Origin of the sequence: Croceibacterium xixiisoli, from assembly GCF_009827305.1 — a bacterium.
GTDB classification, from domain to species: Bacteria; Pseudomonadota; Alphaproteobacteria; order Sphingomonadales; family Sphingomonadaceae; genus Croceibacterium_C; species Croceibacterium_C xixiisoli.
Genome location: NZ_WTYJ01000003.1, coordinates 230,440 through 342,292, shown reverse-complemented (window position 1 = coordinate 342,292; position 111,853 = coordinate 230,440). Strand labels below are relative to the sequence as shown.

Genomic DNA, 111,853 nt, shown 5'->3' with positions numbered 1-111,853 from the left:
AGCCCGGACAAGGATGTCGACGGTTTCCACCCGGTCAATGTGGGCCGTTTGTCGACCGGCACCGGTGGCATCGTCCCCTGCACCCCGCTGGGCGTGATGCTGTTGCTGGAAACCGTGGTCGATGACTTCATCGGCAAGGATGCCGTGGTGATCGGCAAGTCCAACATCGTCGGCAAGCCGGTGGCCAATCTGCTGCTCGACCGCGAGTGCACGGTTACCGTCACCCATATCCACACCGCGAACCTGCCGGAAATCGCCAGCAAGGCCGACATCATCGTCGCCGCCGCCGGCGCGCCCGAACTGGTCAAGGGCAGCTGGGTCAAGCCCGGCGCCGTGATCATCGACGTGGGCATCACCCGCATCATGGGTGACAACGGCAAGGAACGCCTGGTTGGCGACGTGAAGTTCGACGAAGTCCAGCATGCCAAGGCCGTGACCCCGGTTCCCGGCGGCGTGGGCCCGATGACGATTTCCTGCCTGCTGGCCAATACGGTGCAGGCCGCCCGCGCACTCGCGGGGGGAAACCCGGCACCGACAGGTGAAAACCTGTACCACGACGCACCCGACCGTTCGATGTTCGGGGCCGACAAGGCGTAAGCCAGGCATATGCTGGCTTGAAAAAGGGGCGCTCCGATTGGATCGGGGCGCCCCTTTCCTGTTGTGTCGTCAGAGCCAGCCCATCCGGCGAAACCGCGAATAGAGCACTGTACAACTGGTCGCGACCACGCCCAGCACGACGAAATAGGCATAGCGCCAGCGCAGTTCGGGCATGAAATCGAAGTTCATGCCGTAAATGCCGGCGATGGCGGTCGGCACGGCCAGGATCGCCGCCCAGGCTGCCAGCTGGCGGGTAATGGCGCCCTGCCGGCTCTGTTCGAGCAGGCCGGCCACTTCCAGAATGCTTCCCAAGGTCTGGTTCAATCCGCGCGCGCGCCAGACCGAACGCTTGGCGCTGTCATGCACATCGCGGAAGAATGGGCGCGCCCGGTCATCGATGCAGACCTGCTCGGTCTGTGCCAGCTTGGCCGAAACCTCTTCCAGCCGGCCGCAGGTCCCCTCCACCTTGCGCAGCAGGCGGCGCAGCCGGAAGATCCGGCGGATGTTGGCCTGATCGGGAAACTCATCGACGGCGCTGTCTTCCATTTCGCCGACAACGCCCTCCAATTCATCGATCAGCGGTTCATAGCCGCTGACGATGAAATCCAGCACGGCATAGAGCACCACATCGGGCCCTTCGGCCAGCCGTTCGCTGTTCGCTTCCAGCTGGGCGCGCATCTCTGTGTGGGCGCGGGTGCTGCCCAGCCGGATGGTGACGACGAAATCATGGCCCAGGAAGATGGTGGTCTGGCCAAAAGTGATCGTCTCCCCCGGGCCCAGCGTGGCGGTGCGGGCAATGACCGACAGCATGGTGCCGAAGGTTTCCACCTTGGGCGCGTGATCGGGCGTGTGCGCATCTTCCAGCGCGAGCGGGTGGAGATTATAGGCCTGCCCGATCCATTCCAGCTCTGCATCGGTGGGATCGGCCAGGCCGATCCAATCAAACTCCCCCTCCCCCACAGGCGGCAGGCCCGGAGTGAGATGGTCCCTGATGATCCGGCCGTCCCGATACCGCCGCGCCGCCAATATGGTCATGCGCGGGATGTGGCAGAGCCGGCGATGGGTGGCAATCGGGGACTCAGGGGCGTTCCGGTCATGCCCGAAAACAATTGCAGCAGGCGTCGAGAATTTTGCAATTCAATCTCAACATGCATAAGGGCGCCCAGGGAGTGTCGCCACATCATGTCCAGCGATCCGAGCCAGATTTCCGCCGCCAATGCTGCTCTCACGCGCTTTGTGCGACGCCAAGGGGGAAACCCCAGCGATGTCGATGACATCGTGCAGGAAAGCTGGCTGCGCCTGTCGACTGCGCAGCCAAAGACCCCGGTCCGCAACCTTGCGGGATATCTGCGCCAGATTGCGGCCAATCTCATTCGTGATCGCCATCGCCGCACTGCCCTTGGTGTCGAAACACTGGCACCCAATACAGAACTGGACCTGACACCCAGCCCCCGCAGCGACCCGGAGGCCCTGCTGATAACACGGGATGAGCTGGCCCGGATGGAAAATGTGCTGGCCGGGATGCCCGCGCGGCGACGCGAAGTGTTCCGCCTGTCACGCATGGATGGCATGACCTTTGCGGAAATCGCCCGGCAACTCGGCATTTCTCGCCAGACCGTGCATGAGCACATGATGCACGCCCTGATCGTGATTCAGCAGGCAGCGGATTGCGACGAAGGCTGAGTGTACCTGACAAATTGGCAACTGTTTCGTCTAGTCAATGCGGCCGACATGGCGATAGGACCGCATCCGGGAGGCGAACAAGCGTGAACGAGAGCGACGGCACGCGCGATACCGGACAAATTCGGGACGAAGCCACGCGTTGGTTTGTGCGGCTGCACGACGATCCGGCCGATCCTGCGCCCAGAGCGATGTTCGAAGCATGGCGGGATGCCGACCCGCGCCATGCCGAAAGCTACGCCCGGATCCAGCGATTGTGGGGCGCATCCGGCCATTTGCCCAGCCTGGCACACAGCCCGCCGAAGGTCGACCGGCGCAGTGTGCTTCGCGGTGGCATGGCTGCAGCGGCCAGCGTTGCGGCCATCGCGGGGATTGGACGAATTGCGCTGGGGCCGCACCCATTTGCCGATCATCGAACGACCACGGGGGAGCGACGGAATATCGCCCTGGCCGACGGATCGACTGTCGAGCTTTCCAGCGCGAGCGCACTCGATTTCGAAATGCGCCCGCATGAGCGGGTTGCCCGCCTGCTCGGCGGCGAGGCGTTTTTCTCTGTGGCGAGCGATCCGGCGCGCCCTTTCCGGGTCGAAACAGGGGATGGCACGGTGACCGCGCTGGGTACGGCATTTGCTGTGGCCAATGAGCAGCGGGGTGTTCGGGTGACCGTTACCGAACATGCCGTCCAGGTGCAGGCCTATCAAAGCGCCGCACAGGTGAATGCCGGGCAGGCACTCGTTTTTGGGAACGGGAGCCTGGGCCCGGTAGAGACCAGCGATCCCAACCGGCTCGCCTGGCGCGATGGCCGGCTTGCCTTTGCCGCGCGCCCCCTGGCGGAGGTTGTCGCAGAGCTGGGCCGCTGGTCGGGCAGCGAGATCATCGTGCTGGATGATGCGCTGGCACAGCAGCCGGTCACGCTGATGATCGGCACGGACGATGCGGCATCCGGCGTTGAGCGAATTGCGGCCGTGGTTCCCATGCGGATGATGCGGGTTGGCAAGCTGCTGACTTTGCTGCGGGCAGCGTGAAAACGCTCATGCCTGAAAATAATTCGCATTAGCCCTGACAATCCGTCTGCTGGTTCGTCTTAGCCGCTGAAGGGCGCGTTATGCGCTGCCACGACGACCGACAGGGGACACCAGACCATGATCATTTCCACCCCGATGCGTGCGGGCCGCTTCCGGCTGGCGCTCGCCCTGATGGGCTGTGCCAGTACGGCTATGGTCCTGCCCATGACGGCAGCGGCACAGGCTGCGTCCGCCCGCTTCGACATACAATCTCAGCCGCTGGCAACGGCGCTGGCCGCATTCAGCCAGCAATCCGGCATCGATATCGTGGGCGGCGTGGCCATTCCCGACATTCGCACCACCGCTGTCACCGGTACGATGGCGCCGGCTGAGGCCCTGTCGCGACTGCTGGCAGGATCGGGCATTTCATATCGCTTCACCAATGCGGGGGACGTGGTGCTGGAACGCGCACCGCAAGCGGCCGATGGGACGGTTCTGCTTGGTCCAGTACGCGTTACCGACAGCACGCCCGGCGCTGCCCGGGAAGAAGCCAGTGCCTGGGCGCCGGTGGAAGGTTATGTCGCGCGTCGTACGGCATCCGCCACCAAGACGGATACGCCGCTGATCGAAGTGCCGCAGATCGTGAACATCGTCACCGCAGACCAACTGACTGCGACAGGCGCCCAGTCGGTCGGTCAGGCTTTGCGCTATACGCCCGGTGTCTATGCCGAACGCACCGGATCGATCATCGCCGATGACAATCTGACCATCCGGGGTTTCACCGCCCGCACCTATGTCGATGGAACCCGCCAACCGCGTGGCGACCTGACCACGGCCCAGATCGACCCGTTCGGTCTGGAGCGCGTCGAAATCCTCAAGGGGCCCAGTTCCGTGCTGTATGGTCGCAGTGCGCCGGGCGGGATTGCCAATCTGGTGCGCAAACGACCGACTGCCGAAGCGCAGGGAGAAGTCGAATTGCTGGCAGGCAGTTATTCGCGCTTCCAGGGCAAGATCGATATCAGCACGCCCTTTGACAGCGAGGGCGTGTTCTCCGGCCGGATCGTCGGGCTCGCGCGCGATTCCCGCACGCAGATGGACCATATCGACGACAACCGGGTATTCGTGGCCGGCAGCCTGGCCTGGCGCCCGTCAGCGGACACCGACCTCAACTTGTTCGCGTCCTATCAGGACGACAAGACGGGCGCCGGCAGCTTCTTTGCCGAGGGTACACTGCTGCCCAATCCCAATGGTCCGGTTCCGTCCGATGTCTACCTCGGTTCCAGCACCGACGGCTATCTGCGCGAACAATGGCTGCTCGGCTATCGGCTCGATCATGATTTCGGCAATGGCATCCGGATCCGCAGCAGCGCCGATTACACCGACACAGCCGCCTCCATTCAGTATCCGCTGGTTTACGGACTGGGCGACGATTTTCGCACCGCCACCCGTTATCTGGGCATCACGCCGGAGGACTTCCAATCCCTGACGCTGGATAACAGCGTGGAATTCGCCTTCGACACCGGGGCAATCGGTCACCGTATCCTGGTCGGATATGATTTCATGACGGCGAAGGCCAATCGTGATGACATTCCGATCTATTATGGCGACGAAACCTATGTCGATGTCGATATCTACAACCCGGACAACAGCCCCGGCGAACTCGGCGATCGTTATACGCAGCTCTATTTCACCCAGCGGCAGCATGGCCTGTATCTGCAGGATCAGATCGCGGTCGACCGGTTGCGCATCACCCTGGGTATCCGCCACGACTGGGCCGCCACGCAGGGCTGGACCAGCTACTTCCCGACGCCGGAATACCGCCAGCGGGACAGCAAGCTGACCGGCCGCGCGGGTGCCGTCTATCTGTTCGACAATGGCTTTGCGCCATTCGTCAATTTTTCGACCTCGTTTGAACCGGAGCCCGGCGCAACACGCGCAGGCCTGCCGTTCGAGCCGCTGACCGGGCGCCAGTTCGAAGCCGGGCTGCGGTTCCAGCCGCCGAGCGAGAATCTGTCCATCACCGCTTCGGTGTTCGACATCGAACAACGCAATGTGCTGGCTCCGGACCCGACCGACTGGCAGTTCAGCGTACAGATCGGCCGGGTGAGATCACGCGGGGTCGAGATCGAGGCGAAAGCGAGCCTGGCAGCAGGGCTCGACGCCACAGCAGCCTTCAGCCACACCGATGCCCGCGTGCGCGAAAGCAGCGAAACCGGCACACCAGTCGGCAACCGTCTGCACTTCGTCCCGCCGACCCAGGCATCCCTCTGGGCGGATTACCGGTTTGGCGGGGAAGACCCGGTGGGCGTGTCCCTTGGCGGAGGTGTCCGCTATGTCAGCCGGCAGGAAGGGGATGCGGCCAACAACCCCGATCTGCGCATTCCCTCATCCACCATATTCGACGCACGAATCGGCTTCGACCTGTCGCAGCTTTTCGGATGGGGCGAAGGGCTGACAGCCCAGATCAACGCCAACAATCTGTTCGACCGGCGCTATGTCACGGGCTGCAATTCATCCTTCTATGCCTTCTGCTATCTGGGCCAGCGGCGCACGCTGATGGGCAGCATCGCCTATAAATGGTGAAGTCCGAGCATCTTGGCATAGGCAGTCGATTGCTGGCGGCGGGGCCGGGGGGTTTTGCCCTCGCCAACGCCGCCGCAGCGCTTGGGGCAGAGACCTTGCCATTGTCAGCCGCCGAGGCGGTGACCTGGGCAACCATGGCGGCATTCCCGATCCATCTGGCAGCCATCATCTGGGCCTTCGCGGCACGCAGCGCTGCATGGGCCTGGGCGGGCATTGTCATCCCGGCGCTGGTCTGCCTGTTGATCCTGTCAGCGACGGCATGAAAGCGAATTTTCATCTGTCGATGATTTGGCTCCACCGATGGTCGGGGCTCATTTTCGGTTGGGCGCTGTATGTCATCGCGCTGACGGGAACCGTAGTGGTTTTCAGCGATGAAATCAGCGTGTGGATGCAACCGGAGCTGCCCGCAAATACGGTTGCTGTCGAACAGGCGCTGATAACAGCCCAAACACATCTGCAGCGCGCGGCCCCAGTTGCAGAGTTCTGGTCCATCACGCCATCGGCGCATCACGGCGGGGTAACGATCGCCTGGGCCGGAGCCGATAGCGCCGGCAATGACAGAGGCGACAATGCCCTGTTCGACGCGGTTACGGGGGCGGTTGTCGCCGCACGCGACAGCCACGGGACGGAGCCGCTGGTCGATCTGCATTTCCGGCTGCATTCGGGCCCCGTAGGAATGTGGATCGTTGCGTCGGCCGGTATGGTGATGCTGCTGGGGCTGGTGACCGGCGTCATCGTGCACCGGCGCATTTTCCGTGATTTTTTCATGTTTCGCATTGGCAAGGGACAGCGCAGCTGGCTCGACGCGCACAATATTGCCGGCGTTCTGACCCTGCCGTTTCAATTCGTGATCGCCTTCACCGGTCTGATGATTTTTCCGGTGCTGCTGATGCCGGGGGCATTGCAGGCCGGCTATGGCGGGGATCGCGCCGCCTATGTCTCCGATTGGTATCTCCCGACACAGCGAGAAGCGAGCGGAATGTCTGCTCCGCTAGCACCGCTCCTGCCGATGCTCGCGGCGGCCGAACACCAGCTCGGTGGGCGCATCGAACAGATTGCAGTTGCCCATCCTGGCGATGCGGCGGCCATCGTCACCTTCTGGCGCGGCACAGACGATCGGTTGAGCATGATGGCCGACTGGGCCGCCTTCGACGGGCCGAGTGGCCGCATGCTTGCCAGCCAGACCCGCTACCCACCGGGGATCGAGACCAGCGGCGTCATGGTCGGGCTGCATTTTGCCAAGTTCGGCGGCGCCTGGACACGCTGGCTGTATTTCTTTTCGGGCCTGGCCAGCACTGCGCTGATCGCCACCGGCCTGCTGCTCTGGACCGTCAAGCGCGGACCCGAGTCCGGCAAGGGCTTGGTCGCGGCGCTCAATCTGGCGACCATCGCCGGGCTGCCCATGGCGATCGCGGCCTATTTCGCCGCCAATCGGTTGTTGCCGGTGGATCTGACCGAACGCGGCGAGTGGGAGATACGGATCCTGTTCCTGAGCTGGGCCGCTTGTCTGGGTTGGGCCCTGATGCACAATCGGTGGGCAAGCTGGGCGGGCATGATGTTGGGCGCTGCGTTTCTGCTGGGCATTGCGACAATTCTGGGCGGCACTGGCCCGGTCACCCTCTCGCTTGCGCTGAGCGCAGTTGCCCTGGGAACGACGGGATTGCTGCTCATACGCGGGGCTAGGGCATGATCGCGCTCACCTTGCTGCTGGCCACTGCCGGCTTTCTCACGCTGGCGCTGTCGATGCAGAGACATCGGCGCGATCTCGGGCGGCAGGGCAAGCCACCCCGGGCGATGCGGCCGGTTGCATTCCTGCTGATCGGCCTCAGCGTGTTCCCGGCCGTCGCAGATCAAGGCCTCGCCATCGGGATCACGAGCTGGGGCATGGCCCTGTCCGTCTGCGCCATGGCCGTTGCCGCCTGGCTGACTGTGCGATCGTCATGGCGATGATGACGCAGTCGGGATATGCGGGCCGGAGTTCGGGCGGGGTCCGCGCGACTGCATTGGCAGTCACCATCCTGCTGCATGTCTGCGCCGCGATCGTGCTGACGATCCGGTTTTACAGCAGCCCGCAGGTGCAGGGCGCAACGGCGCCGATGGTCGTGGAAATGCTTCCTGCAGCAGCGGAATCCACCCCTGAGAATGATCCGGTAGCGGAAGATCCGCAGCCACCGACAGAACAGCAGCCGGTGCAGCCACAGCAGAATGCACCGGCGCCCGCCCCGGCGCTGCGGTTTCCCCCGATCGCCGCCCAGAACCAGCTGCCTGCCGAACCGGTGACGCCTGCCCCCACTTCCGCTGCGACGGCCCAGCCGCGCCCGGCGCCTGCGTCGCCCCCGGCTGCCCCCTCCCCCCCTACGCGGCCAGCATCGCCTCGTTCGGGGCCCGACAGCTGGGAAGGCCGGGTGCTTGCCCGCATAGACCAGATGCGCCGCTATCCCTCAGCGGCGCGAACGCGGCGTCAGCAGGGTGTGGTGCACATTCGTTTCCGAGCCGCTCGCGACGGCCGCGTGATGTTCGCGGCGCTGGAGCGATCATCCGGCAATGCTTCGCTTGATCGCGCGGCGCTGGAAACGATCCGCCGCGCCGAACCGCTGCCCCCGATACCGGAGGACCGCCCGGACGAGATCGAGCTGGTCGTGCCGGTCGAGTTTTTCCTGCGATAGACAATTAGGGACGCGAGGCTGGGTGCTCAGTGCTCGAACCGGCACCATCGGACGGGGCCGCGACCGTCCTCCGCTCGACCAGATTGGTGGTGACGAGCGGCATGGCGGGCAGGGTTTTTGGTCCATCGGCCTCCAACTGTGCCAGCAGCGCCTCGACGGCCGTCGTCGCGATCGTTTCCACCGGCAGTTCGATGGTCGAGAGCGGCGGGATCTGCTGATCCGCCAGGGGGATGTCGTCGAAGCCCAGGACGGAAAGATCACGCGGGATCTGCAGCCCCCGCGCCTGGGCGTGGCGCAGCACGCCGATGGCGATCACATCGGCGGCGGCAAAGATCGCGGTGGCATCGCTGTGCAGCAGCGCATCGATCACCGGCGGTTCGAGATCGACCGAGAAGGCGTTTTCCACCCGAAACGCCAGTTCCCCCTCTGCCGCGATCAGCGCCTGCGCGCCGTCGCATCGGTCGCGCATGCTGGCGACATCGCCTGGCCCGGAGATGATCCCGATGCGGCGATGGCCCATGTCGAGCAGATGCCGCGCGGCAAGTCGCCCCGCGTCGTGATAATCGACGCCGACCGCCGCAAAGCCGGGAACCGTGCGGTCCAGCACCACGGCCGGCATGTGCTTGAGGACGCCCTGCGATGTGTCCTTGTCGCGGATCGGGAACCAGACCAGCCCATCCACGCCAATGTCGCTGACCCGCGACAGGGCAGAATGTTCCAGTTCCTCGTTCCCCTCGGTATCGATCAGGAACATGCCATAACCCCGCGCCCGCGCGCTGCGGAACAGCGCCTGTGCCAGTGTGGGGAAAAACGGGTTGGTCAGATCGGGCAGGACCAGCGCGAGATTGCCGGAACGCCCGGTCTTCATCACCCGCGCAGCGAGGTTCTGGCGATAGCCGATGCGCTGCGCCACCTCGAGAATATGCGCGCGGGTCTGTTCGCCGACCGAGCCTGTGCCGTTGACGGCATAGGAAGCGCTCGCCAGCGACACCCCGGCTTCGCGGGCCAGATCTTTGAGCGTGGGGCGTTTGTCGGAAGAATTACGAGACATCGATGGAAAGACCGGCTCCCTGAGTTGCGGCATGGCACAGGCTGCATATGGGCACAATGTGAGGGTGGATCATGGCAGCAGGCCGGCGGCTATCGTTACCACCAGCAGTTCGGTAGGGCGGTCTGCTTCGAAGCCATTGTCGTTGACGATCAACAGGCGCCGCGAACCATCCGGCTGCATCCCGCCCAGCCAGTCCATTCCTTCCAGATTGCCGAAGGGCGCCCCCGGCAGGCTGTCGAAATCGAGGATAAGAGTTTTCTGCGCGGCCGCCACTGTGCCTGCAGAAAGGCTGGCCATTTGCGCGACATCCGGCGCTGCCCCGAAATCCGCCAGATAGAGGCGATTGTGAAACTGGAAGCGGCCGGCAGCATCAGTGGCGCCGGAGCGTTCCATGACCAGCATGTGGCGATCATCCAAGGCCAGGATTTCGCTGACCCCATTGTCGGCCACAGCGCCTTGCCCCCGCACTGGTACAGCGTCCAGTCGATAGGCATATTGGCGAGCCGGTGCGCCATCCATCAGGCGCGAAAACCGCACCGGCGCCGTGCGGCCGGGGGCGGCGGGCAGCCCGTCTTCGATCAGCGGCCCTTCCATGGCGATCCACAAGGCGCCGTCGGACGTGATGTCCAACCCTTCGAAAGTGGCGTTGTCGCGAATGCCGGACGACTGCCCCGGATCGAGCCGAAGATTGGCCGGCAGGATGATGCGGCCTTGTTCCCGGCCCTGCCGATCGATCCGCAGCACTGCGGGGCCGAAGCCATCGACGACATCACCCTCACTGGTCCACAACAGGCCGGTGCCGTCTGGCATCACCCGGATCGCTTCCGGATCGACCGCCTCCCTGCCCGTACCCGGCGCGGGAAAGGGCAGACCGGCCCGATCGGTGAGGATCACGCGTTTGCCCTTGCCGATTTTTAGCCGTTGCCGGCGATCCTGCGAAATCCTGACGCGATAGAAGCGGGCCGGGCCGTGCCCCGATCGATCATCGCTGATCATCAGCCAGCGCCTGGCCCACCGGTCATAGGCCAGCCCGGATATGCCGCCGAACTGAGCGTCGAAGCGGGTGGGATCGAGCGGGATCCGCTGCTCCAGCCGTACGGCGGGCGTGGCGGTGGCGGTCTCCTCCTCCGCCTGCGCCGGCACGCCGGGGATAATTGCCGCAAGCGCGCATGTCAGGACGGCACACCAAACCCGCGCCGCCATCAGATTTTCGCCCGGAGGGACAGGGTGTAGGTGCGCGGCGATCCAAGGAAATAGCGGTCGAGCGTAATGGCCGGCAAAGCGAATTCCGGTTGGGTGGCAGTGGAGCTGGAAACGGAACCCAGATAGGCCTTGTCAAACAGATTATCGACATTGAGCTGGAAGGTCAGCCCGCGCAACGGCCCGACATCTGTCAGCTCATAAGTCGCCGAGACACCGGCCACCACATAGGACGGGATCGTTTCGACGCTGACCTCGGCGTAGGTCCCATTGGCGACGATATGTCCGCCGACCCGGTCGCCGACATAGCGCAGATTGGCCTGGATCCGTGCGCCCTCCACCGGCCGTACCCCGATCTCGGCGTAAGCGCTGTGGCGCGGGATGTTGCGCACCCGTGCTCCGCCGATGACCCCAACGGCGGCCAGTTGCGCGCGTTCGGTCGATCCGATCGCCGGATCATCATGCCGGGCATCCTGATAGGAATAGCTGGCATAGACATCGATCGGGCCCATCTGCCCCAGCCCGGTCACCTCGATCCCGCGCGTGCGCTGCCCCAGAATGTTGGCGGCGCGGGTCGCGACATTGCCGCGCAGGATTTCATCCGGCTCGGTCGCGCTGGTGTCGTTCGGCACAATGCCGATGTTGTTTTTCAGATCGACCGAATAGGCCTGAACCGACAAAGCGAGATTGTCAGTGGTGTAGCGCAGCCCCAGATCGAAGGTTTCCGACTGGATAGGTTCCAGCGTGGTCGGCGTGATAACGGCGGTCGAGCCGAGGAAGGCATCTTCGGGAATGCCGGCGAAGTTCTTCGCATAGCCGCCATAGATTTCCAGGCGGCGCATGGGCGTCAGCTTGAAGCCGATCTTCGGATTGATGTCCGAATGCTGGGAGAAATCGAGCTGAGCCGAATATTCCAGCGGCGACCGCGTCTTGTAGGCGACATTGAGCCAGTTTACCCCGACATCCAGCCGCAGCAGATCCGGCACGATCTCCACCGAATCCTGCGCATAGAGCATGGTCGTCTCGATGCTGGTCCAGCGTTGGTATTCGACATAGTTCAGCCGCGACGAATCATAGGCGATGCTGGCGACAGGATCGGTGATGCGGAAGAACTGCCGTTCCTCGCTGGAAGTGCCCCCTTCCCACCAGCCGCCAACGCGGATCGTGTGGCCGGCGATAAGATTTTCCAGCTTGAGTTCCGCCGTGGCCCCATAGCGATCACGATCGCGCGGGGTGACGCGCATATCGGCTGGGCCGCCCAGCGCATTGCTGTTGCGGGTGGTGATCAGCGCCGGACGGATCGCCCCACCGTTGGCGTTATAGCCGGTGACGGCATAGGGATTGCTGCCCGTCAGCGCGCGGGCGCGATCCTGATAGCGATAGGATTCGCCGCGCAGGGTTTGATAATAGGGATTGAGCGTCAGCAGAGCCGTATCGCCCAGCTGCCAACCCATGTTGAGATAGGCCATAAAATCCTGCCGCGTGCCCCCCAGCGCGCCGCCAAAATTGACATCGGTCGCTGGAATACCGGTCAACGCATCCGTTGCCTGGTCGGAACGCGGATCGGCGCGGAATTCTGCAAGGGATATGATGTTGAAATCATTGTCCTGCTGATCATTCCAGCTGACCCGACCTTTCAGGAACGAGCCATCGTCAAACATCTTCACCAGCTTGAATTCTGCGTGTTCGCGCGAAGAATGGCGGCTGTCCGGGCCGGTCCAGACGTCGTTTTCCTGCCGCGAATAGCTGGCATAGGCAGACAGGCCCGGCGCAATCTCGCCGCTGTCGAGGCGGATGTAGCCGCGCCAGAAATCATCGGAGCCAAAGCCCGCCTCCAATGTGGCCGACGCCCGGCGCGCCGGATCGTCGGTGACGAAATCCACAAAGCCGCCCAGCGCAAAACGGGAGGGCGCACCGAGATCGCCCGCGCTCTGCGAAACGGTGATGCGCTGGACATTGCTCGATTCGATGAAGCGCTGCGGCGGGGAACCGCCGTTGAAGCGCGCGTCCCCGGTCGGAATGCCGTCGAGCGTGAAACCAACCTGTTCCTTGTTCAGGCCGCGCATGGCGAATTCGAACGAGAAGCTGCCCCCGCGCGCGTCACCAGTGGTCACCTGCAGGCCCGGCACCTTGTTGAGGCTCTGGGTAATATCCGCCCCGAACGGCCGTTCATTGATGTCATCCCGCCCCAGCGCAGCGACCGCGCGGGTTTCACCCCGGCCGATCTTGTAACCGGTGACGATGATCGCCTCCCCCGCATCAGCGGGTTGTCCTTCGGCAGCCTGTTCTTCGGCGGCATGGGCGGGAGCGGCAAAAATGGACAGCGCAAGAACGGGCGCACCACACAGCAGCAGGCAGCGTGACGGCCGGGACGGACGGCGAATGGCAGACATGTTCGGAACCCCTGAGATGTTTCTCAGGGGCCACTGACATGGCGGTGTGACGGTTTAGTGAAACGTTTCACTATTTCACTTCAGGGCCGGAATTCCGGGCTGCAGCCATACCGAGCCCAACTGGTGGGCCATTGTTCACGCAGGCCGTAGCGAGGGGGGCCAAAATGGCGTAGCCGAAGGGCATGACACAGACTGACCGCATCTGGACCGCCGCCCTGCTGGTAATCGGCGATGAGATCCTTTCCGGCCGCACGGAAGACCGCAACATCGCCCAGGTGGCCAAATGGCTGCAGGTCCAAGGCATCAGGCTGACGGAAGTGCGGGTGGTGCCCGACAAGATGGATCGCATCGGCGAGGCGATCAATGCGCTGCGCACGGCCTATGACTATGTCTTCACCACCGGCGGGATCGGGCCGACGCATGATGACATTTCCGTCGATGCCGTCGCCGCCGCATTGGGCGTGCCGGTGGTGATCCACCCGGAAGCACGCGCGATCCTGGAAGATTACTACACCACGCGCGGCGGATTGAACGATGCGCGGCTGCGCATGGCGCGGGTGCCAGAGGGCGCAGACCTGATCGTCAACCGGCTGTCGGGCGCGCCGGGGATTCGCATCGGCAATATCCTCATGATGGCCGGCGTCCCTTCCATCGCGGCGCAGATGCTCGATTCGCTGACCGGCAAGCTGGAAGGCGGCGCGATTCTGCTGAGCGAGACGGTTGGTGGCTGGATCAAGGAAAGCGAGGTGGCCGATCTGTTGCGCATGGTCGAACAGGGCCACAGCCACTGCCAGATCGGCAGCTATCCATTTTTCCGTGACGGCCGGACCGGGGCCAATTTCGTGATCCGATCGACCGATGCCGACGAGCTGGCCAGCTGTGTCGACACCTTGTGCGAAGGTTTGGGCGAGCTGGGATTCGATTTTACCCCCGGCGGAATCTGAGCCCGCTGCTGCCCCTTGATCCCGTTCGAAGCCGCATCCTCACAGCGGTTTGCTGACAAACTTTACGGAACCCAACAGAGCATCTTCCCTCAACCATAACATTCGTTATAGTTGGCATCAGGCAAAACAAAAAAACGCCAACCATATCTTTAGGGAGAGATCTGATGGGGAATATCCTCACGCGGCGTCGCCTTTGCGCGACTGCCGCAATGTCGGCCATTGCCACCGCCCTGGTCCTGCCGATAGCGGCACAGGCTCAGGAGCAGACCCAAGCACCAAGCCAGGCGCCGCAGGAAGAAAGCGGCCGCACCGACGGCATCAATGAAATCGTCGTCACCGCGCAGTTCCGCAACCAGAGCGTGCAGGAAGCACCGCTGGCCATCACCGCAGTCGATGCGGCCCTGATGGAAGCGCGCAGCCAAACCAATGTCGAACAGCTGGCCCAGCGCGCACCGAGCGTCAGCTTTTCCGCCGGTGGCCAGGGCGGCGGCGCCCAGACCGCAGCGGTCAATATTCGCGGGATCGGGCAGAACGATTTTCAGTTCCCCAATGAACCGGGCGTCGGCGTCTATATCGACGATGTGTATTACGGCATTTCCTTCGGCACCGCCTTCGACCTGGTCGATCTGGAACGCGTGGAAATCCTGCGCGGCCCGCAGGGCACGCTGGCAGGCAAGAATTCCATCGGCGGATCGATCAAGCTGTTCAGCCGCCTGCCCGATGCGGATCCGGATGCCTATATCGAGGCCTCGGTCGGTTCGTTCGACCGGATCAGCCTGAAGGCCGCCACCAATGTGACGATCGTGCCCGACAAGCTGTTCGTGCGCCTGACCGGCACGGCCCGCTATGTCGATGGCTATCTCGACCGGCTGGATTATGGCTGCGTCAATGGCGTCGATGTTCCGGGCGGCAATTTCGCCACTGGCGATGATTGCGTGATCGGCACCGAAGGCGGGCAGAATGTTATCGCCGGCCGCGCCGCCGTGCGCTGGATCATCAACGACAGGGTGGAAAACAACTTCATCGCCGATGTGACGCGCGACCGGTCAGAGGCTTCGCCGGGCAAGGCGATCTATCTGCCCGCCTCGGACACTGGTGGCATCAGCTATGTGACCGGGCCGAAGGAATACACAAACTACGCAAACTATTCCGGCTATCTGGGTACGGACAACCAATACACCTTCCCGGCGATCAGCTATCTGAATTCCTGGGGTGTTTCGAACAAGCTGGATATCGAGTTGAGCGACAACCTGTCGATCACCTCTGTCACCGCCTTCCGTCATGCCGATGGTCAAAGCGCCTGGGATGGCGACAACAGCCCGGTCAATCTTTCGAACAACTTCAGCACCTTCACTCATGACCAGTTCACGCAGGAGCTGCGCCTGCTGGCATCGTTCGGTGATCTGCTCGACCTGACGGTTGGTGGATATTACTACAACGCAGACAGCAACCTGGGCGGACGGGTTAATGTCGGTGCAGCCGCGCTGGATTTCAATTCGAATGATCCTTTCAAACAGACCTCAATCTCCGTATTTGCCCATGGCGTCGTCCATGTCACCGATCGCTTCAACCTGACCGGCGGCCTGCGCTACACTGACGAAGACAAGACCTATACTTTCAGCCGCACCAGCCCCATTCCCGGCGTACCGACAGACGTGCGCGTGGCATCGCTCAATGGCATCACCAAGGGTTTTCAGGGAAGCCGGCTCGATTGGCGCGTCGCAGGCGACTACGAAATTGCTGATGACATTCGCATCTATGGACAAGTCGCAACGGGCTTCAAGGGCGGTGGCGTCAACCCCCGACCCTATCTGGAAATGCAGGCTGTTCCCTATGATCAGGAAACCGCCACTTCCTATGAGCTAGGCATCAAGACGATGCTGTTTGATCGCCGCTTGCGGTTGAACCTGGCCGGTTACAAGACCGACTACAACAATTATCAGGGCCTGGTCAGCGCTTGCCCGGATATCAGCCCGCCCGGTTTCCCCTTCTGCTCCGCCACCCGCAACGTCGGTGATGCTGAGATCAAGGGTTTCGAAGTCGAGTTCGACGCTCGCCCGGTTGAAGGGCTGTCGATTGATGGTTCGCTCAGCTACACGGACTTCGAATTCGTAAGAGCCCTTTTCTTCGACACCGATGGCAATCCGCTGAGCATCATTCCCGGCGTCACCCAAGCCCCCTTTGTACCGAAATGGAAATATGCTTTGGGTGCGCAGTATGAGGTCGATGCCGGCAATCTCGGTACAATCACGCCGCGCGTGGACTGGGTGTGGCAATCGGAAATGCAGAGTAATATTCCCAACAGCATTCCAGGATATCTGCTCGGTGAAGTGGAATCACGCGGCCTGCTCAATGCCCGCCTGACTTATCGCACCGTGGACAAGGATTGGGAATTCGCCGTGGCAGCAACCAATCTGACCAATGAGTTCTACTACATGAACAAATACGACCGCGTGTCGCAGTCCGGCAATGCCTATGGCATGCCCGGTCGCCCGCGCGAGATCATCTTCTCGCTCAAGCGCAATTTCTGACGGGAGGGCACCACCCGGCCATTCCGCGCGGATGGCTGGGTATCCTGCCAGAAACGCCCGCGAAGCGGGCTGCGCATATGAAAAGGGCCGGCGGATCGCTCCGCCGGCCCTTTTTTCAATCAGGGTCTGAAATCAGGCGCCTTCGACGTCTGCCAGATCGACCTTCAGGCCGGGGCCCATGGTGGTCGAGAGCGACACCTTGCGGACATACTTGCCCTTCGAACCGCTCGGCTTCGCCTTGACGATCGCGTCAGTGAAAGCCTTGAAGTTGGTGATCAGCTGATCTTCGGTGAAGGACAGCTTGCCCAGGCCGGAATGGATGATGCCCTGCTTTTCCACGCGGAATTCCACCTGGCCGCCCTTGGCATCCTTAACAGCCTGCGCGACGTTGGGGGTCACGGTGCCGAGCTTCGGGTTCGGCATCAGGCCCTTGGGGCCCAGCAGCTTGCCCAGACGGCCAACCACGCCCATCATGTCAGGGCTGGCGATCACGCGGTCATAGTTCAGGTTGCCGGCCTGCATGTCTTCCATCAGGTCTTCTGCGCCAACCTTGTCCGCACCAGCGTCCAGAGCTTCCTGAGCCTTGTCGCCCTTGGCGAACACGGCAACGCGCATGTCCTTGCCGGTACCGGCCGGAAGCGAAACCATGCCACGGACCATCTGGTCTGCGTGACGCGGATCGACGCCCAGGTTCATCGCGATTTCGAGCGTTTCGTCGAACTTCTTGGTCGACAGTTCACGCAGGGTCGCCAGAGCTTCGCTCAGGCCATAGACCTTTTCAGCATCGAGCTGTTCGTTGAGTGCCTTCTGGCGCTTGGTCAGCTTTGCCATGGGTTCAGCCCTCCACCACTTGGAGACCCATCGAACGCGCGGAGCCTTCGATAATCTTGGTTGCCTGTTCGATATCGTGCGCGTTCAGATCCTTCATCTTCGCTTCAGCGATTTCGGACAGCTTCGAACGGGCGATGGTTCCGGCCGACACCTTGCCCGGTTCCTTGGAACCCGACTTCAGATTGGCAGCCTTCTTGATCAGGAAGCTGGCGGGCGGGGTCTTGGTTTCGAAGGTGAACGAACGGTCTGCATAGACGGTGATCACGGTCGGGATCGGCATGCCCTTTTCGAGCTCGCCGGTCGCAGCGTTGAACGCCTTGCAGAATTCCATGATGTTCACGCCGCGCTGGCCCAGGGCCGGGCCGATCGGTGGCGACGGGTTGGCTGCACCTGCAGCAACCTGCAGCTTGATATAGCCGGTAATCTTCTTGGCCATTGCTGACCTCCTTTTCTCACTGTCACCCTGCCCGTCAGGACAAGGTTCATGGTAAGCGGTACAAGCGGCACCCAGGGCACCTCCCGCATGGTTCCCGATTCTGTACGAAGGGAAGCGGGCCCATAACGGATGAACGCCGCCACGACAAGTACCGGTCCCTTTACCCCCGGTTAAGTGCGCAACCCGTAGACACCGGCAGAGAAAACCAGCGCCCTGAGGACAGCATGCGCCAGACCACATCACGCATCAGTGACCTGCTATCCAGCAATGGCAGCGCCATCGACCGGGCGATGGATCCGGTCAAGATGCTGGACCTGCTGCATGCAGAACTGCAGGATCATTCGGTCAAGGCTCGGGCGGAACTGGCGCGCGCACTGCGCGATCGCAAATCCCGCGAATCCCTCGCCAGTGCGTGCGAGGATCTGGCCCGCGACTGGCACGCCAAGGCAAACATCGCTCTGGCGCATCAGCGCGAAGATCTGGCGCGAGCTGCCTTGTCCGAACGCGAACGCGCGCTGGCTGTGGCAGCAGAAGCCCGCCAGGTGGCACAGCAGGCAACCGAAGAAGCCGGCGATATCGTCCGCACGCTGGAGGAGCTGGCCAGCCGGTTGACCGATACGGCCACACGCATCGCCGAAGCGCGGGCCAATACGGCTGCAAAAACCTCCGCCGCGATCGCGGCAGCCGCACGCAATAAAGCGCGGCGGATCGACACGCTGGAACAGCGACTGGAATCAGCCGCCGCGCGCAACAATCAATCCGCACCGCACGATGTTGCTGCCCTGCTGCGGGCGTTCGAACAATTGCAGCACGATGCCAACGTGGAAGAAGAACTGGAGGCGATGAAGGCCCGGTCTTCCACGGAACCCGAAAGCGGAACACGCGAGTAAAAACGTACTGGCCAGCGTCAGCAATAGCGCGCTTGCATACATGCGAAAGGCGCGCGCTGGATTGTACCAACGCGCGCCCTGCATGCGCCTCACGACGACAGTCTTACTTGACCAGTTCGACCTGTTCGAAATCGAGTTCGACCGGGGTACCACGACCGAAGATCGACACCGACACCTTGACCTTGCTCTTGTCGAAATCGAGTTCTTCGACGACCCCGTTGAAGCTGGCGAAGGGCCCTTCCAGCACCTTGACCTGATCGCCGATTTCATAATCGACACTGACCTGCGTCTTGGGTGCAGCCTTGGCTTCCTCGACACCGCCGAAATAGCGTGCAGCTTCGCGTTCCGAAATCGCTTGCGGCTTGCCGCCCGATCCCAGGAAGCCAGTAACCTTGGGTGTGTTCTTGACGAGGTGATAGACATCGTCCGTCATCGTCAGCTTGGCCAGAACATAGCCAGGCATAAACTTGCGTTCGACCTGGATTTTCTTGCCGCGCTTGACCTCTGTCACGGTTTCGGTGGGAACTTCCACCGCTTCGACGCCTTCGGACAGGCCAAGACGTTCAGCTTCCGACAGGATCGATTCGCGAACCTTGTTCTCAAAACCGGAATAGGCGTGGATGATATACCAGCGGGCCATGTTTCTCTTTCGGTGAAATGCGCGAGCCGGATCAGAGCAGCGAGAGCAGCCAGCGCACGACGGCGCCAAACAGGCTGTCTACACCGAGGAAGAACACCGACAAGATGATCATCATGATCGCCACAAAAATGCCGGTGCGATAGGTCTCGGTCAGCGACGGCCAGACAACCTTGGACGCCTCAGTGCGTACCTGCTTGATGAATTCAGCGGGGCTTGTCTTGGCCATGATTCCGGTGTCGCTCTCGCATTTAGACTGAACCGTTTCCGCCATAGGGCCATCGCCACCCCGGCGATAACCGGGAGGGGCTGCGATGCTCCGATGTCGGAAGACGCTGGCGGATGTAGCGATACCACCCGCAATTGGCAAGACAGGCGAGGTTATTCGCGCAGGTAGCCGCGCAACGAAATGGCCGATGCGCGGCTGCGCAAGTGCTAGCTTGAATCAGACCCGGCCGAACAGCCGGTCGAAAAAGCTGGGTTCTTCCATAGGGCGGATCGGCCCATGCATCTGGTGGCGAAGACTGGCATCGCGATAGGGGCGCGGCATCGTCCATTTGTCCGGCGCGCTGCTGCGATAGGTGCGATTGGCAAAGCCCGACATGTGCACAGCTCCCAAATTGTGTTGTGGAACCTAAATGCACGGCTTGCCGCAGAGTTCCGCGGATTCGGCGCATGTGCCGCCCGTGCTCTAGACCAGCCACGACAGCGACAAAGCAAAAACGGACGGTGGCCCAGATCGCAGGCCCGACCATTGAATGTCTTGATTGGAATACCTGGCAGGAGCGGAGGGACTCGAACCCACGGCCCTCGGTTTTGGAGACCGATGCTCTACCAACTGAGCTACGCTCCTGCAGGTTCGGGCGCCTCTATAGCCCAAGTTCGCGCTTGGCAAGCGACGAGCAGCAAAGCTTCTGCTAGCCGAACGAATATGTCGATGCAGGAACCACATATCATCCCGGCGGAGCTGCTGCTGGCGGCCTATCGCGGTGGCATTTTTCCCATGGCCGACAGCCGCGATGATGAAGAGATTTTCTGGGTCGAACCCGATGAGCGCGCCATCATCCCGCTCAACGGATTTCGCTGTTCGCATTCGCTGGCCAAGGTGATTCGCCGCGATCGCTTCATCGTCACCTGCAATCAGGCCTTCGGCCAAGTGATCGATGCCTGCGCCGCGCCGCGCCCCGGCCATCCCGAAAGCTGGATCAGCGGGCGAATCGCGAACAGCTATCGCGCGCTGCATGCACAAGGCCATGCCCATTCGATCGAATGCTGGGATCAGGGCAAGCTCGTCGGCGGGCTCTATGGCGTGGCTTTCGACCGGGTATTCTGCGGCGAGAGCATGTTCAGCCGGGCCGACAATGCCAGCAAGGTCGCATTGGCCTGGCTGGTCGCCCTGCTCCGCCATGCCGGCTGCGAATTGCTCGATTGCCAGTTCATGACTGATCATTTGCAGTCGATGGGCGCCGTGCCCATCAGCCAGGATGAATACCGGGATCGACTGGAAGCCGCCCGCGAAGGACAGCCTGCCGCGCCGCTGCCGCTGGCCTATGTTTCCGTGCTGGGTTCTGCCGGGGCGGCGGGTGCAGCCTCTGGCGTGGGTGACGGAGAGGCGGAGGGTGCGGCGCGCGGTGCAGGGCGTGCGACGCCGGATGCACCAGCATTCGGTTTGAGCGCTTCCTCTTCCCCCGGGAAGCTCATCGCGCAATCCTTGACCCAGACGTCATAAATCGGGTGTTCGACCACGTTCAGGCTGGGCGAATTCTTGAACAGCCAGCCTGAGAAGACCCGTCGCCACTGAAAATCCGATTCGGCATTGGCGCGTTCACGCACGGAAACCTGGACAAATGCCCCGGTCTCCGGCGGGTTTTCCCATGGCGCCGTCCGTTCGCAGCTGGACAGATGGATAACCACATCGCCCGCACGGCGGGTTTCGCCAGGCTTGAGCTGAATATCCTGCGAGAGGTTATTGCGCTTGTTCAGCAGGCCGATCGTGGCGACCCGTTCAGCCAGCGGGGTGCCGAGCTGTTCACCTTCCGCGACCGCCGGCTGTGCCTGACGCTGGTTCGCCAATTCCTTGGGAACGTCGGTCTGTTCAGCCTCTGGTTCCGGCGCGCCGCCGGTGCAGCCTGCCACAATGCCGGCCGCCAGAAGAACCGCCCATCCGGCAAGGCCGGCGCCGGGTTTCACGCGTCGGGCGCCCAAGATTCGTAATCGCCGGTAGCACGGGCACGCTGCCCTCCACGTTCCAGCGCACCCTGCGGGCGATAGGCGCCCGTGGTACCGGTGGCATTGGGAGAATAATCGGCTTCCCAGATCTTTGCGGGCGGCAGGTTGCTTTCCGGCAGATCGTCGAACGCGCCATGCAGCCAGCCATGCCATTCGGCCGGCACGCGGCTGGCGTCATTGGCACCGTCATAGATGACCCAGCGCCGCTCCCGGCCTTCCACGGTCTTCTTCTTCCGCGCGCGGTAATATTTGTTGCCCTGCGCGTCGGTGCCGACATGTTCACCGTTCATAGAGCTGAACAACGAGGTGCCGATGGTCGCACCATCCCACCAGGTGAAGATCTTGCCGAGGATTCCCATGGCCGCGCGTTAGCCGCAGACTGGGGGGCGAAGCAAGCTTTCGCGCGCGCTTACCATTCGACTTTCGCGCCCGGAACAATCCCCAGTTCTGCCGCGCGCCCGCCGTTGAGTTCCAGAATCGCCAGCGCGGGCCCGTCAGAAGGAACCGGGACGGTGGAATATGGCACGGTGTTGGCGGCGATATTGATGATGCGTTGGTCCGCACCGATGAAGATGATGTCGAGCGGGATCAGCGTGTTCTTCATCCAGAAGCTTGCCATGCGCGCCTCTTGCCGGGGGAACAGCATCCCTTCGTCCGGGGCCATTTCGGTGCGGAACATCAGCCCCTGCGCTTGTTCTTCCGCCGTCCGGGCCATTTCCACGCGGAAGCGATGAACACCCTGACCCACCTGCACCGTCAGCGGTTGCACGGCGAGGCCGGAGACGGGGTGCACCGCCGCGACGGAGACATCTTCGGCCACCGCCAGCGACGACCCGGCATTGCCCGCGCCTGGGGAACAGGCGGCCACCGCGATCATCAGAGCTGCAACAAGGATACGGCGCATGTCAGCCATCATCATCTTCCCATTCGGCCGCCCAGCGTTCGGCCGCGTCAACATCCGGCAGGGCCAGGATCGCCCGCGCATGATCCATGCTGTGGCCTGCCCGCAGCATCGCCGCAAGCTGCTTGTCCCGCAAAGCCGGATCGGCAGCGCCACCCGCGCCCCCGGCAAAGGGGCCAAGCCGGCGCCGCCTGGCCAGAGCCACGGCGGCCCGGCGCCGGGCGGTTTCATCCGGACTGACATCCTGGCGGATTTCGGCAGCGATGCCGGCCTCGTTCAGGGCCTGGCTGATTCGCCGCGGTCCATAGCCGCGCCGCAACAGGCTTCCGCTGCGCGCACGGGCAAAGCCAGCGTCGTCGACGTATCCCAGACCGACATAGCGGGCAACGAGCGCCGGCAGGTTTGCATCCTCTTCTCCGTCCCAACCGCGTTCCCGAATCTTGCGCGCCAGATAGCGTTCCAGCTTCGCGCTGCTGGTGGCGAATCGGGCCACATAGGCGATAGCCAGTTCTTCCAGACGCGTGCTATTGAGCGGGCGGATCGTGCGCCGGGTGCGGCCTGATGGTGATGGATCGGACTCCATTGGCCTTATTCGTGCCACAGTCATTGCCAAATGGGGAGGTTTGTTGCGGCTCCGGTTTGTTTCGGCGCCGTTTTCGCCTTATGGGGCGCGCTTTCCGCGCATGCTAGACGGGTATCGCAACAATTTTATGACCGAACTGACACCCACTCCCAACGATTGTGACCTCCCGCGCCGGCGCGCGGATTTCGCAACCTTCACCGAAGCAGTGGATTACGCTGCGCGGAGTGAAAAGGGCCTTAATTTCCATGATATGCGTGGCACGCTGACGCGGGCTTACACCTATCGTGAGATGCGCGAAGATGGCTTGGCCATGGCTCGGCGGCTGGTAGCTGCCGGCGTAGGCAAGGGCGACCGTGTCGCGATCATCGCCGAAACCAGCGCGGAATTTTCCGCGATTTTCTGCGGCACGATCTATGCTGGCGCCTGGCCGGTGCCACTGCCGCTGCCGACAACATTCGGCGGGAAGGACAACTATATCGAGCAACTGGGCGTGCAGCTTTCCAGCTGCGACCCCAAAATCCTGCTGTATCCGGCAGAGATTGCCGAAATGACGGCCGTCGCCGCTGCCCGCCAGGGTTGCGAAGGCGTGGACTGGGAAAGCTTCGCCACCCGCGAACAAAGCCAGGCCGACCTGCCGACCCCGGAGCCGGACGATATCTGCTATCTGCAATATTCGTCCGGATCGACCCGTTTCCCCACCGGTGTGGCGGTGACCCATCGCGCCCTGCTGCACAATCTGTTCGGCCATGCCGATTCGATGGACATCGGGTACAATGACCGGGTGGTGAGCTGGCTGCCCTGGTATCATGATATGGGTCTGGTCGGCTGCTTCCTGTCGCTGATCGCCAATCAGGTGTCGGTCGACTATCTCAAGACAGAACATTTTGCGCGGCGCCCGCTCGCCTGGCTCGATCTGATCAGCCGCAACAAGGGTACCACGATCAGCTATTCGCCGACCTTCGGCTATGACATCTGCGCACGCCGAATCTCCAGCCAGTCGAATGTGTCGGAACGCTTCGACCTGTCGCGCTGGCGGCTGGCTGGCAATGGTGCGGACATGATCCGCCCTGATGTGATGCAGAATTTCGTTAACGCCTTCGCCGATGCTGGCTTCAAGGCGACCGCCTTCACCCCCAGCTATGGCCTGGCCGAGGCGACCCTGGCCGTGACCGTGATGCCGCCGAGCGAAGGCATTCGCGTCGAGCTGGTCGAAGAAGAGCGGCTGAGCGGCACGATCCGCGATCTGTCCCGCCCGGCCCGTTATCGCGCGATCGTCAATTGCGGCAAGCCACTGCCCGACATGGATGTCGAAATCCGTGGCGAAACCGGCCAGGTCAAGGGCGATCACCAGATCGGCAAGGTCTGGTGCCGTGGCCCCAGCGTCATGCATTCCTATTTCCGGAACCCGGAAGCGACCAACGAATGCCTGGTCGATGGCTGGCTGGATACCGGCGACATGGGCTATATGGCCGATGGCTATCTGTTCATCGTCGGCCGGGCGAAGGACATGATCATCATCAATGGCAAGAACCACTGGCCCCAGGATATCGAATGGGCCGTGGAACAATTGCCGGGCTTCAACCATGGTGACATCGCCGCCTTCTCGGTCGAGACCGAAAATGGCGAGGAAGCGCCCGCCGTGCTCGTGCATTGCCGCATATCCGACCCGGATGAACGCGTCCGCCTGCGCGACACGATCCGCGACAAGGTGCGTTCAATCACCGGCATGAACTGCGTGGTCGAACTGGTACCGCCGCGCAGCCTGCCCCGTACGAGTTCGGGCAAGCTGAGCCGCGCCAAGGCCAAGAAGCTTTATCTGTCGGGCGAAATCGAACCGTTCAAGATCGCCGCCTGACGATCACCCATTCAAGAAAGGGCCGGCGATCCATCGCTGGCCCTTTTTCTATCCGAACAACAATACCCCCAGTGGCACCAGCAGGGCCACCAGCCCGACACCCCAAACCAGTGTGCGGATTTTCGGAATCCCGGCCCAATAGAGCGGCAGATAGACCGCCCGCGCTACCAGCCACACCCAGCCCGCCAGCACCGTGACAGGCCCGGCCTTCCCCGCGATCACCACGCCGGCCAGGCCGATGATCGCCAGCGGCAGGGTTTCGAGAAAATTGGCCTGCGCCCGACTCAGCCGCCCGGCTACGGGACTGGGCGGCGGCAGGGTTTCGTCCCGCGCGCCCATATTCCAGTCGCGGCCATATTGCTGTGTCTTCACATGGATGGCGGCAAAGATGTGCACCATCAGCAAAACGCCGGCCAATGCCAGCACCGTCAGTTCACCTGCCATATATCGCCTCCTGCTCAAAAGCGGGTTACCATGCGGGCGGAATGATTTCGAGCAGGGGCTTTTCGGGACAGCGCCAGGGCGCCATGCTTGAAAGGCGTGTCTTGCGCCCCTAATACAGTGGAAACCCCGGAGCGACCGCCCGCGGTCAGGGATCGGAAGAGGAAACAGTTCAGCGATGGCCAGCCAGATCGACACCAAGACCGCGAACGATTTGCAGCTGACGCCGCCCGATCCGGTGCCGGTTGTCGCCCCCGAACGCGCCGCCGGGCTGGTGCCGGTCGATGCGGAAAAGCGCAGCAAGCTGGAAGAAAAGGTGGATGGCTTCGTGGCGGATCTGGTGGCGATGGACACCAATTCCCCCGATTTCGGCAAGAAGGTCGATCAGATCACCAATATGGGCCGCAAGGAGCTGATGTCTGCGGCCGGCATGTCCAACCGCTTCCTCGATCGTCCGGTCCGGGCGATGGACAAGGATGAAGGCGTCGGCGCCAATCTGGCCGAACTGCGCCGCGTGGTGGAAGATCTGGACCCCGGCAAGCGCGGCGCGCTGACCACCCCGCGCAAGATTCTGGGCATCATCCCCTTTGGCAACAAGCTGAATGATTATTTCCGCAGCTATCAAAGTTCACAGACGCATATCCAGTCGATCCTGACCAGCCTGGCCAGCGGCAAGGATGAGCTGCTGATGGACAATGCCGCGATCGATGTCGAACGCACCAAGCTGTGGGAAGCGATGGGAAATCTGGAACAGATGATCCACATCGGTCGCACACTGGATACCAGGCTGGAAGAACAGGCCGCCGATCTCGATTCCAGCGACCCGGCCAAGGCCAAGGCGCTGCGTGAAACCGCGCTGTTCTATGTGCGACAGCGGACGCAGGATCTGCTGACCCAGATGGCGGTCAGCGTGCAGGGCTATCTGGCGCTGGATCTGGTCAAGAAGAACAATGTGGAGCTGGTGAAAGGCGTCGATCGGGCCAGCACCACCACCGTGGGAGCGCTGCGCACAGCGGTGACCGTGGCCGAAGCCATGACCAACCAGCGGCTGGTGCTGCAGCAGATCACCGCACTCAACACCACCACCGCCAATATCATCGATTCCACCAGCAAGATGCTGGCCGACCAGTCGAGCAAGATTCACGAGCAGGCCGCCAGCTCGACCATCCCGCTCGAAACGCTGCAGCGCGCGTTCCAGAATATTTATGACACGATGGACAATATCGATACTTTCAAGCTCCGCGCGCTCGATTCCATGAAGCAGACGGTCACCACGCTGTCGGCAGAGGTGGAAAAATCCAAGGGCTATATCGCGCGGGCGGAAGGCCAGGCACAGGCCGCCGCGCAGGTGACTGCGGGTGAACAATCGCTGCTGTCGCTGGACAATTGATGGCAGACGACCTGACCCGGCAGAGTGATCGCATCCTGACCGAAGGTCGGGCGCTGGTGCGCGACAACCAGCAGGGCGGCCGCCATCGGGCCGCGACGGCGCAATCCATCGGCCAGGGTTCGGCAGAGCTGCGCCGGCGCAATCTGAAGACGCGGATCAGCTGGATCGCAGCATCGCTGGTGGCGATCATTGTTGCCGCTGCCGCCGCCGGGATCGTGCTGGATGGCATCGGCTTTACCGGCGTAATGATCACATTTCTGGTGATCATCACCGCCGTGATTGTCTTCGCCAATTTCCCCAAGACCAAGGCACCGACGCGCGACCAGCTGGCGCGGACGCAGGACGCCCGGCAGCTGGTCGCACGCACCGAATTGTGGCTGGAACACCAGCGCCCCGCCCTGCCCGCCCCGGCAGTCACCGTAGTGGAACAGCTGGGCGTGCGGCTGGACGCGCTGGGCCTGCAGCTGGAACATGTCGATCCGGGCCATCCGGCGGCTGGCGAAACCCGCAAGCTGGTGGGGGAATTGCTGCCGGAAACCATCGACAGCTACCGCCGCATTCCCGCGCAGCTGCGCCGCGAGCAGCGCAGCGGATCGACCCCGGACCAGCAGCTGGTGGAAAGCCTGGGCAAGATCAGTGGCGAAATCGACCGCGTAACCCGCCAGCTGGCGGAAGGATCGCTGGACGATCTGGCCATCCGCACACGCTATCTCGAATACAAATATGGCGACGGACCCGAAGCGCCAGTGGACGGGAAACCCTGATGGAAGTCGCAATTCCCCACACGCTGGACCGCGACACGGTGCGCAGCCGACTGCGCAACAGCAGCCACAAAATCGCCAGCGGGATTCCCGGTGGCATGGCCGAGGTTACCACCAGCTGGCCCGGTGAAGACCGGATGGACATGTCGATCGCCGCCATGGGCCAGACGATCGACGGCTATGTGATCATCGAAGACAGTCAGGTGATCTTCCACGTGGCGCTTCCGGCTGCGCTGTCTTTCTTCGAACCGATCGTCAGCGGCGCAATCCGCGACCAAGGGCAGAAACTGCTGCGCTGAAACCACTTACATCCCTGTCAGATTAGGCTAGATTTCCGGGCAATTTCACAAGGATTGCCGGCATGGCTGCTTCACGACGGTTTCGCCCAACCCTGCCCATGCTGCTGGGCCTACCGATCGCGGCCATGCTGGCGATCGCCATTCCCGGCACGGCGCAGGCGCAGACCTATCTCTGCCCGGGCGGACCGGGCCCTGGCGAATCCCAGATCGGCATGGCCAGCGGGCCTGGCTTCCAGGGGGCGGGCGTCTGCTTCGCCAATCCGGGTGAGACAGGCGATGACACGCCGCTGGTCGATCCGACCTGGCAGCGGCAGGTCTCCCCGGAAACCACGCGCGAAAAGATCGAACAGCTGCGGCAGGCGCTGGCGGATCTGGCGGCCACGCGGCTGGGCATGAACAGCGACGATCCCGGCATCAAGCTGACCCAGATGTCGCAGGATTACGACAATGGTTTCTGGACCTATTCCGAGGTGACCGGGCGCCGGGCGGAACCGGGCGAACATTGCATGGTGCTGTTCACCAGTGCCGAAGGTCTGGTCGGCGTGTTCGGGCCCGGCGGCCCTTATCGCGGCGCCATGCTGAAGTTCTGGGGCCGGAATCTGCCCACACCCGATGACACGGAACTGACCCAGGTGAATCTGTGGCAGGACGAAGAAGCCGAAACCCAAACCGTGCGCGGTTACAGCTACACCGATCCGCGCAGCGGCAGCGGGGTCATTGCGCTGGCCGTGCCATCGGCAGAGGCGGTGCTGGCCACGATGATGGACACGCAGCGTTTCCGCCTGTCGATCGACGGCAGGCAGGTGCTGGATGTCAGCTGGCGCGATGGGCTGGCAGCGCGTGACAGACTGCGCCAATGCCCGGGCAGTGGCGCGTGAGGCAGGTTCCGATCAGAGCTTGCGTTCAAGTTCCAAGAAGGTTTCCGGGATTTCCAGCGCTGCGGTGGCAATGCGGGTTTCATGCAGGAACAGCAGCAGAGCCGCCATCAGCAGCGAAATGGCGACAATAAACACGCCAGCGATGACCGGCTGCAGCGCCAGCCCGGCAAATTCTTCCAGAAACAGCAGCCCGACCACGGCACCGATCGCCAGGCCCGCGAGCACCATCAGCAGGATGGCGCGGCCGATGGTGTTGATCCGCCGCGAAACCAGCCGGATTTCGCGCACGATCGCATCATGTTCCGTCCCCGTGGTGGTGCGGTAGAGACCCTGCAGCTGACGCGAACGGTCCACCACACGCCCCAACCGGGAGGACAGGAGGTTCATTATATTGCCGATCGCCACCAGCACGAACACCGGAGCAAGGGCAAGCTGGATCGTCTGGGCTAACATGAAGGCTCCGGTAGGGATATTGCTGACTACAATATCCCTGGATGGCAGGAAACAGGGCCCATCGGCAATCGCCATGATCGGCGCGGACCGATCCTGCTCCCTGCACCGCCGCGAAAATCGCAATTACTGGTTGGTTGCGCCGCCCAGCTTGCCGACCTTCTGCGCGCCGGCCATGGTGGTGACCAGCACTTCATCCCCGTCGACGATCACGGCGATATCGTCCAGCCCGATGATGGAAATGCGCGGACCATCGGTTTCGGCCAGCACATTGCGACAATCGACCAGTTCGACCGTGCCACGGATGCGGTTGTCAGCCTGGTCGCCCGCACGGGCATCGCGCAGTGCCTGCCAATTGCCGATATCGGACCACCCCATCGACACTGGCACCACGGCGGCGCGCTCGGTCGGTTCCATCACGGCATAATCGACCGATTCCCCATCGATCGCCCCGAAAGGCGCAGCCGCCGGATGGAAGGCGGCACCATCCTGCGTACCTTCGACCACGGACGCGCGCACTGCATCGGCGATATCGGGACGGAAGCGGCTAAGCTCTTCCATGAAGAAGCCGGCTCGATAGGCGAAGATGCCGCCATTCCAGCTGTAATTGCCATCCGCCAGAAAGGCTTCTGCCGTGGCAAGATCCGGCTTTTCGACGAAACGTTCGACCTGGAACCCGCCCTCCAGCGCGTCCCCGCGCCGGATATAGCCGAAACCGGTTTCGGGCGCCGTGGCGGCGATACCGAAGGATACCAGCCAATCATCCTGCGCCAGCTTTGCAGCAGCCTGGGCGGCGGCCTGGAATGCCGCCGTATCGGCAATGTGGTGGTCACTCGGGCAAACAAGCATCACCGCATCGGCAGGCAGGCGCGCGGCCGCCAGCGCAACAGCAGCGGCGGTGTTCTTGGCTTCCGGTTCGACGATGACGGTCGTGCCGGGATGATCACCCGATTGCGCCTGCACATGCGCCACATGCGCGGCACCGGTGACGATCACCGGCGCGGCGAACAGGGCTGCATCGGCACAGCGATCAAGCGTTTCCTGGAACAGGGTCCGTTCGCCCACCAGGGGCAGGAAGGGCTTGGGCATGGTCTTGCGACTGCGCGGCCAAAGCCGCGTTCCGCTGCCACCACACAGGACTACCGGGTGAATCGCCGTCATATCCGCCCTTTCACCCACCTGCCGCCCGGACGCAACGGCAATTGTAACGGTAAGCGCGGAATCACGGAAAACCACACCGACTGAGACAGATCGGGGACAAATAAGTCCGAAATTCAGCCACGCGGGCGCCACCACTGCTGCCAGCCATAGATAGCCGGGACAGGATCACCGTTGCCGTCGCGCGCGGGGCGAAAACGGAACCGTTCTTCCGCCAGATCGCAGACCCGCTGATCGGCGGTCGGATCGGGACTGGGTTCGACAATCCGACAATTGCTGGCACGGCCATCCACACCCACGGTCATATGCACCACCACACGCTGGCCCCAGCGGATCTGCCGCCCGCCCGGGGGCGTGGCGAAATCGCTTTCGGCATTGATGTCGCCGGCGATTTTTTCCGGCCTGGTCACCATGATCCCGCCACGGCCGCCACCACCGCGCCCGCTGCCCAGCCCGTCACCCTCGCCCCCGGCCCCGGCCCCGGTGCCATCGCCACTTTCCCCTGCCCCGGCGCTGTTTTCATCGCCGGTGGCCGAGGCGCGCGGTGCCGGGCTGGGCGAGGCCAAAGGTGTTCGCACCTCAGGGACGGTCACTTCTTTCGGGGTGGCTGCTGCAGCTTCGGGAGCGGCAGCGCCTTCATCCGGCACAGATTGCGGGTCCGGCGCGGGCGCTGCTGGCGGGGGTGGTTCATCCCGCGTACGCACCACCACGGTGACAAGAGCGCCGGCCCGTTCCATCACCTGCGTGCCCAAATCCGGAGCAAAGGCGCGCACCAGCCCCACCAATGCGGCCACATGGAACAGACCGACCAGCAGCAGCGCACCCCAACGGGGCCGTCTGCGGGCGCCAAATCCTTGCAGTTCCTGTTCAGGCACAGCTGTTCCCGGGTCCTTCGATTCTTCTTCTAATGCGACAGACCGGCTTTCGGTGCCAGAGCGGCGGGACGGCATGTGTTACCTCGCCGGCCAGCCCCTGCCGCCTGAACGGACAAAGCAGCGTCGGTAGGGAGGGTCAGCTTTTGCGCAACACCTGTTTGCGGCCATCGGCGGGATAGGCGTAATCACGCGCCACCATACCCTGCAGGATGTGATCGCGGATGATGGCATCCACCGCCGCTTCATCGACCCCGCCATAATAGGTGTTTTCCGGGCAGACCTGCACTACCGGGGCCAGATTGCAGGGACCGAGGCACACCAGTGCCGCGCCCGCCGCCGTGCAGGGGCCGCCATGGCAGACCAGCACGCGCCGCTGCTGCGCCGGAACGATCGATCCTTCGCGCGGCTTTTCCGCCACGCGGCCCATTGGCGCATCCCCCATCGCGCGATCCAGCGCGCTGCCCAGCAGTGCGGCCATGGCCGGGAGTTCGCTGAGCAAGGGGGCGATGCGGATGTCCGGCCAGATACGCCCGTCTTCGCGTTCCCAGCGGGAAATCGCCTTCATCAGCCAGGCATGATGGCTAGGTTCGACCGGCAGCATCACCGGCAGGATGACGATCGATGTCGCCCCTTCATCGATGGTCCGCAGCAATTCTTCGCGCAGTGCCGGCTTGCCCTGTTCGGAAAAGGCGATGCGGACCGATGCCAGCCCGCCCCGCATGGCCAGCAGGGCGGCCAGCGCCTCCATTTACTGGATCGGTACGGCCGCGATCGCCGACCGGCCGAGCAGGATCACCGACGGGGCATCGCCCTGCCCCCTCTTTGCCGGCTGATCGGCCCATTGCCCATGCACCATGTCGTTCATGGGCGTGCCCTCAACTGTCCGCCGGGAGAATATAGGGCAGGCCTTCGACCACCCCGACATGCGCCTGCACCCCGAACACCGCCGCCAGCCGTGCTGGCGTCAGCACATCCTGCCATCTGCCCACGGCGACCAGCCGCCCCTGATCGAGCAAAGCGACACGATCGGCAAAACGGGCAGCAGCGCTGAGATCATGAATCGCCGTCAGCGCGCCGATGCCGTTTTCATCCACCAGCCTGCGTACCGTGCGCAGGGTTTCGAGCTGGTGGCGCAGATCCAGCGCGCTGGTGGGTTCGTCCAGCAGCATGTAGCGGGCATCCTGCGCCACGGCGCGCGCGATCAGCACGCGTTGCCGTTCCCCGCCGCTCAAGGCATCGAACGGACGCTGGGCCATAGCCTGCAAGTTGAAGCGGGCCAGCACCTGATGCACCATTTCGCGCCGCTGCGCCCCGTTTTCCCGATGGCGATGGGCTGCCCGGCCGAGCGTGACCATCTCCGCCACGCTGAGGCCAAGTGTTTCGCCGCTCTGTTGCGGGACATAGGCGATGGTGCGAGCCAGCTCTTCCCGGCCGATCCGGCTGAGCGGTGTACCGTCGATATGGATCGACCCCGCGCCTGGTTTCCAGATCCCGTCAAGGCAGCGGATCAGCGTGCTCTTGCCCGCGCCATTGGGGCCCAGCAAACAGACCAGTTCGCCCGGTGCCAGCACCAGGTCCACAGCGTCCAGCAGCAGGCGATGGCCGCGCTGCAGGGTCAGGTCATGGGCCGCCAGGGTCATCCGCTGCGCCCCCTGCGGCTGAGCAGCAGATGCAGGAACAGCGGCACGCCGATGTAAGCGACCACGATCCCCACCGGTACCGTGATCGGGGCGAACAACAGCCGCCCGGCCAGATCGGCACAGAGCAGCAGCAAGCCGCCGAGAATGGCGGAAAAGGGCAGCAGCAGCCGGTGATCGCCGCCGATCAGCATGCGCCCGACATGCGGCGCGATCAGCCCGACGAAACCGATGACCCCGACATAGCTGACGATGGCTGCCGTCATCAGTACAGAGCCGATGGTCACCACGATCCGCGTGCGGGCCACGGGAAAGCCGAGCGATGCGGCAACCTCATCACCCCCGGCGGCAAAGGCATTGAGCGCCCAGGCCTGCGCCAGCAGCAGCGGGAAGATGACCGCCAGCACGGCGGCGGTGGTGTTCACGCCATCCCAGGTGGCGCCATTGACCGATCCGAAGGCCCAATGAACGATCATCGCCAATTGCTGTTCGGTGGCGATGAATTGCAGCGTTTCGGTCAGCGCGCCGAACAGATAGGACAGGCCGACGCCCGCCAGCACCAGCACATTGCCGCTGATGCCGCGCATGGCCGCCAGCCCGAGCACGAACACGGCACAGAGGATGGCCGACAGAAAGGCCGAGCCGACCACCAGCACATGGCTGGCGCCGCCATAATAACCGCCCGACAGCATCGCCAGCGAGGCGCCGAAGCTGGCCGCCGGGGAAATGCCGATCGTATAGGGGCTGACCAGCACATTGCGGGTGATGCCCTGCATCGCCACCCCGGCAATCGCGAGCCCGGCGCCGGCGATGATCGCCATCAGCGTGCGCGGCAGGCGCAGCGTGGTGAGGATCGCAATATCCTGCGCGGAAAGCCCCGCGTTCCAGCGCGCGGGCAGCAGCGGCGATATCAGCGCGAGCATGGCATCGCCGAGCCCGATCTGGGTGACACCCATTGTGCTGGACACCAGCGCGGCAAGGCAGAGCAGCAGCATGGCGCCGCCGATCAGCCATGGCGCGCCCAGCGCCGCCCGCACTGCCCGCTCATCCCCGATCAACGGCGAAACTCACCCAGGCCGGCGGTGTAGCCCTGCTGCGCCGGGACATGCTGAAACCGGGTCAGCCATTCGTTCATCACCGCTGCCGGATCGATATCGGCAAAGCGTTCGGGATAGAGCCATTTGGCCACCTGCAGTGCGCCGACGATCTTCGAACAGCCGCCAGCAAGGTAATAGGACATGTGATAGACCTGCCCTTCGCGCACCGCCGGTGTGCCGGCAAAGCCGGGGCGGGCCGCAATGCCGGTCAGCACCTGGCGCGAAAACTCGCGCGGATGCGGCGCATATTGCCCCGGCTGCAGCTTCAGGATGACATCGGGTGCACGCGCGATCACTTCTTCCGGATCGACGGTGAAACCCTGCACGCTGCCACGCGACTGGTTGTCCCCGGTAATGGACACATCGCGGAAGACATTCAGCCCGCCGCCGGTCTCGATCATGTCATGCCAGCCCGAACCGGGCAGCAGGGTGCGGTAATCGCCGACCTCCTCCAGATAGACCCGCTTGCGCGTCACGCCCTTCAGCCGTTCCTGCAACAGCGTGTTCCAGTGCTGATAGAAAGCGTTGAGCTCCGCCGCCTGGTCAGGGCGGTCAAACAATTGCCCCATCAGCGTGACGTTTTCCTCATGCTTGAGCACATCCCAGGCGGTGATGACGGCGACGGGGATATGCAGCGGGGTCAGCACCCGTTCCGCTTCCTGCCAGCTGCCATTGCGCGGCAGAATCACCAGATCCGGGCGCAGGGCCACGATGGCATCGTAATTGGGTGTCGCCTGCCCCTGCCCGACAATGGCGATGTTTTCGATCCCCGGCCAATATTCGCGTTCCTTCGCAGTGCCGGCATCGACACCCACAATCGGATCCATGCCGGCAATCGCACGGATGAATTCCACGCCATAGCGGTTGAAAATTGCCACCCGCTTGACCGGGCGGTTGACCGTGACGCTGCGGCCCAGATCATCGGTGAAGGTGAAATTGCCCCCCGGCGGCAGGTGGCTGTGGACCGGTTTCGCCTGCGCGGGAAAACAACATGATCGCACCGAGCAGGGCGATGACGGCCACCACCAGCCCGATTTTCACCCGCTTCATGCTGTTCTGTTTCCTCAACTGCCCATGCGCGCCGGTTCGCCCCCGCGAGTCAGCCATGGTGGAGGAAGCGCTAGAAGGATGCCGCGCGCGCTTTGAGTTAATTACGGTAACCTGCCGCGTTACCCGGCGTTACATGCTGAAGGGCCGTGCGTCGCGCCATCGCCATATTGGCACGGAAGATCGCGCGAATTTGGCGGATTTTTCAGATTAGTGATTGTCAAACAAGCAGCTAGCCAAAGATGAACGAAACCAAACAGTCCGTTCGCGGCGCGTTCAGGAAGGCTTGGCTAGAACAGCATCAGACGGTTCCGGAACTCCCTCCCCTTTGTCCGGAACAACAGTCCCTCTTCCCTTGGCCCCGCTCCGGCGGGGCCTTTCTTTTGTGGGGCTGGCTGTATCCACTCATTCCTGCGGAACGTCGGGGGATCCTTCCTTGCGGTCGCGATAGACGGCTGCGCGGGCCAGCAGCATCAGGGTGACCGGGGTGGTCATGGTCACGAACAGGCCGATCAGCAATTCATGCACGATCGGCCGGCTCTGCAGCGTGGAAAAACAGGTGATCGAGGCGACCAGGATGCAGATCGTGCCCAGCGTGGGGCCGAGCGTGGGCGGGTGGACCCGTTCGTAGAAACTGTTGAGCCGGATCAGCCCGAGCGCCCCGATCAAGGTGATCGATGCCCCCAGCAGCACGAAGATGCCGACGATGATGGCTGCCCAGAGCGGCAGATCGGGCGACTGGATCATTCGATCACCTCCCCCCGCATCAGGAATTTGGCCAGGGCGACCGTGCCGGCGAAGCCCAGCAGCGCGATGACCAGTGCCGCTTCGAAAAACAGCGTGCGGCCGGTCTGGATGCCATAGGTCAGCAGCAGCAGCATGCCCGACAGATAAAGCGCATCGAGCCCGAGCACACGGTCCTGCGCGCGGGGGCCACGGAACACGCGATAGACGGCGCAGCCCATCGCCAGGCCCAGCAGCACCTGGGCGGCGGTGATCGCCAGCGCGAGGATGGGCCAGTTCATTCGAAAATCTCCATCAGCAGCCGCTCATACCGGTTCTTGATCAGATCGACCCATTCGCTTTCATCGACCAGATCCAGCACATGGATCAGCACGCGCCGGTTGCGGGCATCATGCTGCAGCCACAGCGTGCCGGGCGTGGCCGTCATGATCACCGCCAGGGTCGCCAGCGCATAGGGGTTCTGCAATTCGATCGGCAGGTGAATGAAGCCCGATTTGCGCTCCTTCGGTTTGAACAGCACGATCCGGGCCACGGCGATGTTGGATCGCAGGATATCCACGAACACCAGCCCTGCCAGCCGGGGAATCGCGCTGCTGATGCGAATGTTCGAGGGTTCCGGCTGCAGTGCCAGCATCACCCGCGACACGATGACCGCGACGGCAGCACCGATCACGATATGCCCTGGCGAAAAACCGGTAAGCAGCACCCACATGGTGAACAGCGTGGCCGACAGCAGCGGAAAGGGCAGAATGCGCTTCACAGTGCCTCCCCCATTTCGGGCTCACCGGCGCGCGGTGCGTTCATGACCGCGTCGATATAGAGACTTGCATCGCCCAGATCGGCAGCCACCGCCTCCATATAGCTGAAGATCGGGCCGGCCAGGATCATCGAGACCAGGCAGGCGGCCAGCAACAGGCCGATCGGCACGATTTCCGTGACATTGAGATGGACCGGCGAATCCTCCGCCGGGGTCCAGATGAGATCGATCCCCGCGCGGGTCAGCGCGACCAGCGTGGTGAGGCCGGACAGAATGATCAGCGTGATCAGGATCCACGCCTTGGCGCTGATCACCGGGCCGCTGAACAGCGCATCGACGATCGCGAATTTGGCGATGAACCCGGACAGCGGCGGCAGACCGGCGAGCAGCAGCGTGCAGAAGATGAAACCGCCGCCCAGCACCGCGATCGATCCGGGAATGACGATCCCCTTCTCATTTTCCTCTTCCTCGATCGCGCCGGTGTATTCGTCATCGAACACCGGTTCTTCCAGGCCGGGGATGATGTCATCTTCATCCGCATTGCGTTCCACCGGTTCGATGATGAGATAGAGCGCGCCGACGGACAGGGTGGAGCTGACCAGATAGAACAGCATGGCCGATGTCAGTTCCAGGCCGCCCATGCCGATCACGGCCAGCAGCGTGCCGGAGGATACCAGCACGTAGTGACCGGCCACGCGGCTGAGCGTGCGGGCCGAGAGGATGCCCAGCACCCCGAAGGCAATCGTGGCGAAGCCGGCCCAGATCAGCCAGTTGTCGGCAAAACCCGCCGTTTCCGCCCACGCCCCGCCGAACAGCAGCGAATTGAGGCGCAGGACGATATAGATGCCCACCTTGGTCATGACCGCGAATACGGCAGCAACCGGCGGGACCGCTGCGGCATAGGTGCGCACCAGCCAGAAGCTGAGCGGCCAGATGCCCGATTTGACCAGGAAGGCGATGCCCAGCACCGCCGCGCCCGCTTCCAGCAGCATCAGATCTTCGGGCGGGACGGTGGCCATCCTGGCCGCCAGATCGGCCATGTTGAGCGTGCCGGTAACCGCATAGATCATCGCCACGCCGATCAGGAACAGCAGCGAGGTGGCGATATTGATGGTGATGTAATGCAGGCTGGCCCGGGTCCGTTCTTCGCCCGCACCATGCAGGATCAGGCCATAGGAAGCCGCCAGCAGCACTTCGAAAAACACGAAGAGATTGAACAGATCCCCGGTCAGGAACGCACCGTTGACCCCGGCCAGCAGCAGCAGGAACAGCACGTGGAAACGTGGCCCCGACCGATCCCAGCGGGCAAAGGAATAGAGCAACGCGGTAAAGCCCAGCACGCTGACCAGGCAGAGCATCATGGCCGAGAGCCGGTCCGCCACCAGCACGATGCCGAAAGGTGCCGACCAGTTTCCGAGCAGATAGACCTGCGGCACGCCGGTCTTGTCCGCCTGCCACAGGATCAGCGCGGCGATGACCATCAGGGCCGCAGTGGTCGCCAGGCTGAGGGCCCGCTTGAGCATGCGCCGGCGTTCGTTGAACGCCAGCATCACCGCGCAGACGGCGATGGGCAGAACGACAGGCGCGACAATCAGATGCTGCATGCTGCCGGTCACTGGTCATCCTCGCCATCGACATGGTCGGTGCCGGTCAGGCCACGCGACGCGATGAGCACCACCAGCAGCAGCGCGGTGGTGGCAAAAGAGATCACGATGGCCGTCAGCACCAGCGCCTGCGGTACCGGATCGGCATAAAGCGTGGGATCGACCACATCCTTGCCGATGATCGGCGGCGCATCGGTGCGCAGCCGGCCAGCGGCCAGGATGAACAGGTTCACGGCATAGGACAGCAGCGCCAGCCCCAGCACGACCTGAAAGGTGCGTGGGCGGAATACCAGCCAGACCCCGGATGCGGTGAGGACGCCGATGGCAAGAGCGAGCACGGCTTCCATTATGTGTCCCCCTCCATATCGGGTATCTTGTCCGGTGCCTTTTCGGGTTTGGGGGCACGGGGGGTGCGGATCGACTGATGCGCCAGCGCGATGAGGATCAGCGCCGTCGTGCCAACCACCACCGAGAAGACGCCGATGTCGAACAGCAGCGCGCTGGCCACCGGCATATCCCCGATCAGCGGCAGTTCGAGATAGCTGAAATAGGTCGACAGCAACGGATAGCCGGCCAGCCATGCGGCCATCCCGGTCAGCACCGCGAACATCAGCCCGACGCTGATCCAGCGGACCGGCTGGATGTTCAGACGCGCTTCCACCGAACGCGTGCCGCTGGCCATATAGAGCAGCAGGATCGCGATCGAGGCGGTGACCCCACCGGCGAAACCGCCGCCGGGCAGATCATGCCCACGGATCAGGAAATAGAGCGCACAGGTCAGGATGATCGGGAACATCCATTCCATGATCACGCGCGGCACCAGCAGATAATGGGCCGCCGTATCGCCATGTTCGCGATCTTCACGGCCTGCATCGAAAGCGTTCTGCACCTTCTGCTGGACCGGCAGTTCCACGCTTTCGGCGGCCGGGCGGAAACGGCGCAACAGGGAGAACACGGTCAATGCGACGATCGCCAGCACGGTGATTTCCCCCAGCGTATCGAAGCTGCGGAAATCGACCAGGATGACGTTGACCACATTGGTGCCGCCGCCGCCATGATAGGCCTGTTCCAGGAAGAAGCGCGAAATCCCTTCGGGTTCAGGGCGGGTCATCATGGCATAGGCGATGGCCGCCGCGCCCAGACCGGCCGCCACCGCGATGAGGATGTCACCCCCGCGCCGCAGCCGCACATTGAACGGCGTTCGCCCGCCCGGCCAGAATTCCGGCAGGCGTTGCGGCAACCAGCGCAGGCCGAGCAGCATCAGCACCAGCGTGATGCTTTCCACCAGCAGCTGGGTCAGCCCCAGATCGGGAGCGGAGAGCCAGATGAAGCTGATGCAGGTTGAAAGCCCGGCCACGCCGACCATGGCCAGCGCCGCCAGCCGATGGAATTTCGCCTGCACCGCCGCGCCGATGGCGGAGGCGCCGCCCAGGATCCACAGCACCGCGAAGATCGGATCGAGCATGATGGTCGGCCCATTGCCGACGCTGTAGCCATAGGTCAGGAAACCGATCGATCCTGCGGCCAGCGTGACCACGATCAGAATGCGGAGCTGCACCTGCAACCGCTTGGTGCTGACCATCCTGTGCAGAGCGCTGGCGCCGTCTATCAGCGCGGCCAGTACCGTTTCGAAGGTTCTCCGGCCCTTGAGCCGACCGATGAAGGGCGAATTGGTCATGGCGTTGAGCCGCCCGCCGAACCGGCGATAGAGCAGCACGCCACCGACCAGCGCGATCACGCTCATCAACAAGGGCATGTTGAAACCGTGCCAGATGGCCAAGCTGTAATCCGGTGTGCGGTCGCCCAGCACCGAACGGACCGCGATCTGCAGCAAGGGGCCGATGGTGAGCGTGGGAATAATGCCGACCACCAGGCAGGCCAGCACCAGAATCTCGATCGGCAGGCGCATCCAGTGCGGTGCCTCATGCGGGGTGTGCGGCAGATCGACAGGCGGCGGGCCGAAGAAGGTCTGATGAATGAAGCGGATCGAATAGAGCACGCTGAACATGCTGGCGAGCGTGGCCAGGATCGGCAGCGCCCAGTCAAGCAGCGTGCCGCTCTGCGATTCCAGCGCCTCTGCCAGGAACATTTCCTTGGACAGGAAGCCGTTCAGCAGCGGCACCCCAGCCATGGCCGCCGCCGCGACCATCGCCAGCGTGGCGGTGATCGGCATGAACTTCATCAGGCCGGACAGCTTGCGCAGATCGCGCGTGCCGGTTTCATGATCGATGATCCCCGCCGCCATGAACAGCGAAGCCTTGAAGGTGGCGTGATTGACGGTGTGGAAGATCGCCGCGACCAGCCCGAGCGGACTGCCCAGCCCCAGCAGCAGCGTGATCAAGCCCAGATGGCTGATCGTCGAATAGGCCAGCAGCCCCTTCAGATCATGCTGGAAGATCGCCGACCAAGCCCCGACCAGCAGCGTCGCCAAGCCAATAGTGACGACGATCAGATACCAGATCTGCGTGCCAGCGAGCACGGGCCACAGCAGGATCAGCAGGAAGATGCCCGCCTTCACCATGGTCGCCGAATGCAGGTAAGCCGACACCGGGGTCGGCGCGGACATGGCATGCGGCAGCCAGAACTGGAACGGGAACTGCGCGCTCTTGGTGAAGGCACCGATCAGGATCAGGATCAGCATCGGCAGATAGAGCGCATGGGCGCGCACGATATCGCCCCGGCCCAGCACCACATCCAGATCATAGCTGCCGGCGATATGCCCGAGCAGCAGCATGCCGACCAGCAGGCAGACCCCGCCGAGGCAAGTGACGATCAGCGCAATGCGCGCACCGTCGCGCGCGCTCTGATTATGGTGCCAATATCCGATCAGCAGGAAGGAGAAGAGGCTCGTCATCTCCCAGAAAAACACGATCTGGATCAGATTGCCCGACAGCACGACGCCCAGCATCGAGCCCATGAAGGCCAGCAGGAAGCTGAAGAAGCGCGGAACCGGGTCCTCTTCCGACATGTAATAGCGGGCATAGAGCACCACCAATGTGCCGATGCCGAGCACCAGCAGGGCGAAAAGCCAGGTGAAGCCGCTGAGGCGGAGGGTGAAATCGAGGCCGAGCGAGGGCAGCCACGGCGCGACATGACGGACCGTCTGCCCGGTCGCGAGCGTGGAATAGAAGCTGAGCAGGAGGGCGCTGGCGATCAGGCCGATGAGGCCGGCCATGAAGGACGCTGCGTTGCGGGCGCGGGTCGGCAGAAATGCGGCGAGAATGCTGCCCAGGAAGGGGAGTGCGAGAACCAGTATCAACAGTCTCGCATCACTCATGTCTTCCGCTTCCTCCCTGCTGGCTGGTTGCCCGTCTGTGTGGATTGTCAGCCTTTATGGTAGAAAGAACCGCATGGGGACAAGGCCTGCAGGCGCAAAGTTTTCCCTTGGACATATAATGTTGCACGCGGCGGCAGGCAGAACGCCCGCCGCCGCGCGCAGTGAACCGATCCATCAGGCGGCGAAATAGCCCATCAGCTGATATCCGGTCAGCGCCAGGCCGGCGATGATCAGCGCCACATTGGCGGAGAACGCGCCCTTGGCGAAGCTGGCGGTGCTGCGCCAGCTGCTGAGCAGGAACACCACCACCGACAGCACGATCACCTGGCCGACTTCGACGCCCAGGTTGAAACCGATCAGATTGATCAGCAGGCCGTTTTCCGAAACCTGCAGATCCATCAGCTTGGTCGCCAGACCCATGCCGTGGAACAGGCCGAACACCAGCACCGCCAGACGGGGATTGATGTTCAGGCCAATCTTGCGGAACCCGCCGAGGTTTTCGACCCCCTTGTAGACCACCGACAGGCCGATGATGGCATCAATGATATAGGCATTGGCCCCGACGCCGAGCAGCACGCCGCCCATCAGGGTCAGCGAATGGCCGATGGTGAACATGGAGACATAGACCACCACGTCGCGCAGCCGATAGAGGTAGAACACCACCCCGATCAGGAACAGGATGTGGTCATATCCGGTGACCATGTGCTTGGCGCCCAGATACATGAAAGGGCCGAAGGCTGGCCCGCTGATGCTCTGGACAAAGGCCTTGTCCCCTTCGGCCACGTCATGGGCAAAGGCGGCGGCGGAATAGAACAGCAGCCAGGCCGCCAGCAGCAGATAGCGCCACGGCATTGTCGAGCCAGCCAGCCCAGCCCCCACAGCCCCGCTGTTTCCCGCGAGTTTCTTCATTGTCGGTATCCTTTTCGGATAGGTCGGATGGCGGCAGGCGATAGAGCCCGGCCGCACCCGCTTTCAGTTATTTACGGTTACAACCCGCGTTTCACGCGGGACCGCCGCGCCTCAGCGGTTCAGCGCCAGATATCTGGGCGGCCGTTCGGGGCCGGCCTGCCGATATCCGGGAACATGCGGATCCGACCGAAATTCGCGCGGGGTGCGATCCGGCATGACCGCAGCCTCCCCTGCGAGATCGCGCACAATCAAGCCCGGCGCGATATCGCCATGATGGTGATGCTGGGCGCCATCGGGCAGATCATCGACGGCGCGATCATGATCTGTAGCATCCGGGTGATGATCATGGTCTTCGTGGTGGTCGTGATGATCGTCATCCAGCATGATCGCGCTGAAAAACCCATGATCATGCTGCGCCACATCGCCAGCGGAATGCTGCACGCGGTCCAGGATCTGCGCCGTCGCCGCCCCGGAATGGATCAGCGTCAGTGCAAGGCACAGCACCGCCAAATGGCGCTTCAGGCTCAAGGCGATCATCCGCAGCACGGGTGATGACTAACCCGATCGATCATGGCCTGTCCATTCGGGGCGGATTCTGGCTCATCCGGCGGCCGGAGTGCGGTGGCGTCGCTGGATCAACAGCCAGCGCCAGAGACCAGACCCGAACAGCACCAGCGGCAGCAAACCGGCCAGACAGACCACGATCCGGGTCGGCAGGCCGAGCACCTCGCCGCTGTGCAACGGATAGAACCAGCTCGCCACAGAGGCAGTCCCGACCCGTTTCCCGGCGTCGAGCGTGCCTGCGATCCTGCCGCTATGCCGGTCGACCCAGACGGTGGAATGAGGGAAGCGGCGGTTGGGATCGCCCGCCGTTTCGAACTTGAACGCATAATTGGCAGCGCCTGACGCGGGCGTTTCGATCCAGCGCAGGGGCGCAGCGGGGAAAATGCTGCGGGCGGTGCCCAGCGCCGTTTCGATCGACACCTGCCGCCCATCATCAGCCTGTTCGAGCACCGGAGCAGGCGACACCGGTACGCTGACCGGCATGAACAGGGACAGCGCGCCTTGCGTGGGGGCAGGCAGGCTCATCATCACGCCGGTCAGCACCATTGGCAGCAACAGCGCCATGCCGCCGATGCCGACCAGTCTGTGCACATCATACAATGTTCGCACAGGCGCAGCCCCGCGCCGCAGGCTCAGCGCCTTGCGGAATGAGGAGCCTGGTTGCGGCCACCAGTTCACCAGACCTGTCAGCAGCAAGATCAGCGTCAGCAGGCCGAACCCGCCGACCACGACCGCCCCGCGCGGCCCCAATTGCAGATGATAATGCAGGTCATAGACCCAGGTCATCGCATAGCGGCCCCATTGCTCCGACCGCAGGATCGCCGGATCATGCGGATCGATCCACACCATCAGCGGCGCGAATCTGGTGCCGGCCATGTCTTCGGCCGACAGCGACCGGGCCTGGAACGGCTGACCGGCTGGGGCGATCTCGATGCGCCAATGGGCTGAACGTTCGGGATAGGTTGCCCGCAGCAGGCCGTAAATCTCGTCCATCGATGCCGCCGGCTGACCCACAGCACCAACAGGGTTCAGCCACGCGTCGATGCGGGGATAGAACGCCAGCAGGCTGCCCGTCAGCCCCATCACCACCAGCCAAAGGCCGATCGTCAGCCCGAGCCAGAGATGGATCTTGCGAACAAGGTTGCGCACAAGGCGGGGCGTGATGCTCATCGCTGGCTATTGTGCGGTCAGCGGCAGATGCAGGCGCAGCGGCGCGATGGCCCGCGCCACATCCGGATCATGCGTTACCAGCAGCAGGGCGATGTTTTCTTCCGCGGCGACCTCTGCCAACAGCTCAAGCGCGCGCCGCTGGTTGATGGGGTCGAGGCGGGAAGTCGGTTCATCGGCGAAGATCAGCGCCGGCCGGACCAACAGGATCCGCAACAAGGCAAAGCGCTGCAGTTCCCCGCTCGACAGCGCAGCGGGTTTGCGCGGAAGCAGGCTCTCGCTCAATCCCAGCCGCCGCATCCATTGCCGGACATCCTGCCATTTCCGTCCATGAAGCCGCACGGCATCATTCAAGGCCCGCGCCAGGCTGAGCGATGGAGCAAAGGCCGCACCGGGATCCTGATGCAGTTTCTGGAAGGCCAGCGCCGACAGGCCGCCGCCGCGCCGGACACTTCCCCGGTCAGGCTTGCGTACGCCGATCAGAATATCGCCCAGCGTGCTCTTGCCGCTGCCGCTGGCACCGACGAAAGCGACCCGATCACCCCGGGAGAGGCTGAGATCGAGGCCGGCGAACAGCTGCTTTCCATCGTAGGTCTTGGCCAGATCGGTCGCTGCCAGGATCATGTCGCCATGGGCAGGCGGAGCCGCAGCGGTAGGCCAGGACGCAGGATCTGCCGCGAGCAATTCGCGGGTATAGGCGCTGGCTGGCGCCGTCAGCAGAGTGTCGCCAGGTCCGCGTTCCATCAATTGGCCGCCGCGCATGACGATGACTTCGCCACCCAGATCGCGCGCGACCTGCACATCATGGGTGATGACGAACAGCGTGCCACCAGCGACCATGACGGATTTCAGATCGTCGACCACACGGCTGCGCAAGGCGATATCCAGGCCTTTGGTGGGTTCATCCGCAATCAGGATCGAGGCGCCACCGGCCCGCGCTGCGGCCAGCGTGGCGCGCTGGGCCATGCCGCCCGACAGACGATGCGGCAGGCTGCGATATTCATCGGCCAGCCCCATGTCTGCCAGGGCGGCGCGGGCGGTGGAGCGTGCCTCCGCCCAAGGACGACCCCGAACCAGCGCATGCACCTCCGCCACCTGGTCGCCAATGCGCATGGTCGGGTTCAACGCGCGCCACGGTTCCTGCGGCAGCAGGCCCAATTCCCGTCCCCAGCGCTGCCGACGCAGGGCCGTATCCCCGGCATCGAAACGCTGATCTTTCAGGATAACGCTGCCATCGGCAGCAAGCCCGTGTGGCAGGAGCCCCAGGATCGCCTGCGCCAGCAGCGATTTTCCCGATCCGCTTTCCCCCAGCACGACGATGCATTGGCCCGCCCCCACCGTGAAGCTGACCGGTTCCAGCAAGATCTGATCCTGGTGGCGGATCGACAGGTTTTCGACTGTGAGGGCGTTCATGGCCGGTCCTCCCCCAGACCGGTGGTAAGTGCGAGACCGACCACCCCGGCGACCAGCACGGCCACCGGCGACAACAGCAGCCAGGGCGCATCGCGCCAATAGGCGAAGGATTCGCTCATCATCAGGCCCAGCTCTGCCGTTGGTGGGCGCAGGCCGGTGCCGACGAAACCAACCGCCGCAAGAGCCAGAACCGCCGTGGCGGTGCCCATGACCATGACGGAGCCGACGTAAGGCGCCAGTTCAGGCCACAGGTGCCAGCGGGTGACATAGGCGGGACTGAAGCCCAGCAGACGGGCGGATTCCACATGCGGACTGGCCAGCACGCGCAGGGCATGGGCGCGAACCAGCCGGAAATATTCCACCCACATGCTCAATGCCAGGGCCAGATAGATCGGCAGCAGATGGCCGGGCGCGAAGGCGACCAGCAACAGCACGATCAGCAGGACGGGAACCGCCAGGATCATGTCCGCCACTGTTGCCAATGTGCGATTGACCCAGCCTCCACACCAAGCCGCCGCCAGACCGGCGGCGCTGCCGATGCAGGCGGCCGTCAGCACGCACAGCAGCGCCAGGCCGCAGGTCAGCCGCGCACCGGCCGACACGCGCGCGAGCACATCGCGGCCCAGCTGGTCCGTCCCCAGCAGGTGCAGCGCGTCAGGCGATTGCAGCACCCGGGTCAGATCCTGCACGCGGGGATCGGGCGCCGTGACAATCGGCACGACAGCGAAGAGCAGCACAAGCACCAGAATGGCAATGCCCAGCTGGCGTTGCCGCGTCAGCCATGGCCGTTCGGCCAGATCGGGCAGGAAATCGTCATCCGTGATCATGCCGGTTCCTCCACGCGGGGATCGATCACGCGAACCGCTATATCGATCAGGGCATTGAGGGCGACGTAGCCCAGGCTCATGACCAGAATGGCCCCCTGGATCATCGGCACATCGCGGGCAAAGATCGCATGCACCAGCGCGTGGCCGATGCCCGGCCAGGAAAACAGCGATTCGACCACCACCACGCCTTCGATCAGCAGCGCCAGCTGGGTGCCGGAATAGGCGACCACCGGCACGGCGGCATTGCGCAGCGTATGGCGCAGCATCACCGCGCGGGCGCCCAGCCCCTTGGTCCGGGCGAACAGATGGAACGGCTGAGACCGGACCTGAAAGACAGCTTCGCGCACGATGCGCGACATCGGACCGGCGAGCCCAAGCCCGAGCGTCAGCGCCGGCAGAATGTCAGAGCCGCGATTTTCATAGCCCGCGCTCGGCAGCCATTGGAGCTGGAGCGAAAACACGATGATCAGCACCAAGCCCATCAGAAATGGCGGCACGCTGCGCAGGATGACCGACACCACCAGGCTGCCCCTGTCCATCAGCCCACCGGGCCGAGAACCCGCCGCGACGCCGACGGGAACCGCGATGATGAAGGCAGCCACGGCAGCAGCACAGGCCAGCCGCAGCGTATAGCCGAGTTCATGACCGAGCTGCGCCGCAACGGAGCCGCCATTGACGAAGGAAACCCCCAGATCGAAGCTGGCCAACCGGCCCAGCCAGATTCCCAGCGCCTCCAGCATCGGTCGCCCGAGGCCAAGTTCTGCCCGAACGGCTTCGGCAGCGGCGACAGAGACCATGTCCGGGCCGTAGCGCCCGGCAGCAACGCGAAACGCCATATCGCCGGGCAGGCTGCGCATCAGGAAGAAGGCCAGCGTGGAAATGACCAGCGCGACGAGCACCGCCTGGATCAGCCGGCGAAGCAGGATCGGAGCAAGCTTCATGACCGCCCCCCAGCCAGACGCACATCGGCGATCCGCAGCGTCCGTTCATAGGGATCGAAGGAGACACCACCCGCAACACGATCACTGAGGGCGACGCGTTCCATGTACCAGCTGATCGGAATGACCGGCAGTTCTGCCTGCAGCACCTGCGCGATGCCGCGCCTGCGCCGGCCATCGGGATCACCATGGGTGAGCAGATCGTCGATCGCCTGTTCGACCGGCCGATTGACCCAGCCGGTGGCCCCGAAATCGCCGCCGCCGCGCCCGAAATCCTGGATGACCGAGATGGTCGGATCGACGAAATTGGCATAGTTGCGGGCGACCAGCGCCAGTTCCACGGTCTTGTCGCGATGCGACAGCGGGATATCGCTGGAATTGTTGATCTGCACCTCGACCGCGATGCCAACCAGCCGGAGTTGTTCCTGCAGCGCGGCCGCCAGCACGGGCAATTCCGCGCGGTCGGAATAGGTCTTCAGCGTGATGTGCAGAGATTGATCATCGCGCCTGCGGATGCCGTCCCCCTCTCTCAGCCAGCCTGCCTGCGACAGCAGATCGCCAGCCTGTTCCACATTCCGGCCCAGTGGCGGCAGATCGGGATCGTGCCAGCCTTGCAGCATGGGTGGGAACAATTGCCCCGCCGCCAGCGAAGGATCGAGCAAGATGCCGCTGGCGATCCCCTGCCGGTCGATCGCCAGGCTGATGGCGCGCCGCACCCGCAGATCGGCCAGCTTCGGGTTGCCGGAATTCACCTTCAGGATCAGCGTGCGCGGCATCTGTGCCGCGATGATCTGGTTCCGGCTGTCTGCCAGGATATGGCGCGCTGACGGGGCATCGATCGAATAGATGAGATCGGCTTGGCGCCCCTCTGCAATCAGCGTGCGCGTCTCCATCCGGCTGACCGTCATATAGGCCGAGCCCTTGACCGAACGGGGGCCGCCGCGATGCCCGGCGAAGAATGCCGTATCCATGCGCAACGGCGGTTCGAAGCGCGTGAGGCGGTAAGGCCCGCTGGCGATCACATTGCGGACATCGCCGTTCGGGCCAAATGCGGCGGGTGCCCAGATCTGCGTGCTGGTGTGCGACAGCAGATGCAGCAGCGGTGCGAAGGGTTTGGTCAGGCGGATGATGACCATGTCATCCCCCTGAGAAGTGATGTCCGCAACCGGAGCCAGCGACAGGGTGGCCGGTGGTTCCATCGCCCGGCGCAGCGCCCAGGCGGTGTGGGCGGCGTTGAGCGTGCTGCCGTCGTGGAACAGCACCGCAGGACGGAGCCGGAATGTCCAAACCAGACCATCGGGCGAGGTCGTCCATCCGGTCGCCAACCCGGGAAGCGGCGTGCCGGCATTGTCGGATTCGATCAGCGTTTCGGCGATCTGCAGGCGGCTGAACATGGCGCCGGATTTGGTGGGATCGAAACCGCCCAGATCCCACGGCCCGATGACGCGCAATATCCCCTCGCCCGCGTCCAGATGCGGCTGACCGCAGGCAGCAAGGCCCAGAAACGCGCCCGCGCCAAACAGTGCCTGGCGGCGGGAACAGGGGATTTGGGGAGATCGAGACGAAAGAGAATCTGCGAATGGCATATAGGCCTTTACGCAGATGAACTGCTTTGCCCTGCAGAAATTTTGAAAATTTGCATCTGGCGGTGGAGGGGCAGCCTGTGCTGATGCGTAAATGCCGGTGAACATGCGCGCTGCGTCGGCGGCGCGCCAAGAAAGGGGTTTCATGTCCAGATTTGTCCTGCCCAGCGTCGGTATCACGCTGGCAATTCTTCTTGCCGGTCAGGCGCAGGCCCAAACTGCGAGCGCCACGAATTCGACATCCGCCGAGACCACCACCGACACCAGCCTGACGATCGGCGAGATCGTGGTGACGGCCGACCGCCAGACCCGGATTTCCAAGGTGCTGACTTCGGTCGACGTGCTGTCGGGATCGATAGCCCAGCGGGAAAATGTCGACGCGACCTTCCAGCTTTTTTCCCGCATGCCGGGCGTGCTGACCACCAATTTCGGCCAGGGTCCCAGCACCGCCGGCGCGATTTCCTTCCGCGGTTTCAATGGCGAAGGCGGCATCAATGCGGTCAAGGTGCTGATCGATGGTGTGCCCAGCAACACCAATGACGGCTTTTCATGGATGCTCGACGCGCTCCAGCCGATGGATATCGACCGGATCGAGGTGGTGCGCGGCACATCCGATCCGCGTTACGGCCTGCACAACATTGCCGGCAATGTGAACATTTCGACCCGCCAGGGCGGCACCTATGTCGATGCCAAGGCATCGGGCGGCAGCTTCGGCACCTATGATGGCCAGCTATCGGCCGGCTATGAAACCGGCGCCTTCACCCAGAACTATTTCGTCGGCTATCGCCACACGGGCGGATATCGCGACCATGCAGAGGGCGACCGTTTCAACATTTCGGGCAAGTGGTTCTACAATGGCGAGGGTTTCAGCCTGGGTGCCATTGCCCGTTATTACCATGGCAAGGGCCAGGAACCCGGCTTCCTGACGGCAGAGGATTCCGCTGAAAATCCACGCCAGTCCTATCCTGTCTCCGCGACGGATGGCGGCAATCGCAAGATCCAGCACTACAGCCTGCATTTCGATGCCGATGTGACATCGCAGCTCAGCACCCGGGCGAAGCTGTTCATGATCGATTTCGACGACACGCGCTTCGTGCGGTTTTCGGAGAGCATTTCCCAGCAGGAACGGATCACCAAGCAGCGGCAATATGGCGGCCTGGCAGCCGTGAACTGGCAGCCCGATGTCGGCAATCTGCTGCATGCCCTGTCATTCGAAGTGGGCGCCGATTTCCAGATCCAGGACAACCATCTGGGCCGCTATCTGACGACCGAGCGGGTCCGCAATTCCTATGTCATCGCGCAATATTTCGATTTTTCGAACTATGGCGGTTACATCCAGGCGGTGATCGAGCCGACCGACTGGCTGCGCATCACCCCCGCCTATCGCATCGACCGGATCGAGGGCAATTTCGAAGACCGCATCGGTGGATCGACCTATCCGGTCAATGATTACGGCACGATCGGCCAGCCCAAGATCAGCGCGGCGATCACCCCGATCAACGGCGTGACGGCCTATGGCAATTATGGCCGCACCTTCCAGGTGGGGCTGGGTTCAGCCAGCTATCTGATTCCGCCGCAGACGACCAATCTCAGCCCGTCATACAACGATGGGTGGGAACTGGGCCTGAAGCTGAGCCAGGGATCCTGGTTCGAAGGCCGCATCGCCGCCTGGAAGCAGGTCGCCACCGGGGAGGTTTTGTATAACGAGCTGACCGCTGTCTACACCAATATCGGCCAGACCCGCCGCATCGGGTTCGACGCCCAGGCGAACTTCAAACCCACGTCGGACATCAATCTGTGGGTGGCGGTGTCCAAGCAGCATGGGCGGATCGTGCAGCCCAACCCCTCCAATCCGGAACAGCTGGGCAACAAGATCAATCACGTTCCGGAATTCATCCTTTCCGGCGGGATCGACTATCGCCCGACCGATCAGCTTCGCCTGACGCTGACCGGCAATGGCCAGTCGAATTACGAGATCGACCCATCGAACCTGCCCGGCCGGTTTGGCGGATATGCGGTGTTCAATGCCGAAATCGCCTATCGTCTGAACCCGAAGGTCGAGATTGCGGGCCAGATCCGCAATCTGACCAATGACCGTTATGACTATGTCTGGTGGGATGGCGAAAAGAGCCTGCACGCCCCCGCCGATGCGCGCGCAGCCTACGCCAGCCTGCGCATCACGCTGTAATTGACAGCCCGCGCCGGTTCGCCGGCGCGGGTTGCCTATCACATCAGATGGGGCAATGCGGCCCGCAAATGCTGCCGCGCCTTGCGTATGCGCATCTCGATCGCTTTGGGCGAAACGTTCAGGCGATGTGCGATGTCGGCATGGCTGGCCTGATGCTCGATGCTTTCCACCAGGGCTTCGCGCAAGGACGGGGCCAGATCCTGCATCTGCCGTCGCACATCCGCCAGCGCGTGGCGTGATGCGACGATATCGTCTGCCGCCAGAGTTCCGTGCCCCTGCCCTGCGGCCAACTGCGTGGAAGCCACCAGCATGGTGGCATAGCTGACCGAACGACGGTGATGATCGCGACACTGGTTGGTGGCGATCACCGAAAGCCAGTTGAGAAAGGGGCGCGAGACGTCATAGCGACCGAGCGCCTGCCATGCCTTGATCCAGACCGACTGCACGATGTCATCCACATCATGGATATTGGCCGTGCGGCGCGTGATCAGCCTGCGGAGTGGGCGGTCATAGCGGTTCGACAAGGTGGTGAAGGCGCGTTTGCCGCCATTGAGCGTCAGCATGACCAATTGGCCATCGGTCAGAGCGCCACAGGTCGCATCGCGGCGTGATACTGCAGGCGCTGCCGTTGAATTCGCCTGCTCAAATAATTCCGGCAGCCGGCGATCGGCCATCCTCTTCGCCTGCAACGATCCATCCTTCGACATTGGGTGAATGTGACGGTGGACCGCCTGGCTGCAGCGGCTAAGCATCGGAAAATCCGGCGACAAGGCTGTAACGGGGATTGAAACCGTAATCTTGCGTTACAGCTTCGCCTTATCGCAGGCGGTCATGGCGCGACCGGAGCCGCCAGCCGAATACGGCGGCGGAGGTGTGATCCGCGAACATAGTGCAGGGGAGATTTGCGGAAAATGGTGAGCCCGACAGGATTCGAACCTGTGACCCGCTGATTAAAAGTCAGCTGCTCTACCTACTGAGCTACGGGCCCGCACCGTTTGGTGGGAGGGGGTCACCTAGGGGTGGGGCGGGACCGGGTCAAGCGTGCGGTAAGCTGTCGCAGTGATAATCCTGTCACGGGATCGCGCCACTGCGGCGCGATGGCAACAGCCGGGCGCAGCACGAAGTCCCGCTGACGGAACAGCGAATGGGGAATGATCAGCCCGGGTTCGGCAAAGGCACCGTCGCTCCACAGGATGATATCGAGATCGAGCACCCGACTGCTCCAGCGCTGGCCGCCGCTGCGCCGGCCGAAATCCGCCTCCACCGCTTTCAGCAAATCCAGCATGGCGCCCGGCGCCAGATCGCTGGCCACCACGGCGGCGGAATTGGCATAACGCCGCAGGGATGGGCCGATCGGCGCGCTGGCGATGATCGGTGCGGCGCGCAACACGCGTATTCCGCGCCCGGCGAGATCCTGCAGCGCGGCGCGCAGCACGGCCGCCGGCAACCCATGGTGGTGATGCCGGCGATTCGATCCCAGCGCGATCAGATAGATCTGCGTCACAGATCCTGGCTGAGCCGGGTGTAGAGTTCCGGCCGGCGATCACGGAAGAAGCCCATGCCGGCGCGATGCTTGGCCGCTTCGGCCAGATCGAGCTGCGCCACCAGCGCGCCGGTTTCCTGCTTGCCGAATTCGGCGAGATAATCGCCCCATTGGTCGGAAATGAAGCTGTGGCCATAGAAGGCCTGGCCATCTTCAGAGCCAATCCGATTGGCCGCGACCACCGGCATGCAATTGCTGACCGCATGGCCGATCATCGCCCGGCGCCACATGCGGCTGGTGTCGAGATCGGCATCATAGGGTTCGGACCCGATGGCCGTGGGATAGAACAGCACCTCTGCCCCCATCAGCGCCATGGCGCGTGCGCATTCGGGGTACCACTGATCCCAGCAAACCCCCACGCCCACGCGGGTGCCGAACAGATCCCACACCTTGAAACCGGTGTTGCCGGGGCGGAAATAGTATTTTTCCTCATAGCCCGGGCCGTCGGGAATGTGGCTCTTGCGATAGGTGCCCATGATCTCCCCATCGGGGCCGATCATGGCGAGCGTGTTGTAATAATGGTGCCCGTCGCGTTCGAAGAAGCTGGTCGGGATGGCCACCTTCAGCGTGCGCGCCAGTGCCTGCATGGCGATGACGGAGGAATGTTCCGCCGTCGGCCGCGCCATCGCGAAAAGTTCTTCATCCTCAAGCTTGCAGAAGTAGGGGCCGGCAAAGATTTCCGGCGGCAGGATGATCTGCGCGCCCTGCGCCGCGGCCTGTTCGACCAGCAGCGACACCGCAGCATTGTTGTCCGCCTCATCAGCGGATCCGAGTTCGAGCTGCAGCGCAGCCACCGTCAGTTTGCTCATGCCGCGCCTCTATTCCGGCCCATCGTCCAAGTCCATTAATCGCGTTTGCGGAACAGCAGGGTCATGCGGTCGCTTTCACCGATCGCCTGCATGGTTGCGCGCGTGTCATCGGTCGCCCCGGCCAGGCCCGGTGGCAGCGCCCAGACGCCGCGTTCGTAATCCTTGGTATCCTTCGGATTGGCGTTCACATCGCTCATGCCGACCAGATCGAAACCATAGGCGTCGAACAGGGCGATGGCGTCACTCTGCCGGATATAGCCCTTGCTCCCATCGGTCTGGCTGAAGGGTGCATCTTCATTCGCGCGGTGATCGGTGATGCCGACCATTCCGCCGGGCTTGAGCATGCGGCGGATGGTCAGCATATCATTGTGCAGCCAGCCGAACCGCAGCTGATTGTGCAGTTCGCGGAAGATCAGCACCCGGTCGACCGTGCCATCGAGCGCTTCGGGATAGGCATCCGCGTTGAAGGCAGTGAATCGCGGGACATCAGCGCCCAGATTCCACTGCTGCACCTGGCCGGGGAATTTTTCCGCCAGACCGCCCATGAAGCCCTGCATGCGTGCATCCATGGCCCGCACATCGGGGCCCATGGCGATGTAATGCCCCTGTGCGCCCAGGTAAGGGGCGATGATGCGGGTGAACCAGCCACCGGCCGGCAGATAATCCACCACCGTCATGCCGGGTTCGACGCCGAAGAATTCCAGTGTTTCGACCGGATGGCGATAGGGATCGCGCACCCGGTCAGCTTCCCGCCGTGGATCGGCCACGGCGCGTTCCAGCGCGACGCCATGTTCGCTGCTGTGCGCGGCGGCCGGAGCCGACGATACGGTCGCAACCGCAGGAATGGCGGCCAGCGCTGCCAGAAGGATGGACTTCATAGACCTCTCCCCAAAAGGAAAATCCGCATCGGCGATGGCCGGCAGACCGAAAGCATGACCCTAGTGTCGCAAGGCAGGATGACAAGCGCGTTGCGCCACCCCACATTGATGGCTGACGGCGGCGCAGGCCCTTGATTCAGGAACGACAGAGATGACGATGGAAACGGCGATCGTGGCGGGTGGATGCTTCTGGTGCACCGAAGCAGTGTTCCGCGATGTGGTGGGCGTCAGCGAGGTGGAAAGCGGTTACATCGGCGGCAATGTGGCCGATCCAACCTATAAGCAGGTGTGCAGCGGTTCCACCGGCCATGCCGAAGCGATCCGGGTGACATTCGACACCGCGGAAATCGATCTGGCCGATATTCTCGACATCTTCATGGCCACCCATGACCCGACGCAGCTGAATCGGCAGGGCAATGACATCGGCACCCAATATCGTTCTGCGATCTTCCCGCTGAGCGACGATCAGCGCGCCGCCGCCGAGGCGGCCATCGCCCGTGCTAATGACACGCTGGACGGACGGGTGGTGACCAGCATCGAAGGCCCGGCGACATGGTATCCGGCCGAGGATTACCATCAGGAATATTGGGACGGCGAAGGCCAGCGCAATCCCTATTGCCTGGCCGTTATCCCGCCCAAGCTGATGAAACTGCGCAAGAGTTTCCAGAACCGCGTGCGGGACTGAACTAGGCTTTCCAGCGGGCGATGAAGAACCCGTCGAGCCCGCCCTGATCCACCAGCATGCCCGGATCGGTGCGCAGCCAGCCGTTGCTGGTGGGCTGCAAGCCGGCGGGCAATTCGTCTGACCGGATCGGGTCGGATGCAAGCGCGACATCGCGTGCCTGGTCTTCACCCTCTTCGGTTTCGAGCGAGCACACCGCATAGATCAGCGGACCGCCCGGCTTGACCCAGCCGGCCGCGCGGCGCAGCAATTTCGCCTGCAAATCGGCCATTTCGGCAATCTGCGGCGCGCCGATCCGGTGCAGCACATCGGGGTGGCGGCGCGCGGTGCCGGTTGCCGTGCAGGGCGCATCCAGCAGAACCGCGTCGAAGGGTTCGGCCGGTTCCCATTCCAGGGCATCGGCCGTGATCACCTCTGCCGACAGGCCGGTGCGGGTGAGGTTTTCGCGCAGCCGGTCCAGCCGGCGTTCACTGGCGTCCAACGCAGTCACCTGCCAGCCGGCGGCCGCCAGTTGCAGCGTCTTGCCTCCGGGTGCTGCACAAAGGTCGAGGATGCGGCGGCCGTTGCCGTCACCCAGCAGGCGAGCCGGTAGCGTGGCGGCCAGATCCTGCACCCACCATGTGCCTTGTTCAAATCCGCGCAACCGTTCGACCGGCAGGCCGCGCGGCAGACGCAGATGCCCCGGCGCCAACGTGACGCCATCGAGTTCGGCAGCCATGGGCGCAACCGCATCCATATCGCTGAACGAGAGATCCAGCGGCGGCGGCGTGGCAAGGCCGGTGGCGATGGGGGCGGCACGGTCACCCCAACGCGCGGCAATCGCCTCGGGCAGGGTCGGCGTGGCCGGCAGTTTGACATGAGCGCGCACCAGCGTGCCGAACACCCCATGCGCCAGACGGCGGGGACCGCCGGTCAGCAGCGGCAGGCCGGTTCCGATCACCGCATGCGGCGGGGTTTCCAGCCGCAGCCATTGCGCCAGCATGATCCGCAGCACCATGCGCGCCTTGGCATCATCGGCCAGCTTCTGCCGCGTTGCGCCATCGATCAACGCATCGAGATCGGCCATCCAGCGCAGCACTTCCCCCGCGATCGCGCGGGCCAGCGCCTGATCCGCGAAGCCCGGCACGCCGCCCATGGCCGAATGATCGGCCTGATCCAGCGTTTCACCGCGCCGCATGACAGCATCCAGCAGGCGGAGGGCAGAACGGCGGGCGGGCAATCCGGGGGACATCGTCATTGCGGCGACTTAACGGGCATTGCCAGCAGACGCCAGCAGGCGCATGATTTGTGCATGACAGAACGCGCAACACATCGGCCCGCGACCTTCACCAAGCCGGCCCATTGGTCCAGCGATCCGCTGCCCCAGCCATCTGCTCAAAACCATGATAATCAAGAAGAACTCAGCCCGACCCGCTATGGCGACTGGGTGAAGAACGGCATCGCCATCGATTTCTGACGGGAAACGAAGTTCATTCCGGAAATGGAATGATTTTTCCATAGGCTGAATTGCACCTGTTGCCCGCCGGCCACGGCAGCGCGGCGATAATGCTGCACGCGTCATCCGCGCTTCTTATACTATATTCCTGCGGATATAGCGCTGGCGCCCTCCGGGCTGCCCTGCCGCCTGTGCGGCCAAAAGAATTCATGGAGAACATCATGGGGACTGGCGCACTGCGTAGCCGCCTTTTCAATTCCTGCACGCTCGCGCTGAGCCTTGCCCTGCCGCTGCCCCTGGCCGCACAGACCCAAAACAGCGCCGAAGACAGCAAGACATCGAACAGCTTCGATCTGGGCCAGATCACCGTTGTCGGCCAGGCAGACAGCCTGACCGTCGGCAGTTCGTCGGTCAGCCAGATCGCGATCGAAACCTTCAACCGCGTCACGCTGGACGATGCCGCTGCCCTGATCCCGGGCGTCAGCGCATCCAATTCCGGCGGATCGCGCAATGAACAGCTGCTGTTCATTCGCGGCTTCGACCGGTTCCAGGCGCCGCTGTCGATCGATGGCATCCGCGTCTATCTGCCCGCTGACAACCGGCTTGATTACAGTCGTTTCATGACCCCCGATCTGGCCGAAATCCAGGTGGCCAAGGGCTATGCCTCGGTGCTGGATGGCCCGGGTGCCATGGGCGGCGCGATCAATCTGGTGACGCGCAAGCCGGCCAAGGACATCGAAGTCGCCGCACGGGTGACGATGGATCTCGACCGCGATCTCGATGCATCGGGCTACAACATGTTCGGCCTGATCGGCACGCGGCAGGACATGTGGTATGCTCAGGCCAGCTACACTCGCTCCTACACCGATCACTGGGATTTGCCGGGCGGCTATGTCCCGACGAACAACCAGGCTGCGGGGGAACGCGATTTCTCCGAAACCGAAGACTGGCGCATCAACGCCAAGATCGGCTTCACCCCCAATGCGAACGACGAATATTCGATCAGCTATACCCGCCAGGAAGGGTCGAAGAACGCCCCGCTGCATGTCACCGATACGGCCACTCAGCGCAACTGGTCCTGGCCTTACTGGAATATCGACAGCCTGTATTTCCTGTCGCGTACCGCGCTGAGCGACGATCTGCTGCTGAAGACCCGCGTTTACCGCAACAGCTTCAACAATCTGCTCAGTTCCTTCGACAACCGGACGCAGAGCAGCCAGACCCTGGGCCGCGCGTTCAATTCCTATTATGAGGATGTTGCCTGGGGTGGATCGGCCGAACTGGCGCTGTCTCTGCGCGAAACCGATCGCCTGTCGGTTGCCCTGCATTATCGCAGCGACGAACATGTCGAATTCCAGCAGTCCTTCCCCGCCGGCACCACCGAACCGCCGCAGACCAACAAGGAAGACACCTGGAGCGTGGCCGGTGAATATGTCGCCGCGCTGACCCCGGCGCTGAAGGCCACCATCGGGGCCAGCTATGACTGGCGCAATCTGCACCGCGCAGAAGAGTACGGCACCCCGCCGGGCGGCGGCGCCAGTGCGATCTTCAGCTATCCGCTGCGCAATGCCGATGCGGTCAATCTGCAGGGCCGGCTGGACGGGGGACTGGACAGCGGGACGCGGCTCTATGCCAGCGTATCGTCGCGCACGCGTTTCCCGACGGTGTTCGAACGCTTCAGCTCCCGGTTTGGCGGGGCAACCTCCAATGCCGATCTGCAATCCGAACGGGCGACCAATTTCGAGCTGGGCGGCACCCTCCAGCGTGGCGTGTTCAGCGTCACCGGCGCGGCATTCTATTCGCTGCTGAGCGATGTGATCGTGTCCGTACCCTTCATCTACCAGGACCAGTCGGTCAACCAGAGCCAGAACGTGGGCGATGGCGAATCATATGGGGCGGAACTGTCGGTCGTTGCGCGGATTTCGAGCACATTCACCCTGGGCGGCAATTACACCTGGCTGAAGCGTGATCTCAACGACACCGTCAATCCGGCAATGCAGCCCGTGGGCGTGCCAACGCACAAGGCATTCCTGTTTGCCGACTGGCGCCCGGTCGAAGGCCTGTCCTTCGTACCCAGCCTCGATATCGCATCGGATCGTTGGACTGTAACCACCTCCGGCACGCGCTATTACCGCACCGGCTCCTATGTCGATGGCGGTTTCCGCATCGGCTATGATCTGAACGACAATGTCACGGTGGCAGCCGGCGTGCGCAATGCATTCGACGGCCTGTATTATCTGACCGATGGCTTCCCGCAGGGCGGCCGCCGGTTCTTCCTGAGCGTGGCCTTCAAGAACTGATGATGATTGCGGGGGAGGTGGCCATGGCCGCCTCCCCCGCCCATTCCGCAGCTGTTAGCCGATCCAGCCGGCCAGTTCGCGGCGCACCAGCGTTTCAAGCATGGCCATTCCGGCATCGCCGGTGTTGAGGCAGGCAAGCGCAGCGAATTGCGTGCCGCCCGCTTCCTCGAACTGTTCCTTTCCGCGAATGGCCAGTTCCTCCAGCGTTTCGAGGCAATCGGCCGAAAAGCCCGGCGCCGCGATCGCCAGCCGCCGCGTGCCCTGCTTCGCCTCTTCCCCCAGCACCACATCCGTCGCCGGCTCCAGCCATTTGGCCCGCCCGAAACGGGACTGGAACGTGGTTCGCAGGCGCAATCCCGGCCGCGCCAGCGCCGTTTCCAGCAGGCGGGCGGTTTCCAGGCACTGGCTGTGATAGGGGTCGCCCAGCCGCGCGGTCCGTTCCGGCATGCCATGGAAACTCAGCAGCAGCACTTCGGGATCGAAATCCAGCGCATCGATCTGCCGGCCCAGATCCGCCGCGAGCGCGGCGATATAGGCCGGATCATCGTAATAGGGCGGCAGTTGGCGCAAGGTCGGTTGCCAACGCATTGCCCCCAGCTTTTCCCCAACCTTGTCCACAACCGTGGCCGTGGTGGCGCCGCAATATTGCGGATAGAGCGGGGCGAGCAGGATACGGTGGCAGCCGGCATCCATCATCCGCTGCAGCACATCGGCAATCGCCGGCCGGCCATAGCGCATGGCCCATTCCACCTGCACCGCATCGCCCAGCCGTTGCTGCAGCAATTCGGCCTGGCCTGCGGTGATTGCCGCCAGCGGAGAGCCCTGATCGGTCCACACCTGTTCATAGGCGTGGGCCGATTTCTTCGGCCGGGTGTTGAGAATGATCCCGCGCAGGATCGGCTGCCAGGCGATCTGCGGGATTTCGATCACGCGCGGATCGGACAGGAATTCCCCCAGATAGCGGCGCACCGCCGCAGGGGTGGGGGCGTCGGGCGTGCCCAGATTGACCAGCAGCACGCCGATCCCCCGGTTGGCTGGCTGGCTATGATCGGATGTTTGCATCATGGCCGCGTTCATAGGCCGCCTGACAGCAGCGGCAAGCGACGCAATCGCAGGCCGGTGGCCGCATGCAGCGCATTGGCGATGGCCGCCGCCACCGGTGCGACAGCAATTTCGCCCGGATCGAAAGGATCGGCATCGCTTTCGATCAGTTCCACGCGGATTTCCGGGCAATCGGCCAGCGTCGGCAGGTTCAGCGCGGCCAGCGTCGATTCTGCCGGCAGGCCGCGCCGATAATCGACCCCAGACCCAAGCGCGAGGCCAAGCCCGAACAACAGGCCGCCTTCGATCTGTTGCAGGGCGATATCGCGGTTGATGATGCGCCCGATATCGACCGCCGCCGACAGGATGTTGACCCGCACCCCGCCTGCACCGGTGCCGGCATTGGCCACCAGCGCAATCCGCCCCCCGCCTTGCGGATTTCCCGCCGCATCCGCCATGGCGTGGCAGGCCAGCCCTTGCCCGGTGCCGGCACCACCGCCGCCCCATTCGCCCAGCCGCGCCGCACGCTGCAGACATTCGGCCAGCCGCAAATCCTGCCCCAGCATGGCGATGCGATAGGACAGGGGCTCCTGACCGTTGCGCTGCGCGATCTCGTCAATGAAGCTTTCGCGCATGAAGCAGGTGTAGCCATGGGCATTGCCGCGCAACCGCCCGCTGGGCAGGCCGATCGTCACCGGCACGTGATCCACCGCGACATTCGGAATGGCGTAGGGGGGCATCATCCCTTCCACTGCCAGCGTGTCCCCCCGCCCCGCCGCTGCATCGATCGCCGCCAGCGGCGTCTTGCCATCGAACAGCCGGTGCCCGAATTCCAGCGCAGCGGCGGGCATCGCCAGCCGGGCGCGGAAGCTGTCGATCTGTCCTTCCGCACCGATCCGGGCGCTCAGCACCGCGGCGACGGGCGGGCGCGGGCGCAGCGCCAGCTGTTCCTGCCAGCGGGACCACATCAGTTGCACCGGGCGGCCGATTTCCCGCGCGATCAGCGCCGCCTGGACCAGATGATCCTGTTCGAGCCGCCGGTCGAAGCTGCCGCCAGCGGCAACCGGGTAAAGCACCACGGAATCCTGCCCCAAACCCAGCGCAGCGGCCGCCGCCGCCCGTGCCTGTTCGGGCGCCTGGCTGGCCGCCCAGAGTTCGAGCCGGCCATTGGCCAGTCGCGCCGTGCAACTGCCGGTTTCGATCGTGCCATGGGCGGCAGGCGCCACATCATAACGCAGCGCCAGATCCGGCTTCCCCATCAGGCGATCGCCTTCGCCCCGTTCGGCGATGCGCTGCCCCATGCTGCTGCGGATGGCATCATCAAGCTGCTGTTCGATCTCGCCATTGGTGGGCGGCGCAGCTGTCAGGCGGAAACGCGGGGCGAGCCGTTCCAGCGCGCGTTCTGCCACCCACCAGCTGGTCGCCGCCACAGCCAGCCAGCGCTTCCCCTTGACCACGCCCACCACGCCTGCGCGATGACCGCGCAGATTGTCCATATCGTGGCTGGACAGTTCCGCCGCCCCGACCGGCCCGTGGCGGATCGCGGCAAACACCATGTCGGGCAGGCGCACATCGGCGGCGAACAGATGCGTGCCATCGACCTTGGATGGCAGGTCAAGCCGGGGATAAGGCAGTTCGCGCAGATCCCCCACCTCCTGCACGACGCCGCGATCCACTGGCGCTGCAGGCAACAGCGGAGCCGGATCAGGAGGAGAAAAATCGGCCGCATCTGCTGCCAGATCGGCAAAGCTGGCCTGCTTGTCCCCATGCAGGATGAAGCCGGCGCGCGCTTCGCATTCTTCCCAGCGCACACCCCATCGCTCAGCGGCGGCCATCGCTAGCATCGCCCGTGCGGCGGCGGCAGCTTCGCGGCAGGGCTGTTCATAGGCCGGCAGCGACATGCCATCGGCGGTAGCGGAAAAATGGTGGGCTTCCGCCCACCGGCGCAGCATGCGTTCATCAGCCTGATCCGCCAGTTGCGGGAACACCGGCCGCCAGAGCTCGGCCCAGCGGGCAGCGAGCGGATAATTGGCATAGGCGCCGCTCAGCACTGCCGGTTCGACCGCGATCTGGCGCCAGTCTGCCCCCAGTTCCATCGCCACGATCTGCGGCAACAGCGTGGTAATGCCCTGCCCCATTTCCAGCTGCGGGACAGCGACGGTGATGATCCCGTCTGACCCGATCTTCAGCCAGGCGCCAAACACCACCTCCCCGCCAAAGGCCTGCAGCGGAGAAGGAAAATTGCGCGGCAGCAGCCACCAGGCCAGCGTCAGCCCGCCACCTGCAGCAGCACCAGCCAGCATGCCCCGGCGGGTCAGATGCATGCCCCGTTCCCCCTCAGGCCCGAAGCGTTGCGCGGATCATCAGCGGCCCGAACCGTCGAGCCAGGCGGAAAGCCGCCGGGCGATGGCGGTAAAGGCCTGCCCCTGCGGCGTGTCGCCAGCGGCAGGCGGTTGCCCGGTATCGCTGGCCACGCGAATTTCCATCGCCAGTGGCACGCGGCCGAGGAAATCTTCCCCCAGGGCGCGCGCAGCCGCCTCGGCGCCACCCTGACCGAAGGGATCGGATACATCGCCGCAATGCGGGCAAACATAACCGGCCATGTTTTCCACCAGACCGACGATCGGCACATTGACCTGACGGAACAGATCGATCGCGCGCGTCGCATCGATCAGCGCCAGATCCTGCGGGGTGGAAACGACCACCGCGCCGGCCGGCTTGAATTTCTGCATCATGGTCAGCTGCACATCGCCCGTGCCCGGCGGCAAATCGACCAGCAGCAGCTCGACATCACCCCAATGGGCATCCATCAGCTGGCCCAGGGCATTGCCCGTCATCGGCCCGCGCCAGGCGATCGCTTTGCCCGGCGCGATCAGCTGCCCCATCGACAACAGCTTCACACCGAATTCGCTCTCTGCTGGAATCAGCTTTTCGCCTTCGGCCTTGACCCCTTGGTTGGCGGCGTCGAGCAACATGACCTGCGAGGGGCCGTAGATATCGGCATCGACCACCCCGACCTTGCGCCCCATGCGGGCCAGCGCCACCGCCAGATTGGCCGTCAGCGTGGACTTGCCGACCCCGCCCTTGCCTGATCCGACGGCGATGATCCGGCGCGATGGACGATCGGCCATCAGCGCCACCCGCACTTCCTTCACCCCGTCCATGGATTTGACGAGCTGTTCAAGTTGGGCCTGCATTTCAGCAGCTTCGGAACGTTCAAGGCCGGCGGCATCCACCACCAACGTCACCACACCCTCCGTTGAACGGACGGAACGGACCCGCGGCGCGATGGCATCAGGAAGGCGGCGTTCGATATCGCTTGCAGTTGTCATGTGCCTGGCTGCTAGCGCGTCTGCGACCACAGTGCAGCGAAAACTTGGTTCCATTCCCCTGTTTTTTGCGAATTTGGGTCCTATACAGGGTGCATGAAAGATCGATTGGGCGGGTTGAGCGGAAGGATTGGACTGGCAATGGCCGGTGGGCGGAGCCCTTGGGGCAAGCCAGGTGGAAGCGGGAATTCCGGCGGTGGCGGCGGAGATGATGGCGGCGACAAGCCGCCGTCAGGCGACGATGCGCCCCGTGGGCCGCGCAATCCCTGGCTGCCAGGTGGGAGCAGCGGTGAAGAACGGCCGCGCCGGTCCGCCAGCATAGAAGACATCTTCAAGAACCGTGGTCCCGAAGGCCCACGCCGCAGCGGCGGTGGCGGACCGGGCGGCCCCAATTTCCGCATGCCCCGTCGCGCCGGCGGCGGCAGCTGGCTGCCCTTGGCGGTTGCTGCTGTGGTCGGTGTCGGCTTGCTGCTGACCATGGTGCATCAGGTCGGCGCCAAGGAGCAGGGGCTGGTGACGACGGCTGGCAAATATTCGCGCACTCTTCCGCCTGGGCTGCACATGACCGGGCCATGGCCGATCCAGTCGGTCGAGGTAGCCGATGTCACCTCCATCCGGTCGGTTGCCATCCCTGACGGCAATGAGGAACGGCTGATCCTGACCAGCGACCAGAACTTGGTGGATCTGAGCTATCGCGTGCGCTGGAACATCAAGGATTTGGCGCAGTTCCGCTTCCAGTTGGCCGATCCGGTCGAAACCATTTCCGAAGTGGCGGAAGCCGCGATGCGGGCCGCCGTGGCCGAACACAAGCTGGACCAGGTTATTTCGGGCGCCGGCCGGGCCCAGATCGAGGAACGCGTGCGCGTACGCACGCAGCAGGTGCTGGACGCCTATCGCGCCGGCGTGATCATCCAGGGTGTCGACATTGCCAAGGCGGATCCGCCCGCCCGCGTTGTCGAAGCCTTCAAGGATGTTTCTGCCGCGCAACAGGATGCTGATGCAGAAGCCAACAAGGCCGAAGCCTATGCGCAGCAAGTGCTGGCGCGCGCGCAGGGCGATGCCGCCGCCTTCGACCGGATCTATGCCGAATACAAGCTGGCGCCCGAAGTCACCCGGCGGCGTATGTACTACGAAACCATGGAAAGCGTGTTGGGCAAAACCGACAAGACCATTGTCGAAACCGGCAATGTCACCCCCTATCTGCCACTGCCTGAAATCCAGCGACGCAGCCAGCAGGCCCAGCCGCCCGCACCGGGAGCCCAGTGATGGAAGGCAGCATCAACAACCGCTGGGTTGCCCTGCTTGGCGCCGCCGCCATCGCCGTTATTGCGGTGATGAGCAGCTTCATCGTTGTCGGGGAAACCGAACAGGCGGTGATCATCCGCACCGGTAAGCCGGATCGGGTCGCCAACCAGTTCGACCCCAGCAAGCCTTATGGCCAAACCGATGCCGGAATCGTGTTCCGTGCTCCGTTCTTCGAACGCGCACAGATCGTCAGCCGCCAGATCCTGGATCTCGACATGGAACCGCAGCAGGTGCTGTCGAGCGATCAGCAGCGGTTGCAGGTCAATGCCTATGCCCGGTTCCGCATCATCGATCCCACAAGGATGGTCGAAAATGCCGGCAATGAGGAAAATCTGCGCGCGCAGCTGACGCCGATCCTGACCTCCGCCCTGCGGCAGGAACTGGGCCGACGCACCTTCGCCTCGCTGCTGACGGCCGAACGCGGCACCGCCATGTCCAACATCCGCACCGCGCTGGACCGCGCGGCACGGCAATATGGCGCCCAGGTGCTAGACGTGCGGATCAAGCGCGCCGATCTGCCCGATGGCACACCGCTGGAGGCGGCTTATCGTCGGATGGAAACCGATCGCGAACAGGAGGCAGCCGCCATCCGCGCCGGTGGTCAGCGCGATGCCCAGGTCATCCGTGCCGACGCTGATGCCGAAGCAGCCCGCACCTATGCCGCTGCCTATGGCAAGGACCCGCAATTCTATGATTTCTATCGCGCGATGGAATCATACCGCCGCACCTTCGAAGCCGGCAGCGGAGAAAGCGCGATCATCCTGTCACCGGATAATGAATATCTGCGTCAGTTCCGCGGTCGTTGATGCCGTTCAATCCGCGTTCAGGCCGGAAATTGCTTGTTTTGGGATCGGGACGGACACTGAACACGCGGCCATTCGGCCACGCGTAACCTGAAGAATGAAGAGGATTTGAGGCCCGTGCGCTATTCCTATGGTATTACCGCTGCACTGCTGGCCGGCGGCGCGACGATTTCTCTGATTACCGGATACCCCGCTGGCGCCCAGGTGGCGCAGAACGATGCGGCGCAGATTGAACGCGTGGTGCCCAGAGCAGGCGCACCGGCGAGCTTCGCCGATCTGACCGCCCAACTGCAGCCCGCGGTGGTCAACATCTCGACCAAGCAGCGCGTTACGGTGAACAACAACCCGTTCGCTGGATCTCCGCTGGCCGAACTGTTCGGCAACGGCGGTGGTCAGCCGACCACGCGTCAGGCAACGTCGCTGGGCAGCGGCTTCCTGATTTCGGCCGATGGCTATATCGTGACCAACAATCACGTGATCCAGCCGGATGGCCGGGCCCAGCTGGAGTCGGTCACCGTCAAGCTGGTGGATGGCACCGAATTCCCGGCCGAAGTGGTCGGGCGCGATCCGCAGTCCGACCTTGCCGTGCTGAAGATCAAGCGCGACCAGCCCTTCCCTTTCGTGCATTTTGGCGATTCGTCGACCGCCCGCGTGGGTGACTGGGTCATCGCCATCGGCAATCCGTTTGGCCTGCAGGGCACCGTGACCAGCGGGATCGTTTCGGCGGTTCAGCGGCATTCTGGCATGGGCGGCGCCTATGACCGCTACATCCAGACCGATGCCAGCATCAACCAGGGCAATTCGGGCGGTCCGCTGTTCGATATGGCCGGCAATGTGATCGGCATCAACAACGCCATCCTGTCGCCGTCTGGTGGCAGTGTCGGCATCGGTTTGGCCATTCCGGCCGAAACCGCCAAGCCGATCGTCGAAAAGCTGGTTGCGGGTGAGGAAATCCTGCGCGGCTATCTGGGTGTGCGCATCCAGCCGCTGAACGAAGACTTTGCCGCTGCGCTGGGCGTTCCCGTCAACCGTGGCGAGCTGATCCAGTCCGTGCAGCCAGGCGAGGCAGGCGAAAAGGCTGGCCTGCAGGCAAACGATCTGGTGCTGAAGGTCGACGGCAAGGAAGTGACGCCGGAACAAAACCTGTCGTTCCTGGTCGCCAATGTCGCACCGGGCACACGCATCCCATTGGAAATTATCCGCGATGGCCGTCGCCAGACGATACAGGTCGTGGTTGGTCGTCGCCCGAGCGACGAAGAACTGGCCGCACAGAACTTCGACCCCAATGCGGAAGAGGGTAGCAGCCCGGCCCCGACCCAAGGTGGCCAGATGGCCCAGGATCTCGGGCTGCAGGCCATCCCGATCAACGCGCAGATCGCCCGCCAGTTGGGGCTGACCGATGGCACCACCGGTCTGGTGGTAACCGCCGTGGACCCCAATGGCGATGCTGCCACCAAGGGCATCCAGCGCGGAACGATCATCACCAGTGCCAATGGCAAAAGCCTGCGCACTGTGGCTGATCTGGAAGCTGCCATCAGTGCCGCGCGCGGCGAAGGACGCGAGGCTATTCTGCTGCGCGTCCGTGCCGCCCGCGGTCCGGAAGTCACCATCGCCGTGCGCCTGAGTGCACGCAAGTAACCGATCTTCAGCCGGGCGGCTTCCGATCGGACGCCGCCCGGCTGGACACAGAAAAGGCGCCCCTGCCATCGCGGCAGCGGGCGCCTTTTCTTTGGCTCATCCGGCAGATGCCCCAGGCGTCTGCCGGATGAGCCCTGTTCGTTACTGGATTACCCCACGCGGCTGGGATGAAAATCCCTGCGGTGCGGAAGCCGGATTGCGCCGAGTGGAAACTTCCCCTGGCTGACGAGCGCCGCCCGTTGCACGTTCGAGGAAATCATCGCTCGCCGCTGGAGGCCCGGGCTGAGGCGGGGGGGGTGGTACAACCACTTGCGGAGGCACCCGCCCCTGCGGATCTTCGCCTTCGCTCCCGGGGAACGGACCACGCGGATCTTCCCCAGCGGGCCGGGGCGGTTCGACGACATTGCCCTGTTCATCGATGAAATAATAATCATCGGGATTGCCGTACATCCACTCATCATCCGGCTCGAGCTGCCACTCGGGCAGTTGCAATTCGGTCTGGAATTGTTCCACCGGGCGATCCTTGACCGCGTAGCGCATATAGGCAGCAAAGGCCTTGGCCGGGGCGGTACCGCCCTGCAAGCCTGGCACGGCCCTCGCATCATCGCGCCCCATCCACACAGCCGTGGTTATTCCGGTCGAAAAGCCGACGAACCAGCCATCCTTGTTGGAACTGGTGGTGCCGGTCTTGCCTGCTACCGGACGGCCGATCTGCGCGGCGCGGCCAGTGCCGGTGTTGACCGCCGTCTGCAGCAGATCGGTCATCCCGGCTGCGACATAATCGGCTACCAGCAGGCGCGGCTGGCTGGCTTCGCGGCGATAGAGTTCTTCCCCGCTGGCGCTGACGACGCGGGTAATCCCATAGGGTTCGACCGAGCGGCCACCCCCCGAAACGGCGGCGAAGGCGCGCGCCATGTCGATCACCCGCACTTCGGAACTGCCCAACACCATGGCCGGATTGGTCGCAATCGGGGTGGTGATGCCGAACCGGCGAGCCATGGCCGCCACCGTGCCGAAGCCGACTTCGTTGCCCAGTTGGGCCGCAACGGTGTTCTTGGAATAGGCGAAGGCCGTGCGGACATCGATCTGGCCGGCGAAAGTGCCCCCGGAATTGCGCGGGCTCCAGCCATTGATGGTAACCGGCCCATCGACAACATTGTCTTCCGGTCGGTACCCGGCCTCAAGCGCGGCGAGATAGACGAACAGCTTCCAGGCAGACCCTGGCTGTCGCAGGGCATCGGTCGCGCGGTTGTAGCTGCTGGCGACGTAATCCGTGCCGCCCACCAGCGCCAGCACCGCGCCATCGCGATCCAGGCTGACCAGCGCGCCCTGCGCGCCATTGGGGGCATTGCTCTTGATCGCCGCCGTTGCAGTGCGCTGCATGCCAAGATCCAGCGTGGTCCACACCTCGATCGGTTCACCCGGATCGGTTGCCAGCAGCAAATCCAGCTGCGGCAGTGCCCAGTCGGTGAAATAGCGGATCGAGTTCTGGCCTTCTTCCGGCTTCAACTTCACTGCGGACAGATCGACCGCAGCCGCCTCTGCCGCACCGATCGCGCCATATTTGCGCATCTGGTCCAGCACGACATTGGCCCGCTGTACAGCCGCCTCCGCATCGGCGGTCGGGGCATAGTTCGATGGTGCTTTGACCAAACCCGCGATGATTGCTGCCTCTGCGGTCGAGAGTTCGCGCGCGGAATGGCTGAAGAATTTCCGGCTCGCGGAGTCGATGCCATAGGCACCACCACCGAAGTAAACCTTGTTCAGATACAGTTCGAGAATCTGTTCCTTGGAGAACTTGGCCTCCAGAGCCATGGCCAGCACGGCTTCCCGCATCTTGCGGTCGAGCGTGCGGTTCGAATTGAGAAAGATGTTGCGCGCCAGCTGCTGGGTGATGGTGGAGGTCGCGCGCATCCCCCGATCATCGCGCAGCGAAATATAGACCGCGCGCGCCAGCCCCAGCACATCAACTCCGAAATGCGAATAATATCGGCGGTCTTCCACCGCCACCATTGCATCCTTCATCACCTGAGGGATTTCTTCGGAAGGGAGCCACTGCCCGTAACTGGGCCCGAGCGAAACAATCTCCGTCCCGTCGCGGGCACGCACCACGATGGTCTGGCCGTTCTGGCTGCTCATCAGGGCGGCATAACCGGGAATGCTCTGCGCGGCGAAATAGACCGACGTGCCCAGCGCGATCAGAGCGAGCAGCGCCACGGCGCCGCCCCAGATCATCAGCCTGCGAACCCAGAGCCAGAAGCGCGACCGCTTGCGCGGCCTTGGTGCATCAGGCTCCCCGCTGCGGCCGCTGGCCCCTCTCCGATCGCTGGAGCGTCTGCTCCCCCTCGCCGCCATGTAAATTCACAATCCCTGCAGCCGGGTCGAGCACCCGCAGTTTCAAATATCCGCCTGCACAGGCAAACCGTAACGCAGCGTTAACGCCGCAATCATCTGCAGGCTTACTTTTCTTCCGGCTCAAACGCCAGCGACGCACTGTTGATGCAATAACGCAGCCCGCCATCATCCCTCGGCCCATCGGGAAACACATGGCCCAGATGGCCTTCACAATTTGCGCAGACCACTTCGGTGCGGACCATGCCATGCGATACGTCGCGATGTTCGTCCACCGCGCCAGCTTCGGCAGGCCGGGTGAAGCTGGGCCAGCCAGAACCGCTGTCATATTTGCTGTCGGCATCGAACAGCAGATGGCCGCAACCGGCACAATAATATTCGCCAGCCTGCTTGTTCTTCTCATACGAACCGGTGAAGGCTCGCTCGGTTCCACCCCGGCGCAGGATACGGAACTGCTCGGGCGACAGACGTTCACGCCATTCAGCTTCGCTCAACTGCAGCTTGTCAGCCATCGGGCTCTCCTTCACAACCAAATTGGGTGCGGCAAATATGGGGCGATCCCGGACACCTCACAACCCAATGCCCGCAAACGCGACCCGAAACACTCCGGATCAGGCATTCACATCGGCATAGTGGGCAGGCGGCGGCACATTTTCCATTTTTTCGGTCAGCAGCGGGCGGAAGCTCGGCCGGCTCTTCATCACGCGATACCAGGCATGAGCACCCTCATGGCCGTTCCAGTCGATTCCCCCCAGATAATCGGCGACAGAAATCTGCGCAGCGGCGGCGAAATCGGCCAGGCTGAGCTGTGCACCGGCGAGCCAACGATGATGATCGAGCAGCCAATCGATATAATCGAGATGTTCATGCGCCAGCCGCATGGTTTCGCGAAGCACCTTGGAATCCGGCGGCAGGCGCAACACCACCCGCTTGGTCAGCTTTTCAATCATCAGCGGATGGGTGACATCGCCGAAGAAATTTTCGTCGAACAGCGCCACCATCCGGCGGATTTCGGCACGCTGCACCGCACTGCCCAGGATCAGCGGCTTGCTGGTCCCGGTTTCTTCGAAATACTCACAAATCGCCCGACTGTCGGCCAGGCTCAAATCACGCGCATCGAAACGCATCACCGGGGTTCTTCCGGCCGGATTATAGGTGAGGAATTTCTCGCTCGGGTCCCAAGGGTATTCGCGCACGATTTCATAGGTGACGCCCTTTTCACTCAGAGCGAGGCGCACCTTTCGACTGAACGGACAAAGCGGGAAACAGAATATCTTCCACATTCTCGATGCTCATGCCGGATACGGCTGGATTCGTCTACGGGGCTTCGCCAGTCTCGCTGGCCTCCAACGCCAGCAGACAGGCTGGCATGACCTGTTCCAACCGGCCAGCAGCCGACAGATCGCGCGCTTCCCGTTCCAGTTCGGCCACCACTTCCTGCCGGGGCAGGCCGGTGTCGTCCATCACCTGGGCCACCGCGCGCACGAAATACTCGCGCCCGCGCCCGCTCAGCGGAGGATAGGCCGTCATTCCTCCGGGCGCTCGTTGCTGTTCGGCAGCGACCAGCGCGAAGGCCGCCGAACAGCGCAACATCGCGCGGTGTTCCAGCATGAGGCCGCGTGGTGACGCGTGGCTTGCGCTTTCCTGCGCCGCAAGCGGCACGGCGATCAGGACGAGAACAGAGGACAGGCACAGGCGGACGAGAACGGGCATGCCTATCCCTTATCGGGCAGCGCTTGCGCTATGCTGAACGCTGCCCGACAGGATGTGCAGATCAGCCCGGCGCGTTCGCCTTGCGCCGGGTTTCGGCGAAGCCATCGGCACGGATTTTTTCGAAAGCGACCCTCTGTTCGAAACCGGGATCCTGCGGATAATCGCGATAGTCCGCCAGTATTTCGTCGAACAGTTCGGCTACCTCCGCCTTGTGGTCAGGGTGGGTGAAGATGTTGGCGCGGTTTTCCCGCACCCCTTCCAAAATGCGTTCGCCGATGACATCGGGTTCCATCCCGAATTCATGCACGCCTTCCAGCCGTTCGACCATGGCGGTATCGACCGGCTTCATCTGCCCCTTCAGCCCATCGGGGCGGACATCGTCGCTGGCGTAGATGAAGCTCTTCACCAGTCCCGGATGCACCGCAGATACGCCGATGCCGTACTGGTACATCGAATGGCGCAGTGAATAGGTCAGCCCGCGCACCGCGAATTTGGCTGTGTTGTAGATGCCCGGGCTGCCCCCGGCGATGAAGCTGGCCATGCTGGCGGTGTTGGTGATGTGGCCGCCCTTGACCGTACCATCCAGCGCACGCTGCTTCATGCGCGGGGCGAAGGTCTGCACGCCGTTGATCACGCCATGCAGATTGACCCCCAGCACCCAATCCCAATCGTCATAGGATGAATCCTCGATCGGCTGGAAAAGATTGATGCCGGCATTGTTGAACAGCAGGCTGACCGGGCCGAATTCGGCCTCCACCCGGTCGGCCGCCTCGCGATATCCGTCGCGATCCATGACGTTGAGCTGCACGCCCATGACCTCGCGATTGTCGAGGCTGGCCAGCGCCCGGTCGATCGAATCCTGGCGAATATCGGCGATCGCCACCTTGGCCCCGGCGTTCAGCAGATTGCGGACGATGCCCAGCCCGACCCCATTGGCACCGCCGGTAACGAACGCCGTGCGTCCGGCAAAATCGATCATCGTGCATCCTCCGCATTGGCATCCATCCCCAGCACCGGGTTGGCGGGGCCCGAATGGCGGCCGGTCAGGAATTCATTGTAAATCTTGCGCCGGGCGAACAGCCAGCGGCCATCGATCCGGACAAGATCATCTTCATAGGTGCCGAAGCTTTCGGTCTTCAGCGCACCTTCGGGCCCGCCATTGGTCATTTCAAACCACATGCCGGTGTTCCAGGCGCGATTGCCTTCGACGCGGATCGCCTTGTGCTGCACCAGATGGCGCAACTTGGCCGGGCGCCCCTGCCAGTCGACGAAAACTTCCGCGATCTTGTCGCGGAAGATCAGCGCCTCTGCCCGGATCTGCTCCCGCCCCTGGAGCGTGCCCATGGCGTAATCGAGAATGCCATCTTCGGTGAAGCATCCGGCGTAACCATCCGCGTCATGGTAATCCATGGCGAAGAGGTAGCGGGCCATGAGATCCTCGATCTCCGCCCGGTCGCGGGCGTAGCTGGTCATCCGCCAATCACCGCGCCATCCATTCCGCGCACCGGATTTTCCGGGCCCGACTGCCGCCCTTCGAGGAATTCGTTCATGATCCGGCGTTCGCTGAACAGCCAGCGGCCATCGACACGCACGAGCTTGTCTTCATAAATCCCGAAAGTGCCCATTTTCAGGGATTTGCCGGGGCCGTCATTGGCCATTTCAAACCATTGCGCACGGGTCCAGGCGCGATCACCCTGCACGCGGATGGCGGTATGGGCCAGCACATGCCGCAGCGTGGCGGGGTTGCCGTCTTCATCCTTGTAATGTTCGCCGATCCGCTTCTTGAAGCCCTTTACCGCATCCATGATGTTGGCCTTGCCGGCGACGCGGCCGCGCGCGAATTCGAATTCCGCGTCATCGGTGAACATGGTTTCGAACGTGTCCATGTCATTGTAATCGAGCGCGAAGAGATAGCGGGCCATCAGATCTTCGATCTCTGCCCGGTCGCGGGCATAGGCTTCGTCATAAATCTGCGAATTGGAAACGGCTGCGGTCATCGGCGATGCTCCTGCTGGTTGTTGTTGTTTGTCCGGCAGGATTTCCATCCGCGAGCCACCACGGGGGACGGCTGCGCGCACGGCGGCGGCAGCGGTTCCGGGGCGGAAATCGGGGGCGGCATCCTGTCCTCTCCTGCCGCTATCTCCGCCATTCTGCGACGGACTGCGACAACTTTGCGCTTCGCCTTGGTCTATTCACTGCCTACAAGCCGGGGCAAGGGAATTGTTGCAAGGCCAGCCGCAAGAGCGGGCCATTGGGGAGAACAGAACCATGGCCACGCCACATGGTGTGCGGCAGTCTGCCGTGCCGCATGCAGAACCGGGAACGGCGCCGGATGCCGCATCCTGGCCCAGTGAGCGCGCCGGTTTTTATGCGCTGGCCGTGATCGTCTTCACATCCTTCATCACCTTCCTGGATCAGACGGTGTTCGGGTTGCTGGCCGAAAAGATGAAGGTCAGTTTTGGCATTTCCGATTTCGAACTGGGGCTGCTGCTCGGCCCGGTGACGGTGGTGGCCTATGTGGTGGTCGGCATTCCGCTGGCCCGGCTGGTCGATCTCTATCGCCGCAAATATGTGCTGGCGGCCAGCATCACCGCGCTCAGCACGATCATGGCGCTGGGCGGAATGGCCCAGAATTTCATGCAGTTGGCGACCACGCGCCTGTTCGTGGGGGCGAGCAATTCGGCCAAGGGGCCGGCATCCTATTCGCTATTGGTGGATTATTTCCGCCCGTCGCGCATCCCGCTGGTCTTTGCCTTGCTGCAGCTAGGCTACATCCTGGGCCAGTCGCTGGGCAATATCATCGGCGGGCAGATGATCGCCTGGTCGAACCGACTGGGGGAGACCACGCTGTTCCTGGGGATGGAGATTTTCAGCTGGCAGCTGGTGTTGCTGATGCTCGGCCCGCCGGGTTTCATCGGCGCGATGATGCTGATGACGATCAAGGAACCGCCACGCAGGAGCACGCCAGAAGCACGCATTATCACGCCTGAGCACGCCCCACTTGCGCGCCGGGTCGCCGCGTTCATCGGTCTGGATGCCATGCGCGCGCTCTGGGCTCGGAAGATTGTGTTCCTGCCGCTGTTGCTGGCGGTGGCGATGTCGGCGATCGAAAGTCAGGGCCTGCCGCAGTTCCGCACCCCCTTCCTGGTGCGGACCTACGGCTGGAGCGAGGCGCAGATCGGGGCGGTGCTGGGCAGCATGCTGCTGGCATCGATGATCGCCGGGGTTGCGGCCGGCGGGTTCTTCGTGGCGTGGCTGGCCAAGCGGTACAAGGATGCCAATGTCCGCGCGACGGCGATCGTGATGATCTGCACCACCGTGGTGACCATTGCCCTGCCGCTGATGCCCACGGGCGAACTGGCGCTGGCCTGCATGGCGTTGTCTTCTTTCTTCGGGCTGGCGGGTGCGCCGGCGCAGAATGCCGCGATCCAGCGGATCGTGCCCAATGAGATGCGCGGCCAGATCACGGCGATGTATCTGTTCATGTTCAGCGTGTTCGGCGCGCTGGGGCCGATGGTGATCGGCGGGATCAGCACCTTCATCGTCGGCAATGAGCAGCAATTGTGGAAGGCGCTGCTGATCACCGCCGCCGTGTTCATGCCGGTGGCCACCGCGCTGATGTGGCGCAGCATCGCGCCCTATCGCGCCGAGGTCGAGCGGCTGGAGGAGATGGGCCGATAAAGGGCGGGATTGGGCGCCCAAACCCGCCTGGGGCGTTGACTTGCCCGGCGGGCTTCACCATCGATTGCCCCAAGCACCGCGCAAGGTGAAATCCGGGAGAGACTGAGATGACGCAATACCCCGCCCTGCACATGATCATCGACGGGCAGAAGATTTCCGGCGGCGGCCGCCGCAGCTTTGACGTGGTGAACCCCGCCACCGGCGAAGTGATCGGGGCCCTGCCGCTGGCCGATCCCGCCGATCTGGATCGCGCGCTGGAAGTGGCCGCGAAGGGTTTTCGCATCTGGCGCAAGTCCACCCCGCAGGAACGCGCCAATGTGCTGCAGGGCGCCGCGCGGCTGATGCTGGAACGCGCCGACGATCTGGCGCGCATCGCCACCCAGGAACAGGGCAAGCCTTTCGCCGAGGCGAAGATCGAGCTGATGATGAATGTCGGCTTGTTCAATTTCTATGCCGGCGAATGCTTCCGTATCTATGGCCGCGAACTGGTGCGCCCCGATGGCCAGCGTTCGACCGTGCGGCATGAGCCGGTCGGCCCCGTTGCCGCCTTCGCTCCCTGGAACTTCCCGCTCGGCAATCCGGGCCGCAAGCTGGGCGCGCCGATCGCCGCCGGCTGTTCGGTGATCCTGAAATCAGCGGAAGAAACCCCGGCATCCGCGCTGGGCGTGCTGCAGTGCCTGCTCGATGCCGGTCTGCCCAAGGAAGTGGCGCAGGCCGTGTTCGGCGTGCCCGATGAAGTGAGCACCCATCTGCTGGGCAGCCCGATCATCCGCAAGCTGAGCTTCACCGGCTCGACCGTAGTGGGCAAGCATCTGGCCCGGCTGGCGACCGAAAACATGCAGCGCACCACCATGGAACTGGGCGGCCACGGCCCGGTGCTGGTGTTCGGCGACGCCGATGTCGACCAGGTGCTGGATACGGCCGTGGGCGGCAAATATCGCAATTGCGGCCAGGTCTGCGTCAGCCCGACCCGCTTCATCGTGCAGGAAGATGTGTTCGAACGCTTCCGCGACGGCTTCATCGAACGCGCCAAGGCGGTGAAGGTCGGTGACGGGCTGGAACAGGGCACGCAGATGGGCCCGATGGCCAATCCGCGCCGCCCCGAAGCGATCGACCGGCTGATCGGCAATGCCCGCGACAAGGGCGCCAAGCTGGGCACCGGCGGCGAACGCATCGGCAATCGCGGGTTCTTCTACCAGCCGAGCGTGCTGTCGGAAATTCCGCTCGACGCCGATATCATGAACGAGGAACCGTTTGGCCCGATCGCGCTGATCAACCCGTTCCGGGACGAGGAATCGATGATCGCCGAAGCCAACCGCCTGCCCTATGGCCTGGCCGCCTATGCCTGGACCGCCGATGCCAAGCGCCAGCGCCGGCTGGCGACCGAGATCGAGGCCGGGATGATCGGCATCAACACCCATATGATCGGCGGCGCAGATGCCCCGTTCGGCGGGGTGAAATGGTCCGGCCACGGCAGCGAAGATGGCCCCGAAGGCGTGCTGGCCTGCATGGTGACCAAGGCGGTGCACGAGGCCTGATTGTGTAAGCCAGCTTGCGTTCTGCACGGGGAAAATCCCGGCAATCACGGAGAAAGAGAATGGAGAGGATCGCAAATTCCGGAGCTGCCAGCGCCGCCGCACGCGATGCGGCGCTGGTCGCGCTTGAACAGGCGCTGGGTCCTGACGGGGTTCTGACCGACCCCGCCAGCCTGGCGGAATTTCGCGATCCCTTCGCCCCCGCCGGGCAGGAATGGTATGAGCCATCCGCCGTGCTGATGCCAGCCAGCACCGAAGAGGTGCAGGCGATCGTGCGCATCGCCAATGAGCACGGCACCCCGCTGTGGACCAACGGCCAGGGCCGCAACAATGGCTATGGCGGGCCGGCCCCGCGCCTGTCCGGATCCTTCGTGCTGTCGCTGCGGCGGATGAACCGCGTGCTGGAGGTGGATGAGGATTCCGCCTGGGCGCTGCTGCAGCCCGGCGTGCGTTTTTTCGATCTCTACGATCATCTGCGCGCCACGGGATCCAAGCTGTGGATGTCCGTCCCGGATCTGGGCTGGGGCAGCGTGGTCGGCAATACGCTGGACCATGGCGTCGGCTACACACCGTTGGGCGATCATCTGGCCAATCAGTGCGGGATGGAGGTGGTGCTGCCCGATGGCGAATTGCTGCGCACCGGCATGGGCGGCATGTCCAACCCGCGTGCCTGGCAGGTGTTCAAGCATGGCTGCGGCCCCTCGGCCGACGGGCTGTTCAGCCAATCCAATTTCGGCATCGTGACGCAGATGGGCATGTGGCTGATGCCGCCGCCCGAATGCTACATGCCCGGCTGGCTGACGCTGCGCAAAGACAGCGATCTGGAACTGCTGCTGGAAAAGCTGCGCCCTTTGATGCTGGACGGCACGATCCCCAACCAGCCGATGATCATCAATGCGGTCTGCGCTGCCTCCGCCTTCTGGGGCCGGCAGGACTGGTTCACCGGCGAGGGCCCGATTCCGGACGAGGTGATCGACCGGATTGCCGATACCCCCGGATTTGGCCGCTGGGTGATGCGTTTCGCGCTCTATGGCGATGAGCCGGTGGTCGAACACCAGCGCCGCAAGGTGGAGGCCGCCTTCGGCCATATCCCCGGCGCGGCAGTGACCTTTTCCAAATATGACGGCCGCAATCTGCCCGAACTGACCAATCCGCATGAACGGGTGCAGGCCGGTATCCCGAGCATGGATCTGGACCGCATGACCCGCTGGTATGGCGGTGAAAAGGGCGGCCATATCGGGTTTTCCTGCGCCATGCCGATCACCGGGCAGGATGGCGCGGCGATCCGGGACATGGTGGCGAGCGAACTGCATGCGGCAGGCCTTGATTATTCCGGCGTCATCATCGTGGGCAAACGCCACATGATCCATGTCGGGCTGGTGGTGTTCGACACAGAGGACGCTGCCCAAAGCAAGGCCGCCTATGACGCCTGCAAGCGACTGGTCGGCCCGGCTGCCAAGCTCGGTTATGGCGAATATCGATCCCACATCGATTTCATGGATCTGGTCGCCGACCAGTATGATTTCAACAACCACGCCCAGCGACGCTTTGCCGAAACGATCAAGGATGCCCTTGATCCCAATGGCATTCTGTCGCCCGGGAAGCAGGGCATCTGGCCCCGTGCGTGGCGCAGCTGAACGAAAGGAAACGCGTGACTCAAGAACTCAAGACCGGCGGCGAGAAGGGCTATCTGCGGATCGCCACCGAAGAAGCCTTCGCCACCCAGGAACAGCTGGACGCGATCATGCGGCTGGTCCGCGAAGGCCGCGCCGACAAGGGCACGGTTTCGCTCTGGGGTTTCTATGGCACCAGCCCATCCGAGCGCACGACCTTCATCCGGGAGCGGCTACTCGATCTGGGCGAGCTGCGCATCCAGGCGATGGACGATGCCGGCATCGACAAGGCGGTGCTGGCGCTGACCAGCCCCGGCACCCAGTCCATGCACGATCCCGAAGAAGCCAGGCGGATCGCGCGCAATGCCAATGATCAGTTGAAGGACGCGTGCGAGCGTTACCCCGACCGGTTCCATGGCATGATCGCGGTTGCGCCGATCGATCCGCAGTGGTCGGTCGAGGAACTGCGTCGCGGCAAGGAGGAACTGGGTTTCCACGGTGTGCAGATCAACAGCCACACCCATGGCCATTATCTGGATGAAGAACAGTTCGACCCGATCCTGCGCGCCTGCGCCGATCTGGACCTGCCGCTCTATATCCATCCGCAGGGCCTGCCCGACAGCATGATCGGCGACATGGCCGAAGCCGGGCTGGATGGCGCCGTCTACGGCTTTGGCGTGGAAACCAGCTATCACGCGATGCGTCTGCTGACGACCGGCGTGTTCGACCGCTACCCCGGGCTGCAGCTGATGCTGGGCCATGGTTGCGAAGGCCTGCCCTATTGGCTGGCGCGGCTGAACTACATGCATCAGGCCGGCATCCGTTCGCAGCGCTATGCGCGGCTGAAGCCGCAGAACCACGATCTGTTCCATTATATGCGCAACAATGTGCTCGCCACCAACAGCGGCATGCCGTTCGGCCCGGCGATCAAGCTGATGATCGAGGTAATGGGCGAAGACCGCGTGATGTATGCGATGGATTACCCCTATCAATACGTCCCGGACGAGGTACGTTTGCTCGACGATCTAGAGATCACGCCGCAGCAGAAGAAGAAATTCTTCCAGACGAATGCGGAACGCTGGTTCAAGCTCTGAGAGGGAACACAATTATGACGACCTATGCCGTGACCGGTGCGACCGGTCAGCTTGGCCGCCTGGTGCTGGATGATCTGCTGCGGCGCGTTGCGCCAGGCGATATCATCGCCATCGCGCGCAACACCGAAGCCCTGGCGTCCTACGCCGACAAGGGCGTGCAGTTGCGCCAGGCCGATTATGACGATGCCGCCAGCTTCGCCGACGCGCTCAAGGGCGTGGACCGGCTGTTGCTGATTTCGGGCAATGCCGTGGGCGAACGCGAACGCCAGCATGGCAATGTGATCGATGCCGCCAAGGATGAGGGCGTATCCTACATCGCCTATACCTCCATTCTGAAGGGCGATCAGTCGCGCCTGCAGTTGGCGCCCGAGCATGTCGCCACGGAAAAGCTGCTGGCCGACAGCGGCCTGAATTACGATGTGCTGCGCAACGGCTGGTATTCGGAAAACTATGTCGGCGGGCTGGCCCAGTCGATCAGCGCCGGGGCGGTATTGGGCGCGGTCGGCGATGGGCGGCTGTCCACCGCGTCGCGGGCCGACCTGGCCGCCGGAGCCGCCGCGGCGCTGGCCGATGGCAAGGGTGGCGACATCTATGAACTCGCCGGTGACCAGAGCTGGACCATGGCCGAATTCGCCGCCGAAGTCGCGCGCCAGTCCGGCAAGGATGTCGCCTATGTCAACCAGACCGAAGCCGAATATGCCAAGGTGCTGGAAGGCGTTGGCCTGCCCGCGCCGGTCGCCGCCATGCTGGCCAACACCAGCGCGCTTTCGGGCGAAGGCGAGCTTTACAACGACAGCAAGGATCTGAGCCGGCTGTCGGGTCGCCCGACCACCCCGATCAGCGAAACCATCGCAGCGGCCTTGGCCAAGGTGTGACCAATCGCCCCGGCTGGACAAGCGTTCAGCCGGGGCTACACCCGTTCACGCCGGTGCCCATTCATGCCGCTGCCCATTCATGCCGCTGCAAGGCGAAATGCGAAAAAACCGCGGGGGGCCGCGACAAAACGCCCCGACCGGGCCCATAAAGGCCCGCAACCATGCCGGGAAAACCCGCGCCGCATTTGGGGATAAAGAGGACGTTTATGGCAACAGCCGCAGATGACACGTCGAAGCCGGTACCCGAAGTCTCGCGCGCGGGCTGGTATGCGCTGATCCTGGTATCTTCCGCACAGGCGATGAGCCTGCTGGACCGGCAGATCCTGTCCATCCTGGCGCCGAGCATCCGCAAGGATCTGGGCATTGGCGACGCCGAGCTGGGCCTGCTCTATGGGACGGTCTTCGCGCTGTTCTACGCGCTGTTTTCCTTGCCCCTCGGGCGGCTGGTCGATGGCTGGGTCCGCACCCGACTGCTCGGCATCTGCGTGTTCTTCTGGTCGATTTCCGCCGGCATGGCCGCCTTCGCCACCAGCTTCACCCTGCTGGCGCTGTCCCGCCTGGGTGTGGGCATCGGTGAAGCCGCCGCGCAACCGGCAGCCAACAGCATCATCTTCGACGAATTCCCCCGCGCCAAGCGCGGCACGGCCATGGCCGCGCTGGGCATTGCCGTAGCGCTGGGTCTGGGCCTCTCCATGACGCTGGGCGGTGTGGTCGCCCATTGGTGGGACGTGCGCTATGCCGGTGGTGGCGCGCCGATGAATTTCTCCGGCTGGCAGTTCGCCTTTCTGGTGGCCGCCCTGCCTGGTTTCCCGCTCGCCTGGATGATCTATCGCATGAAGGAACCCGTGCGCGGGGCGATGGACGGGATCACGGCCCCGGCCGATCCGCATCCGTTCAAGGCCAGCGCCGCCGTGCTGGGTGCCGTCACCCCGGGCGCCAACTGGTTCATGCTGTGGCACCGCAAGGCCGGGGGCAAGCAGTGGGCGATCAATCTGATCGGCCTGGCCGTGATCCTGACCGTGTGCATCAGCATGACCCATTTGGCACAGGGCTTTTCCCCGCGCCCGCCGATCGAGGCGCTGGGCCTGTCGCTCGATCCCCATGTGCTGCAATGGTTCGTGGTCGGCTTCGGCGCCTTCGTGGTGCTGAACCTGTTCCAGTCGTTCAAGCTGACCGACAAGCCGACCTATAATGTCGTGCTGTCCCCCTCCGTCATCATGCTGGTGGTAGTCGCTGGCCTGCAGACATCGATCAATTATGGGGTGATGGGCTTCACGCCGTCATTCCTCAACCGCGCTTTCGGCCTCTCCCCGGCGGAAACCGGCGTGCAGTTCGGCCTGCTGTCTGCCGTGCTCGGCATGATCGGCCCGATCGTGGCCGGCCCGCTGAGCGATTGGCTGACCAAGCGCATGGGCGGTCAGGGCCGCGTGTGGCTGACAATCTTCTCGCTCTGCGTGTCACCGTTGTTCGGCCTGTGGACGTTCAGCGCGCCCGATCCGGGCAGTTTCTACCTGCGCTTCGTGTTCTACAGCCTGATCCTGACGCTGTGGCTGCCGCCGCTCTATTCGCTGCTGTATGATCTGGTCCTGCCGCGCATGCGGGGCATCACGTCATCGGTGTTCATCATCGTGACGACGCTGCTTGGCCTTGGTATGGGGCCCTATTTCGTCGGCATCGTCAGCGATCGCACCGGCGGCGATCTGGCACAGGCGATCATGTCCATCAATGTGGTCGCGCCGGTTATCGGCGTCTGCCTGCTGGTGGTGCTGCTGCGCGTCCGCCGCGACGAAGCCACTGTTATCGAGCGCGCCCGCGCTGGAGGAGAACCGATCTGATGTCTGCCGTGCGCCTTACAGTCCGCGAAGCCGCCTTCAAAGTATTCCAGCATTTCGGCGTCGATCGGCTGTTCGGCAATCCGGGCAGCACCGAGCTGCCGATGCTGAAGGCGATGCCGTTTCCCTATGTGATGGGGCTGAACGAGGCGGTGGTGGTGGGCATGGCCGATGGTTATGCCCGCGCATCGGGCAAGCCGGCGCTGGTCAATCTGCATTCTTCGGCCGGGACCGGCCATTCGCTGGGCAATCTGTTCACCGCCTGGAAGAACAACACCCCGGTGGTGGTCACCGCCGGGCAGCAGGCGCGCAGCATCCTGCCATTCGATCCGTTCCTGTTTGCCGAACGGCCGACCGAATTTCCGCGCCCCTATGTCAAATATGCGGTCGAACCGGCCCGCGCCGAGGATGTGCCGCTGGCGCTGGCCCGCGCGTTCGCCATTGCCATAACCCCGCCGATGGGCCCGGTGTTCGTTTCCATCCCGGTGGATGACTGGGACCGGGAATGCGACATGCCCGCCCTGCCCGATCTGACGCTGCGCACCATGGCCGACCCGGCCGGGATCGCCCGCATTGCCAGCCTGCTGAACGAAGCGAAGAATCCGGCGCTGGTGATCGGCACGGCGGCGGCCAATTCGGGCGCCTGGCAGCCGGCAATCCGGCTGGCGGAAAAATCCGGCCTGTCGGTCTGGGCCGCGCCCTATGCCGCGCGTGAGGTTTTCCCCGAAGACCACCCGCAATTTGCCGGTTTCCTGCCGGCCTGGCGCGACAAGATCCGCAATCTGCTGGCGCCGCATGATGCGATCATCGTGGTTGGGGCGCCGGTGTTCACCTATCACGTGGAGGGCACGGGCCCGCATTGGCCGGAAGGGGCGCAACTGATCGCCCTGTCCGACGACCCGCAGCATCTGGCCGCCCTGCCCGGCGGCGGCGGCGTGCTGGGCGATGTGGCCGCCGCGCTGGACACGCTGGCCGATCAGGCCACCCCGCGTGCCTTTGGCGGAGTAAGCCATACGCTCAAAACGCCGGAGCCGGCGATGACCGCCGCCCATGTGCTGAAACGCTTGGCCGAACTGCGCCCGGCCAATGCGGTGATCGTGGAAGAATCCCCCACCGCGCGTGGCCCGGTGCATGATACGCTGCCGATCACGCGCGAAGGCGGGTTCTACACCTGCGCCAGCGGTGGCCTGGGCTATTCGCTGCCCGCCGCTGTCGGTGTCGCGCTGGGCCAGTCGGACAAGGTGATTGCCGTGCTGGGTGATGGCGCGGCCATGTACACGATCCAGGGCCTGTTTTCCGCGCAGCAGGAACAGGCCGATGTCAGCTTCATCATCCTGAACAACGCCGCCTATGCCGCGCTGACCGGGTTTTCGGCAGAATTCGGCATGAATCATGTGCCGGGCTGCGACCTGACGGGCCTGGATTTCGTGAAGCTGGCCGAAGCCCAGGGCCTGCCCGCGCGCAAGGTCGATGCCGTGGACACGCTGGACGACGCGCTGAACTGGAGCCTGGGCCACAAGGGCCCCAGCCTGCTGGATGTGCGGATCGCCTGACTGGGGCGGACGGAAAAAGCATGAGGGAAGCGCGCCGGTGGAACGCCGGCGCGCGGCTTCCGATGCTCCGCCGTCCCGAAGCGGCGGCCCATGGCCTACAGTGTCACGATGCGTCGCCAGATATTAGTTAAGCGCACTGTCAACAAAATTTCAACGAAATGGGGGCATAAAATGGAAATACTCATATTAATTGCTGCCATATTTGGATTTATTGTATTTATACTTCCGTCTCTGGCCAGCGAAAAAACTAAGCTATTTCGGCGTGTCTGGTCCACTGAGCGCGCGATGGGTGGAAGCACGATCATCGCTGGAACGAATAATCACTTATGGGTCGCGCAGGACGTGGCTGTAAAAACCTTGATGACTAAGTATGGCATTTCTACGGGCGCAACACAGAAACAGCTAATGCAGCCCGTTGCGTCGCTGATGGCAGACGCAATGCAATTTGACATGCGGAATAGCCGGAACTTCGGCATAGAGGTCGCTCCTGTATTGGCACGGGAGATACGCAACCGTTGTCCGAACATATCCGGCGATGACCACAGCGGCGAAGCTTAGCCGGCTAAGCTGGCTGACAACTGGACACCCGCAAAATCCGTGTATTGGAACTGCGGTGAAAGTGTATCTATCAACCTCCGCCGACTTCGGCGCAAATCACGGGTGGAAGGCGTCACGGTACGCGCTGTCACCGGCTTCTATGGGCACGCACGCAAAAAGATCGCCGCTTGGGCCTTGACTGCGCTCAGGGGCGGCCGCCGCTATCTCGGATGTGCCACCCCCTCCTGCACCCGTCACTACAGCACCCGCCACACCCACAGCTTGATGCCGGCGGCATAACGCGCGCCGCTGCAGATGAAGATCGACTTGTTCATCCAGTCGTAGGGACCGGTGGGCGCGATGAATTCGGGCACGGTGCGGAAGTAATATTCGGCCGGGTCGACCTCTTCCCCGCGCCGCAGCCGGTCCATCACTTCGGCCGGGCCGTGGCGCAGCCCCTTGTTGCGGATCTGGATGATCGCGCCGTCATCGGTTTCGATGGCGTAGATAGCATCGGCCACGGTCACGCCATCGGGCCGAGTCAACTGCCAGTCGGCCGAATTGCCCATCAGCCGGCCGGAAATTTTCGGCCCCTTTACCGATCCGCCACCCACGATAGGGATGATCCGGCGGGTGCCGTCCACCACCTGGCCGATCTCCCGCGGGGGGTCCAGATCGCCGCTCGCTTCGTAGACAAACTCAAGCTCCGGCTTGATCATTCGCGTTCTCCCGTCAATGTTATGCATCAATGTTGTCCGTGACCGGGGAGCCTAAGCCCCCTAGCCTGTGACGCAAGCGACTCACGCGCCCAGTATGCACATCGCGTGCACACATCACGGGCGTGCAATGATAGGGAGAGTGTGAATGGCCGCCGATCTGTTTGCGGATTATGTGATCGTTGGTGCGGGTAGCGCCGGCTGCGTGCTGGCCAACCGGCTGAGCGCCAGCGGCGAATTCAATGTGGTGCTGCTGGAAGCCGGCGGGGACGATCGCCCGCTGAAGGAACCCAAGCAGTTCCTGTCCAACGTCATGATCCACACGCCGATCGGTTTCGGCAAGACGCTGAACGACCCCAAGGTCAACTGGCTGTATGAAACCGAGGTGGACGAAGGTTCGGGCAACCGTCGCCACAAATGGCCCAAGGGCAAGGTGCTGGGCGGTTCGAGCTCGATCAACGGGCTGCTGTATGTGCGTGGCCAGTCGGCCGATTATGACGGCTGGGCCCAGATGGGTGCGCGCGGCTGGAGCTGGGACGAGGTGCTGCCCTATTTCCGCAAGAGCGAACGCCAGGAACGCGGCAAGAATGAATTCCACGGCGGCGATGGCCCGCTGAATGTTTGCGATTTTCCCGAACAGCACCCGGTCAGCGCCGCGCTGGTCGAAGCCTGCGTGGAATATGGCATTCCGTTCAAGGAAGATCTGAACGACGGCAATCAGGAAGGCGTCAGCTTCTTCCAGATGACGGCCAAGAACGGCCGCCGCCAGTCGACCGCCGTCGCCTATCTCCACCCGGTGATGAAGCGGGAAAACCTGCTGGTCGAAACCCATGCCATGACCACCAAGATCATCTTCCGCGGGAAGAAGGCCGTGGGCGTGGAATTCGACCAGGGCGGCCAGCGCCGCCGCGTGATGGTGAGCCGCGAGGTGATCCTGGCCGCAGGTGCGGTGGAAAGCCCCAAGCTGCTGGAAGTGTCCGGCGTGGGCCAGGGCGCGCTGCTGCAGAAGCTGGGCGTGCAGGTAGTGCAGGATTCGCCGCTGGTGGGCGAAAACATGCAGGATCACTACATGATCGGCTGCCAGGCGACGCTGAAGGAAGATATTCATTCGATCAACTATCTGAGCCGGGGCGTGAACCTGCTGGGCCAGATCGCCAAATATGGCACCAGCCGCAAGGGCCTGCTCTCCTACGCCGTGGCCCATGGCTGCGCCTTCGTGAAAACCCGCGACACGCTGGATTTCCCCGATGTGCAAATCCATGTGATGGCGGCCAGCATGGATCTGGAATTCCTGAACGAGTTCCAGGGCCTGCGGCTGGACAAGGAACCGGGCCTGGCCTCCAACCCGTGCCAGGTGCGGCCGGAATCGCGCGGATCGATCCACGCCAAGACCCCCAATGGTCTCGATCGCCCGTCGATCGTGCCCAATTATCTGTCTGACCCGATGGATCAGCAGAGCGTGGTCGATCAGCTCAAGATCATTCGCGCCATCTGGCAACAGCCCGCGCTCAAGCCCTATCTGAAGGTGCCGGGCGATCCGTTCGGCCAGACCGATGAAGAAATGCTCGGCTATGCGAAGCTCGCCGGCGGGACGCTCTATCACGCGGTCGGCACGGTCGCGATGGGTGACGAACGCTTCCCGCTCGATCCGCAGCTGCGCGTGCGCGGCGTGGAAGGGCTGCGGGTGATCGACGCCTCGGTCTTCCCCAAGATCCCGAGCGGCAACACCAATGCGCCGACCATCATGGCCGCCGAAAAGGGCGCGGACATGGTGCTGGCCGATGCACGACAGGCGGCGCTCGTCTGATCGCAACACAGGACAAGGGGCAGCGGCATGGCAGAACTGATCTGGTTGTCGATGTTGCTGGCCCCTTTCCTGCTGGCATGGTGGATGATCCGTGCCCAAAGGCGCGTGCGCCGGCAGGCCGCGGAGGAACTGGACCAGACCCCCGTCGCTCGCCCTGCCGAAGATTTCGCCTATGAAGAGGTGGAACAGGGCGCGGACGGCCTGAACTATGGCCACCGCCATGATGGCGATGTCGTGCCGCCCGATCAGTGGGATGGCGAAAGCGACGGCGTCAGGGCGCTGAACGGGCGGCGCTGACCGCCGCCCGCCATGAAGCTCAGATCAGATCGACCACTTCGGCGATCGATTCCAGCACCCGGTCCGGGCGGAAGGGGAAGCGGGCCACCGCATCGGCCCGGGTCGATCCGGTCAGCACCAGGATCGTTTCCAGCCCCGCCTCCATCCCGGCGACGATATCGGTATCCATCCGGTCACCGATCATCACCGTGGTTTCCGCATGGGCACCGATGCGGTTCATCGCCGCACGGAACATCATCGGATTGGGCTTGCCGACGAAATAGGGCTGCGCCCCGGTCGCCTTGGTGATCATCGCCGCCACCGCACCGGTGGCGGGCAATGGCCCATCGGCAGAGGGCGAGGTGACATCGGGATTGGTGGCGATGAATCGCGCACCCGCGCCGATCAGCCGGATCGCCTTGGCAATCGCTTCGAAGGAATAGCTGCGCAATTCCCCGATCACGACATAGTCTGGCCGGTTGTCCGTCAGCGTGTAGCCGATTTCATGCAACGCGGTGGTCAGCCCGGCCTCGCCAATGACGAAGGCCGTGCCGCCCGGCTGCTGGCGGTGGAGGAAATCCGCCGTCGCCAGGGCCGAGGTGAAGATCGCACTTTCCGGCACATCCAGACCCGAGCGAGCCAGGCGGGCGGCCAGATCGCGCGGGGTGTAAATGGAATTGTTGGTCAGCAGGAGAAACCGCCGTTCCCGTTCCACCAGCCGCGCGATGAACTCCGCCGCGCCGGGCAGCGCGCGTTCCTCATGGACGAGCACCCCGTCCATGTCCGACAGCCAGCATTCCGGCGCCTGACGCGTGCCCGTCATGCGGCTTCGGGCACCAGGCCGATATCTTCGGCGCGGGCGAAATTGCCATGCAGGCCGAAGCGCAGGCGGATGGGCACATTGATGGTGGCGACCGGACCCTTCTCGATATCGAGCGCGTCGAACACCAGCAGATCGGAATTGTGATCTTCCAGCCGGTTGCAGACCATCACGATCCAGCCATCGCCTTCGGGCGCATCCTTGCTGCGCGGGATGAAGCAGGGTTCCTGCAGCGATGAGACGGGGCCGCACCACCAATGCTGTTCGGCGCCGGTTTCCAGATCCTTGAGGAACAGGCAGTTCATCAGCAGGCCGCCGGCGCTGCCGCCCTTGAGTTCCACCGGGCGGCGCATGTCCATTTCCAGGCTCCAGCCATAACGGTTCTTGCGGCCGGTGAAGCGGTCATCGATGCGCGGGAATTCGCTGGCGGTTTCGGTCAGCTGGTTGATTTCGGCGAAATCTTCCCCGTTGGACGACAGATCCACCACCCAATCGGTCAGCTTGCTCATGGCTTCGCGGCCGTTGAACGGCGCGCCGTGCACATCGGGGAAGAAGGGGAACATGTTGTTCTTCGCTTCGGGCACGACGAAGTGGATCTTCGACCCTTCCTGCCAGGCGTTGAGCACGTGGGAGGCGAAGCAATTGTCGCGCTTGAACCAGCGGATATCTTCCTGCCGGACATCGTCGCGGCGGGGGATTACGCCCAGATAGACCGGCATGGTGGTGTCGAAGCCGAAATGCGGCTTGCCCTGTTCGAGCCGTTCCCACGATCCGATCGAGGGCACGATGTGCAGCACCAGATAATCATCGGTGATGCCGAAGTCATGCATCATGCAATAATAGGGCACCTTGAACCACACTTCGCGGATCAGTTCGCCTTCGGAATTGACCTCGTAATAGGTGACATCATCGGTGCACAGGCCCGAGGCGGCATAGCCGATGGCGACCATATTGCCGGTGGCGGGGCAGATCTTGGGATGGGCGGTGAAGGTTTCGCCGGTCATCTTGCCGCCGAATTTCTCGAACCCATGGGTTTCCATGGTGACCGGATCCATCAGCAGGGCGGGTGAATCCTCCTTCATCGCCCACAGCTTGCCGGCATAGATCCAGGCATTGGTGTTGGCGGTGGAACGGATCATGCCCTTGACGGATTCGTCATCGGTCAGCGGGTTGCGGTAATTGCCGAACAGGCCGCGCCCGGCTTCTTTTTCGGCCTTCCACTTGTCCGTATGGGCCCAGCGCTGGCGGAAATCGCATTCGCCATCATGGAAATGGAAGCGGGTGATCATGCCGTCGCCATTGAAGGCAATGTCGTCACCCAGCATGGGCGGGAACTGCGGATCGGGCTGCACGCGGTAGAATGCGCCGTTGAGTTCCGGGGGGATCGTTCCGTGATGCTGCAGATTCTTGATGTCTGCCTCGATCCGGCTGGGGGTGTTGAAGCCCGTGAAGCTGGGCGTGTTCGGGAATTGGGCCATTGTGTTCCTCTCCTTGCGCAAGATTGTATGCTTCACTAACAAATAGGCAAGGGACGAGAGGAGATTACCACACGTGAATGCCCCTGCCTTGATAGATGGCGAAGCGCATGGGCTGGGTGGCCTCAATGACATCCTGGGTCTGCACATACGTCTGGCCCATGGTGCCGTATATCGGCACTTCACCGAAACATTCGCCAAGATCGATCTGACCCAGAAACAGGTGTCGGCCCTGTGGCTTGTCGCTGAATATCCTGGAATTTCCCAGGTTGATCTGGGCCGCCGGCTGCGCATGGACCGGGCCACGACCATGACCACGGCGAACCGCCTGCAGCAGCGCGATTTCCTGCGCCGCGAACGATCGGTCAGCGATGGCCGCAAGCAGGCGCTGTATCTGACGGAGGCCGGCGCGGAGGCGCTCGAGGTCGCCAAATCGATCATCGCCGAACACGAAGCCTGGCTCAAGTCACGCTTCAACAGCGCCGAGATCGAAAAACTGGTGGAAATGCTTGCGCGAATCCACGAATGAGCGCGCGCAAAAGAGAGGACGGATAAAATGGCTGGGAGCGCAGGGGGAACCAACCCGATTGCGGTGATTGACGAGAACCCGATGGGCGTGCGCCAGTGGATCGTCGTCATACTGATGATCCTGCTGAATGCACTGGACGGGTTCGACGTGCTGTCGAGCGCCTTTGCCTCACCGGGCATTTCCAAGGAATGGGGCATCGAACGCTCCGAACTGGGCGTGATGCTGTCGGCCGAACTGGTCGGCATGGGCTTCGGTTCCGTGATCCTGGGCAGTGCGGCAGACAAATACGGCCGCAAGATCACCATGCTGATCTGCCTGGTCGTGATGGCGATCGGCATGTGGATGGCACATGACGCGCAATCGCTCTGGCCGCTGACCACCTGGCGTTTCATCACCGGCCTCGGCATCGGCGGCATGCTGGCCGCGACCAACGCCGTGGTGGCCGAAACCACCAGCAAGGCATCGCGGAGCCTGGCCATGGCGCTCTATGTGATCGGTTATCCGATCGGCGGCGTGGTGGGCGGCTTTGCCGCGCAGAGCTGGCTGCTGGTCGATTACGACTGGCGCGCCGTGTTCCTGTTCGGTGCGATCGTCACCGCCGTGATGATCCCGCTGGTGGTGCTGCTGGTTCCCGAAACGCCGGCCTTCTATGCCGCGCGCCGCCCGGTCGATGCGCTGGCGAAGATCAACAAGTCGCTGCGCGCGCTGCAGCAGGCCGCGATCGATGCCCTGCCCGAAATCAGGCAGGAAGGCCCCAAGCCCAAGGTGACCGACATCCTGTCGAAGCCGGGCCTGCGCAAGGTGACCTGGCTGCTGGCCTTCGGTTACATGTTCCACACGCTGACCTTCTATTACATCCTGAAGTTTGCGGTCCAGATCGTGGCCGACAGCGGCTTCAGCCAGCCCGAAGCGGCCAGCACGCTGACCTATGCCAATATCGGTGGCGCCGTGGGCGGGGCGATCTTCGGCTTCGCGCTGAAGAAGTGGGACATCAAGGGCCCGACCATCGCCATGCTGTTCCTGGGCGTGGTGGCAGTCGCCTGGTTCGGCACCGGGCATGACACGCTGGGCCAGTGGCGTTTTGCCGGGTTCCTGACGATGTTCTGCCTCAACGCAGCGATCGTGGGCTATTACGCCGCCTTCGCTCGCGGCTTCCCCGCCTATGCCCGCGCCACCGGAACCGGCTTCGTGCTGGGCGTGGGCCGCGCGGGGGCGGCAGGCTCGCCGATCATCGCCGGCTTCCTGTTCGACGCGCTGGGCAAGAGCGAACTGCTGACCGTGTCGCTGATCATGTGCTTCGGTTCCATCATGGGCGCCGTGCTGCTGTGGATCCTGCCGATCCGCGATGCCGATCAGGATATCATGGCCGCCGAAAAGGCCGCCTGATCATGCGTGCCGGCCGGATGATTCCGGCCGGCCGTTTGCCATGAAGCCAGCGATCACGCGGCCATGGCCCCCCGGTATGCCAAATATCGGCCGCAAAGATGCCAGCACAAACGAGGCTGGCACGAACGCGCCAAAGCGTTCATGGAACCAGAAAATCGTTCACCGAATCAACTATTGAGGGATCAACCATGAAAACCCGCGCTGCCGTAGCCTTCGAAGCCAAGAAGCCGCTTGAGATCATCGAAGTCGATCTCGAAGGCCCCAAGGCCGGCGAAGTGCTGGTCGAAATCATGGCCACCGGCATCTGCCACACCGATGCCTACACGCTGGACGGGTTCGATTCCGAAGGCATTTTCCCCAGCATCCTGGGCCATGAAGGTGCCGGCATCGTGCGAGAAGTCGGCCCCGGCGTGACCAGCGTGGTGCCGGGCGATCACGTGATCCCGCTCTACACCCCCGAATGCCGCCAGTGCAAAAGCTGCCTTTCGGGCAAGACCAACCTGTGTACCGCCATCCGCGCCACCCAGGGCAAGGGGCTGATGCCCGATGGCACCACCCGCTTTTCCTACAAGGGTCAGCCGATCTTCCATTACATGGGCTGCTCCACCTTCTCCAACTTCACCGTGCTGCCGGAAATCGCCGTGGCGAAGATCCGCGAAGACGCGCCGTTCCAGTCCGCCTGCTATATCGGTTGCGGCGTGACCACCGGCGTGGGCGCGGTCACCAACACCGCCAAGGTGCAGGTGGGTGACAATGTGGTGGTGTTCGGCCTGGGCGGCATCGGCCTGAACGTGATCCAGGGCGCACGGCTGGCCGGCGCCAACAAGATCATCGGCGTCGACATCAACCCGGACCGGGAAGAATGGGGCCGTCGCTTCGGCATGACCGATTTCCTCAACACCAAGGGCATGAGCCGTGAAGACACCGTCGCCAAGATCGTGCTGATGACCGATGGCGGCGCCGATTACACCTTCGACGCCACGGGCAATACCGAAGTGATGCGGACCGCGCTGGAAGCCTGCCACCGCGGCTGGGGCACCAGCATCATCATCGGCGTGGCCGAAGCCGGCAAGGAAATCGCCACCCGCCCGTTCCAGCTGGTCACCGGCCGCAACTGGCGCGGTACCGCGTTTGGTGGGGCCAAGGGCCGCACCGACGTGCCCAAGATCGTCGACATGTACATGACCGGCAAGATCGAGATTGATCCAATGATCACCCACGTCATGGGCCTGGAAGAGATCAACACCGCATTCGACCTGATGCACGAAGGCAAGAGCATTCGCAGCGTCGTGGTCTTCTGACGTTTCCATCTTCGACAGTACGTATCTGAGGGGATTATCCGATGTTTACCCATGCCTTTCTCGGTTCCAACGATGTGGAGCGCAGCCGCAAGTTCTATGACGCGGTGATGGGCGCGCTGGGCTATGCCAATGTGGTTCCGCCCGAGGCTGGCAATCTGGTCTATCCAGGCCCCGGCTGCACCTTCATCGTCGGCAAGCCGCTGGACGGCCAGGGCGCGACCGTCGGCAATGGCGGCACGCTGGGCTTTGCAGCCAAGAGTGATGAAGAGGTAACCGCATGGTACGAAGCAGGCCTGGCCAATGGCGGCACCTGCGACGGCCAGCCCGGCCCGCGTGAACGCGCCCCGAACAATTCGGTCGGCGCCTATCTGCGCGATCCGGATGGCAACAAGATCTGCGCCTTCCACATGCAGCATTGATAACAGAAGACGGGACAACACGATGACGGCAAGCAATCTGGAAACCGTTTCGGAAAACCGATCCTTCGGCGGCACGCAGGGGGTCTATACCCACCAGTCCACCGAAACCGGCACCCCGATGACCTTCGCCGTTTTCGTGCCCGACCACGCACCGGGCGCGAAACTGCCGGTGCTGTTCTATCTGTCCGGGCTCACCTGCACCCATGCCAATGTCATGGAAAAGGGTGAGTACCGGCAGGCCTGCGCCGAACAGGGCATCATCTTCATCGCGCCCGACACCAGCCCGCGTGGCGATGATGTGCCCGATGACGAAGCCTATGATTTCGGCAAGGGCGCGGGTTTCTATGTCGATGCGACGCAGGAACCTTGGGCGGCCAATTTCCGCATGCGGTCTTACATCGAACAGGAACTGCCTGCGCTGATCGCCGCGCATTTCCCGGTCGATATGGAGCGGCAGGGTATCACCGGGCATTCGATGGGCGGCCACGGTGCACTGACCATCGCGCTGCGCAATCCCGGCCGCTTCCGTTCGGTCAGCGCCTTTTCACCGATCGTCAGCCCGCTCAACTGCCCCTGGGGCGAGAAAGCGCTGACCGGATATCTGGGCGATGACCGCGCGAAATGGCGCGAATATGATGCCTGTGCGCTGATCGAAGACGGCGCCCGCCTGCCCGATCTGCTGGTGGATCAGGGAACTGCGGACGCTTTTCTTGCGACACAGTTGCAAACTGAACGACTAGACGAAGCCTGCCAAAAGGCCGATATATCAGCCAAGATCCGCATGCAGGAAGGGTATGATCATTCATATTTCTTCATCTCAACCTTCATGACGGATCATGTGAGATGGCATGCTGAAAGGTTGTAAGATTGGGTTCGAAAGAACAGAAAATCGGCGAGATCATCGCCGACCATAAGACCCAGGAAGGCGCGATGTTGCCGATCCTGCATGATATTCAGGCCGAATTCGGATGCGTTGATGCTGATTCCGAATTGATCGTGGCCGAAGCGCTGAATCTGAGCCGCGCCGAGGTACACGGCGTGGTCAGTTTCTATCATGATTTCCACCCCACCGCCGACAATCGCCCCGTAGTGCAGATCTGCCGGGCCGAATCCTGCAAGGCACGCGGCGTCGAATCGCTGATGGCCCAGGCGCAGGCGCTGGCCGGCGACCGGGTGAAGCTGAGCACGGTCTATTGCCTGGGCCTGTGCAGCGCCGGCCCCAATGCGCGGGTCGGTGACACGCTGCACGCGCGGCTCGATGCCGCTGGTCTGGCTCAAGTGATCGAGAACGCCCGATGATCATTCGCATTTCCGACGACGCTCTCGCCCGTGCGCTGGGCGCAGACGCCATCGCCGCCGCCTTCGCCAAGAAGGGGCATGAGGTGCAGCGCACCAGCAGCTGGGGCATGCACTGGCTGGAACCGCTGGTCGAAGTGGACGGCAAGGGTTTTGGCCCGGCCACGCTGGCCGATGTCGATGCCATTCTGGACGGATCCTCCGCCAAGGCGATCGGCGTGATTGCCGACCACCCCTTCATCGCTGGCCAGGAGCGGCTGACCTTCCGCCGCGCCGGGCGCACCCGCCCGACCAGCCTGGAAGATTACGAGGCGACCGGTGGCTGGGCCGGCCTGCGCCGCGCGCGCCAGATCGGCAGCGAAGCGATCGTGGAAGAAGTGCTGCAATCCGGCCTGCGCGGCCGTGGCGGCGCCGGTTTCCCCGCCGGGATCAAATGGCGCACGGTGATGCAGGCCGTCGCCCCGCAGAAATACATCGTCTGCAATGCCGACGAAGGCGACAGCGGCACCTTTGCCGATCGCATGCTGATGGAAGGCGATCCCTATGCCCTGATCGAAGGGCTGGCGATCGCCGGCGAAGCCGTGGGCGCCAATCAGGGCTATATCTATTGCCGCAGCGAATATCCCGACGCGATTGCCAAGCTGAACGAAGCGCTGCGGCTGTGCCGCGACATCATCGCGCCGTTCCGCTGTGAAGTGCGCATGGGCGCGGGCGCCTATGTCTGCGGCGAGGAAACATCGCTGCTCAATTCACTGGAAGGCCGGCGCGGCGAAGTGCGCGCCAAGCCGCCGCTGCCCGCGCTGGAAGGGCTGTTCGGCCGGCCGACCGTGGTCAACAATGTGCTGACCCTGGCTGCCGTGCCGCATATTCTGAGCGAAGGCGGGGCTGCGGCCTATGACGGGCTCGGCATGGGCCGGTCCAAGGGCACAATGCCGATCCAGCTGGCCGGCAACATCAAGCATGGCGGCCTGTATGAGGCAGCTTTCGGCATCACGCTGGACGATCTGATCAACACCATCGGAGGCGGCACCGAAAGCGGTCGCCCGGTCAAGGCGGTGCAGGTGGGTGGCCCGCTGGGCGCCTATCTCCACCCCGATCAGTTCGATATCCGGTTCGATTACGAGGAATATACCAAGGCGGACGCGCTGATCGGCCATGGCGGGATCACCGTGTTCGACGACACCGCCGACATGGGCGCCATGGCCCGTTTCGCCATGGAATTCTGTGCGGCGGAAAGCTGCGGCAAATGCACCCCCTGCCGCATCGGTTCGACGCGCGGCGTGGAACTGATCGACCGGATCCGTGCCGGTGGCCGCCAGCGCGACAGGCTGGAACTGACGCCGCAGATGCACAATGCCCGCAAGGATGGCGGTAGAGGGCAGGATCAGGAAATCGCCCTGCTGACCGATCTGTGCGAAACGATGAAATTCGGTTCGCTTTGCGCGCTGGGCGGCTTCACTCCCTATCCGGTGATGAGCGCGCTGCAGCATTGGCCGGAGGATTTCACCGGCCCGCCCGAGCAGCCGGCCGCGCGTGTGCTGGACACCAGCAACGCGTGAGGCGGCCATGGGAGAGGCAGCAATGATCCTGGGTGTGGTTCTGGCCGGTGGGCAATCGTCACGCTTCGGCAGTGACAAGGCGTTGGCCGAATTGCACGGACGCACGCTGATAGCGCGCGCGGTCGATAATCTGTCCGGATGGTGCGACCATGTCGTGATCGTCGGGCGGGCAACCGGCCCTGCGCCCTGTCTGCCCGACTGGCCGCGACCGGGCATGGGCCCGTTGGCAGGTTTGGCCGCCGCGCTGACCTATGCGCAGGATGAATCCTATCGCACGGTGCTGAGCTGTGCGGTCGATTCCCATTCCCTGCCGGCCAATCTGCTGGAACTTCTTTCCCCCGCGCCCGCTTATCTGGAAGCACAACCGGTGATTGGCCACTGGCTGGCATCATCAGCGGATACAGCGCGGAATATTCTTCTGGGCGAAGGGAGCCATTCGATGATGGCCTTCGCCGATGCCGCCGGTGCCCGCAGCGTAAAAACCGCCGCGAAACCTGCCAATATCAACACCCCGGCCGATCTGGCCGCGATGGAGCAAGACAATGGGATTTGAACGCGAAAAGGATTTCGGCACCCCTGAATCCAAATCGGACCAGATGGTGACGCTTTCCATCGATGGTCGCGAAGTCACCGTGCCGGCCGGCACCAGCGTGATGCGCGCCGCCGCCGAGATCGGCGGATCGATCCCCAAGCTGTGCGCGACGGACAATGTGAAGGCCTTCGGATCCTGCCGGCTGTGCCTGGTCGAGATCGAAGGCGCACGCGGCACGCCCGCCAGCTGCACCACGCCGGTCGGCCCGGGCATGAAGGTGAAGACCCAGACCCCGCGCCTGGAAAAGCTGCGCAAGGGGGTGATGGAACTCTACATCTCCGACCATCCGCTCGACTGCCTGACCTGTTCTGCCAACAATGACTGCGAACTGCAGGATCAGGCCGCCGCCGTGGGCCTGCGCGATGTGCGCTATGGCTACGAGGGGAAAAACAACCTCGGCGCCACGATGGATATTTCCAACCCCTATTTCGATTTCGATCCGTCGAAATGCATCGTTTGCAGCCGCTGCGTACGCGCCTGCGACGAAGTGCAGGGAACGCTGGCCCTGACGATCGATGGGCGCGGTTTTGCCTCCAAGGTCAGCGCCGGCCAGAGCCAGGACGATTTCCTGTCCTCCGAATGCGTGAGCTGCGGCGCCTGCGTGCAGGCGTGCCCAACCGCCACGCTGCAGGAAAAGAGCGTCAAGGAAATCGGCAAGCCCGAACGGGCCGTGGTCACCACCTGCGCCTATTGCGGGGTGGGCTGCACCTTCCGCGCGGAAATGCGCGGCGAACAGCTGGTGCGCATGGTGCCGTGGAAGGAAGGCAAGGCCAATCGTGGCCACAGCTGCGTGAAGGGCCGCTTTGCCTATGGCTATGCCAGCCATCAGGATCGTGTGCTGAACCCGATGATCCGCGACAGCATCGACCTGCCCTGGCGCGAAGTCAGCTGGGACGAAGCGCTGCGCTATACCGCCGACAAGGTTCGCCAGATCAAGGCCGAATCCGGCGCCCGTGCGCTGGGCGGCATTACATCCAGCCGCTGCACCAATGAAGAAACCTTTCTGGTGCAGAAGCTGATCCGTGCCGGGTTCGGCGCCAACAATGTCGATACCTGCGCCCGCGTCTGCCATTCGCCCACCGGCTACGGCCTGTCGCAGACCTTTGGCACCAGCGCCGGCACGCAGGATTTCGATTCCGTCATGGATTCGGATGTGATCATGGTGATCGGCGCCAACCCGACCGACGCCCACCCTGTGTTCGGCAGCCGCATGAAGCGCCGCCTGCGCCAGGGTGCCAAGCTGATCGTGATCGATCCGCGCCGCATCGATCTGGTCCGCAGCCCCAACATCCAGGCCGATTACCATCTGCCGCTGCAGCCCGGCACCAATGTGGCCGTGCTGACATCCATTGCACATGTCATCGTCACCGAAGGGCTGGCTGATGAAGCGTTCATTCGTGAACGCTGCGACTGGGACGAATATCAGGATTGGGCGGCCTTCGTTTCCGATCCGAAGAACAGCCCCGAATTCCTGGAAGCGGTCACCCGCGTCCCGGCAGAAGCGGTGCGCGGCGCGGCGCGTCTGTTCGCCACCGGCGGCAATGGTGCGATCTATTACGGGCTTGGCGTGACCGAACACAGCCAGGGTTCCTCGACCGTGATGTCGATCGCCAATCTGGCCATGGCGACCGGCAACATCGGCCGCCGGGGCGTAGGCGTGAACCCGCTGCGCGGGCAGAACAATGTGCAGGGTTCCTGCGACATGGGCAGCTTCCCGCATGAACTGTCCGGCTATCGCCACATTTCCGATGGCGCCACGCGCAAGCTGTTCGAAGATGATTGGGGCGTAAAGCTGGATTCCGAACCGGGCCTGCGCATCCCGAACATGCTGGATGCGGCCGTGGATGGCACGTTCCGCGGCATCTACATCCAGGGTGAAGATATTCTGCAATCCGACCCGGATACCAAGCATGTGTCGGCCGGGCTTGCCGCCATGGATCTGGTGATCGTGCAGGATCTGTTCCTGAACGAAACCGCCAATTACGCCCATGTCTTCCTGCCGGGTTCCACCTTCCTGGAAAAGGATGGCACCTTCACCAATGCCGAACGCCGGATTCAGCCGGTGCGCAAGGTGATGGAACCGGCCAATGGCTATGCCGATTGGGAGGTAACCCAATTGCTGGCCAATGCCATGGGGCTGGACTGGAACTATACCCACCCCAGCCAGATCCTGGCCGAAATCGCCCGCCTGACGCCGACCTTTACCGGCGTGTCGTGGGAACGGCTCAATGCCGAAGGATCGCTGCAATGGCCGGTGAACGACAAATTCCCCGATGGCGCGCCGATCATGCATGTCGATGGCTTCGTGCGCGGCAAGGGCAAATTCATTGTTACCGAATATGTCCCGACCGACGAAAAGACCGGTCCGCGCTTCCCGCTGCTGCTGACCACGGGGCGAATTCTGAGCCAGTACAATGTCGGCGCACAGACCCGCCGTACCGGCAATGTCGCCTGGCATTCCGAGGACGTGCTGGAAATGCACGCCACCGATGCGGAAAACCGGGGCCTGAAATCGGGCGATTGGGCCAAGCTGTCCAGCCGCACCGGCGATACTACCCTGCGCGTGCAGGTAACCGATCGCGTGGCGCCGGGCGTGGTGTACACCACGTTCCACCACCCGACGACGCAGGCCAATGTGGTCACGACCGACTTTTCCGACTGGGCAACCAATTGCCCGGAATACAAGGTCACTGCGGTACAGATCACACCATCCAACGGCCCGACCGAATGGCAACAGGAATACAATGAACTGGCCGAACGGTCGCGCCGGATCGCCGAAGTGGAGCCGGCCGAATGAGCGATCATGACGAGGAACATCGTGCGGATACCGGCGCCAAGTTGCGGCGGATGGCCGACCAGATTGCCCGCAATCTGCAATCGCGCGGCCATGAAGAAGCCGTCGAAGGCACTGCAGAGCATATCTGGAAGTTCTGGGATCCGCGCATGAAGGCGCAGATTTTCTCGGACGATATTTCGGGCCTGTCCCCCATTGCGCGCGAAGCGCTGGAACGGCTGCGCAAGGGGCAGGAAGACAAGGAACAGGCCGTGGCCGAATTCAATGCGGTCAATGAAGTGGGCCATTGCGACGCAGGCTGATCACTGCACTGCTGCTGAAATACCCGCAGGGCGCGCCATGGCGCGTCCTGTTTCGTTTGCCTGTGGCGACATTGGGCCCATATGGGCTTCCCCATCAGCAGAGACGCCCATGCCCAGCCCCTTAGAAATCCGTACCGATGGCACAACCCGCACGATCGACCGGCCATGGGTGCCCGAAGTGCCGGTGGCGCTGGAATTCAACGGGCTGAGCTATGCCGTAATGATGGCGAGCCCGAATGATCTGGAAGATTTCGCGCTCGGCTTTGCCCTGACCGAAGGGCTGGCCCGCCAGCCGGCCGATCTGACTGACCTTGCCGTGGTCGAAGTGGAAAAGGGCTGGATCGTGCGCTCCACATTGTCCGGCCTGGGCATTGAACAACTGACCGACCGGGTGCGTTCGCGGGTGGCGGAATCCAGCTGCGGCCTCTGCGGGATCGAAAACCTGGAAGCCGTGGCCCGCCCCCTACCCCCGGTGACCGGGCATTCGGCTCTGGCACCGCAGGCGATCTTTACCGCGCTGGCATCATTGCGAGAGCACCAGCCGTTGGGCCGCGCCACCGGAGCCGCCCATGCCGCCGTGTTCTGTTCGCCTGACGGTGCGATCCTGCACGCGCGCGAAGATGTCGGCCGGCACAATGCCATGGACAAGCTGATCGGCGCGCTGGCCGCCGCCGGGCAGGATCCAGCCGCCGGCTTCATCCTGTCGAGCGCGCGCTGTTCCTATGAGATTGTCGAAAAGGCCGTGCGCGCCGGGGCAACCGCGCTGGTCACCATTTCGCTGCCCACCAGCATGGCGGTGGCCCGCGCCGAGGCTGCGGGGCTGAGCCTGTGGAGCCTGGCGCGTGATGACAGTGTGCTGCGGGTGACGGGATAGGGGCTCATTCTCTATCTGCGAGCGGCTCCATCCTGCGCTGGAGCGACGGTGTGACGAGGCAGCTATTCAGATGCGAACGCCGCGAACACTTCTGCGCCGGTCATGTCGGCGGTCTTTTCGCGGAAATTGTAGCCCGCCGGCTTTTCATCGATGAAGATCTGCGTGGTCAGCGGAAACGCGCAGCCGTTCTCCAGCGCCTGCACCGATACGGCATAGTGCGACTGATCCTTCGTCCGCCAAAGCAGCGAACTGCCGCAGTCGGCGCAGAAACAGCGTTCCGCCCATTCGGATGAGGTGTAGACCGTGAGCCGATCGGCCTGGTCCAGCGTCACGCTTTTCGCTTCGACAGACAGAAACACTCCGCCCGACCATTGTCGGCACATGCTGCAATGGCAGGCGCCGGTTTCCTGATTGGCCAGTTCTGCCGTGAACTGCACCGCGCCGCACAGGCATTGGCCGGATGCTGTTACGCTATCAGTCATTCGCCGTTCCTTCCCCGATTCTGCCTGTGAGTGTCCCACGGCAGCGAGGTGGCATCAACGGCTCAGCAGATAGACCGCGTATTCGGCCCGCCAGTTGGAACAGCGGGCGGAGATTTCATGCTGGCCGCTGAAGAACCAGCTCCGCTCTATCGCCACGCCCTTCTTGCGCAGCATTTCGCGGAAATCATTCACCGTCACATGGTGGATGTTCTGCGTTTCATACCAGGTAACCGGCAGATGGCGCGTGACGGGCATGCGCCCGGTCGTCACCAAGGCCCAGCGCATGCGCCAATGGGCGAAATTGGGGAAGCTGACGAAGGCCTTGCGGCCGATCCGCAGCAATTCATCCAGCATCAGATCGGGCCGTTCGGCGGTCTGCAGCGTCTGGCTGAGCACCGCATAATCAAACGCATCGTCGGGATAGGCGGCCAGATCGCGATTGGCATCGCCCTGCATGACCGACAGGCCGCGGCTGACGGCGCGTTCCACTTCCTCAGGATCGATCTCGATCCCGCGCACATCGACCTTGTCCCCATGGCTGAGGACGGCCATCAGTTCCCCTTCACCGCATCCGACATCGAGCACGCGGCTGCCGGTGGGGATATGGTTGGCGATCACCGCCAGATCCGGGCGCAGCGTATCGTTCATCCCTGGATGAATCCCTTCACCACGCGATCGAGCGCCGGCACATCGAGCAGGAAACTGTCATGACCATAGGGCGCGCTCAGTTCCACGAAGCTGACCCGCGCGGCCGTAGCGTTGAGCGCATGGACGATGTTGCGGGATTCCGCCGTGGGATAGAGCCAGTCGGTATCGAAGCTGACGATGCAAAAGCGCGCCTGTGAGGCGGCGAAGGCATCGACCAGCCGCCCGCCATGCTCCTCCGCCAGATCGAAATAATCGGTCGCGCGCGTGATATAAAGATAGGAATTGGCGTCGAAGCGATCGGTGAAGCTGAGCCCCTGGTGCCGCAGATAGCTTTCCACCTGGAAATCGGCATCGAAGCCGAAGCTTTTGGCTTCACGATCCTGCAACTGGCGGCCGAATTTCCCGGTCAGCCCAGCCTCGGACAGATAGGTGATATGCGCAGCCATGCGCGCCACGGCCAACCCCTTGTCCGGGGTCTGGCCCGTGCCGTAATATTCCCCGCCCTGCCAGGCCGGATCGGCCATGATCGCCTGCCGGCCAACCTCGTGATAGGCGATGTTCTGCGCCGAATGGCGGGCGGTGGTGGCGATGGCCAGCACGCGCTCGGCACGATCGGGGAAATTGGCGGCCAGGCTCAGCGCCTGCATCCCGCCCATCGATCCACCGATCACCGCATGCAGCCGGCCGATGCCCAGCGCATCGAGCAGCGCCACCTGCGCGCGCACCATGTCGCGGATTGTGATGACCGGAAAACGCATGCCATAGGGGCGCCCGTCCGGCGCAATGCTGGCCGGCCCGGTGGACCCCAGGCAGCTGCCGATGACATTGGCGCAGACCACGAAGAAGCGATCCGTATCGATCGGCTTGCCCGGCCCGACCATCCGGTCCCACCAGCCCGGCTTTCCGGTGATCGGATGCGGGCTGGCCAAATGCTGGTCCCCGGTCAGCGCGTGGCACACCAGAATGGCGTTGGAACCATCGGCATTCAGCGTGCCATAAGTCTCATGCGCCAGTTCCACCCGATCGAGTTCCTGCCCGCCATCGAGCGCGAGGCTGTGCGGAAGAACAAGGGTATGGGTAGAGGGTGCGTTAACGGTAGCCATGGGATGTGGGGACTTGGGGTAGGTATAGCGGGCTGTCAATTGCCACTGCATAAGGCTATGCGCCCGCGCATAACTGGAACACATCGAAAAAATGACCACTCCGCAGATGAAACCGTGGATCGAAGCGATCCATGCCTATGTTCCCGGCCGCAGCAATGCAGGTGGGCGCGAACTGATCAAGCTGTCCGCCAATGAAAATCCGCTGGGCACCAGCGCCGCCGCTTTGACCGCGCGGGCGCAGGTGGGCGGGCCGGATCGTTATTCCGACCCCGATTCGACCGCGCTGCGCGAAGCGCTGGGGCAGTTGCATGGCATCGACCCGGCACGGATCATCTGCGGTACCGGATCGGGCGAATTGCTGACCATTTCGGCCAGCGCCTTTGCCGGGCCGGGGGACGAAGTGCTGTACGTCCGCTATGGCTTTTCCCTCTATGAAATCGCCACGCGGCGCTGCGGCGCAACGCCGGTGATTGCGCCCGACGCCGATTACGGCACCGATGTCGATGCGCTGCTGGCCTGCGTGACCGAACGCACGCGCGTGGTGTTCCTGGCCAATCCGAACAATCCGACCGGCAGCTATCTGCCCAAGGCGGAACTGGCGCGGTTGCATGCCGGGCTGCCCGGCGATGTGCTGCTGGTGCTGGACCAGGCCTATATCGAATATGTCGCGGATGCCGACGATGATGGCGGGCTGGAACTGGCCGCTGCGCATGACAATGTGCTGGTCACGCGCACCTTTTCCAAGATCTATGGCCTGGCCGGTGAACGCATCGGCTGGGGCACGGGTGCGCCGGGGATCATCGGGGCGCTCAACCGGCTGCGCGGTCCGTTCAACGTATCGATGAGCGGGCAGGCCGCCGGACTTGCCGCTGTGGGTGATCAGGATTTCATCCAGCACGCACGCGAACACAATCGGGTGGAACGCGGCCGCTTCGTCGAAGCTGTTGCCGCCTTGGGCAACCACGGCCTGCGCCCGCTGCCGAGCGAGGCCAATTTCGTGCTGATCCTGTTCGACGGGAAGCTGAGCGCCGCCGAAGCGCTTGCCGGGCTGGCCGAAGCCGGTTTTGCCGTGCGCCATCTGCCGGGCCAGGATTTGCCGCAGGGCTTGCGGATCACCATCGGCACGCGCGAACAGATGGATGCCATCGCCACCGTGCTGCGGGATCTGGCCCAAGCCGCAGGATGAGTTTCCGCCATATTGCGATCATCGGTCTGGGCCTGCTTGGCGGATCGATTGGCCTGGCCGTGGCGGCGCGGCTGCCCGGCACGACAACCAGCGGCTTCGACGCCGATCCCGCCGTGCGGCAACGCGCGCGCGAACGGCAACTGACCGGCACGATCCATGAAACCGCGGCAGAGGCGGTGGCCGGCGCGGATCTGGTGATCCTGTGCGTGCCGGTGGGCGCCATGGGCCGCGCGGCGCAGGATATCGCCGACGCGCTCGGCCCCGATTGCCTGGTCAGCGATGTCGGATCATCCAAGCAATCGATTTCGGACGCGCTGGCGCAGGCGCTGCCCGGCCATTGCGTGATCCCCGCCCACCCGGTGGCAGGCACGGAGAACAGCGGGCCGGACGCCGGCTTTGCCGAATTGTTTGCCCAGCGCTGGTGCATTATCACCCCGCCCGAAGGCGCCGATCCCGACAGGGTCAAAGCGCTGGTCCAGTTCTGGGAAGAATTGGGCGCGATGGTGGAATGCATGGATGCCGAACACCATGATCGGGTGCTGGCCGTCACCAGCCATATTCCGCATCTGATCGCCTATACCATCGTGGGCACCGCGTCCGACCTGGAAATCGTCACCCGCAGCGAGGTGATCAAGTTTTCCGCCGGCGGCTTCCGCGATTTTACCCGGATTGCGGCCAGCGACCCGACCATGTGGCGCGACGTTTTCCTCAACAACCGCGATGCGGTGCTGGAAATGCTCGACCGGTTCCTCAACGATCTGGACCTGATGCGCGAGGCGATCCGTGCCGGGGACGGGGATACGATGTTCGACCTGTTCAGCCGCACGCGGTCCATCCGCCGGTCGATCGTGGCACTGGGGCAGGATGACGCCCGCCCCGATTTCGGGCGCAAGGATCATGCCGGTACGGGTATGCAGCCGAATTAGGCCGATCTGATCCGGGAGGTTACTCGGGCGGGTTCAGGGCGTTGATGCCGGCATGGACCCGCCGGGCGACCTCGTCCCGGTCCAGCCCGGCCGGGATCACTTCGCCGAACCGGAAGCGGATGACGCCCGCGCGTTTCCAGCGCCGGTGATAGAGCGGCCCGCTGTCCACCGCGACCGGGATGATCGGCAGGCCGAGCAGCTTGTAGATGCCGGCAAACCCGCTCTTCAATTCAGGCTGTTGCCCATGCGGCATACGGCTGCCTTCGGGGAAGATCGCCAGCGGCCGGCCCTGTTTCACATAGGCCTTGGCTTCCCCGATCATGGTGCGCAGCGCCGTGGCCCCCTGATCGCGGGCCACCGCCACCGCACCATAGGCCTTGGCGGCGCGGCCCCAGCCGGGGATGGAGAACAGTTCCAGCTTGGCGAACACCACCGGGCGCGACAGCAGATTGGGCACATCGATCGCTTCGAAAAAGCTTTCGTGCTTGATCGCATAAAGCACCGGGCCTTGCGCCTGATGCCCTTCGATCACGACCTTGATCCCTAGCAGGCGGCAGACGCAGAAGCGGTGAAAGCCCGACCAGCCTTCCGCAATCCGGCGCACCGCCTCTTCGTTGAACGGCAGTGCCAGCATGGCGGCGATGACATAGAAAATGCTGCCGCCATAGAATACGATGTAGAACAGCAGATTGCGGATGATCATCATCAGACCTGCACCAGCCATGCGATCAGAAACTTGTGATATTCATAGAACAGCGTCCACAATGACGGTTGCGATCGCACGGCGTCTTCCAGCACTTGCGTGCCCGCAGGCAGGGTGCTTTTGAGTTCCAGCGCGGCACGTCGCATGTGCCAGTCACTGGTGACCAGTCTGATGGAGCGGACCTGCTGCTGTTCCACCCAGCGGGCGGTTTCCCGCGCATTGCCCCGCGTGTCGAGCGCCGCGAAGCCCAGCGTGATGCAGCAATCCATCAATTCGGGCGGGACGGAAAATTCCGCCTCGAATTCGCGCGGGGTTACCTTCTCATTGACGCCGGTCACCAGCATGCGGCGCGATTGCCCCTGTTCCAGCAGCCGCACACCCTGGGCAATCCGCCCGCCGCCGCCCGTAGGCACCACGATGGCGTCGACCTGCCCCGGCGGCGCCGGTTGAGGCAAGGACACCGCAAACCAGACAAAGCCGATCACCCAGGCGATCGCCAGCAGGCCGAACAGGCGCCGGATCACAGCATGCGCCTCAAGGCAGACAGCACAGTGACGCGCGCGGTCAGCACGGCCAGCACCACGGCCAGCACCGGCACGAGCGCGAGATAGAGCCAGTCCGCCGGCCCCAGCCCGCCGCCTGCCACCATGCCCGATCCGAGCCGGGCGAATTGCCGCCCCAGCAGCACGATCGCGACCAGCCCAAGCAACAGGCCAATACCGCCGCCGATCACCGCATCCATGGCGATGGAACGCTGAAAAATCCCTGCGATCTGGCGGTCGTTCCCACCCAGCAAATGGACGATCTCGATCGTGTCGCGATTGGAGCCGAGCGCGCTGCGCGCCGCCAGCCACACCGCCGCAGCGCTGGTAGCAGCGAGCAGCAGCACCAGCACGATAGCCAGCCATTGCAGGGATGATATGGCCGCAAACACCGGCCCCAGCCAGCCCGCCTGGGCATCGACCCGCGCGGCCGGCACCGAATTGGCCAGGCTTTCGCGCAATTCCGCCAGGCTGGCCCCGGTCACATCGCCAACCAATTGCACATCGATCAGCGCGGGTGTGGGAATGGCATCATCCCCGCTGCCCACTTCGGACCCCAGCCAGGGCGCCAGCAGGGCGTGGAGTTCGGCATCGGGGACGCGGCGGACACGGGCGATGTCAGCGCGTTCTTCGAGCAGGGTGACGGCCAGTTCCGCCTGCCGATCCCGTTCCATCGGCGCGCCCTCAACGATCTGCACCGTCAGGCCGCCGGCTATTTCGGAACGGGCATTTTCCGCCAGATTGGCAAGCGACAGGCCGGCCGCGGTGGCAATCACCGTCAGCGCGGTCATGATGGCGATCACCCAGGGCATCGGCCCGCTCAGCCGCGCCTGCTGGATCAGGCCCGAAGACCGTTCCCCGATACGCGGAGAAGCGCTGGATCGCGCCTTGCCGGATACGGTGTCCGTTTCGGGCGGAATAGCGAACCGTGTCCCCATCACAGCACCGCCGGATCGCGCCGTGGCGGGTAGCGCAGCGCGCCGGTCGGATCGGACAACCGCCCGCGATCGAGCCGCATGATCAGCGAATCCGGCACTTTCTGCAGCAGATGCACATCATGGGTGGCCACCACCACGGTCGTACCCAGACGGTTGAGCGCTTCGAACAGGCGCAGCAGTTTCAGCGCCATGTCGGGATCAACGTTGCCAGTCGGCTCGTCCGCCACCAGCACTTCGGGCCTGGCGATCACGGCGCGGGCAATCGCCACGCGTTGCTGCTCTCCGCCTGACAGGGTGGCGGGAAAGGCGCCGGCGCGCTGGTCCAGCCCGACCCAGGCGAGCATGTCGGCCACGGGCTTGCGGATATCGGCCTCTGCCACGCCGGAAATGCGCAATGGCAGGGCGACGTTGTCCGACACGGACAAATGCGGAACCAGGCGAAAATCCTGAAACACCACACCGATCCGGCGGCGGAACCCGGGCAGATGGCCGCGCGGCACGGTGATCGTATCGGTGCCGAACATGCGCACCACCCCGCGCGTGGGGCGCTGCGCCAGATAGAGCAGCCGCAGGAGCGAGGTCTTGCCCGCGCCGCTGGCGCCGGTGAGGAAATAGAAGCTGCCGGGAAACAGGGTGAAGGAGACATCGCTCAACACTTCGGCATCCGCGCCATAGCGCAGGCCGACATTGTCGAATTGTACGATGGCCCCGTCGCTGCCGCTCATCATCGGCCAGCCTTGCGGCGCCGGAAGGGGTGATGGCAACGGATCAGCATCGGAATATTGCCTATAACTGCTGTTCGATGTGGAAAAAAGCCACAGTCTGGCGCAACGATGTTGCTCCGGCGCTTGTTGCCCAATCTGGCACGGCCTAGGATTCGCCCGCCATGATCATTTCCTGCCCAGCCTGTTCGACCCGCTATGTGGTGCCAGACACCGCGATCGGCGGCGAAGGACGGACCGTCCGCTGCGCCAAGTGCCGCCATAGCTGGTTCCAGGGAACGCCGGAACTCGAAACGAGACCGGACACATCTGCGCCACCACCGCCCGTTGCCGAGCCGCAGCCCGCTGTGCGATCGTCTGCATCAGTGCAGACACCACCTCCTGCGCCCTCCCCGGCCGAGCCCGCGCGCCCCGCCGCCAGAGTGCCGACGGAAGAAGCCTTCGACGAGGATGACGAGCCGGAAACGAGCCGTTTCTTCCGGTCGGGCCCGTCCGACACAGCCCACGAAGAGCCGCAGCACACGCATGCCGCACCCGCCGCCGCCCCTGGGGGCCCTGTGGCGGCACCTTCGCCGGAGCGGGCGCCGGAGCCGACGCCACAGCGCGAACCCGCAGCCCCTACCCCGGCCCCGGCAGCTGTCGCCATCACCCCGACCGTATCGCCCGAAGCGCGCGCGCCGGTGGGGGAGACACCACCGGCCGAATCGCAGTTCCAATCCGCCCCGCCGTTTCGCCGCCGCCGCAATCCGTTGCGCCTGCTGAACTGGGCGGCGGCGATCTTTGCAATGCTGGCTTTGGCCACCATTCTGGCCATATCCTATTGGGGACCACCTGACTGGTTGCCGATCAATCGGCCGACCTTCGGTGCCAGCCAGCCGGAACTGAAGCTGGAATTCCCGCCCGATCAACAGGACCGGCGGCAATTGGCCAATGGCACCGAATATTTCGGCGCCAGCGGCACCATCACCAATATCGGCAGCGCGGCGGCCAATGTGCCCCCGATCCTGATCGTTTTGCGCGATGGGCACGAACGGATCGTCTACAGCTGGGAAGTCGCCCCGCCCAAGGGCAAGCTGGCCCCCGGGGAAAGCGTATCGATCAACGAAGCCGTCACCGATGTTCCGCGTTCGGCCAAGGTCGCGGAAATCGGCTGGAAACCGAACTGATCAGGGCACGGATTGCCCGGCAAACGACAGGCCGGGCAAAATCTTCGCATTAGCGTGCTTGCAGCCTCAAAACGGCTTTGCTAAGGGCCCGCTCCTACCCTGCGGGGGCCGATTCAGGCCTCAGGCGATATGCGGTCGTGGCGGAATTGGTAGACGCGCAACGTTGAGGTCGTTGTGGGCGAAAGCCCGTGGAAGTTCGAGTCTTCTCGACCGCACCAGACTTTGGTCAAATCCCGAAATCGTGACAATTTCCCCTCGGGGAGAGCGTAGATCAGCTGCCCGCGCGGTCCACGAATCCGGCCGAAGTGACAATTTTATCCCGCATGTTGTTGTTGGACAGGCGTACCAGATCCTGATGCACGGATTCGGAGAGTTCGCGCGTCGCCACGGCCGATCCCTCTCTCAGCCGCGCCTCTTCCAGCCAGACCCCAGCCACCGTCAGCCGCAGATCGGTCTGGACCTGCCGTTCCGCTTCCGATGCATTGGCCAGCGGATCGCCGCGCAGCTTTGCCTGCATCTGGCGCAGGATGGCCGCGTTCTGCCCGGCGGTAAGCTTGCGGCCATTGGCCAGTTCCCAGCCCACGGCGAACAGCAGCGTCGTGCCGCCGGCAACCGTATCTGGCGGGAAGTTGCGTTTCTCCATCTCTTCTTCCCAGCTGCTTCGCGCATAGCCCCCTTCGATGAACCGTGCCGGATCGGGGATCATGAAGCGCAGAGAGAAGTTCTGACCGACATTGGCGGAAAGCGCATCCTGCACATCGCGGGTGATGCGGAACTCGCGTTTGAAAGGGATACCGTCATCCGAGCCCAGAGTGCCGCCGCCGGCGATGGCCTGGGCGCCAGCTTCCCCGCTTCCGGCCTTTTCTTCCGAAAAGCCGCGCCCGAACAGATCGGTGAATTCTGCCGTGGTTGCATCATCCAGCGGTGGCTCTTCTTCCCGCGAACAGCCGGTCAGCAGCAAGGCTGTCAGAGGTAACGAAAGCAACAGAGTGGTGCGGAACTTGAACATGGAGCGGATTTCACCCTTTCGGAAAAGGATCGGCAAGCACTTTCGATGCGATCACGCCGTTTGCCGCAAAGCCAATCCGATCAATCGAGCCGTTTCCCCGGCAGGCCGAAACCAACCCCGGGCGGGATCATTTGGGGTTCATCAAAAAGGCACTTTAATGCCCCGCAGATGCACTTCAGGAGATTGTCCATGCGCAGGGTTCTGCTCGCCATCGGTGGCGCAACGATGCTCTTTTCCGGCCCGGTGGTGGCGCAGGAATATGTCATCCCACAGATCTGGGGCAACAATCTTATCGGCCAGAGCGCGATGGAAGTGACCCGGCGCAATCTGGAAGAATATCATGACGAGGACGCCGACCGTTCGGAGCGTTCTTCGCCGGAGAATGATTATCCTGGCTGCTCCGCCGATGCCCTGCCCGCAGACGACCGGCGCCAGATGGAATCAGAATATTCCCGCCGCCTGAGTTCCGATGGCAAGGAAAGCGCCGATGCCTGGGTCCATCATCAGGGGCGACAGTTCCATCAGAAGCTGGTCGATGATGGGGTCTGCCCACCGCAGTAATGCAGAACGGTAAGAAGACTGAGTGAAGGGAATCCTGATGCGCTGCGCCTTGGGCATGATCATCGCCCTGCTGATCCCGGCAGCTGTGCCGGCCATGGCTGAGCAGGCCGGCACCACATCCACCGGACGCTGCGTCAATGCGGCACGGGCCGATGCCATCGTCACGCTGGCCGGCCGGCTGGAGAGGAAAGAATTTCCCGCCAACGCGGATCTGAACCAGTCAGCCACCCATGCCTTCATCCTGCATCTGCCACGCATGATCTGCTTCGAGGATGGCGAATTCGCCGATGGCAGCGAGCGGTTCGACCGGGTGCATGTCATTGCCACAACCCCGCAGATCGCCGCGCAATTCACCCGTGCCGTGGGTCAGACCATCACCGTTGCCGGCCCCGCCATGGGCGCCCACACCGCCCACCATCGCGCGCCGATGGTGCTGCGAGTGGAAAGGGTTACCCAGACGGAGAAATAAGCGTCAGCGCCGGATGCCGCATGCCGGTTTTCAACGTCATCCCGTCGTCATGGCGCTTCGCCGGCGGCCAGACGCAGGTTGATTGCATCGATCACCGGCAGCAGGCCGGCGACACTGTCGATTACATAATGCGCGCCTGCCGCCTCAAGCGCCGGACGAGCTGCGCGGCGCAAGACATCGCGGCCGTCGTCATCCAGCGCTTCCCAAGCAGCCAATGGCAGCCCCACCTCATTGCCACTGGCCAGAATTCCCACCGCCCACATGCCTGCCGCCCGGCCAGACAGCAGCCCGCTGGGACTGTCGTCGACCACCACCCCGGCGCGCATATCGGGCACCCCCAGCGCCAGCGCATTGGCCAACACCATGTCCGGCGCCGGCCGGCCCTGCGCCACCTCGCTGACGGTAAAGCAGGCATCGGGCACATAGCCCTGTGCTTCTGCCAGCGGCATCAGCCCATCCATCACGCTGCGCGGATATCCGGTGGTGCTGCCGATCCGCATGCCGCGTCCGCGCAGTTCGGCGATGGTGTCGAGGGTACCGGGGACAAGGTCGCTGTAACGTGCGCAGTTTATCGCATCGATGCGAAGGAAGGCCGCGTAAAGATCATCGATATCCTGCTGGCTTGCGGTCTTGCCATGCACGGCCCGCCAACGTGGCTGCACTGAAGGTTGCATCAGGATCAATTCGATATGTTCGCGTTTGGCCGCCCCCATCGGCGCGCGCGCTTCCGCCTCTGTAATTGCCACCCCGGCCTGTTCGAAAGCCTCTCGAAATGCCCGCACCGGGGCGAGGCAGCCGAAGTCGAGCACTGTGCCCGCCCAGTCGAAAATGGCGAGAGTCAGCGGCCCGCTATATGGTTGGCGAGGCAGAATTTGGGTCATTGGACGGGGCCCTGTCATACGATACGCCTGCTTACCGATCCTTCATGACAAACACGCGGATGCCTCGACGGTCATTCCCGGTCCTGAAATCACCGCACGCGAGGCCGCTTGCCATTCTCGCCGACTAACCAATTTGCCGGAACTGAACGGGCCGGGAGAATTCTTGTCAGCTGGTAATGGCGCGCAGAAATACCATTGCCAGAGGGCTGACCATCTGGTCCCTGACACAAAAACCTGTTAGGGGCGCGCCATCCCGAACATGATCAGTGGTCGATTCCGCACAGCGGAACATTCGTATTGCCGCTTTTGACCGGGGTATTCCGTTTCAGAAACTGAAACTCCGGGTCCGCATGCCATTGGGGCAGGACCATACAGATCAAGGGCATCATGCTGCATACCAATCTCCCCCCGGTTCTTGCCGAAGCCATTTCCGCGCACGGCTATACCGCACTCACCGCCGTCCAGTCGGCAGTCCTGGAAACCGAAGCCATCGGCCGCGATCTGATCGTGTCGGCCCAGACCGGTTCGGGCAAGACCGTCGCCTTCGGCGCGGCCATGGCCAGCGAACTGCTGCTGGCGGACGGGCTGATCGCTGATGTTTCGCGCATTCCGCTGGGCCTGGTGATCGCGCCAACGCGCGAACTGGCGCTGCAGGTCAGCCGTGAACTCGCTTGGCTTTACCGCGAAGCGGGCGTGCGCATCGCCACCTGCGTTGGCGGGATGGACCCGTCCAAGGAACGCCGCGTGCTGCGCGATGGGGCGCAGATCGTGGTCGGCACCCCGGGCCGCCTGCGCGATCATCTGGAAC

The 111,853-nt window shown here is 63.5% G+C and carries 113 protein-coding genes, 3 tRNA genes and 1 pseudogene (2 of these 117 running past the window's edge); 54 read left to right on the top strand and 63 right to left on the bottom strand.

Going from position 1 to position 111,853, the window contains the following annotated elements:
• Window positions 1-597, top strand: the 3' portion of a protein-coding gene (gene folD / locus GRI97_RS15275) for a bifunctional methylenetetrahydrofolate dehydrogenase/methenyltetrahydrofolate cyclohydrolase FolD (protein WP_161392061.1). Its footprint begins 339 nt before the window's first position; the window shows 597 of its 936 coding nt (coding positions 340-936); the start codon falls outside the window, past its left edge; the stop codon is at window positions 595-597.
• 69 nt (window positions 598-666) lie between these two features.
• Here the strand turns inward: folD and GRI97_RS15270 are convergent, their stop codons facing one another.
• Window positions 667-1,632, bottom strand: coding sequence for a magnesium and cobalt transport protein CorA (locus tag GRI97_RS15270; protein WP_161392060.1), 966 nt, complete (start codon window positions 1,630-1,632; stop codon window positions 667-669).
• Between the two features lie 147 nt (window positions 1,633-1,779).
• Here GRI97_RS15270 and GRI97_RS15265 point away from each other — a divergent pair, with 147 nt between their 5' ends.
• From GRI97_RS15265 to GRI97_RS15235, 7 genes are all read left to right on the top strand, one after another.
• On the top strand, window positions 1,780-2,280 hold the full coding sequence (locus GRI97_RS15265) for an RNA polymerase sigma factor (protein WP_161392059.1): 501 nt from the start codon (window positions 1,780-1,782) through the stop codon (window positions 2,278-2,280).
• Window positions 2,281-2,363: 83 nt separating this feature from the next.
• Window positions 2,364-3,302, top strand: a complete 939-nt coding sequence (locus GRI97_RS15260) for a FecR family protein (RefSeq protein ID WP_161392058.1) — start codon at window positions 2,364-2,366, stop codon at window positions 3,300-3,302.
• A gap of 117 nt (window positions 3,303-3,419) precedes the next feature.
• Window positions 3,420-5,864 (top strand): TonB-dependent siderophore receptor, encoded by a 2,445-nt coding sequence (locus tag GRI97_RS15255; RefSeq protein WP_161392057.1) that lies wholly within the window; start codon window positions 3,420-3,422, stop codon window positions 5,862-5,864.
• Window positions 5,858-6,127, top strand: a complete 270-nt coding sequence (locus GRI97_RS15250) for a DUF3649 domain-containing protein (RefSeq protein WP_161392056.1) — start codon at window positions 5,858-5,860, stop codon at window positions 6,125-6,127. Before GRI97_RS15255 ends, GRI97_RS15250 begins: the two co-directional genes overlap by 7 nt.
• Before the next feature lie 20 nt (window positions 6,128-6,147).
• On the top strand, window positions 6,148-7,554 hold the full coding sequence (locus GRI97_RS15245) for a PepSY-associated TM helix domain-containing protein (protein WP_161392055.1): 1,407 nt from the start codon (window positions 6,148-6,150) through the stop codon (window positions 7,552-7,554).
• Window positions 7,551-7,814 carry a DUF3325 domain-containing protein gene (locus GRI97_RS15240; protein WP_161392054.1) on the top strand — a complete coding sequence of 88 codons (264 nt, stop codon included), beginning with the start codon at window positions 7,551-7,553 and terminating at the stop codon, window positions 7,812-7,814. Before GRI97_RS15245 ends, GRI97_RS15240 begins: the two co-directional genes overlap by 4 nt.
• Window positions 7,814-8,530 (top strand): energy transducer TonB family protein, encoded by a 717-nt coding sequence (locus tag GRI97_RS15235; RefSeq protein ID WP_235917871.1) that lies wholly within the window; start codon window positions 7,814-7,816, stop codon window positions 8,528-8,530. The genes GRI97_RS15240 and GRI97_RS15235 overlap by 1 nt, the downstream gene beginning before the upstream one ends.
• Before the next feature lie 4 nt (window positions 8,531-8,534).
• Here GRI97_RS15235 and GRI97_RS15230 read toward each other — a convergent pair whose 3' ends face one another.
• From GRI97_RS15230 to GRI97_RS15220, 3 genes are all read right to left on the bottom strand, one after another.
• Window positions 8,535-9,581, bottom strand: coding sequence for a LacI family DNA-binding transcriptional regulator (locus GRI97_RS15230; protein WP_161392052.1), 1,047 nt, complete (start codon window positions 9,579-9,581; stop codon window positions 8,535-8,537).
• Between the two features lie 69 nt (window positions 9,582-9,650).
• The gene (locus tag GRI97_RS15225) at window positions 9,651-10,724 is read right to left on the bottom strand and encodes an esterase-like activity of phytase family protein (RefSeq protein WP_161392051.1); all 1,074 of its coding nucleotides are present in this window, start codon (window positions 10,722-10,724) and stop codon (window positions 9,651-9,653) included.
• A gap of 59 nt (window positions 10,725-10,783) precedes the next feature.
• Window positions 10,784-13,174, bottom strand: a complete 2,391-nt coding sequence (locus tag GRI97_RS15220; protein WP_161392050.1) for a TonB-dependent receptor — start codon at window positions 13,172-13,174, stop codon at window positions 10,784-10,786.
• 182 nt (window positions 13,175-13,356) lie between these two features.
• Between GRI97_RS15220 and GRI97_RS15215 the strand changes: the two genes are divergently transcribed.
• Window positions 13,357-14,118, top strand: coding sequence for a competence/damage-inducible protein A (locus GRI97_RS15215; RefSeq protein ID WP_161392049.1), 762 nt, complete (start codon window positions 13,357-13,359; stop codon window positions 14,116-14,118).
• Between the two features lie 209 nt (window positions 14,119-14,327).
• Complete coding sequence (locus tag GRI97_RS15210) at window positions 14,328-16,649, top strand: TonB-dependent receptor (RefSeq protein WP_161392048.1); 2,322 nt, start codon at window positions 14,328-14,330, stop codon at window positions 16,647-16,649.
• Window positions 16,650-16,781: 132 nt separating this feature from the next.
• Here GRI97_RS15210 and rplA read toward each other — a convergent pair whose 3' ends face one another.
• On the bottom strand, window positions 16,782-17,480 hold the full coding sequence (rplA, locus tag GRI97_RS15205; protein WP_161392047.1) for a 50S ribosomal protein L1: 699 nt from the start codon (window positions 17,478-17,480) through the stop codon (window positions 16,782-16,784).
• A gap of 4 nt (window positions 17,481-17,484) precedes the next feature.
• A complete protein-coding gene (rplK, locus tag GRI97_RS15200) occupies window positions 17,485-17,916 on the bottom strand; it encodes a 50S ribosomal protein L11 (protein WP_161392046.1) in 432 nt (143 codons plus the stop codon).
• A 224-nt stretch (window positions 17,917-18,140) separates the two neighbouring features.
• On the opposite strand from rplK, the gene GRI97_RS15195 reads away from it, so the two are divergent.
• Window positions 18,141-18,806, top strand: a complete 666-nt coding sequence (locus GRI97_RS15195) for a PspA/IM30 family protein (RefSeq protein WP_161392045.1) — start codon at window positions 18,141-18,143, stop codon at window positions 18,804-18,806.
• 103 nt (window positions 18,807-18,909) lie between these two features.
• Here the strand turns inward: GRI97_RS15195 and nusG are convergent, their stop codons facing one another.
• The 4 genes from nusG to GRI97_RS15180 all read right to left on the bottom strand — a co-directional run bounded on the left by nusG (window position 18,910) and on the right by GRI97_RS15180 (window position 20,296).
• Complete coding sequence (gene nusG, locus GRI97_RS15190; RefSeq protein ID WP_161392044.1) at window positions 18,910-19,446, bottom strand: transcription termination/antitermination protein NusG; 537 nt, start codon at window positions 19,444-19,446, stop codon at window positions 18,910-18,912.
• Window positions 19,447-19,477: 31 nt separating this feature from the next.
• Window positions 19,478-19,672 (bottom strand): preprotein translocase subunit SecE, encoded by a 195-nt coding sequence (secE, locus tag GRI97_RS15185; protein WP_161392043.1) that lies wholly within the window; start codon window positions 19,670-19,672, stop codon window positions 19,478-19,480.
• Window positions 19,673-19,888: 216 nt separating this feature from the next.
• The gene (locus GRI97_RS18455; RefSeq protein ID WP_202392787.1) at window positions 19,889-20,047 is read right to left on the bottom strand and encodes a hypothetical protein; all 159 of its coding nucleotides are present in this window, start codon (window positions 20,045-20,047) and stop codon (window positions 19,889-19,891) included.
• A gap of 173 nt (window positions 20,048-20,220) precedes the next feature.
• Window positions 20,221-20,296, bottom strand: a tRNA-Trp gene (locus tag GRI97_RS15180).
• A gap of 84 nt (window positions 20,297-20,380) precedes the next feature.
• On the opposite strand from GRI97_RS15180, the gene aat reads away from it, so the two are divergent.
• On the top strand, window positions 20,381-21,172 hold the full coding sequence (aat, locus tag GRI97_RS18695) for a leucyl/phenylalanyl-tRNA--protein transferase (RefSeq protein WP_161392042.1): 792 nt from the start codon (window positions 20,381-20,383) through the stop codon (window positions 21,170-21,172).
• Between the two features lie 35 nt (window positions 21,173-21,207).
• On the opposite strand, the pseudogene GRI97_RS18690 reads toward aat, so the two are convergent.
• Window positions 21,208-21,396 (bottom strand): annotated as a pseudogene (locus GRI97_RS18690) (DUF2155 domain-containing protein); the annotation flags it as partial.
• On the opposite strand from GRI97_RS18690, the gene GRI97_RS18685 reads away from it, so the two are divergent.
• Window positions 21,346-21,657, top strand: coding sequence for a hypothetical protein (locus GRI97_RS18685; RefSeq protein ID WP_235917901.1), 312 nt, complete (start codon window positions 21,346-21,348; stop codon window positions 21,655-21,657). The pseudogene GRI97_RS18690 and the gene GRI97_RS18685 overlap by 51 nt on opposite strands.
• On the opposite strand, the gene GRI97_RS15165 is transcribed toward GRI97_RS18685, so the two are convergent.
• Genes GRI97_RS15165 through GRI97_RS15155 form a run of 3 tightly spaced genes read right to left on the bottom strand, consistent with a single transcriptional unit; the run spans window position 21,630 to window position 23,156 of the window.
• Window positions 21,630-22,031, bottom strand: a complete 402-nt coding sequence (locus GRI97_RS15165; protein WP_161392041.1) for an NADH:ubiquinone oxidoreductase subunit NDUFA12 — start codon at window positions 22,029-22,031, stop codon at window positions 21,630-21,632. The genes GRI97_RS18685 and GRI97_RS15165 overlap by 28 nt on opposite strands.
• 50 nt (window positions 22,032-22,081) lie before the next feature.
• Window positions 22,082-22,576 carry a DUF192 domain-containing protein gene (locus GRI97_RS15160; RefSeq protein WP_235917870.1) on the bottom strand — a complete coding sequence of 165 codons (495 nt, stop codon included), beginning with the start codon at window positions 22,574-22,576 and terminating at the stop codon, window positions 22,082-22,084.
• A gap of 1 nt (window position 22,577) precedes the next feature.
• Entirely contained in the window at window positions 22,578-23,156 is a 579-nt protein-coding gene (locus tag GRI97_RS15155) for a regulatory protein RecX (RefSeq protein WP_161392040.1), read from the bottom strand.
• 127 nt (window positions 23,157-23,283) lie between these two features.
• On the opposite strand from GRI97_RS15155, the gene GRI97_RS15150 reads away from it, so the two are divergent.
• The gene (locus GRI97_RS15150) at window positions 23,284-25,011 is read left to right on the top strand and encodes a fatty acyl-AMP ligase (RefSeq protein WP_161392039.1); all 1,728 of its coding nucleotides are present in this window, start codon (window positions 23,284-23,286) and stop codon (window positions 25,009-25,011) included.
• A gap of 48 nt (window positions 25,012-25,059) precedes the next feature.
• Here the strand turns inward: GRI97_RS15150 and GRI97_RS15145 are convergent, their stop codons facing one another.
• Window positions 25,060-25,455 (bottom strand): MAPEG family protein, encoded by a 396-nt coding sequence (locus GRI97_RS15145; protein WP_161392038.1) that lies wholly within the window; start codon window positions 25,453-25,455, stop codon window positions 25,060-25,062.
• A gap of 175 nt (window positions 25,456-25,630) precedes the next feature.
• Between GRI97_RS15145 and GRI97_RS15140 the strand changes: the two genes are divergently transcribed.
• From GRI97_RS15140 to GRI97_RS15125, 4 genes are all read left to right on the top strand, one after another.
• Window positions 25,631-26,842: a toxic anion resistance protein gene (locus GRI97_RS15140; RefSeq protein ID WP_161392037.1), complete on the top strand. Its 1,212-nt coding sequence runs from the start codon at window positions 25,631-25,633 to the stop codon at window positions 26,840-26,842.
• On the top strand, window positions 26,842-27,606 hold the full coding sequence (locus GRI97_RS15135; protein WP_161392036.1) for a hypothetical protein: 765 nt from the start codon (window positions 26,842-26,844) through the stop codon (window positions 27,604-27,606). The genes GRI97_RS15140 and GRI97_RS15135 overlap by 1 nt, the downstream gene beginning before the upstream one ends.
• Window positions 27,606-27,902: a polyhydroxyalkanoic acid system family protein gene (locus GRI97_RS15130; protein WP_161392035.1), complete on the top strand. Its 297-nt coding sequence runs from the start codon at window positions 27,606-27,608 to the stop codon at window positions 27,900-27,902. The genes GRI97_RS15135 and GRI97_RS15130 overlap by 1 nt, the downstream gene beginning before the upstream one ends.
• A gap of 62 nt (window positions 27,903-27,964) precedes the next feature.
• Window positions 27,965-28,780, top strand: coding sequence for a hypothetical protein (locus GRI97_RS15125; RefSeq protein WP_161392034.1), 816 nt, complete (start codon window positions 27,965-27,967; stop codon window positions 28,778-28,780).
• A 12-nt stretch (window positions 28,781-28,792) separates the two neighbouring features.
• Here GRI97_RS15125 and GRI97_RS15120 read toward each other — a convergent pair whose 3' ends face one another.
• The 7 genes from GRI97_RS15120 to GRI97_RS15090 form a co-directional block, all read right to left on the bottom strand.
• Window positions 28,793-29,233, bottom strand: a complete 441-nt coding sequence (locus GRI97_RS15120) for a DUF2721 domain-containing protein (protein ID WP_161392033.1) — start codon at window positions 29,231-29,233, stop codon at window positions 28,793-28,795.
• Window positions 29,234-29,356: 123 nt separating this feature from the next.
• Entirely contained in the window at window positions 29,357-30,391 is a 1,035-nt protein-coding gene (locus GRI97_RS15115; protein ID WP_161392032.1) for a mannose-1-phosphate guanylyltransferase, read from the bottom strand.
• Window positions 30,392-30,504: 113 nt separating this feature from the next.
• Complete coding sequence (locus GRI97_RS15110) at window positions 30,505-31,263, bottom strand: energy transducer TonB (protein ID WP_328598575.1); 759 nt, start codon at window positions 31,261-31,263, stop codon at window positions 30,505-30,507.
• Window positions 31,264-31,399: 136 nt separating this feature from the next.
• On the bottom strand, window positions 31,400-32,011 hold the full coding sequence (locus GRI97_RS15105; protein ID WP_202392786.1) for a (2Fe-2S) ferredoxin domain-containing protein: 612 nt from the start codon (window positions 32,009-32,011) through the stop codon (window positions 31,400-31,402).
• A gap of 127 nt (window positions 32,012-32,138) precedes the next feature.
• Window positions 32,139-32,903, bottom strand: coding sequence for an ABC transporter ATP-binding protein (locus tag GRI97_RS15100; RefSeq protein ID WP_161392030.1), 765 nt, complete (start codon window positions 32,901-32,903; stop codon window positions 32,139-32,141).
• Entirely contained in the window at window positions 32,900-33,958 is a 1,059-nt protein-coding gene (locus tag GRI97_RS15095; protein ID WP_202392785.1) for a FecCD family ABC transporter permease, read from the bottom strand. Before GRI97_RS15095 ends, GRI97_RS15100 begins: the two co-directional genes overlap by 4 nt.
• A complete protein-coding gene (locus tag GRI97_RS15090; protein WP_161392029.1) occupies window positions 33,955-34,998 on the bottom strand; it encodes an ABC transporter substrate-binding protein in 1,044 nt (347 codons plus the stop codon). Before GRI97_RS15090 ends, GRI97_RS15095 begins: the two co-directional genes overlap by 4 nt.
• An 11-nt stretch (window positions 34,999-35,009) precedes the next feature.
• Between GRI97_RS15090 and GRI97_RS15085 the strand changes: the two genes are divergently transcribed.
• Complete coding sequence (locus GRI97_RS15085) at window positions 35,010-35,258, top strand: hypothetical protein (RefSeq protein WP_235917869.1); 249 nt, start codon at window positions 35,010-35,012, stop codon at window positions 35,256-35,258.
• Between the two features lie 191 nt (window positions 35,259-35,449).
• Here GRI97_RS15085 and mnhG read toward each other — a convergent pair whose 3' ends face one another.
• The 13 genes from mnhG to GRI97_RS15020 all read right to left on the bottom strand — a co-directional run bounded on the left by mnhG (window position 35,450) and on the right by GRI97_RS15020 (window position 48,830).
• Window positions 35,450-35,791 (bottom strand): monovalent cation/H(+) antiporter subunit G, encoded by a 342-nt coding sequence (gene mnhG, locus GRI97_RS15080; RefSeq protein ID WP_161392027.1) that lies wholly within the window; start codon window positions 35,789-35,791, stop codon window positions 35,450-35,452.
• Entirely contained in the window at window positions 35,788-36,069 is a 282-nt protein-coding gene (locus tag GRI97_RS15075; RefSeq protein ID WP_161392026.1) for a K+/H+ antiporter subunit F, read from the bottom strand. Before GRI97_RS15075 ends, mnhG begins: the two co-directional genes overlap by 4 nt.
• A complete protein-coding gene (locus GRI97_RS15070; RefSeq protein WP_161392025.1) occupies window positions 36,066-36,548 on the bottom strand; it encodes a Na+/H+ antiporter subunit E in 483 nt (160 codons plus the stop codon). Before GRI97_RS15070 ends, GRI97_RS15075 begins: the two co-directional genes overlap by 4 nt.
• A complete protein-coding gene (locus tag GRI97_RS15065; protein ID WP_161392024.1) occupies window positions 36,545-38,149 on the bottom strand; it encodes a monovalent cation/H+ antiporter subunit D in 1,605 nt (534 codons plus the stop codon). Before GRI97_RS15065 ends, GRI97_RS15070 begins: the two co-directional genes overlap by 4 nt.
• A gap of 8 nt (window positions 38,150-38,157) precedes the next feature.
• Complete coding sequence (locus tag GRI97_RS15060; RefSeq protein ID WP_161392023.1) at window positions 38,158-38,496, bottom strand: Na+/H+ antiporter subunit C; 339 nt, start codon at window positions 38,494-38,496, stop codon at window positions 38,158-38,160.
• Window positions 38,496-41,426 (bottom strand): monovalent cation/H+ antiporter subunit A, encoded by a 2,931-nt coding sequence (locus GRI97_RS15055; RefSeq protein ID WP_161392022.1) that lies wholly within the window; start codon window positions 41,424-41,426, stop codon window positions 38,496-38,498. The genes GRI97_RS15060 and GRI97_RS15055 overlap by 1 nt, the downstream gene beginning before the upstream one ends.
• Window positions 41,427-41,600: 174 nt before the next feature.
• Complete coding sequence (locus GRI97_RS15050) at window positions 41,601-42,335, bottom strand: HupE/UreJ family protein (RefSeq protein ID WP_235917868.1); 735 nt, start codon at window positions 42,333-42,335, stop codon at window positions 41,601-41,603.
• Window positions 42,336-42,446: 111 nt separating this feature from the next.
• Window positions 42,447-42,872 carry a hypothetical protein gene (locus GRI97_RS15045; RefSeq protein ID WP_161392021.1) on the bottom strand — a complete coding sequence of 142 codons (426 nt, stop codon included), beginning with the start codon at window positions 42,870-42,872 and terminating at the stop codon, window positions 42,447-42,449.
• A 63-nt stretch (window positions 42,873-42,935) separates the two neighbouring features.
• Window positions 42,936-44,069 carry a PepSY-associated TM helix domain-containing protein gene (locus GRI97_RS15040; protein ID WP_161392020.1) on the bottom strand — a complete coding sequence of 378 codons (1,134 nt, stop codon included), beginning with the start codon at window positions 44,067-44,069 and terminating at the stop codon, window positions 42,936-42,938.
• Window positions 44,070-44,075: 6 nt separating this feature from the next.
• Window positions 44,076-45,479 (bottom strand): ABC transporter ATP-binding protein, encoded by a 1,404-nt coding sequence (locus GRI97_RS15035; protein WP_161392019.1) that lies wholly within the window; start codon window positions 45,477-45,479, stop codon window positions 44,076-44,078.
• Window positions 45,476-46,306: an ABC transporter permease gene (locus GRI97_RS15030; RefSeq protein ID WP_161392018.1), complete on the bottom strand. Its 831-nt coding sequence runs from the start codon at window positions 46,304-46,306 to the stop codon at window positions 45,476-45,478. Before GRI97_RS15030 ends, GRI97_RS15035 begins: the two co-directional genes overlap by 4 nt.
• On the bottom strand, window positions 46,303-47,247 hold the full coding sequence (locus GRI97_RS15025; RefSeq protein ID WP_161392017.1) for an ABC transporter permease: 945 nt from the start codon (window positions 47,245-47,247) through the stop codon (window positions 46,303-46,305). The genes GRI97_RS15030 and GRI97_RS15025 overlap by 4 nt, the downstream gene beginning before the upstream one ends.
• The gene (locus GRI97_RS15020; RefSeq protein WP_161392016.1) at window positions 47,244-48,830 is read right to left on the bottom strand and encodes an ABC transporter substrate-binding protein; all 1,587 of its coding nucleotides are present in this window, start codon (window positions 48,828-48,830) and stop codon (window positions 47,244-47,246) included. Before GRI97_RS15020 ends, GRI97_RS15025 begins: the two co-directional genes overlap by 4 nt.
• Before the next feature lie 142 nt (window positions 48,831-48,972).
• Between GRI97_RS15020 and GRI97_RS15015 the strand changes: the two genes are divergently transcribed.
• Window positions 48,973-51,015, top strand: coding sequence for a TonB-dependent receptor (locus GRI97_RS15015; RefSeq protein WP_235917867.1), 2,043 nt, complete (start codon window positions 48,973-48,975; stop codon window positions 51,013-51,015).
• 38 nt (window positions 51,016-51,053) lie between these two features.
• Here the strand turns inward: GRI97_RS15015 and GRI97_RS15010 are convergent, their stop codons facing one another.
• The 5 genes from GRI97_RS15010 to GRI97_RS14990 all read right to left on the bottom strand — a co-directional run bounded on the left by GRI97_RS15010 (window position 51,054) and on the right by GRI97_RS14990 (window position 54,245).
• Window positions 51,054-51,689 carry an RNA polymerase sigma factor gene (locus GRI97_RS15010; RefSeq protein ID WP_161392014.1) on the bottom strand — a complete coding sequence of 212 codons (636 nt, stop codon included), beginning with the start codon at window positions 51,687-51,689 and terminating at the stop codon, window positions 51,054-51,056.
• 238 nt (window positions 51,690-51,927) lie between these two features.
• Window positions 51,928-52,003, bottom strand: a tRNA-Lys gene (locus tag GRI97_RS15005).
• Window positions 52,004-52,024: 21 nt separating this feature from the next.
• Window positions 52,025-52,519, bottom strand: coding sequence for a 2-amino-4-hydroxy-6-hydroxymethyldihydropteridine diphosphokinase (folK, locus tag GRI97_RS15000; protein ID WP_161392013.1), 495 nt, complete (start codon window positions 52,517-52,519; stop codon window positions 52,025-52,027).
• Complete coding sequence (gene aguB, locus GRI97_RS14995; RefSeq protein WP_161392012.1) at window positions 52,516-53,367, bottom strand: N-carbamoylputrescine amidase; 852 nt, start codon at window positions 53,365-53,367, stop codon at window positions 52,516-52,518. The genes folK and aguB overlap by 4 nt, the downstream gene beginning before the upstream one ends.
• A 35-nt stretch (window positions 53,368-53,402) precedes the next feature.
• Window positions 53,403-54,245, bottom strand: coding sequence for a class I SAM-dependent methyltransferase (locus GRI97_RS14990; RefSeq protein WP_161392011.1), 843 nt, complete (start codon window positions 54,243-54,245; stop codon window positions 53,403-53,405).
• A 157-nt stretch (window positions 54,246-54,402) separates the two neighbouring features.
• On the opposite strand from GRI97_RS14990, the gene msrA reads away from it, so the two are divergent.
• Window positions 54,403-54,930 carry a peptide-methionine (S)-S-oxide reductase MsrA gene (gene msrA, locus GRI97_RS14985; protein WP_161392217.1) on the top strand — a complete coding sequence of 176 codons (528 nt, stop codon included), beginning with the start codon at window positions 54,403-54,405 and terminating at the stop codon, window positions 54,928-54,930.
• Between the two features lies 1 nt (window position 54,931).
• On the opposite strand, the gene GRI97_RS14980 is transcribed toward msrA, so the two are convergent.
• Window positions 54,932-56,104 (bottom strand): RsmB/NOP family class I SAM-dependent RNA methyltransferase, encoded by a 1,173-nt coding sequence (locus tag GRI97_RS14980; RefSeq protein ID WP_235917866.1) that lies wholly within the window; start codon window positions 56,102-56,104, stop codon window positions 54,932-54,934.
• On the opposite strand from GRI97_RS14980, the gene GRI97_RS18940 reads away from it, so the two are divergent.
• Together GRI97_RS18940 and GRI97_RS14970 are read left to right on the top strand one after the other, a co-directional pair.
• Window positions 56,069-56,383: a DUF1674 domain-containing protein gene (locus tag GRI97_RS18940; RefSeq protein WP_328598574.1), complete on the top strand. Its 315-nt coding sequence runs from the start codon at window positions 56,069-56,071 to the stop codon at window positions 56,381-56,383. The genes GRI97_RS14980 and GRI97_RS18940 overlap by 36 nt on opposite strands.
• A 200-nt stretch (window positions 56,384-56,583) precedes the next feature.
• Entirely contained in the window at window positions 56,584-58,662 is a 2,079-nt protein-coding gene (locus tag GRI97_RS14970; RefSeq protein WP_161392009.1) for a TonB-dependent receptor plug domain-containing protein, read from the top strand.
• Window positions 58,663-58,716: 54 nt separating this feature from the next.
• Here the strand turns inward: GRI97_RS14970 and hemH are convergent, their stop codons facing one another.
• Genes hemH through GRI97_RS14955 form a run of 3 tightly spaced genes read right to left on the bottom strand, consistent with a single transcriptional unit; the run spans window position 58,717 to window position 63,035 of the window.
• The gene (hemH, locus tag GRI97_RS14965) at window positions 58,717-59,727 is read right to left on the bottom strand and encodes a ferrochelatase (RefSeq protein ID WP_202392784.1); all 1,011 of its coding nucleotides are present in this window, start codon (window positions 59,725-59,727) and stop codon (window positions 58,717-58,719) included.
• A gap of 8 nt (window positions 59,728-59,735) precedes the next feature.
• Complete coding sequence (locus GRI97_RS14960; protein WP_161392007.1) at window positions 59,736-62,027, bottom strand: molybdopterin cofactor-binding domain-containing protein; 2,292 nt, start codon at window positions 62,025-62,027, stop codon at window positions 59,736-59,738.
• Window positions 62,028-62,066: 39 nt separating this feature from the next.
• Window positions 62,067-63,035, bottom strand: a complete 969-nt coding sequence (locus GRI97_RS14955) for an Mrp/NBP35 family ATP-binding protein (RefSeq protein ID WP_161392006.1) — start codon at window positions 63,033-63,035, stop codon at window positions 62,067-62,069.
• 138 nt (window positions 63,036-63,173) lie between these two features.
• On the opposite strand from GRI97_RS14955, the gene hflK reads away from it, so the two are divergent.
• The 3 genes from hflK (at window position 63,174) to GRI97_RS14940 (ending at window position 66,778) form a co-directional block, all read left to right on the top strand.
• Window positions 63,174-64,298, top strand: coding sequence for a protease modulator HflK (gene hflK / locus GRI97_RS14950; RefSeq protein ID WP_235917865.1), 1,125 nt, complete (start codon window positions 63,174-63,176; stop codon window positions 64,296-64,298).
• Complete coding sequence (gene hflC / locus GRI97_RS14945) at window positions 64,298-65,143, top strand: protease modulator HflC (RefSeq protein WP_161392004.1); 846 nt, start codon at window positions 64,298-64,300, stop codon at window positions 65,141-65,143. Before hflK ends, hflC begins: the two co-directional genes overlap by 1 nt.
• Before the next feature lie 114 nt (window positions 65,144-65,257).
• Window positions 65,258-66,778 carry a trypsin-like peptidase domain-containing protein gene (locus GRI97_RS14940; RefSeq protein WP_161392003.1) on the top strand — a complete coding sequence of 507 codons (1,521 nt, stop codon included), beginning with the start codon at window positions 65,258-65,260 and terminating at the stop codon, window positions 66,776-66,778.
• A gap of 141 nt (window positions 66,779-66,919) precedes the next feature.
• On the opposite strand, the gene GRI97_RS14935 is transcribed toward GRI97_RS14940, so the two are convergent.
• From GRI97_RS14935 to GRI97_RS14905, 7 genes are all read right to left on the bottom strand, one after another.
• On the bottom strand, window positions 66,920-69,133 hold the full coding sequence (locus GRI97_RS14935; RefSeq protein WP_161392002.1) for a transglycosylase domain-containing protein: 2,214 nt from the start codon (window positions 69,131-69,133) through the stop codon (window positions 66,920-66,922).
• Window positions 69,134-69,237: 104 nt separating this feature from the next.
• Window positions 69,238-69,642, bottom strand: coding sequence for a peptide-methionine (R)-S-oxide reductase MsrB (msrB, locus tag GRI97_RS14930; RefSeq protein ID WP_161392001.1), 405 nt, complete (start codon window positions 69,640-69,642; stop codon window positions 69,238-69,240).
• 99 nt (window positions 69,643-69,741) lie between these two features.
• The gene (locus GRI97_RS14925) at window positions 69,742-70,413 is read right to left on the bottom strand and encodes a glutathione S-transferase family protein (protein ID WP_161392000.1); all 672 of its coding nucleotides are present in this window, start codon (window positions 70,411-70,413) and stop codon (window positions 69,742-69,744) included.
• Between the two features lie 34 nt (window positions 70,414-70,447).
• Window positions 70,448-70,843: a hypothetical protein gene (locus tag GRI97_RS14920; protein WP_161391999.1), complete on the bottom strand. Its 396-nt coding sequence runs from the start codon at window positions 70,841-70,843 to the stop codon at window positions 70,448-70,450.
• A 61-nt stretch (window positions 70,844-70,904) separates the two neighbouring features.
• A complete protein-coding gene (locus GRI97_RS14915; RefSeq protein ID WP_161391998.1) occupies window positions 70,905-71,822 on the bottom strand; it encodes an SDR family NAD(P)-dependent oxidoreductase in 918 nt (305 codons plus the stop codon).
• Entirely contained in the window at window positions 71,819-72,316 is a 498-nt protein-coding gene (locus GRI97_RS14910) for a nuclear transport factor 2 family protein (RefSeq protein WP_161391997.1), read from the bottom strand. The genes GRI97_RS14915 and GRI97_RS14910 overlap by 4 nt, the downstream gene beginning before the upstream one ends.
• On the bottom strand, window positions 72,313-72,840 hold the full coding sequence (locus tag GRI97_RS14905) for a nuclear transport factor 2 family protein (protein WP_161391996.1): 528 nt from the start codon (window positions 72,838-72,840) through the stop codon (window positions 72,313-72,315). The genes GRI97_RS14910 and GRI97_RS14905 overlap by 4 nt, the downstream gene beginning before the upstream one ends.
• Before the next feature lie 271 nt (window positions 72,841-73,111).
• Between GRI97_RS14905 and GRI97_RS14900 the strand changes: the two genes are divergently transcribed.
• The 8 genes from GRI97_RS14900 (at window position 73,112) to GRI97_RS14865 (ending at window position 83,584) form a co-directional block, all read left to right on the top strand.
• Window positions 73,112-74,524, top strand: coding sequence for an MFS transporter (locus GRI97_RS14900; RefSeq protein WP_161391995.1), 1,413 nt, complete (start codon window positions 73,112-73,114; stop codon window positions 74,522-74,524).
• 107 nt (window positions 74,525-74,631) lie between these two features.
• Window positions 74,632-76,062: an NAD-dependent succinate-semialdehyde dehydrogenase gene (locus tag GRI97_RS14895; protein WP_161391994.1), complete on the top strand. Its 1,431-nt coding sequence runs from the start codon at window positions 74,632-74,634 to the stop codon at window positions 76,060-76,062.
• A gap of 59 nt (window positions 76,063-76,121) precedes the next feature.
• Window positions 76,122-77,696: an FAD-binding oxidoreductase gene (locus tag GRI97_RS14890; protein WP_202392782.1), complete on the top strand. Its 1,575-nt coding sequence runs from the start codon at window positions 76,122-76,124 to the stop codon at window positions 77,694-77,696.
• Between the two features lie 14 nt (window positions 77,697-77,710).
• Complete coding sequence (locus GRI97_RS14885; RefSeq protein WP_161391993.1) at window positions 77,711-78,766, top strand: amidohydrolase family protein; 1,056 nt, start codon at window positions 77,711-77,713, stop codon at window positions 78,764-78,766.
• A gap of 14 nt (window positions 78,767-78,780) precedes the next feature.
• The gene (locus GRI97_RS14880; protein ID WP_161391992.1) at window positions 78,781-79,641 is read left to right on the top strand and encodes an SDR family oxidoreductase; all 861 of its coding nucleotides are present in this window, start codon (window positions 78,781-78,783) and stop codon (window positions 79,639-79,641) included.
• Window positions 79,642-79,847: 206 nt separating this feature from the next.
• Window positions 79,848-81,476, top strand: a complete 1,629-nt coding sequence (locus GRI97_RS14875) for an MFS transporter (protein ID WP_161391991.1) — start codon at window positions 79,848-79,850, stop codon at window positions 81,474-81,476.
• A complete protein-coding gene (gene mdlC / locus GRI97_RS14870) occupies window positions 81,476-83,026 on the top strand; it encodes a benzoylformate decarboxylase (RefSeq protein ID WP_161391990.1) in 1,551 nt (516 codons plus the stop codon). The genes GRI97_RS14875 and mdlC overlap by 1 nt, the downstream gene beginning before the upstream one ends.
• Window positions 83,027-83,116: 90 nt before the next feature.
• Window positions 83,117-83,584, top strand: coding sequence for a hypothetical protein (locus GRI97_RS14865; protein ID WP_161391989.1), 468 nt, complete (start codon window positions 83,117-83,119; stop codon window positions 83,582-83,584).
• Window positions 83,585-83,820: 236 nt separating this feature from the next.
• Here GRI97_RS14865 and GRI97_RS14860 read toward each other — a convergent pair whose 3' ends face one another.
• Window positions 83,821-84,282 carry a DUF3237 domain-containing protein gene (locus GRI97_RS14860; protein ID WP_161391988.1) on the bottom strand — a complete coding sequence of 154 codons (462 nt, stop codon included), beginning with the start codon at window positions 84,280-84,282 and terminating at the stop codon, window positions 83,821-83,823.
• A 145-nt stretch (window positions 84,283-84,427) separates the two neighbouring features.
• On the opposite strand from GRI97_RS14860, the gene GRI97_RS14855 reads away from it, so the two are divergent.
• Entirely contained in the window at window positions 84,428-86,086 is a 1,659-nt protein-coding gene (locus tag GRI97_RS14855) for a GMC family oxidoreductase (protein ID WP_161391987.1), read from the top strand.
• Between the two features lie 27 nt (window positions 86,087-86,113).
• Window positions 86,114-86,383, top strand: coding sequence for a hypothetical protein (locus GRI97_RS14850; RefSeq protein WP_161391986.1), 270 nt, complete (start codon window positions 86,114-86,116; stop codon window positions 86,381-86,383).
• A gap of 19 nt (window positions 86,384-86,402) precedes the next feature.
• On the opposite strand, the gene GRI97_RS14845 is transcribed toward GRI97_RS14850, so the two are convergent.
• Together GRI97_RS14845 and GRI97_RS14840 are read right to left on the bottom strand one after the other, a co-directional pair.
• On the bottom strand, window positions 86,403-87,185 hold the full coding sequence (locus tag GRI97_RS14845) for an HAD-IIA family hydrolase (protein WP_161391985.1): 783 nt from the start codon (window positions 87,183-87,185) through the stop codon (window positions 86,403-86,405).
• Complete coding sequence (locus GRI97_RS14840) at window positions 87,182-88,660, bottom strand: carotenoid oxygenase family protein (protein WP_161391984.1); 1,479 nt, start codon at window positions 88,658-88,660, stop codon at window positions 87,182-87,184. Before GRI97_RS14840 ends, GRI97_RS14845 begins: the two co-directional genes overlap by 4 nt.
• A 73-nt stretch (window positions 88,661-88,733) precedes the next feature.
• On the opposite strand from GRI97_RS14840, the gene GRI97_RS14835 reads away from it, so the two are divergent.
• The 11 genes from GRI97_RS14835 (at window position 88,734) to fdhD (ending at window position 99,709) form a co-directional block, all read left to right on the top strand.
• Window positions 88,734-89,186, top strand: a complete 453-nt coding sequence (locus tag GRI97_RS14835) for a MarR family winged helix-turn-helix transcriptional regulator (protein ID WP_161391983.1) — start codon at window positions 88,734-88,736, stop codon at window positions 89,184-89,186.
• A gap of 27 nt (window positions 89,187-89,213) precedes the next feature.
• On the top strand, window positions 89,214-90,572 hold the full coding sequence (locus GRI97_RS14830; RefSeq protein ID WP_202392781.1) for an MFS transporter: 1,359 nt from the start codon (window positions 89,214-89,216) through the stop codon (window positions 90,570-90,572).
• A 188-nt stretch (window positions 90,573-90,760) separates the two neighbouring features.
• The gene (locus tag GRI97_RS14825) at window positions 90,761-91,873 is read left to right on the top strand and encodes an S-(hydroxymethyl)glutathione dehydrogenase/class III alcohol dehydrogenase (protein ID WP_161391982.1); all 1,113 of its coding nucleotides are present in this window, start codon (window positions 90,761-90,763) and stop codon (window positions 91,871-91,873) included.
• Window positions 91,874-91,914: 41 nt separating this feature from the next.
• Window positions 91,915-92,292: a VOC family protein gene (locus GRI97_RS14820; protein ID WP_161391981.1), complete on the top strand. Its 378-nt coding sequence runs from the start codon at window positions 91,915-91,917 to the stop codon at window positions 92,290-92,292.
• Window positions 92,293-92,314: 22 nt separating this feature from the next.
• Window positions 92,315-93,157 (top strand): S-formylglutathione hydrolase, encoded by an 843-nt coding sequence (fghA, locus tag GRI97_RS14815; RefSeq protein ID WP_328598573.1) that lies wholly within the window; start codon window positions 92,315-92,317, stop codon window positions 93,155-93,157.
• 2 nt (window positions 93,158-93,159) lie between these two features.
• Entirely contained in the window at window positions 93,160-93,591 is a 432-nt protein-coding gene (locus tag GRI97_RS14810) for an NAD(P)H-dependent oxidoreductase subunit E (protein WP_235917864.1), read from the top strand.
• Entirely contained in the window at window positions 93,588-95,147 is a 1,560-nt protein-coding gene (locus tag GRI97_RS14805; protein WP_161391979.1) for an NADH-ubiquinone oxidoreductase-F iron-sulfur binding region domain-containing protein, read from the top strand. Before GRI97_RS14810 ends, GRI97_RS14805 begins: the two co-directional genes overlap by 4 nt.
• A 7-nt stretch (window positions 95,148-95,154) precedes the next feature.
• A complete protein-coding gene (mobA, locus tag GRI97_RS14800) occupies window positions 95,155-95,700 on the top strand; it encodes a molybdenum cofactor guanylyltransferase (protein WP_328598572.1) in 546 nt (181 codons plus the stop codon).
• Window positions 95,690-98,536: a formate dehydrogenase subunit alpha gene (fdhF, locus tag GRI97_RS14795; RefSeq protein ID WP_161391978.1), complete on the top strand. Its 2,847-nt coding sequence runs from the start codon at window positions 95,690-95,692 to the stop codon at window positions 98,534-98,536. Before mobA ends, fdhF begins: the two co-directional genes overlap by 11 nt.
• Entirely contained in the window at window positions 98,533-98,835 is a 303-nt protein-coding gene (locus GRI97_RS14790) for a formate dehydrogenase subunit delta (protein ID WP_235917863.1), read from the top strand. The genes fdhF and GRI97_RS14790 overlap by 4 nt, the downstream gene beginning before the upstream one ends.
• A 109-nt stretch (window positions 98,836-98,944) precedes the next feature.
• Window positions 98,945-99,709: a formate dehydrogenase accessory sulfurtransferase FdhD gene (gene fdhD, locus GRI97_RS14785; RefSeq protein WP_161391977.1), complete on the top strand. Its 765-nt coding sequence runs from the start codon at window positions 98,945-98,947 to the stop codon at window positions 99,707-99,709.
• Window positions 99,710-99,771: 62 nt separating this feature from the next.
• Here fdhD and GRI97_RS14780 read toward each other — a convergent pair whose 3' ends face one another.
• The 3 genes from GRI97_RS14780 to metX are packed head-to-tail and all read right to left on the bottom strand — an operon-like array spanning window position 99,772 to window position 101,942.
• The gene (locus tag GRI97_RS14780) at window positions 99,772-100,191 is read right to left on the bottom strand and encodes a GFA family protein (RefSeq protein WP_161391976.1); all 420 of its coding nucleotides are present in this window, start codon (window positions 100,189-100,191) and stop codon (window positions 99,772-99,774) included.
• Window positions 100,192-100,245: 54 nt separating this feature from the next.
• Complete coding sequence (gene metW / locus GRI97_RS14775) at window positions 100,246-100,839, bottom strand: methionine biosynthesis protein MetW (protein WP_161391975.1); 594 nt, start codon at window positions 100,837-100,839, stop codon at window positions 100,246-100,248.
• Window positions 100,836-101,942, bottom strand: a complete 1,107-nt coding sequence (gene metX / locus GRI97_RS14770; protein ID WP_161391974.1) for a homoserine O-acetyltransferase MetX — start codon at window positions 101,940-101,942, stop codon at window positions 100,836-100,838. The genes metW and metX overlap by 4 nt, the downstream gene beginning before the upstream one ends.
• A gap of 106 nt (window positions 101,943-102,048) precedes the next feature.
• Here metX and GRI97_RS14765 point away from each other — a divergent pair, with 106 nt between their 5' ends.
• Window positions 102,049-103,128 (top strand): pyridoxal phosphate-dependent aminotransferase, encoded by a 1,080-nt coding sequence (locus GRI97_RS14765; RefSeq protein ID WP_235917862.1) that lies wholly within the window; start codon window positions 102,049-102,051, stop codon window positions 103,126-103,128.
• Window positions 103,125-104,054, top strand: a complete 930-nt coding sequence (locus GRI97_RS14760) for a prephenate/arogenate dehydrogenase family protein (RefSeq protein ID WP_161391972.1) — start codon at window positions 103,125-103,127, stop codon at window positions 104,052-104,054. Before GRI97_RS14765 ends, GRI97_RS14760 begins: the two co-directional genes overlap by 4 nt.
• Window positions 104,055-104,073: 19 nt before the next feature.
• On the opposite strand, the gene GRI97_RS14755 is transcribed toward GRI97_RS14760, so the two are convergent.
• From GRI97_RS14755 to ftsE, 4 genes are read right to left on the bottom strand one after another with little or no spacing between them, the layout of a single operon-like run.
• Window positions 104,074-104,778, bottom strand: coding sequence for a lysophospholipid acyltransferase family protein (locus tag GRI97_RS14755; RefSeq protein WP_235917861.1), 705 nt, complete (start codon window positions 104,776-104,778; stop codon window positions 104,074-104,076).
• Window positions 104,760-105,281, bottom strand: coding sequence for a YdcF family protein (locus GRI97_RS18680; RefSeq protein WP_328598571.1), 522 nt, complete (start codon window positions 105,279-105,281; stop codon window positions 104,760-104,762). Before GRI97_RS18680 ends, GRI97_RS14755 begins: the two co-directional genes overlap by 19 nt.
• On the bottom strand, window positions 105,278-106,237 hold the full coding sequence (locus GRI97_RS18675; RefSeq protein ID WP_235917860.1) for a cell division protein FtsX: 960 nt from the start codon (window positions 106,235-106,237) through the stop codon (window positions 105,278-105,280). Before GRI97_RS18675 ends, GRI97_RS18680 begins: the two co-directional genes overlap by 4 nt.
• A complete protein-coding gene (gene ftsE / locus GRI97_RS14745; RefSeq protein ID WP_161391971.1) occupies window positions 106,237-106,962 on the bottom strand; it encodes a cell division ATP-binding protein FtsE in 726 nt (241 codons plus the stop codon). Before ftsE ends, GRI97_RS18675 begins: the two co-directional genes overlap by 1 nt.
• Window positions 106,963-107,123: 161 nt before the next feature.
• On the opposite strand from ftsE, the gene GRI97_RS14740 reads away from it, so the two are divergent.
• On the top strand, window positions 107,124-108,125 hold the full coding sequence (locus GRI97_RS14740; protein WP_161391970.1) for a zinc-ribbon domain-containing protein: 1,002 nt from the start codon (window positions 107,124-107,126) through the stop codon (window positions 108,123-108,125).
• Between the two features lie 131 nt (window positions 108,126-108,256).
• Window positions 108,257-108,343 (top strand) — tRNA-Leu (locus tag GRI97_RS14735).
• A gap of 53 nt (window positions 108,344-108,396) precedes the next feature.
• Here GRI97_RS14735 and GRI97_RS14730 read toward each other — a convergent pair.
• Window positions 108,397-109,134 (bottom strand): hypothetical protein, encoded by a 738-nt coding sequence (locus tag GRI97_RS14730; protein ID WP_161391969.1) that lies wholly within the window; start codon window positions 109,132-109,134, stop codon window positions 108,397-108,399.
• A 189-nt stretch (window positions 109,135-109,323) separates the two neighbouring features.
• Here GRI97_RS14730 and GRI97_RS14725 point away from each other — a divergent pair, with 189 nt between their 5' ends.
• Both GRI97_RS14725 and GRI97_RS14720 read left to right on the top strand, forming a co-directional pair.
• Window positions 109,324-109,695 carry a hypothetical protein gene (locus tag GRI97_RS14725; protein ID WP_161391968.1) on the top strand — a complete coding sequence of 124 codons (372 nt, stop codon included), beginning with the start codon at window positions 109,324-109,326 and terminating at the stop codon, window positions 109,693-109,695.
• Window positions 109,696-109,732: 37 nt separating this feature from the next.
• On the top strand, window positions 109,733-110,164 hold the full coding sequence (locus GRI97_RS14720) for a DUF4431 domain-containing protein (RefSeq protein ID WP_161391967.1): 432 nt from the start codon (window positions 109,733-109,735) through the stop codon (window positions 110,162-110,164).
• 47 nt (window positions 110,165-110,211) lie between these two features.
• On the opposite strand, the gene phnX is transcribed toward GRI97_RS14720, so the two are convergent.
• Window positions 110,212-111,045 carry a phosphonoacetaldehyde hydrolase gene (gene phnX, locus GRI97_RS14715; protein ID WP_161391966.1) on the bottom strand — a complete coding sequence of 278 codons (834 nt, stop codon included), beginning with the start codon at window positions 111,043-111,045 and terminating at the stop codon, window positions 110,212-110,214.
• Window positions 111,046-111,432: 387 nt separating this feature from the next.
• On the opposite strand from phnX, the gene GRI97_RS14710 reads away from it, so the two are divergent.
• Window positions 111,433-111,853, top strand: partial view of a DEAD/DEAH box helicase gene (locus GRI97_RS14710; RefSeq protein ID WP_161391965.1) — the beginning only. It continues 1,400 nt past the right edge of the window; the window shows 421 of its 1,821 coding nt (coding positions 1-421); its start codon is at window positions 111,433-111,435; its stop codon lies off the right edge, out of view.

Bases quoted from the DNA above. Each gene is read 5' to 3' on its own strand.
- GRI97_RS15270 (WP_161392060.1), bottom strand. From the start codon at position 1,632: ATGACCATATTGGCGGCGCGGCGGTATCGGGACGGCCGGATCATCAGG.
- GRI97_RS15265 (WP_161392059.1), top strand. From the start codon at position 1,780: ATGTCCAGCGATCCGAGCCAGATTTCCGCCGCCAATGCTGCTCTCACG.
- GRI97_RS15255 (WP_161392057.1), top strand. From the start codon at position 3,420: ATGATCATTTCCACCCCGATGCGTGCGGGCCGCTTCCGGCTGGCGCTC.
- GRI97_RS15250 (WP_161392056.1), top strand. From the start codon at position 5,858: ATGGTGAAGTCCGAGCATCTTGGCATAGGCAGTCGATTGCTGGCGGCG.
- GRI97_RS15245 (WP_161392055.1), top strand. From the start codon at position 6,148: ATGATTTGGCTCCACCGATGGTCGGGGCTCATTTTCGGTTGGGCGCTG.
- GRI97_RS15240 (WP_161392054.1), top strand. From the start codon at position 7,551: ATGATCGCGCTCACCTTGCTGCTGGCCACTGCCGGCTTTCTCACGCTG.
- GRI97_RS15235 (WP_235917871.1), top strand. From the start codon at position 7,814: ATGACGCAGTCGGGATATGCGGGCCGGAGTTCGGGCGGGGTCCGCGCG.
- GRI97_RS15230 (WP_161392052.1), bottom strand. From the start codon at position 9,581: ATGTCTCGTAATTCTTCCGACAAACGCCCCACGCTCAAAGATCTGGCC.
- GRI97_RS15220 (WP_161392050.1), bottom strand. From the start codon at position 13,174: ATGTCTGCCATTCGCCGTCCGTCCCGGCCGTCACGCTGCCTGCTGCTG.
- GRI97_RS15215 (WP_161392049.1), top strand. From the start codon at position 13,357: ATGACACAGACTGACCGCATCTGGACCGCCGCCCTGCTGGTAATCGGC.
- GRI97_RS15210 (WP_161392048.1), top strand. From the start codon at position 14,328: ATGTCGGCCATTGCCACCGCCCTGGTCCTGCCGATAGCGGCACAGGCT.
- rplA (WP_161392047.1), bottom strand. From the start codon at position 17,480: ATGGCAAAGCTGACCAAGCGCCAGAAGGCACTCAACGAACAGCTCGAT.
- rplK (WP_161392046.1), bottom strand. From the start codon at position 17,916: ATGGCCAAGAAGATTACCGGCTATATCAAGCTGCAGGTTGCTGCAGGT.
- GRI97_RS15195 (WP_161392045.1), top strand. From the start codon at position 18,141: ATGCGCCAGACCACATCACGCATCAGTGACCTGCTATCCAGCAATGGC.
- nusG (WP_161392044.1), bottom strand. From the start codon at position 19,446: ATGGCCCGCTGGTATATCATCCACGCCTATTCCGGTTTTGAGAACAAG.
- secE (WP_161392043.1), bottom strand. From the start codon at position 19,672: ATGGCCAAGACAAGCCCCGCTGAATTCATCAAGCAGGTACGCACTGAG.
- GRI97_RS18455 (WP_202392787.1), bottom strand. From the start codon at position 20,047: ATGTCGGGCTTTGCCAATCGCACCTATCGCAGCAGCGCGCCGGACAAA.
- aat (WP_161392042.1), top strand. From the start codon at position 20,381: ATGCAGGAACCACATATCATCCCGGCGGAGCTGCTGCTGGCGGCCTAT.
- GRI97_RS18685 (WP_235917901.1), top strand. From the start codon at position 21,346: ATGGATAACCACATCGCCCGCACGGCGGGTTTCGCCAGGCTTGAGCTG.
- GRI97_RS15165 (WP_161392041.1), bottom strand. From the start codon at position 22,031: ATGGGAATCCTCGGCAAGATCTTCACCTGGTGGGATGGTGCGACCATC.
- GRI97_RS15160 (WP_235917870.1), bottom strand. From the start codon at position 22,576: ATGCGCCGTATCCTTGTTGCAGCTCTGATGATCGCGGTGGCCGCCTGT.
- GRI97_RS15155 (WP_161392040.1), bottom strand. From the start codon at position 23,156: ATGGAGTCCGATCCATCACCATCAGGCCGCACCCGGCGCACGATCCGC.
- GRI97_RS15150 (WP_161392039.1), top strand. From the start codon at position 23,284: ATGACCGAACTGACACCCACTCCCAACGATTGTGACCTCCCGCGCCGG.
- GRI97_RS15145 (WP_161392038.1), bottom strand. From the start codon at position 25,455: ATGGCAGGTGAACTGACGGTGCTGGCATTGGCCGGCGTTTTGCTGATG.
- GRI97_RS15140 (WP_161392037.1), top strand. From the start codon at position 25,631: ATGGCCAGCCAGATCGACACCAAGACCGCGAACGATTTGCAGCTGACG.
- GRI97_RS15135 (WP_161392036.1), top strand. From the start codon at position 26,842: ATGGCAGACGACCTGACCCGGCAGAGTGATCGCATCCTGACCGAAGGT.
- GRI97_RS15130 (WP_161392035.1), top strand. From the start codon at position 27,606: ATGGAAGTCGCAATTCCCCACACGCTGGACCGCGACACGGTGCGCAGC.
- GRI97_RS15125 (WP_161392034.1), top strand. From the start codon at position 27,965: ATGGCTGCTTCACGACGGTTTCGCCCAACCCTGCCCATGCTGCTGGGC.
- GRI97_RS15120 (WP_161392033.1), bottom strand. From the start codon at position 29,233: ATGTTAGCCCAGACGATCCAGCTTGCCCTTGCTCCGGTGTTCGTGCTG.
- GRI97_RS15115 (WP_161392032.1), bottom strand. From the start codon at position 30,391: ATGACGGCGATTCACCCGGTAGTCCTGTGTGGTGGCAGCGGAACGCGG.
- GRI97_RS15105 (WP_202392786.1), bottom strand. From the start codon at position 32,011: ATGGAGGCGCTGGCCGCCCTGCTGGCCATGCGGGGCGGGCTGGCATCG.
- GRI97_RS15100 (WP_161392030.1), bottom strand. From the start codon at position 32,903: ATGACCCTGGCGGCCCATGACCTGACCCTGCAGCGCGGCCATCGCCTG.
- GRI97_RS15085 (WP_235917869.1), top strand. From the start codon at position 35,010: ATGACGGCCACCACCAGCCCGATTTTCACCCGCTTCATGCTGTTCTGT.
- mnhG (WP_161392027.1), bottom strand. From the start codon at position 35,791: ATGATCCAGTCGCCCGATCTGCCGCTCTGGGCAGCCATCATCGTCGGC.
- GRI97_RS15075 (WP_161392026.1), bottom strand. From the start codon at position 36,069: ATGAACTGGCCCATCCTCGCGCTGGCGATCACCGCCGCCCAGGTGCTG.
- GRI97_RS15065 (WP_161392024.1), bottom strand. From the start codon at position 38,149: ATGCAGCATCTGATTGTCGCGCCTGTCGTTCTGCCCATCGCCGTCTGC.
- GRI97_RS15060 (WP_161392023.1), bottom strand. From the start codon at position 38,496: ATGGAAGCCGTGCTCGCTCTTGCCATCGGCGTCCTCACCGCATCCGGG.
- GRI97_RS15055 (WP_161392022.1), bottom strand. From the start codon at position 41,426: ATGAGTGATGCGAGACTGTTGATACTGGTTCTCGCACTCCCCTTCCTG.
- GRI97_RS15050 (WP_235917868.1), bottom strand. From the start codon at position 42,335: ATGAAGAAACTCGCGGGAAACAGCGGGGCTGTGGGGGCTGGGCTGGCT.
- GRI97_RS15045 (WP_161392021.1), bottom strand. From the start codon at position 42,872: ATGATCGCCTTGAGCCTGAAGCGCCATTTGGCGGTGCTGTGCCTTGCA.
- GRI97_RS15040 (WP_161392020.1), bottom strand. From the start codon at position 44,069: ATGAGCATCACGCCCCGCCTTGTGCGCAACCTTGTTCGCAAGATCCAT.
- GRI97_RS15035 (WP_161392019.1), bottom strand. From the start codon at position 45,479: ATGAACGCCCTCACAGTCGAAAACCTGTCGATCCGCCACCAGGATCAG.
- GRI97_RS15030 (WP_161392018.1), bottom strand. From the start codon at position 46,306: ATGATCACGGATGACGATTTCCTGCCCGATCTGGCCGAACGGCCATGG.
- GRI97_RS15025 (WP_161392017.1), bottom strand. From the start codon at position 47,247: ATGAAGCTTGCTCCGATCCTGCTTCGCCGGCTGATCCAGGCGGTGCTC.
- GRI97_RS15020 (WP_161392016.1), bottom strand. From the start codon at position 48,830: ATGCCATTCGCAGATTCTCTTTCGTCTCGATCTCCCCAAATCCCCTGT.
- GRI97_RS15015 (WP_235917867.1), top strand. From the start codon at position 48,973: ATGTCCAGATTTGTCCTGCCCAGCGTCGGTATCACGCTGGCAATTCTT.
- GRI97_RS15010 (WP_161392014.1), bottom strand. From the start codon at position 51,689: ATGGCCGATCGCCGGCTGCCGGAATTATTTGAGCAGGCGAATTCAACG.
- aguB (WP_161392012.1), bottom strand. From the start codon at position 53,367: ATGAGCAAACTGACGGTGGCTGCGCTGCAGCTCGAACTCGGATCCGCT.
- GRI97_RS14990 (WP_161392011.1), bottom strand. From the start codon at position 54,245: ATGAAGTCCATCCTTCTGGCAGCGCTGGCCGCCATTCCTGCGGTTGCG.
- msrA (WP_161392217.1), top strand. From the start codon at position 54,403: ATGGAAACGGCGATCGTGGCGGGTGGATGCTTCTGGTGCACCGAAGCA.
- GRI97_RS18940 (WP_328598574.1), top strand. From the start codon at position 56,069: ATGATCGGCCTGATCCAGCGTTTCACCGCGCCGCATGACAGCATCCAG.
- GRI97_RS14980 (WP_235917866.1), bottom strand. From the start codon at position 56,104: ATGCGGCGCGGTGAAACGCTGGATCAGGCCGATCATTCGGCCATGGGC.
- GRI97_RS14970 (WP_161392009.1), top strand. From the start codon at position 56,584: ATGGGGACTGGCGCACTGCGTAGCCGCCTTTTCAATTCCTGCACGCTC.
- hemH (WP_202392784.1), bottom strand. From the start codon at position 59,727: ATGATGCAAACATCCGATCATAGCCAGCCAGCCAACCGGGGGATCGGC.
- GRI97_RS14960 (WP_161392007.1), bottom strand. From the start codon at position 62,027: ATGCATCTGACCCGCCGGGGCATGCTGGCTGGTGCTGCTGCAGGTGGC.
- GRI97_RS14955 (WP_161392006.1), bottom strand. From the start codon at position 63,035: ATGACAACTGCAAGCGATATCGAACGCCGCCTTCCTGATGCCATCGCG.
- hflK (WP_235917865.1), top strand. From the start codon at position 63,174: ATGGCCGGTGGGCGGAGCCCTTGGGGCAAGCCAGGTGGAAGCGGGAAT.
- hflC (WP_161392004.1), top strand. From the start codon at position 64,298: ATGGAAGGCAGCATCAACAACCGCTGGGTTGCCCTGCTTGGCGCCGCC.
- GRI97_RS14935 (WP_161392002.1), bottom strand. From the start codon at position 69,133: ATGGCGGCGAGGGGGAGCAGACGCTCCAGCGATCGGAGAGGGGCCAGC.
- msrB (WP_161392001.1), bottom strand. From the start codon at position 69,642: ATGGCTGACAAGCTGCAGTTGAGCGAAGCTGAATGGCGTGAACGTCTG.
- GRI97_RS14925 (WP_161392000.1), bottom strand. From the start codon at position 70,413: ATGTGGAAGATATTCTGTTTCCCGCTTTGTCCGTTCAGTCGAAAGGTG.
- GRI97_RS14920 (WP_161391999.1), bottom strand. From the start codon at position 70,843: ATGCCCGTTCTCGTCCGCCTGTGCCTGTCCTCTGTTCTCGTCCTGATC.
- GRI97_RS14915 (WP_161391998.1), bottom strand. From the start codon at position 71,822: ATGATCGATTTTGCCGGACGCACGGCGTTCGTTACCGGCGGTGCCAAT.
- GRI97_RS14910 (WP_161391997.1), bottom strand. From the start codon at position 72,316: ATGACCAGCTACGCCCGCGACCGGGCGGAGATCGAGGATCTCATGGCC.
- GRI97_RS14905 (WP_161391996.1), bottom strand. From the start codon at position 72,840: ATGACCGCAGCCGTTTCCAATTCGCAGATTTATGACGAAGCCTATGCC.
- GRI97_RS14900 (WP_161391995.1), top strand. From the start codon at position 73,112: ATGGCCACGCCACATGGTGTGCGGCAGTCTGCCGTGCCGCATGCAGAA.
- GRI97_RS14895 (WP_161391994.1), top strand. From the start codon at position 74,632: ATGACGCAATACCCCGCCCTGCACATGATCATCGACGGGCAGAAGATT.
- GRI97_RS14890 (WP_202392782.1), top strand. From the start codon at position 76,122: ATGGAGAGGATCGCAAATTCCGGAGCTGCCAGCGCCGCCGCACGCGAT.
- GRI97_RS14880 (WP_161391992.1), top strand. From the start codon at position 78,781: ATGACGACCTATGCCGTGACCGGTGCGACCGGTCAGCTTGGCCGCCTG.
- GRI97_RS14875 (WP_161391991.1), top strand. From the start codon at position 79,848: ATGGCAACAGCCGCAGATGACACGTCGAAGCCGGTACCCGAAGTCTCG.
- mdlC (WP_161391990.1), top strand. From the start codon at position 81,476: ATGTCTGCCGTGCGCCTTACAGTCCGCGAAGCCGCCTTCAAAGTATTC.
- GRI97_RS14865 (WP_161391989.1), top strand. From the start codon at position 83,117: ATGGCCTACAGTGTCACGATGCGTCGCCAGATATTAGTTAAGCGCACT.
- GRI97_RS14860 (WP_161391988.1), bottom strand. From the start codon at position 84,282: ATGATCAAGCCGGAGCTTGAGTTTGTCTACGAAGCGAGCGGCGATCTG.
- GRI97_RS14855 (WP_161391987.1), top strand. From the start codon at position 84,428: ATGGCCGCCGATCTGTTTGCGGATTATGTGATCGTTGGTGCGGGTAGC.
- GRI97_RS14850 (WP_161391986.1), top strand. From the start codon at position 86,114: ATGGCAGAACTGATCTGGTTGTCGATGTTGCTGGCCCCTTTCCTGCTG.
- GRI97_RS14845 (WP_161391985.1), bottom strand. From the start codon at position 87,185: ATGACGGGCACGCGTCAGGCGCCGGAATGCTGGCTGTCGGACATGGAC.
- GRI97_RS14840 (WP_161391984.1), bottom strand. From the start codon at position 88,660: ATGGCCCAATTCCCGAACACGCCCAGCTTCACGGGCTTCAACACCCCC.
- GRI97_RS14830 (WP_202392781.1), top strand. From the start codon at position 89,214: ATGGCTGGGAGCGCAGGGGGAACCAACCCGATTGCGGTGATTGACGAG.
- GRI97_RS14825 (WP_161391982.1), top strand. From the start codon at position 90,761: ATGAAAACCCGCGCTGCCGTAGCCTTCGAAGCCAAGAAGCCGCTTGAG.
- GRI97_RS14820 (WP_161391981.1), top strand. From the start codon at position 91,915: ATGTTTACCCATGCCTTTCTCGGTTCCAACGATGTGGAGCGCAGCCGC.
- fghA (WP_328598573.1), top strand. From the start codon at position 92,315: ATGACGGCAAGCAATCTGGAAACCGTTTCGGAAAACCGATCCTTCGGC.
- GRI97_RS14805 (WP_161391979.1), top strand. From the start codon at position 93,588: ATGATCATTCGCATTTCCGACGACGCTCTCGCCCGTGCGCTGGGCGCA.
- mobA (WP_328598572.1), top strand. From the start codon at position 95,155: ATGGGAGAGGCAGCAATGATCCTGGGTGTGGTTCTGGCCGGTGGGCAA.
- fdhF (WP_161391978.1), top strand. From the start codon at position 95,690: ATGGGATTTGAACGCGAAAAGGATTTCGGCACCCCTGAATCCAAATCG.
- GRI97_RS14790 (WP_235917863.1), top strand. From the start codon at position 98,533: ATGAGCGATCATGACGAGGAACATCGTGCGGATACCGGCGCCAAGTTG.
- fdhD (WP_161391977.1), top strand. From the start codon at position 98,945: ATGCCCAGCCCCTTAGAAATCCGTACCGATGGCACAACCCGCACGATC.
- GRI97_RS14780 (WP_161391976.1), bottom strand. From the start codon at position 100,191: ATGACTGATAGCGTAACAGCATCCGGCCAATGCCTGTGCGGCGCGGTG.
- metW (WP_161391975.1), bottom strand. From the start codon at position 100,839: ATGAACGATACGCTGCGCCCGGATCTGGCGGTGATCGCCAACCATATC.
- metX (WP_161391974.1), bottom strand. From the start codon at position 101,942: ATGGCTACCGTTAACGCACCCTCTACCCATACCCTTGTTCTTCCGCAC.
- GRI97_RS14765 (WP_235917862.1), top strand. From the start codon at position 102,049: ATGAAACCGTGGATCGAAGCGATCCATGCCTATGTTCCCGGCCGCAGC.
- GRI97_RS14760 (WP_161391972.1), top strand. From the start codon at position 103,125: ATGAGTTTCCGCCATATTGCGATCATCGGTCTGGGCCTGCTTGGCGGA.
- GRI97_RS14755 (WP_235917861.1), bottom strand. From the start codon at position 104,778: ATGGCTGGTGCAGGTCTGATGATGATCATCCGCAATCTGCTGTTCTAC.
- GRI97_RS18675 (WP_235917860.1), bottom strand. From the start codon at position 106,237: ATGGGGACACGGTTCGCTATTCCGCCCGAAACGGACACCGTATCCGGC.
- ftsE (WP_161391971.1), bottom strand. From the start codon at position 106,962: ATGAGCGGCAGCGACGGGGCCATCGTACAATTCGACAATGTCGGCCTG.
- GRI97_RS14740 (WP_161391970.1), top strand. From the start codon at position 107,124: ATGATCATTTCCTGCCCAGCCTGTTCGACCCGCTATGTGGTGCCAGAC.
- GRI97_RS14730 (WP_161391969.1), bottom strand. From the start codon at position 109,134: ATGTTCAAGTTCCGCACCACTCTGTTGCTTTCGTTACCTCTGACAGCC.
- GRI97_RS14725 (WP_161391968.1), top strand. From the start codon at position 109,324: ATGCGCAGGGTTCTGCTCGCCATCGGTGGCGCAACGATGCTCTTTTCC.
- GRI97_RS14720 (WP_161391967.1), top strand. From the start codon at position 109,733: ATGCGCTGCGCCTTGGGCATGATCATCGCCCTGCTGATCCCGGCAGCT.
- phnX (WP_161391966.1), bottom strand. From the start codon at position 111,045: ATGACCCAAATTCTGCCTCGCCAACCATATAGCGGGCCGCTGACTCTC.